Here is a 111,316-nt window from a genome sequence, read left to right as displayed (position 1 = left end):
GGTCAGGAAGCCGGCCTTCTTGAGGGCGCCGCGGTTGTTGTCCACGTCGGCCTCGTTCAGGGCACGGGCCACGCCGAGGCGCAGCGCGTAGGCCTGGCCGGACACGCCGCCGCCGGTGATGCGGGCGACGACGTCGTAACGGCCGTCCAGCTCCAGGAGCTTGAAGGGCTCGTTCACGGTCTGCTGGTGCACCTTGTTGGGGAAGTAGTTCTCCAGGGTGCGACCGTTGATCTTCCACTGCCCGGTGCCCGGGACGATGCGCACGCGGGCGATCGCCTCCTTGCGACGGCCGAGGCCGGCGCCGGGGACGGCCTCGCCGAAGCGGCCGGCCAGGGACTCGGAGGTGTAGCTCTCCTCGGAGGTGTACTCGCCCTCGACGACGGTCTCGTCGAAGTCGACCTCAAGGGTTTCGGTGGTCTCGGCCACGGTGTTCCTCAGCTCTTTTCAGTGATGGGGGGCTTGGTGGCCGGAATTACTGCGCGACCTGGGTGATCTCGAACGGCACCGGCTGCTGGGCAGCGTGCGGGTGCTGGTCGCCCGAGTAGACCTTCAGCTTCGAGAGCATCTGGCGGCCCAGGCTGTTCTTGGGGATCATGCCCTTGATGGCCTTCTCGACGGCCTTCTCCGGGTTGTTGGCCAGGAGGTCGTCGTAGCGGACCGAGCGGAGGCCGCCCGGGAAACCGCTGTGGCGGTACGCCAGCTTCTGGGTCTTCTTGTTACCCGACAGGTGCACCTTGTCCGCGTTGATGATGATGACGAAGTCACCGGTGTCAACGTGCGGCGCGTAGATCGCCTTGTGCTTGCCCCGGAGGAGGTTGGCGGCCTGGGAGGCCAGGCGGCCGAGCACGACGTCGGTCGCGTCGATGACGTGCCACTGACGCTGGACGTCGCCGGGCTTGGGGCTGTACGTACGCACGGTCGTAGCCTTCGCTTTTCAGTGAGTGAGTCCTGACAGGAGCACCTGGAGGAGGGATCAGCCTGGCCGCCTTGGACGCAATTCAAGGGGGAGCCGCTGGTCGTCGACCCGATGTCTCCGGCGTACCGACCTCTCACGTGAGATAGAGCGAGCCAATACGCACATCAAGCGCCCAGGTTACCGGGAGGCGAGGGGAGGGTCAAAATTCCTCAGCGATCCCGCTCGACCCGGGTCACGTCCCAGACCGGCTCGGCCGACTCGTAGACCCGCCCGTCGGCCCCGAACACCAGGAACCGGTCGAAGGTCTTCGCGAACCAGCGGTCGTGGGTGACGCACATCACCGTGCCGTCGAAGGCCTCCAGACCGGCCTGCAGCGCCTCGGCGCTCTCCAGGTCGAGGTTGTCGGTCGGCTCGTCGAGCAGCAGCGCGGTGACGCCGGACAGCTCCAGCTTGAGGATCATCAGCCGGGCCTGCTGGCCGCCGGAGAGCGACTCGAACTTCTGCTCCTCCTGCCGGTCCAGCTCGTAGCGGCGCAGCGCGCCCATCGCGGCGCCGCGGCTGAGCGCGTGCTCCTCCTCGACGATCGAGCGGACGGTGCGGCCGAGCAGCTCGGGGTGGGCGTGGGTCTGCCGGAAGTGGCCGGGCACCACGCGGGCGCCGAGCTTCCACGTGCCGGTGTGCGCGACCGTCCGGTCGCCGGAGAGCAGCCGCAGCAGGTGCGACTTGCCGGCGCCGTTGGCACCGAGCACACCGATCCGCTCGCCGTAGAAGACCTCCAGGTCGAAGGGCTGCATCAGGCCGGTGAGCTCCAGCCGCTCCATGGTGAAGGCGCGCACGCCGGTGCGCCCGCCCTTGAGCCGCATGGTGATGTTCTGCTCGCGCGGCGGCGCCTCCGGCGGGCCGGCGTCCTCGAACTTCTTGAGCCTGGTCTGCGCGGCCGCGTACCGGGAGGCCATCTCGTGGCTGACCGCGGCGGCCTGGCGCAGGGTGACCACCAGCTTCTTGAGCTTGGCGTGCTCCTCGTCCCAGCGGCGGCGCAGCTCCTCGAACCGCTCGAAGCGGGCCTTGCGGGCCTCGTGGAAGGTGTCGAAGCCGCCGCCGTGCACCCAGACGCTGGAGCCGGCCGCGCCGGACTCGACGCTGATGATCTTCTCGGCGGTGCGGGAGAGCAGCTCGCGGTCGTGCGAGATGAACAGCACCGTCTTCGAGGTGGCCTTGATGGCCTCCTCCAGCCACCGCTTGCCCGGGACGTCCAGGTAGTTGTCCGGCTCGTCGAGGAGCAGCACCTCCTCGGGGCCGCGCAGCAGCGCCTCCAGGACGAGCCGCTTCTGCTCGCCGCCGGAGAGCGTGTTCAGACCGCGCCACTGCGCCTTGTCGAAGGGCACGCCGAGGGCGGCCATGGTGCAGACGTCCCAGTCGGTCTCGTAGTCGTAGCCGCCGACGTCGGCCCAGTCGGAGAGCGCCTGGGCGTAGGCCATCTGGGTCTTCTCGTCGTCCTGGGCGATCATCGCCAGCTCGGCGGCGTCGACCGCGCGCGCCGCCGTGGCGATCCGCTCGGGAGCGACCGAGACCAGCAGGTCACGGACGGAGGCGTCGGCGGGCAGCGGACCGGGGCCGGACTGCTCGTCGCCGGGCCGGCGCTGCTCCTCGCGGCCGGTGGTGCCGACGAACTGGCGCATCACGCCGAGCCCGCCGCTGATCGTCACCGAGCCGCCGTGCGGCTGGAGGTCGCCCGCGATCATGCGCAGCAGCGTGGTCTTCCCGGCGCCGTTGGCCCCGACCAGCGCGACCGCCGCGCCCTCCCCCACCCGGAAGGAAGCATCGTCGAACAGCACCCGCCCGTCCGGCAGGTAGTACTCCAGGTGCGAAATCTCGACGTGTCCCATGGAGCCGATTGTCCCAAGGCGCCGCCCCGGACCAAAACCGATTAATCGCCGGCCGGCTCCAGGGCGCCGGCCGGCGCGGCGGCGCCCGGCAGGGTGCGCATCCGCCGGGCGGCCCGGCTGCGCTCGGCGAGCTGGTCGTCCGCCGGGTAGCCGACCTCCTCCAGGGTCAGCCCGTACGGCCGGATCACGTTGACGGCGGAGTTGCGCACGCCGCCGGCCAGCACCTCGCCGGGGAACTCCACCGGCCGGTGCCCGTCGCCGACCAGCAGCATCGCGCCGACCAGCGCCCGCACCATGTTGTGGCAGAAGGCGTCGGCCCGGACGGTGGCGACCGCGAGCGAGCCCTCCTGGGCGGCGTAGGCGTCCACCGGCACCCGGTCCCAGCGCAGCTCCAGCAGGGTGCGGATGGTGGTCGCGCCCTCGCGCTTCTTGCAGTACGCGGCGAAGTCGTGCTCGCCGAGCAGCAGCCGCGCGGCGGCGTTCATCCTCTCCAGGTCCAGCGGCCGGTCGTGCCAGAGCACGTGGCCGCGCAGCAGCGGGTCGACGCCGCCGGGGTGGTCGGCGACCCGGTAGGCGTACCGGCGCCAGACGGCCGAGAAGCGGGCGTCGAAGCCGGCCGGGGCCTCGGCCGCCCGGTAGATCCGGACGTCGCCGGGCAGCCGCCCGGCCAGCCGGCGGAGCAGCTTCTCGCCGTGCTGGGCCCACAGGGCGTCCGGCAGGTCGACGTGGGCGACCTGGCCGCGGGCGTGCACCCCCGCGTCGGTGCGCCCGGCCACGGTGAGCGGGAAGAGTTCGGAGCTGCGGGTGACGACCTGCAGGGCGGTCTCGATCTCCTCCTGGACCGTGCGGCGCCCGCCCTTCTGCCGGGCCCAGCCGGAGAACTCGGCGCCGTGGTAGGCGAGGTCGAGCCGGATCCGGACGTACCCGTCGGCCGGGCCGTCCTTGACCGGCGGCCGCTCGGCGCAATCGTTGACCACTGCTCTTCACTCCCTGGAGATGAGGAACGGGCCCGCTCCCCCACGGATGGGGAAGCGGGCCCGCGAACACCTACTGGTGTCAGGCCTGCTCGGCGGCCTCGGCCTCGTCGGCCTTGGTCTCGGTGGCCTCGGCCTTGGCGTCGGCCTCCTTGACGGCACGCTTGGTGGCGGCCTCGGCCTCGCCGACGGCGGTCTGCGCGACGGTCAGCGCCTCGACCAGCTCGATCACGGCCATCGGGGCGTTGTCGCCACGACGGGGACCGATCTTGGTGATGCGGGTGTAGCCACCCGGGCGGTTCTCGTAGCGCGGCGCGATCTCGGTGAAGAGGGTGTGCAGCACCGAGACGTCGGTGATGGTCTTGCGCACCAGGCGACGGTTGTGGATGTCGCCCTTCTTCGCCTTGGTGATCAGCTTCTCCGCCAGCGGGCGCAGGCGGCGGGCCTTGGCCTCGGTGGTGGTGATGCGGCCGTACTGGAACAGCTCACGGGCCAGACCGGCGAGCAGCAGGGGCTCGTGGTGCGGGCCGCCGCCGAGGCGGGCACCCTTGGTGGGACGCGGCATGGAATTACTCCTCGAATCTCCGACTGCGGCCGTACCAGGTACCGCAGCGGGCGTACGGGCACGGTGCCCGCACGGCTTTCACGACGACGGGGGCGGTTCCGGGGAACCGCCCCCGTGGTCAAGTCTCTCAGTACTGCTCGGTCTCCGCGTAACCCGCGTCGTCCAGGTCGTCGGCGCCGAAGGCGTCGGCGGCGGCGGTCGGGTCGAACCCGGGCGGGCTGTCCTTGAGGGCCAGGCCCATGCCGGCCAGCTTCGCCTTGACCTCGTCGATCGACTTCGCACCAAAGTTGCGGATGTCGAGCAGGTCGGCCTCGGAGCGGGCGACGAGCTCACCCACGGTGTGGATGCCCTCGCGCTTGAGGCAGTTGTAGGAGCGGACGGTGAGCTCCAGCTCCTCGATCGGCAGCGCCAGGTCGGCGGCCAGGGCGGCGTCCGTCGGGGACGGGCCCATGTCGATGCCCTCGGCGTCGATGTTCAGCTCGCGGGCGAGGCCGAACAGCTCCACCAGGGTCTTGCCGGCCGAGGCCATGGCGTCGCGCGGACGCATGGCGGGCTTGGTCTCGACGTCGACGATCAGCTTGTCGAAGTCGGTCCGCTGCTCGACACGGGTGGCCTCGACCTTGTAGGTGACCTTCAGCACGGGGCTGTAGATCGAGTCGACCGGGATGCGGCCGATCTCCTGGCCGGAGGCCTTGTTCTGGACGGCGGAGACGTAGCCGCGACCGCGCTCGACGGTCAGCTCCATCTCCAGCTTGCCCTTGCCGTTCAGGGTGGCGAGGACGAGCTCGGGGTTGTGCACCTCGACACCGGCCGGCGGCGCGATGTCGGCGGCGGTGACCACACCCGGGCCCTGCTTGCGCAGGTACATCACGACCGGCTCGTCGTGCTCCGAGGAGACGACCAGCTGCTTGATGTTGAGGATGAGGTCGGTGACGTCCTCCTTGACGCCCGGCACGGTGGTGAACTCGTGCAGGACGCCGTCGATGCGGATGCTGGTGACAGCGGCACCCGGGATCGACGACAGGAGCGTGCGGCGCAGGGAGTTGCCGAGGGTGTAGCCGAAGCCCGGCTCCAGCGGCTCGATCACGAACCGCGAGCGGAACTCGTCGACGACCTCTTCGGTCAGCGAGGGACGCTGAGCGATAAGCATGGGGAAGAATCCTCCGGTTGTCTTCGGCACCCACTATTTGATGCCGACAGGACCAAGCGTACGGGCTCCCGCGAGAAACGGGAGCCCGTACGAGGTGTGAAGCAAGACCCGCGTGCCCGAAGGCGCTGCGTCAGACGCGGCGGCGCTTCGGCGGACGGCAGCCGTTGTGCGGGGTGGGGGTGACGTCCTGGATCGAGCCGACCTCAAGGCCGGTGGCCTGGAGCGAACGGATCGCGGTCTCGCGGCCGGAGCCCGGACCCTTCACGAAGACGTCGACCTTGCGCATGCCGTGCTCCTGCGCGCGACGGGCAGCGGCCTCGGCGGCCATCTGCGCGGCGAACGGGGTGGACTTGCGCGAGCCCTTGAAGCCGACGTGGCCGGCGGAGGCCCAGGAGATCACGTTGCCCGACGGGTCGGTGATCGAAACGATGGTGTTGTTGAACGTGCTCTTGATGTGCGCGTGGCCGTGAGCGACGTTCTTCTTTTCCTTGCGGCGGATCTTCTTCGCGCCGGCAGCCTGACGACCCTTGGGGGGCATAAGTCTGTTCTCCTACTGAGGTGGTCGGTCCGCTGACCCGCGGGCCGGAGGGATGTCCGGTGACGGGACGGACTACTTCTTGCCCGGCTTCTTCTTGCCGGCGATCGCGCGACGCGGGCCCTTGCGGGTACGCGCGTTGGTGTGGGTGCGCTGACCGCGGACCGGCAGGCCGCGGCGGTGACGCAGACCCTCGTAGCAGCCGATCTCGACCTTGCGGCGGATGTCGGCGGCCACCTCGCGGCGGAGGTCACCCTCGACCGTGAAGTTGGCGTCGATGTACTGGCTCAGCTTGACCAGGTCTTCCTCGGCGATGTCGCGAACGCGGACATCCGGGTTGACGCCGGTCTCGGCGAGGGTCTGCTGGGCGCGGGTACGGCCGATGCCGTACACGTAGGTGAGGGCGATCTCGATCCGCTTCTCACGGGGGAGATCAACGCCGGCGAGGCGTGCCATTCAAGGCTCCTGTGGTTCTTCAGAGGTCTGGCGTGCCACCTACTCCGACACCTCACGGTGAGGGAGCCCCGGCCTCTGACCGGGGGCGGCAGTCCGTCCCTGGGACGGATCGGGTGGCCCGCTTATGACGTTTTCGCGTCGCGCGAAGTACTACGAGAAATGCTGGGGAGAGATCAGCCCTGGCGCTGCTTGTGGCGCAGGTTGTCGCAGATCACCATGACCCGGCCGTGACGGCGGATCACCTTGCACTTGTCGCAGATCTTCTTGACGCTCGGCTTGACCTTCATGGTTCAGGTTCTCCGGGTCTAGATCTGACGTTCTTACTTGTAGCGGTAGACGATCCGGCCGCGCGTGAGGTCGTAGGGGCTGAGCTCCACCACGACCCGGTCGTCCGGCAGGATGCGGATGTAGTGCATGCGCATCTTGCCACTGATGTGCGCGAGGACCTTGTGACCGTTCTGCAGCTCGACCTTGAACATCGCGTTCGGAAGAGACTCGATCACGGTGCCCTCGATCTCAATGGCGCCTTGCTTCTTAGCCATGAACTGCGAGATCCACCTTCCGGGACCGGCTACCGTATGCGGAACGCTCGTGCGAACCTGGGTCCACCCCGACCCCGGCAAGGGGGAAGAGGGCGTGCTGGAGCACGCTACGAGTGAGCCGACGGTCCATCCTACGCCAGGGCGCAGGATGGACCAAAACGGGGGTACCCGATCAGCGGGCGGCCGCCGGGGCGAGCGGCTCGACGTGGGCGGTGCAGGCCGAGCAGCGGCGGGCGGCCTCGGGGATCTCGGTCAGGCACTCGGGGCAGGGGCGCTTCGGGGTCTTCGGCTTCTTCGGCATGTAGCGGGCGGTGGCCTTGGTCACCGGCAGCACGACACAGAAGTAGAGCACGGCCGCGGTCATCAGGAACGCGATCAGCACGTTGAGGAACTGCCCGTACGGGAAGGTCACGCCGGCGATCGTCGCCTTGTAGGAGCCGAAGTCGCCCGCGGCGCCGACCACCACACCCACCAGCGGGGTGAGGAAGGCGGAGACGAAGCCGGTGACCACCGCGGTGAACGCGGCACCGATCACCACACCGACCGCCATGTCGACGACGTTGCCGCGCATCATGAAGTCGCGGAATCCCTTGAGCACTGCTCTCTCCTGCCGATCGAAGCCACTACCGGCGCATAAAAATAGGACAAAAGCCCTGGAAGTCCAAACCTCCAGGGCTCTGATCCCTTGTCAGCAACGGAAGTTGGCTGCTCCGGGGGGTTCCGCGGAACCTACGCCAGCGGGTCCGGCGCGGCCGTCACACCCAGCTTGGCCAGCATCTCCCGGCCGCCGTCGAAGGCGGTCAGCACGACCGGGCCCTGCTCGGTGACGGCCACCGAGTGCTCCCAGTGCGAGGCCCAGGTGCCGTCGTTGGTCACGACGGTCCAGTCGTCCTCCAGCACGGTGGTGTGCGGGGTGCCGAGCGAGACCATGGGCTCGATCGCCAGCACGGTGCCGGGGATCAGCTTCGGGCCCTTGCCGCGGCCGCGCTCGACGTAGTTCAGCACGTGCGGCTCCATGTGCATCGCGGTGCCGATGCCGTGGCCGCCGTAGCCCTCGGTGATGCCCCACTTGCCCTTGGGCGGCAGCGGCTGGCGGCGGATGAAGCCCTCGATCGCCTTGGAGACGTCGACCAGGCGGTTGCCCTTCTTCATCTGGGCGATGCCGGCCCACATCGAGCCCTCGGTGACCCGGCTCAGCATCTCCACCTCGGGGGCGACCTCGCCGACCGCGACGGTGATCGCCGCGTCGCCGTGCCAGCCGTCCAGGATCGCGCCGCAGTCGATCGAGATGAGGTCGCCCTCCTGCAGCACCCGCTCCCCGGGGATGCCGTGCACGACCTCGTTGTTCACCGAGGCGCAGATCACGCCCGGGAACCAGAGGCCGCCGTGGTGGGCCCGGAAGTTCGAGGTGGCGCCGTGGTCGGTGATGACCTTGTCGGCGATGTCGTTGAGCTCCTGGGTGGTGATTCCCGGGGCGACCGCCTCACGGCACGCCTTGAGCGCCTCGGCGACGACCAGCCCGGCCGCTCGCATCTTCGCGATCTGCTCGGGGGTCTTGATCTCCACCATCTGGTCACGCCTTCCTTGGGTTCCCGCCCGGTCCTTGCCGCGCGGCCGTGCACTCGTTCCACCGTACGACGCCGTACGGCCGCGCTGCCCTGGAGCGGGCAGCGCGGCCGTACGGCACCTCTGAAAAACTCAGCTGTCCCGCTTCAGCGCCTCGATCGCGCGCGCGGTGACCTCGTCGACCTTGCCGAGGGCCGGGATCGTGGCGATCAGGCCCTGCTGGCGGTAGTAGTCGATGATCGGCTCGGTCTCCGTGTGGTAGACCTCCAGCCGGGTCCGCACGGCTTCCTCGGTGTCGTCCGAGCGCTGGTACAGCTCACCGCCGCACTCGTCGCAGACGCCCTCGACCTGCGGCGCGTTGTAGTCCACGTGGAAGACGTGGCCGCCGTCGTTGCGGCACAGCCGGCGGCCGGCGATCCGGCGGACGACCTCGTCCTCGGGGACCTCCAGGTCGAGCACGCCGTCGAGCTTGATGCCCTGCTCGGCGAGGAACTCGTCCAGCGCCTTGGCCTGGCCCAGGTTGCGCGGGAAGCCGTCCAGCAGGAAGCCGTTGGCGGCGTCCTCCTGGAGCATGCGGTCCTTGGCCATGCCGATGGTGACCTCGTCGGGCACCAGGCGGCCCGCGTCCATGTAGCTCTTGGCCTCGACGCCCAGCGGGGTGCCCTGGCCGATGTTGGCGCGGAACAGGTCGCCGGTGGAGATGTGGGGGATGGACAGGGTCTTGGCGAGCAGGTGCGCCTGAGTACCCTTCCCGGCCCCGGGGGGTCCGACGAGGACGATACGCATCAGCGGAGGAACCCTTCGTAATTGCGCTGCTGGAGCTGGCTCTCGATCTGCTTCACAGTTTCGAGTCCGACGCCGACGACGATGAGGACGCTGGTGCCGCCGAACGGGAAGTTGGTCTGCTGTCCGAACGCGACGAGGGCGATCATCGGGATCAACGCGATCAGGCCCAGGTAGAGCGAACCCGGCCACGTGATGCGGGTGAGCACGTAGTTCAGGTACTCGGCCGTCGGACGGCCGGCCCGGATACCCGGGATGAACCCACCATACTTCTTCATGTTGTCGGCAACTTCTTCGGGGTTGAAGGAGATGGCGACGTAGAAGAAGGCGAAGAAGACGATCAGCAGGAAGTAGGTGGCCATGTAGATCGGGTGGTCACCGCGCACGAAGTGCTGGTTGATCCACACCGCCCAGCCGGCCTGGCTGTTGGTCAGCTGGACCACGAGGGCCGGGATGTACAGCAGCGACGAGGCGAAGATGACCGGGATGACACCGGCCTGGTTCACCTTGAGCGGGATGTAGGTCGAGGTGCCGCCGAAGGCCCGGCGGCCGATCATCCGCTTCGCGTACTGGACCGGGATCCGGCGCTGGGCCTGCTCGACGAAGATGACGAGCATCACAACGATGACGCCGATCGCGATGACCGAGAAGAACTCGACCCAGCCGCCGCCGATGGTGCCGGACTGCTTGATCGCCCACATCGAGGTGGGGAACTGGGCGGCGATCGAGGTGAAGATCAGCAGCGACATGCCGTTGCCGATGCCGCGGTCGGTGATCAGCTCACCGAGCCACATGATCACCGTGGTGCCGGCGGTCATGGTCAGGACCATGACGGCGATCCGGAACACGCCGGTGTCCGGCACGATCTGGTTGGCGTAGACGCAGCCCGAGAACAGGGCGCCGCTGGACGCGGTCGCCACGATGCCGGTGCCCTGGAGCACCGCCAGCGCGATCGTCAGGTACCGGGTGTACTGGGTGATCTTCGCCTGGCCGGACTGCCCCTCCTTCTTCAGCGCCTCCAGTCGCGGGATCACGACGGTGAGGAGCTGGAGGATGATGCTCGCCGTGATGTACGGCATGATGCCGAGGGCGAAGATCGTCAGCTGGAGCAGGGCTCCGCCGGAGAACAGGTTCACCAGCCCGAAGAGGCCGTTGTTCTTGGTCTCCTTGATGCAGGCGTGAACCGCCTCGAAGTCGACCCCTGGTACGGGAACGTGCGAGCCCAGCCGGAACAGCACCATGATGCCCAGCGTGAACAGCAGCTTCTTGCGCAGGTCGGGCGTCTGGAACGCCCGCGCGAACGCACTGAGCACGGTGCCTCCTGCGCCTCCCGCGCGTCGTCGGCGGGAGGGTCGGTCCTGAATGGGGAGTTTGCGGATCGGGCTCCGTTACAGACGGCACAGGCGAGCCTATGCGCAGCCTACAAGGGAACTCCACGGACTCTAACAGTGCACGGCCGCTCGAAAGAAGCGTGTACCGCCCCTCCCCCACTCACGGGGTACGGGATGCCCGGTTTTGCCACACAAAAGAACGAGGGCCCGGTCGCCGCCGTGCGGACGGCCGCCCGCCGGAGGGTCCGGAAAAAGGCGCGAGCCCCGCGCCTCCCGGAGCGGGAGACGCGGGGCTCGCGGAGTCAGCGGGCTCAGACGAGCTCGGTGACGGTACCGCCGGCGGCGGTGATCTTCTCGGCGGCCGAGCCGGAGACGGCGTCCACCGTCACCTGCAGGGCGACCGAGATCTCGCCGGTGCCGAGCACCTTGACGAGGGAGTTCTTGCGAACCGCGCCCTTGGCGACCAGGTCCTCGACCGTGACCTCGCCACCCTGCGGGTAGAGCTCGGCCAGCTTGTCGAGGTTGACGACCTGGAACGTGATCTTGAACGGGTTCTTGAAGCCCTTCAGCTTCGGCAGGCGCATGTGGAGCGGCATCTGGCCACCCTCGAAGCGCTGCGGAACCTGGTAGCGGGCCTTGGTGCCCTTGGTACCACGACCGGCGGTCTTGCCCTTGGAGCCCTCACCACGACCCACGCGGATCTTGTCGGTCTTGGCACCCGGGGCGGGACGCAGGTTGTGGATCTTGATCGGGTTGTCGCCCATGATCAGTCCACCTCCTCAACCGTCACCAGGTGACGGACCGTGTGGGCCATCCCGCGGATCTCGGGACGGTCCTCCTTCACCACGACGTCGTGCATCCGCTTGAGGCCAAGCGAGCGCAGGGTGTCACGGTGGTTCTGCTTGCTGCCGATGTACGACTTGGTCTGCGTGATCTTCAGGCGAGCCATCAGGCACTCACCCCGGCAGCAGCCCGAGCGCGGAGCAGACCGGCCGGAGCCACGTCCTCAAGCGGCAGACCGCGACGGGCGGCCACCTCCTCGGGGCGCTGGATCTGCTTGAGCGCGGCAACGGTGGCGTGCACGATGTTGATCGCGTTGTCCGAGCCGAGCGACTTCGACAGGATGTCGTGAACGCCGGCGCACTCCAGGACGGCGCGCACCGGGCCACCGGCGATAACACCGGTACCGGGGGCGGCCGGCTTCAGCAGCACGACGCCCGCGGCCTTCTCACCCTGGACGGGGTGAGCGATGGTGCCCTGGATACGGGGGACCTTGAAGAAGTTCTTCTTGGCCTCCTCAACGCCCTTGGCGATGGCGGCCGGAACCTCCTTCGCCTTCCCGTAACCGACACCCACGGTGCCCTCGCCATCGCCCACCACGACCAGCGCGGTGAAGCTGAAGCGACGACCACCCTTGACAACCTTGGCGACACGGTTGATCGCGACGACGCGCTCGACGTAAGCGGTCTTCTCGACGGCGGGGGCGTTGCCCCGGTCGTCGCGCTTACGGTCGCGCCGCTCGCCACCGGTGCCGCCGCCGGCGCCGCTACCGCGGCGCTGGGGTCCAGCCATTGGAATTACCTCTCTCGATTACGTCCGCCGACAGAGTCGACGAGCGGCTTAGAAGTCGAGCCCGGCCTCACGGGCCGCGTCCGCCAGGGCGGCGATGCGGCCGGCGTACCGGTTGCCCGCGCGGTCGAAGACGACCGACTCGATGCCGGCAGCCTTGGCGCGCTCGGCGACCAGGCTTCCGACCTTCTTGGCCAGCTCGGTCTTGTCGCCCTCGGCGCCCTTGATGGACACGTCGAGGGTGGACGCCGACGCCAGGGTGTGACCCTTGGCGTCGTCGATGACCTGGGCGACCATGTGGCGGTTCGAGCGCGTCACGACGAGACGCGGACGCACCTCGGTGCCGACGATGCGCTTGCGAACGCGGATCGCGCGGCGCTTGCGAGCGGCGCTCTTGTAGGCGTTGCCCTTGCCGATCTTGACAGAGACACTCATCGCTTACTTACCACTCTTTCCGACCTTGCGGCGGATGACCTCGCCCGCGTACTTGACACCCTTGGCCTTGTACGGGTCCGGCTTGCGCAGCTTGCGGATGTTCGCGGCGATCTCGCCGACCTTCTGCTTGTCGATGCCGTCCACGTGGAACTTGGTGGGCGACTCGACGACGAAGGAGATGCCCTCCGGCGCGGTGACCAGGATGGGGTGGCTGTAGCCGAGCGAGAACTCCATGTCGGAGCCCTTCGCCGCGACACGGTAACCAACACCGCTGATCTCCAGCGACTTGCGGTAGCCCGCGGTCACGCCGGTGATCATGTTCGCCACCAGCGTGCGGGTCAGGCCGTGCAGGGCCTTCGAGCGACGCTCGTCGTTCGGGCGGGTGACGACAACGGTGCCGTCCTCGCCCTTGCCGATCTCGATCGGCTCAGCGACGACGTGGGTGAGCGAGCCCTTCGGGCCCTTCACCGAGACCGCCTGGCCATCGATGGTGACGTCCACACCAGCGGGAACCTGGATGGGCAGCCGTCCAATGCGCGACATTGCTGTACCTCCCTTTCCCGAATTACCAGACGTAGGCGAGAACTTCTCCGCCTACGCCCTTCTTGGCGGCCTGCTTGTCGGTGAGGAGACCCGAGGACGTGGAGATGATCGCCACGCCCAGGCCGCCGAGCACCTTCGGCAGGTTGGTGGACTTTGCGTAAACGCGCAGACCCGGCTTGCTGATGCGCTTGATGCCGGCGATGGAGCGCTCACGGTTGGGGCCGAACTTGAGCTCGATGGTCAGCTTCTTGCCGACCTCGCCCTCAGCCGGCTCCTCAACCTTGTAGGAGGAGATGTAACCCTCCTGCTGCAGGATCTCGGCGACGTGCGCCTTGATCTTGCTGGCCGGCATCGCCACGGAGTCGTGGTACGCCGAGTTCGCGTTACGCAGACGCGTGAGCATGTCTGCGATGGGGTCGGTCATGGTCATGATGGCCTCAGGCCTCTCTCGCCGTGGTTTCTCCGCGCCAGGTCCCCCTGTCGCACTCCGGGGAGTCCGTCAGGGGCACAAGCGCAGGGGACCTGCGACGTAGTAAGACTGGGATGCGAGCCCTCCCTCGCGGGGAAGGGCCACGGCTGTCCATGGAGACGCCGTGACACGGGGCCCGACCCCACTACCTTACGGGATTCCGTACGGCAGCCCAAAAACGGGCGGTGTGGGATCGGGCACCTCTGTGTCGCTGGTGTGCCTAGGGCTGCTGGATTACCAGGAGCTCTTGGTCACGCCCGGCAGCTCGCCGCGGTGCGCCATCTCACGGAGGCAGACACGGCAGAGGCCGAACTTGCGGTACACCGAGTGCGGACGGCCGCAGCGCTGGCACCGGGTGTACGCCCGGACGCCGAACTTCGGCTTGCGCTCGGACTTCGCGATGAGGGACTTCTTCGCCATTGGCTCACGCCTCCTTGAACGGGAAGCCCAGAGCGCGCAGCAGCGCCCGGCCCTCGTCGTCGGTCTGAGCGGTGGTCACGACGGTGATGTCCATACCGCGCTGACGGTCGACCTTGTCCTGGTCGATCTCGTGGAACATAACCTGCTCGGTCAGACCGAAGGTGTAGTTGCCACGGCCGTCGAACTGCTTCGGGGAGAGGCCACGGAAGTCACGGATGCGCGGCAGGGCCAGCGACACCAGACGGTCCAGGAACTCCCACATGCGGTCACCACGGAGGGTGACGTGCGTGCCGATCGGCTGGCCCTCGCGCAGCTTGAACTGCGCGATGGACTTGCGAGCCTTGGTCACGGCCGGCTTCTGACCGGTGATCGCGGTCAGGTCGCGGATCGCGCCCTCGATCAGCTTGCTGTCACGGGCGGCCTCGCCGACACCCATGTTGACCACGACCTTGACCAGGCCGGGGATCAGCATGACGTTCTCGTACGAGAACTGCTCCTGCAGCTGGCCCTTGATCTCGGAGTTGTAACGCTCCTTGAGGCGGGGGGCCACCTTCTCAACAGTCGTCTCAGACATCAGATGTCCTCACCGGTCCGCTTGGCAACGCGGATCTTGTTGCCCTGGTCGTCGAAGCGGTAACCGACGCGGGTGACGACCTTCTTGCCGTCCTTCTCCACGACCAGCTGGACGTTGGAGACGTGCACCGGGGCCTCGACGGTCACGATGCCACCCTGGGTACCCGGACCGGGCTTGGTGTGCTTCTTGACCCGGTTGACACCCTCGACGAGGACCTTGTTCTCGGCCGGCAGGGCCTGGATGACCTTGCCCTGCTTGCCCTTGTCCTTGCCGGTGATGACCTGGACCAGGTCACCCTTCTTGATCTTCATGCTGTTCGCCATGGGTTAGAGCACCTCCGGCGCCAGCGAGATGATCTTCATGAACTTCTTGTCGCGCAGCTCGCGGCCCACCGGGCCGAAGATGCGGGTACCGCGGGGGTCGCCCTCGGTGTTCTTGAGGACGACGGCGGCGTTCTCGTCGAACCGGATGTAGGAACCGTCCGGACGACGGCGCTCCTTCACGGTGCGGACGACGACGGCCTTGACCACGTCACCCTTCTTCACCGAACCACCGGGGATCGCGTCCTTGACGGTCGCGACGATGACGTCCCCGATGCCGGCGTAGCGGCGACCGGAGCCACCGAGAACACGGATGCAAAGGATTTCCTTGGCACCAGTGTTGTCGGCAACACGCAGTCGCGACTCCTGCTGGATCACAACGTTCTCCTGATCGTCAACGAGAGACGACGGGCCGGCCGCTGCTCACACCGGCGCCCGCGCGGGGCCCGCTGCACATACGGCCGTACCTCATCGGCTTCGTTACTTGGCCTTCTCGAGGATCTCGACGACGCGCCAGCGCTTCGTCGCGGACAGCGGCCGGGTCTCCATGAGGAGGACACGGTCGCCGACACCGCACGCGTTCTGCTCGTCGTGCGCCTTCAGCTTGTTCGTACGGCGGATGACCTTGCCGTACAGAGCGTGCTTGACGCGGTCCTCGACGGCGACGACGACGGTCTTGTCCATCTTGTCGCTGACGACGAGACCCTCACGGGTCTTGCGGAAACCGCGCGTCTCGTTGGTGTTCTCAGTCATCAGGCGTTCTCCACCGTCTCGATGCCCAGCTCGCGCTCGCGCATCAGGGTGTAGATCCGCGCGATGTCCTTGCGGACGAGCTTGAGCCGTCCGTGGTTGTCGAGCTGCCCGGTCGCCGCCTGGAAGCGGAGGTTGAACAGCTCCTCCTTGGCCTCGCGCAGCTTGGCAACGAGCGCCTCGTTGTCCAGCTGGCGGAGGTCAGCAGCCTTGGTAGCGGCCGACATCAGCTCTCACCGTCCTCGCGCCGGACGATCCGGCACTTCATCGGCAGCTTGTGGGCGGCGCGGGTGAGCGCCTCACGAGCAACCTTCTCGTTCGGGTACGACAGCTCGAACATGACCCGACCCGGGTGCACGTTCGCGATCCACCACTCCGGCGAACCCTTACCGGAACCCATGCGGGTCTCGGCCGGCTTCTTGGTCAGCGGGCGGTCCGGGTAGATGTTGATCCAGACCTTGCCACCACGACGGATGTGACGGGTGATCGCGATACGAGCGGACTCGATCTGACGGTTCGTCACGTAGGCCGGGGTCACGGCCTGGATGCCGTACTGGCCGAACGCCAGCTCGGTGCCACCCTTGGAAGCGCCACCGCGCTTCGGGTGGTGCTGCTTGCGGTGCTTGACCCTACGGGGGATCAGCATTGGGGTCAGGCCTCCGTTCCGGTGTTCTCGGCAGCCGGAGCCTCAGCGGCGACCGGGGCCTGGGCCTCGGCAGCAGCGGGACGACGGCCGCGGCCACCGCGCTCGCCACCACGGCGCTCGCCACCGCGGGCGGGACGACCACCCTCGGGACGGGCCGGGCGGTTGCCCGAGCGGGCAGCGGCGTTCTCAGCGCGGACCTCGGCGATGTTCTTGACGTCGCCCTTGTAGATCCAGACCTTCACGCCGATGCGGCCGAAGGTGGTCTTGGCCTCGAAGAAGCCGTAGTCGACGTTCGCGCGCAGGGTGTGCAGCGGCACACGGCCCTCGCGGTAGAACTCCGAACGGCTCATCTCGGCGCCGCCGAGACGACCGGAGCACTGGACCTTGATGCCCTTGGCGCCGGACTTCATGGTGCCCTGCATCGACTTGCGCATGGCACGGCGGAAGGAGACGCGGGAGGACAGCTGCTCCGCGACGCCCTGAGCCACGAGCTGGGCGTCCAGCTCGGGGTTCTTGACCTCAAGGATGTTCAGCTGGACCTGCTTGCCGGTCAGCTTCTCCAGGTCGCCGCGGATGCGGTCGGCCTCGGTGCCGCGGCGGCCGATGACGATGCCGGGGCGAGCGGTGTGGATGTCGACGCGGACGCGGTCGCGGGTGCGCTCGATCTCGACCTTGGAGATGCCGGCGCGCTCCATGCCCTTCGTCATCATGCGACGAATGGCGACGTCTTCCTTGACGTAGTCCTTGTACAGCTTGTCGGCGTACCAGCGGGACTTGAAGTCCGTGCTGATGCCGAGGCGGAACCCGTGCGGGTTAACCTTCTGGCCCATTACCGGGTCCCTTCCTTGCTGCTGACGACCACGGTGATGTGGCTGGTCCGCTTGCGGATCCGGTAGGCACGGCCCTGGGCGCGCGGACGGAACCGCTTCAGGGTCGGGCCCTCGTCAACGTACGCCTCGGAGATGTAGAGGTCGTCCACGTTGGAGTGGTTGTAGTTGTGCGCGGCGTTGGCAATGGCGCTGTCGAGCACCTTGCCGACCGGCACGGTGGCGGCCTGCGGAGCGAAACGCAGGACCGCCTGGGCCTCCGTGGCCGGCAGGCCGCGGATGAGGTCCACCACGCGGCGGGCCTTCATGGGCGTCACGCGGATGTACCGCGCCTGAGCCCTGGCTTCCATGGTTGTCCCCTTAATGGAGTAAGTCATTGAGTCTTTTTGGCGCGCAAGCTCAGGCTTAGCGACGCTTCGACTTCCGGTCTTCCTTCACGTGACCACGGAAGGTGCGGGTCGGAGCGAACTCGCCGAGCTTGTGGCCGACCATCGACTCGGTGACGAACACCGGGACGTGCTTGCGGCCATCGTGAACCGCGATCGTGTGACCGAGCATGCTCGGGGAGATCACGGAACGACGGGACCAGGTCTTGATGACGTTCTGGGTACCCGCCTCGTTCTGAGCGTCCACCTTCTTGATGAGGTGGCCGTCGATGAAGGGGCCCTTCTTGAGACTGCGCGGCATCTGACCTGCTCCTAGCGCTTCTTGTTGGTCTTGCGGCGGCGCACGATGAGCTTGTCCGACGCCTTGTTCGGGCGACGGGTACGGCCCTCGGGCTTACCCCACGGCGAGACCGGGTGGCGACCACCGGAGGTCTTACCCTCACCACCACCGTGCGGGTGGTCGATCGGGTTCATGGCGACACCACGCACGGTCGGGCGGACGCCCTTCCAGCGCATGCGGCCGGCCTTGCCCCAGTTGATGTTCGACTGCTCGGCGTTGCCGACCTCGCCGACGGTCGCGCGGCAGCGCGCGTCCACCAGGCGGATCTCGCCCGAGGGCATGCGCAGGTGCGCCATCTTGCCCTCACGCGCCAGCAGCTGGATGCCGGAACCGGCCGAGCGGGCCAGCTTGGCACCGCCGCCGGGACGCAGCTCCACCGCGTGGATGGTGGTACCGACCGGGATGTTGCGCAGCGGCAGGTTGTTGCCCGGCTTGATGTCGGCGCCAGCGCCGTTCTCGATCCGGTCACCCTGCGCGATGCCGCGCGGCGCGATGATGTAGCGCTTCTCGCCGTCCGCGTAGTGCAGGAGCGCGATGCGCGCGGTGCGGTTCGGGTCGTACTCGATGTGCGCGACCTTGGCCGGCACGCCGTCCTTGTCGTGACGACGGAAGTCGATCACGCGGTAGGCGCGCTTGTGACCGCCACCCTGGTGGCGAGCGGTGACACGACCGGCGTTGTTACGGCCGCCCTTGCTGTGCAGGGGGCGAACCAGCGACTTCTCCGGCGTGGACCGCGTGATTTCGACGAAGTCGGCCACGCTGGAGCCACGACGGCCCGGCGTAGTCGGCTTGTACTTGCGGATACCCATTTTCGTCCTCGTCTTGATCGACGATCACGGCCTCCGTCAGGAGGTCGGACCACCGAAGATGTCGATGCGGTTGCCCTCGGCCAGCGTCACGATGGCGCGCTTGGTGTCCTTGCGCTTGCCGAAACCCGTCTTGGAGCGCTTGCGCTTGCCCTGACGGTTGATCGTGTTGACAGCCTCGACCTTGACCGAGAAGACCGCCTCGACGGCCTGCTTGATCTGGGTCTTGTTGGCGCCCGGCGACACGATGAACGTGTACTTGTTCTCGTCGAGAAGGCTGTAGCTCTTCTCGGAGATGACCGGCTTCACCAGGACGTCACGGGGGTCCGTGAACGTCTTGCTCGTAACGTCGCTCATCAGGCGGCGCTCCCTTCGAGCTCGCCCTCAGCGGCAACGGCCTTGGCGGACGCGGCCGGACCGGCCACGAAACGCTCGAAGGCGGCCTGGGTGAAGACCACATCGTCGGAGACGAGCACGTCGTAGGTGTTCAGCTGACCGGCGTCCAGGATGTGGACGTTCGGCAGGTTGCGAGCGGACTTCAGGCCCAGCTCGTCCGCACGCTCGACGACCAGGAGGACGTTCTTGCGCTCGGTGATCTTGCCGAACAGGCTCTTGGCGGCCTTGGTCGACGGCGCCTCGGTCGCGGTCACGCCGGTGACGACGTGGATGCGGTTGTGGCGGGCCCGGTCGGTGAGCGCACCGCGCAGGGCGGCGGCGATCATCTTCTTCGGGGTCCGCTGCGAGTAGTCGCGCGGCACGGGACCGTGCACGACGCCACCGCCGGCGAACTGCGGCGCACGGGTCGAGCCCTGACGGGCGCGGCCGGTGCCCTTCTGGCGGTACGGCTTCTTGCCGCCGCCACGGACCTCGCCGCGAGTCTTGGTCTTGTGGGTGCCCTGACGGGCCGCAGCGAGCTGCGCCACGACGACCTGGTGCATCAGCGGAACGCTGACCTTCGCGTCGAAGATCTCGGCCGGCAGCTCGATGCTGCCGGTCTTGTCGCCAGCCGGCGACAGGATGTCAATGGTGCTCATATCCTTCACAGCCCCTTCGCCGCGGTGCGGACGAGGACGAGGCCGCCGTTCGGGCCCGGGACGGCGCCCTTGATGAGCAGCAGACCCTTCTCCGCGTCGACCGCGTGCACGGTCAGGTTCTGGGTGGTCACACGCTCGTGGCCCATCCGACCCGCCATGCGCAGGCCCTTGAACACGCGGCCCGGGGTGGCGCAGCCACCGATGGAACCGGGCGAGCGGTGCTTGCGCTGGGTGCCGTGACCGGCGCCGAGGCCCTTGAAGTTGTGACGCTTCATGACACCGGCGAAGCCCTTGCCCTTGGAGGTGCCGGTCACGTCGACCTTGACACCCGCCTCGAACAGCTCGGCGGTGATCTCCTGGCCCAGGGTGTACTCGGAGGCGTCCGAGGTACGGATCTCGACCAGGTGGCGGCGCGGGGTGACACCGGCCTTGGCGAAGTGACCCGCGAGGGGCTTGTTCACCTTGCGGGGGTCGATCTCGCCGAAGCCGAGCTGGACGGCGCTGTAGCCGGCCGCGCTGTCGGCGGTGTGGACCTGGGTCACGACATTCGGCCCGGCCTTGACGACGGTCACCGGGACGACCCGGTTGTTCTCGTCCCAGACCTGGGTCATGCCGAGCTTCTCGCCCAGGATGCCCTTAATCTGCTTAGCCATCTTCGGTGCGCCTCTCAGAGCTTGATCTCGATGTCGACACCAGCCGGCAGGTCGAGACGCATCAGCGAGTCAACCGTCTTCGGCGTGGGGTCGAGGATGTCGATCAGACGCTTGTGAGTGCGCATCTCGAAGTGCTCGCGCGAGTCCTTGTACTTGTGCGGCGAGCGGATGACGCAGTACACGTTCTTCTCAGTGGGCAGCGGCACCGGGCCCGCGACCTGCGCACCAGTACGGATCACCGTCTCGACGATCTTCTTCGCCGAGGAGTCGATGACCTCGTGGTCGTAGGCCTTGAGCCGGATGCGGATCTTCTGTCCCGCCATGGCTACTTTGTAGTCCTTTGTCCTAATCACTGCACGACCCCCGCTCCGACCCCCGCGCTCGGGCGTGTCGCACTCGCGCTTGCAAAAAACCGGCGATGGACTCGTCGGTTTCGAACTTTCGGGGTGGGGGGAGCCGGGTCGAGGCCCCGCACACGCTTCCCGGAAGATTCCCGTACGTCCGCCCCGCAGCTGCCGTGGCGTAACACTCACGCTTGACGGCCATCACGGGAACGACGAGTACGTGGGACTCGCTTCCGGTCCTCCCGGCGGGAGGCGCGCAGCATCGGCAACTCAACCGAGCAACTTGGACATACTGCCACAGCCGGGAGCCGGAAAGCCAATCGGGGCCGGTGAGGCGTACCTCACCGGCCCCGACGGCACGGTCCTGCCGGGCCCCCGCGGACCCGCTACTTCTGCGGGCCGTTGTCCCAGGGCGCGCGGCGGCCGCAGACCTCCAGCCAGTCCTCGGTGGCGACGCCGGCGCACCAGACGAACTTCTTGTCGTCCTTGTCCGGCTCCCAGTCCTTGGTGATGATGCCCGCGCAGTCGGAGACCGGCGCGTACGTCGGGCAGCTGCCGTCGGCCTTCTTGATCGTGTGCGCCCGCCAGGCGTCCAGCCCCATCCGCCCGTACTTCTCGTGCTCGGGCATGTAGCGGTTGACCGACCAGGAGGCGCCCATGGTGCCGAACAGGGCGAGCGCGCAGACCAGGCCGGCGGCGAGCTGGCGCAGCGCCCGGCCCGACAGCACCGTGGTGCCGGCCGGTGCGTCGTCCTTGCGCAGCACCCGCTCCAGCCAGCCGCTGCCACGGTGGTAGGCGGCCATCAGCCCGAGCACGGCGAGGATCATCAGGCAGTACAGGATGATCCAGGTGGTCCGGGGGTACAGCGCGACCGTGCCGCTCTGCGCCATCTTCCCGGCGAAGGTGAACCGCATCAGCCAGGCCCCGGCCAGCACCGCGGCGGCCGTGCGCACCGCGAGGTTGCGCAGCCCCAGCCCGATGCCCAGGCCGACGCCGGCGAGCAGCAGCAGGGTGAAGCCGGTCTGGCCCGCGAGGTCCCCGGTGGCCGGGTACTCGTGGTAGGTGGTCGTGCCGACCCGGTCGGACAGCCAGCCCATCACGTAGGCCGGGTCCGTGTAGGTCATGATGTAGCCGTACCGGTCCGGGACGTCCGCGCCCACCTTGGCCAGCTGGTAGAGCAGCGGCGCGCCGACGATCCCGGCGCTCACCACGGTGGTGGCGAGCAGGCCGAGCCCGTTGCGGACCGCGGTGCGGCCCTGGCGCCAGGGGAAGACGAAGAGCGTCAGCACGGCGATGCCGGGGGCCGACCACAGGTACCAGCCGGAGTACCAGAGGAACAGCAGACCGAAGACGACGCCGAAGCCGGTCCCGCGCAGCAGGGCCGAGCGCAGCGGGAGCTCCCCGGCGCGGCGCAGCTCGCGCAGGACCGCGGTCAGCAGCGGCACCAGGATGATCATCACCACGTGGCTGTACGGGCGGATCGGGTCCAGGAAGACCACGGCGGCCGGGATCGCGATCAGCAGGGCCCAGAACGGGCGCAGCAGCAGCCGCCAGGCCAGGTAGCTCATCGGGCCGACCAGCGCGCTGAAGAAGATCTGCAGGTCGTGCAGGGCGAAGCCCTCGCTGCCGACGCCGTTGTAGCGGTACTTCGCCCAGAACGCGATCAGCGCCGGGAAGCCGGGCGGGTAGACGCCGGGCAGGCCCTTGTCGTCCAGGAACCCGGTGGCCATGTGGACCAGCACACTCGGGTCGCCCTCCTGTCCGCCGAGCGGCCACGGGGTCCCGTGCAGGGCCACCACGACACCGCCGGCCACCACGCCGGTGGACAGGCCGGCCAGCGCGGAGCAGACCAGCCGCTGGGTCAGCCGGTGCCGGCGCAGGGTGCCCCGGTAGGCGGTGAACAGCAGCGCGGCGAGCAGCGGCAGCCCGATGATCGTGACGTACTGCTGGATCTTGGCGAGGCCGCTGACCTGGCCGATCCGGTTCAGCGGATTGACGTCGATCCGGGTGCAGAGCAGCGTGAAGCCCAGCGCCGCGACGACGCCGACCACGACCTCCGCGGTGATCTGGGCCCAGCGGCGGGTCAGCAGTGCGGGCTTCTCCGCGGCCGGTGCCGCCGACGCCGCTGCGGCTCCGGCTTCGCGTGAGGGGCCCTTCTCGCGGACCACGTCCGGGGCCAGATCAGTCATCTCGGTCCACTTCCGTCAGGCGGCGCCGCCACGTCCGGGGGCGCCGGCCGCAGGTGCGTTCCACTGCGGCGTTCGGTTGGATCAGGCTACGGGGGTGTCGTGCCCCGGGGCGTTCGGGATTCTTCCACGCCGCACAACACCCGTGCCAACCGCAGATCCTCCGCCGGATCCTCACAGCGGGGGTGCCGTCGCTACCCGCACTTGCCTTCCGGGGCGAACTTCGGGCAGGTGCCGTCCGGCAGCGGGGTGGTGTGCGCGAACCACGCGAACGAGCCCCAGGAGCCCTGGTTGGCGGGCATGAAGCGGTCGATGGTGGAGGAACCGGCCATCGAGAAGAAGAACGCCAGGGCGCAGAGCACCGCTCCCCCGGTCCGCAGGGCCGGGGTCGCGACGGCGCGGCCGGAGGACTCCGCCGTCGCGGTCCGCTCGCCGGCGGCGAACCTGCGGCTGAGCAGGTAGCAGGCCATGCCGAAGAGCACGATGCCGCAGTACAGCAGCTCGGCCGAGGTGCGCGGGTAGAGCTGCACCAGCTGGTCGCGCTCCATGTGCGAGGCGAACCAGTAGCGCATCAGGAAGGCGCCGAGCATGCAGAAGGCGGCGACCTGGACCACCGGCAGGGCCGCGCCCAGCCAGAGCGCGGCGCCCACGCCGACGACCAGCAGCAGCACGAACACGCCGACACCGCCGAGCTCGCCGGGCAGCGGCCAGGCGCCGTTGGCGATCACGCCCGGCGAGTCGCCCTGCCACATCGCGAAGTACGCGGGGTCGACGTTGGTGTCGAAGTACATGTAGGTGTCGGGGGTGTCCGACCCGGCGAGCAGCCGCTGCAGGTAGAGGCCGGCCACCAGCAGGAAGACCACGGCGGTCGCGCCCAGCAGGGCGGCCGCCCGCAGGACGGCGTCCTTGCCCTGCCGCCAGACCTTGGCCAGGGTGACCACCATCACCGCCAGCATCCCGGGCGCCGACCAGACGAACCAGCCCGAGTACCAGAGGAAGAGGAGGGCCAGCGCGAGGCCGTAGGCGGCGCCGGTGAACAGCGCGGTCCGCACGCTCCTGCCGGTGGAGCGCAGCAGGCTGGTGGTGAACCGGGCCAGGACGGGGATGAGGACCAGCAGCACCACGTCGACGTACGGCTTGGCCGCGTGGACGATCGGGAAGACCGGCACCACGCCGATGGCCAGCGCCCACAGCGGCGGGAGCAGCAGTCGCCACGCCAGGTAGACGGCCGGGCCGGTCAGCGCGATCAGCACCAGGCCGAGCATCTTCAGGCCCAGCCCGGGCTGGCCGGGGTAGAGGAGGTCGGTCCAGCGGGCCAGCAGGTGCGGGAACAGCGGCGGGTAGACGCTGGAGATCGGACGGCCTTCGAGGATGTCGCCGGTCCACTGCTGGAGCTGCCCGGAGTCACCGCGCTTGGCGTTGAGCGGCCAGACCGTGCCGCGCAGGGCGACCGCCACGCCGCCGGCGTAGAGCCCGGTGGCGAGACCGGACAGCGAGGCCGCGGCGGTCCGCAGCGCGAGCGGGCGCGAGAACCAGCGGCTCGCCGCCCACCACAGCAGGGCGAGGACGACGAAGGCCAGGATGAACCGCAGCTGGAGCGCGGCGAGGCCGCTGACCTGGCCGACCCGCTGCATCGGGTTGACCTTGATGAACGTGCAGATCCAGGTGAACCCGAGGGCAACCAGGACTCCCGATGCTGCCTCGACGGCCCCGGGCGCGAGCCGTCCGAGCAGGGACGGCCGGGCATCGGCGGCATCCGAGGAAGGCCGCTGACGCGCGATTATTCGAGGCCCGGTGGCCGTCGCAGACATGTGTGCCGCTCTCCCGAACGATGAGGACCTAGAGCTGCGCGACGCGCTCGTCGGCGCCGACCTCGGGCTCGGTGAAACGGTCGGTGTTCACGCGCTGGCCGTCGTTCACCGCGACGGTGCGGGCCAGGTCGGTGAGCTTCTTCTCCAGCGAGCGGAAGCGCATGAAGGTGTTCAGGGTCATGAACGCCATCGCCACGACCAGCAGGTAGAGCACCAGGTCGGTGCCGCGGCCGACGCCGAGCTTGTTGGCGATCCAGGTCACGTCCTGCGGCCGCAGGACCGCGTAGACGTTGGCGACGACGAAGGCGAAGAACGCCATCCGCTTCCAGGCGCGGGTGTGGGCGGCGTCCCAGCGGCGGACGAAGGCGAGCACGAGCACACCCGTGCCGACCATGAGCAGCAACTGGATCCAGATGTACTTCACTTGCGGCCACGCTCCCTGAGCGAGATGTCGAAGAGGATGTTGACGCCGTTGATCAGCGACTGGCCCTTGGAACGGGAGTAGTCGGTGTACAGGATGTCCACCGGCACCTCCATGACCCGCAGGTCCGAGGCCGCCAGGAAGGCGACGATCTCGGAGGCGTGGGCCATGCCGTTCATGGTGATGCGGAGCTTGGTCGCGGCCTCGCGGTTGATGACACGGAGTCCGTTGTGGGAGTCCGTCAGGTTGAGCTTGCGCGCGGTGGGGCTGATCGTCGCGGCGGTCCGCAGGACCACCCGCTTGATCCACGGCACCTCGCCGGTCTGCTCGATGAAGCGGGAGCCGAGGACCACGTCGGCCTCGTCGGCCCGGAGCAGGGCGACCATCTTCTCGACGTCGTGCGTCTGGTGCTGGCCGTCGGCGTCGAAGGTGGCGAAGTACTTGGCGCCGGGCTGCTTGAGCGCGTAGCTGAGACCGGTCTGCAGTGCGGCGCCCTGGCCGAGGTTGACGGGGTGCTGGACCAGGTGCGCCCCGGTGGTCATGATGTGCTCGGACGAGTTGTCCGTGCTGCCGTCGTCGACCACGACGATGTTCGGGAAGGTCTTCCGGGCCCCCTCGATCACGTCGGCGATGACGGTTCCCTCGTTGTAGGCCGGGATGACCAGCCACACGTCGTCGTAGTCGGACATCATGACTCCATGCCGCGGCCGCCGGCCGCGAGTTTCAGGGTGCGAAGAAAGACGGGCTGCGGGCCTCGGCGACAGCGACGTGTCGTCATACCGAGTCCACGAGTGAGGGACGGGCGGACTCGGCGGAACCGGCCGGAGAAGTCGGCGGCTTCCGCAGGAAGGTCAGCCAGACCGCGGCGAACATGCATGCGACAGCGGCCAGCGAACCAACAGTGTAGGCGAGGCAGACCCGGGTCGCGATCGGGCCGGGTACCAGGGTGGTCACGATCAGCGCAACAACACCCAACGCCCAGCCGAGCAGTTGGAGACGGTGGCGGTGCAGCACCAGCAGCGCCTGACCGAGCACCATCGCGAGCATGTAGCAGAGCGTACCGGCCGACATCCAGAGGAAGTCGAGCGAGCCGAGCACGTCGTCGGCCTTGAAGAGCACCTGGATCAGCCACGGGCCGAGGACGGTGGCGGGGATGCCGCCGGCCACGCCGAGCACGGTGACGACCGCGCAGGTGCGGACCAGCAGCTTGGAGAACCCGGCCCGGTCACCGGCCGCCGCGGTGCTCGACAGGCCCGCGAGCAGCGAGGCCTGGAGCGAGCCGAAGACGAACAGCGGGACGCGGGCCAGCACCACGGCGTTCAGCAGGCCGGCCACCAGGGCGGCGTCGTCCGGGGCGAGCAGCTGGGTGGAGACGACCGCGGCGTTGACCACCACCTGCGAGAGCAGGGTGGAGGCGACCAGCGGCGCCAGGCCCGAGGTGAGGGACCCCCAGCCGACCGCCGGGCCGGACCGCACCCCGGCGAGCAGCGGGCGGGCCGTCGCCACCACGGCCACCAGCGGCGCGACGGTGAGGATCAGCGCGAACGCCAGCGGCGAGCGGACGCCGGCCACCGCGCAGCCGCCGGCCAGCGCGATCCGCAGCGCGCCGTCCACCGCCAGCTGGGCGCCGTACGCGCCGAACCGGTTGAGGCCGGCCAGCACGCCGCGGCTGACGTTGCTCGCGGCCATCGCCGCGAAGGCGATGCCCAGCGCCATCACCATGTCGGTGCGGCCGTCGAAGAAGGTGCGGGCCAGCGGCCGGACGGCGACCGCCATCCCGACCGCCATCACGGCCAGCATCCCGACGGTGATCAGCAGGATCCGGCGCACCACGGGCGCCGCGCCCTGGCCGCCGACCGCGCGGGCGGCGACGATCCGGGTCAGCTCCTGCTCGACCGGGAAGAAGAGCCCCAGGCCGACCGACATGAGGATCGTCCAGAGCAGCGAGACCGAGGCCATCTCCGGCTTGCCGAGGCTGTAGCCGGCCGCCATCAGGTGGACGTAGGAGGCGGCGCCGAGCAGCACCGTCCCCCCGATCACCAGCTGGGTGCCCGGGGGGAGAGCGCTGACGACCTTGGCCAGCGGGGAACGGCGCGCCGGCGCCGTGCTGCCCTCGTGGTTCACGATTGCTGCGCGGCCCTCACCTTGAGCGGCTCCCACCAGGCACGGTTCTCGCGGTACCAGGCGATGGTCGAGGCGAGGCCCTCCTCGAAGGTGACCTGCGGCTCGTAGCCGAGCTCCTCGCGGATCTTGGTGATGTCCAGCGAGTAGCGCAGGTCGTGGCCCTTGCGGTCCTCGACCCGGTCGACCATGTCCCAGCCCTGGCCGGCGGCCTCCAGCAGCAGGCCGGTGAGCTCCTTGTTGGTGAGCTCGACGCCGCCGCCGATGTTGTAGACCTGGCCGGCCCGGCCCTTGCGCAGCGCGAGGTCGATGCCGCGGCAGTGGTCCGAGACGTGCAGCCAGTCGCGGATGTTGCCGCCGTCGCCGTACAGCGGGACGCGCTTGCCGTCGATCAGGTTGGTGGTGAAGAGCGGGATGACCTTCTCGGGGAACTGGTACGGCCCGTAGTTGTTGGAGCAGCGGGTGACCACCACGTCCATGCCGTGGGTGCGGTGGTAGGCGAGGGCGAGGAGGTCCGAGCCGGCCTTCGACGAGGAGTACGGGGAGTTCGGCGCGAGCGGCCACTCCTCGGTCCAGGAGCCCTCGGTGATCGAGCCGTAGACCTCGTCGGTGGAGACGTGCACGAAACGGCCGACGCCGTGCTTGCGGGCGGCGTCCAGGAGCACCTGGGTGCCGACGACGTTGGTCATCACGAACGGGCCGGCGCCGGCGATGGAGCGGTCGACGTGCGACTCGGCGGCGAAGTGCACGACCGCGTCGTGGCCCGGCATGGCCTGGTCGACGGCGTCGATGTCGCAGATGTCGCCGCGGACGAAGGTGTAGCCCGGGTGGTCGGCGACCGGCGCGAGGTTCTCCTCGACGCCCGAGTAGGTCAGCTTGTCGAAGACGGTGACGCGGGCCGCGGGATCCGCCGACAGCAGCGCGCGGACGAACTGGGACCCGATGAATCCGGCGCCGCCGGTGACGAGGATACGCATAGTGCGGCTGAGTATAGTGCGCGCGCGGAGGCGCCCCGTCCCGGGTCCGCGGGGTGCTGCGTGGGCGTCCGAAGGCTGGTTGCCGCGGGGTCGGGCAGGCCACGTAAGGTGTGCGCCATGCGCGGCATTCTTCTTGCGGGCGGCACCGGTTCCCGCCTCTGGCCCCTCACGCGGGCAGTCTCGAAGCAACTCCTCCCGGTCTTCGACAAGCCGATGATCTACTACCCGCTCTCCACGCTGATCATGGCGGGGATCCGCGAGATCCTGATCATCACCACCCCGCAGGACCGCGAGCAGTTCGAGCGGCTGCTCGGCGACGGCTCGCAGCTCGGCCTGGAACTCCAGTACGCCGTCCAGGAGCGCCCGGAGGGCATCGCCCAGGCGTTCGTGCTGGGCGCGGACTTCATCGGCGACGAGCCGGTCGCGCTGATCCTCGGCGACAACATCTTCCACGGCAGCGGCCTCGGCACCCGGCTCGCCCAGCGCACCGACCCCAAGGGCGGCATGGTCTTCGCCTACCCGGTGGCCGACCCGACCGCCTACGGCGTGGTCGAGTTCGACGAGTCCGGCCAGGTCATCTCGATCGAGGAGAAGCCGGTCAGGCCGAAGTCCCGCTACGCGGTGCCCGGCCTCTACTTCTACGACAACCGCGTGGTGGAGATCGCCCGCACGATCACCCCGAGCGCCCGCGGCGAGCTGGAGATCACCGCCGTCAACGACGCCTACCTCCAGCGCGGCGAGCTCCAGGTCACCGTCCTGGACCGCGGCACCGCCTGGCTGGACACCGGCACGTTCGTCTCGATGGTCCAGGCCTCGGAGTTCGTCCGGGTCATCGAGGAGCGCCAGGGCTTCAAGATCGGCTGCGTCGAGGAGGCGGCCTGGCGGGCCGGCTTCCTGACCTCCGACCAGCTGCGCGAGCTGGCGCAGCCGCTGCTGAAGAGCGGTTACGGCCAGTACCTGCTGAACCTGCTGGACGAGGAGGACGCCCGATGAAGTTCCGCGAGCTGTCCATCGAGGGCGCCTGGGAGATCACCCCGCAGCAGCACGGGGACCCGCGCGGCCTGTTCATGGAGTGGTACCGCTTCGACAGGCTCTCCGAGGTGGTCGGCCACCCGCTGCGGATGGCCCAGGGCAACCTCTCGGTCTCCGCCAAGGACGTCGTGCGCGGCATCCACTTCGCCGACGTCGCGCCCGGCCAGGCCAAGTACGTGAGCTGCGTGCGCGGCGCCGTGCTCGACGTGATCGTCGACCTGCGGGTCGGCTCGCCGACCTTCGGCCGCTGGGAGTTCGTCCGCCTCGACGACGTGGACCGGCGCTCGGTCTACATCTCCGAGGGCCTGGGCCACGGCTTCTGCGCGCTGACCGACGACGCCACGCTGTCGTACGTCTGCTCCGAGACGTACAACCCGACCGGCGAGCACGCGGTGCACCCGCTGGACGCGGACCTGGGCATCGAGTGGCCGGCCGAGGTCCCGCAGCTGTCCGCCCGGGACGCCGCCGCCCCGACGCTGGCCGAGGCCATCGAGACCGGCCTGCTGCCGGACTACGAGGAGTGCCTTCGCTACCGGCGCTCGCTCAGCGGCCAGTAGCCTTCTCGCCGTCCCCTCCTACCCGGAAAACACCTGGTGCGCCGCTCATGACAACTCTTGACATCATGCTGCCCTACTACGGCAACGTCGCCCTCATGCAGGCGGCCGTCCGCAGCGTCCTGGCCCAGAGCGACCCGAACTGGCGGCTCACCGTGGTGGACGACGGCAAGGAGCCGGACGTCCCGGGCTGGTTCGCCGAGCTCGGCGACGAGCGGGTCTCGTACCAGCGCAACGAGCAGAACCTCGGCGTCACCGGCAACTACCGCAAGTGCCTCGGCCTGGTGCGCGAGCAGCACTTCGTCATGATGGGCACCGACGACATCATGCTGCCGAACTACGTGGAGACCGCCCGGGCCATCCTCAAGGACAACCCGGACATCGGCATGGTGCAGCCGGGCGTCCAGGTCATCGACGGCGACGGCACGCCCACCGAGGGGCTGGTGGACCAGGCGAAGAAGCGCATCTACGCGCCCAAGGTCCAGGGCCGCAAGCTGATGAGCGGGGAGGAGCTGGCCATCAGCCTGCTCCGCGGCAACTGGCTGTTCTTCCCCTCCATCTGCTGGCGCACCGAGGCCGTGAAGGCGGTCGGCTTCCGGGACAACCTGGAGGTCACCCAGGACCTGGCGCTGGTCATCGACCTGCTGCAGACCGGCGAGCAGATGATGATCACCGACAAGGTCACCTTCCAGTACCGCCGGCACGCCGTCAGCATCTCCTCCGCGCAGGCCTTCACCGGCGTCCGCTTCGAGGAGGCCAACCGCTTCTTCCGGGACGTCGCCGACCGCCTGGACGCGCACGGCTGGTCCCGGGCCGCCAAGGCCTCCCGGCTGCACCTGTCCTCCCGGATCCACGCGCTCACCATGGTCCCGGGCGCGGTCAAGAACCGGCACAGCGAGGGCACCAGGACCCTGCTGCGGCACGTCGCCGGCACCGACCGCTACTGAGCAACGCCCACCGCCCCACCCGTACCGACCCATCGGAGCCAGAGGCCATGGCCGCTAGCAGCTCAGCCCTCCCCCGGATCGCCGTCCTCGGCGGCACCGGCTTCATCGGGCGCACCATCCTCGCCACCCTGGCCGAGCGGGGCCACCACCTGCTCACCATCGCCCGCAAGGAGCCGGCCGACGCCCTGCCCGGCGGGTTCGCCCGGCTCGACCTGACCGTCGACCCGCCGGCCGAGCTGGCCGCCCTGCTCGCCGAGCACCGGATCGACGTGGTCGTCAACGCGGCCGGCGGCATGTGGGGCCTGACCGACGAGCAGATGGTGGGCGCCAACGTCGGCATGGTCACCCGGCTGCTGGAGGCGCTGCGCTCGATGCCCGCTCCCCCGCGCCTGGTCCACCTCGGCACGGTGCACGAGTACGGGCTCTGCCCGATCGGCGTCAGCCTCTCCGAGGACTCCGAGCCGAACCCGTCGATGGTCTACGGCAAGCTCAAGCTCCAGGCCACCGAGCTGATCGCGACCGCCGTGCGCGAGGAGGGCCTGGACGCGGTGGTGCTCCGGCTCGGCAACGTGGTCGGTGCCGGACAGCCCTCGCACAGCCTGCTCGGCGTGATGGCGGGCAAGCTGGCCGCGGCCCGGGCGGCCGGCACGACCGCCGAGCTGGCCCTGCAGCCGCTCACCGCCCAGCGGGACTTCGTCGACCTCCAGGACACCGTCGACGCGATCGTGGCCGCGGTCCCGTCCAACCCGAAGGCTCCGGCCGTCCTCAACGTCGGCCTGGGCCGGGCGAGTTCGGCCCGCGAGCTGGTGGAGCTGCTGATCGAGGTCAGCGGTGTGCCGACCGAGGTCACCGAGGTGCCGGCGCCGGAGGGCAGCGGCCCGGAGACCGAGTGGCAGCAGCTGGACGTCACCGCGATCGAGCGGGCCTTCGGCTGGGCCCCGCGCCGCAGCCTGCGCGAGGCCGTCCGCACCCTGTGGGAGCACGCGGCCAAGGACGGTTCGTCCCCGGACGCAGGCCGCTAACGATTCGCCCAGCACGGTGAAGGCTTCCGGCAAGCTCGATAGGATCCCCCGAGGGTCCGATCGGGCCCGTGCGCCGGAGGCTTTCTCCGCGTCTCCACTTCCGGAAAGCATGAACCGCTCTCATGTCTCCTAGGCTTTCTCTGCCTGGCCGTCGCGGGACCCTGGCCGAGCTGTACTCCTCCCGGGCCAACAGCTTCGGTGTGCTCCGGCTGCTGCTCGCCTCCGCCGTCGTCGTCTCCCACATGTACCCGATCGCCTGGGGGCGGCTCGACCCGCTGTGGCTCCGCAGCGGCCAGCAGACGGACATCGGCAAGATGTCGGTCATCGGCTTCTTCGTCCTGTCCGGCTTCATGATCAGCGGAAGTGGCGCCCGCAGCACCGTCGGCCGCTACGCCTGGCACCGCGCGCTGCGCATCCTGCCCGGCCTGTGGGGATCGCTGCTGGTCTCCGCGCTGGTGATCGTCCCGCTGCTGTACCACTGGCAGCACGGCACCTTCGACGGCTACTGGGACCACCCCCAGGGTCCGGTGAACTACCTCAAGGGCACCTGGAACACCGCCATGAGCACCGGCTGGGACATCTCCGGCGTGATGGCGGAGGGCCGGACCAAGGGCACCAACTTCGACCCCGGGGTGAACGGCGCGCTCTGGTCGCTGAAGTACGAGATCCTCTGCTACGTCCTGATCGGGCTGCTCGCGGCCGGCGGCGTGCTCCGCAAGGCCCGGCGGTTCATACCGCTGCTCGCCCTCGCGCTCGGCGGGCTCATCCTGCGCGACTGGGTGAACGCGCCCTCGCTGCGCGGGATCCCCGGCGACCAGCAGTCCTTCGTCATGGTGCCGTTCCTGGACGCCATGTCGGTCCACATGCTGATCCACCTGGTCTTCGTCTTCATGATCGGCGCGACCTTCCAGCTGTACCGCGACAAGCTGGTCATCCACGACGGCGTGGCGCTGATCTGCGCCGCCGTGCTCGGCCTCACCCTGTGGACCGGCGGCCTGTTCGTCTTCGGCTACCCCGCCTTCGCCTACCTGCTCCTCTGGCTGGCCATCCGGCTGCCCCGGCCGTTCCACAAGATCGGCCGCAAGCGCGACTACTCCTACGGCATCTACATCTACGGGTTCACCGTCGAGCAGGCGCTGGCGGTGCTCGGCTACGCCAAGCACGGCAAGCCGGTCTACCTGGCGCTGGCCATGGCGGGCACGGTCGTCCTGGCCGCGCTCTCCTGGCACCTGCTGGAGTCCCCGGTGATGAAGGCCAAGAACTGGACCCCGTGGCCGGTGCGCCGGCTCAAGGAGCGCGCGGCCGTCCGGGCCGCCCGGCGGGGCGAGCCCGTCGAACCCGGCGCCGCCGCCCAGCCGCAGTCGCCCGCCGAACCGGCCCCGCCGAAGGTCTCGGCCTGACCGGCCCGGCCGGCACCGGACGGTGCCGGCCGGACGTGGAAGTGCCTGGCCCGCCGCCCCTCACGGGGGACGGCGGGCCAGGCACTTCCGTCGTTCCGGGCGCCTCAGCGGTTCTTGAAGACCCAGACCTTCATCAGCAGGAAGCGCACCACCGTGGCGAGGCCGTTGGCGACGACCAGCCCGCCCACCTCGACCACCCGGGAGGCGTCCGGGACGGCCAGGTCGAGCAGCGCCAGGACGCCCGCGCTCAGCCCCAGGCCGATGAGGAAGGCCACCGCGCCCTGCAGCTGGTGCCGCAGCGCGCCCTCCGAGCCGGTGATGCCGAAGGTGAAGCGCCGGTTGGCGGCCGTGTTGGCCACCGCGCTGACCGCCAGCGCGATCAGATTCGCCACCTGCGGGTCGGTGAAGGCGCGGGCGGCGACGAAGAGCCCCAGGTAGAAGAGGGTGCTCAGGACACCGATCACCAGGAAGGACGGCAGCTGCCGCTTGACGGGCGGAGCCGTCTGCGGGGCCGCCCCAGGATCGTCCGTGGAAAGCATGCGGGTTACCCGTTCATCCGGTCAGGCCAGCTCGTACACGACGGTCCGGCCGTTGTCGTAGACCTTGCTGGTGAGAGTGCCGAGCTGCGGTGACTCGGCGCCTGCCTTGCGGTCGACCACCAGGTACCGCACCCGGTGCTCCCGGCGCAGGCCGTCGAGCAGCTCCGCGGTCGGCTGGTAGATCGCATTCTCGTTGCGCTGGAACAGCTCCTGGTCCCAGAACGGCCGCCCCGAGGCGACACCGCCACCGCTCTGCGCGATCATGCGCGGCGCGTAGGCCCATCCCTCGATGAGCACCGAACGCTCCGAGTACGCGCTGAGCCACTGGGAGCGGTAGTTGGTGCAGCGGTCGGTGGTGGTGTAGTTCTCCGGCTCCCAGCAGTGGCTGTTGGTCGCGATGACGTCCGCCGGGTCGCTGTGGGCGCGCACCCAGCGGGCCGCGTCGATCTGGCTCTGCGGCAGGATCCAGGTGCCGTCCCACACGTACTGCCGGGACTGCAGGAGGTCCAGTGCCGTCCCCGGGACGCCGACCGCCAGCGTCGCCGTGAGCAGGACGATCCCGCCCCGGCCGCGCAGCCGCGGCCAGATCCGGCCCGACCCCCACCACAGCAGGGCGCCGACCGCCGCCAGCCCCGCCAGGACGACCGTCCCGCCGAGCACCGGCAGCAGCGGGGCGTACGGCTGCCAGGCGTCGTAGGCACCGGCCGCCTTGGCCACCAGCTCGGCCCAGCCCCGGGTGTGGCGGTACATGCCCCAGGTGAGCCCGGCCACCAGGACGAGCACGCCGGCGGCCAGCAGGACCCTGGCCCGCACGGACAGCGCCGCCCGTTCCGCGGCCTCGCAGTAGCCCCAGGCGGCGAGCAGGGCGCCGAAGGGCGCCGAGGCGATGGTGAAGTAGCTGGAGTTGAAGCCGTTGACCACCAGGTAGGCGGCCGGTCCGGCCACGGCGCCGCCCAGCAGGAACCACTGCGCCGGCTCCAGGTTCAGCCGGCGGTGGCGGAACAGCGGGAGCACGCCGGCCAGCCGGACCTGATGGGTGATCACGAAGGCCGCCAGGGTGGCGATCACCACGGCCGCCTGCGCCGCGGTGCCGCGCATCTGCGGCGTGTTGGCCCAGTACTGCTGGACGTTGCCGAAGGCCACGACCTCCAGGCCGTAGCTCTCGAAGTCGAAGATGACGGCGGTGGCGAAGAGCTGGGCGCCGGCGATGACCGCGCCGAGCCCGACCACCGTCCAGGGGATCCGCCGGCCGGTGACCAGCATCACCAGTCCGGCCAGCGCGAGGCCGGCCAGGGTGACCGGCAGCGAACTGGCCTTGGCGGCGCTGGAGGCCAGCGCGAACCCCGCCACCAGGACGAAGGCTCCGCGCCCGAAGGCCGGCACCCGGCCTCCGTCCGCCGGCTCCTCCCCCGCGGCGTCCGGGCCGCCCTTGCGGCCGATCAGCGCACCGACCACACCGACCAGGGCCACCAGCAGCGGCTGGCTGTAGGTCAGGGACAGGCTCCCCCAGGACATCAGCCGGATCGGCGGGAAGCCGAAGGTCCAGGAGCTCACGTTGTTCGGGTAGGCCGCGGTGAACTCGCCCACCGCGAAGAACAGCAGCGCCGCCGCCGGGCCGGCCCAGGCCTTGCCGCTGAGGCGCTGCGCCACCACCGCGATGATCAGCACGGTCAGCGCGCTGAGCGCCGGGACCATCAGCCGCATCGCCACCACCGGCAGGTCGATGTGGCCGACGAGGTCGGTCATCGCCATGTGCGCGAAGGTGAACCAGTGGTAGTGCAGCGGCTCGCCCGCCGCCTGCGGGAAGGTCGGCGGCATGTCGTGCGTCGCGCTGCCGGCGAGCGAGAGCATGTACGGCAGATCGCCGAAGATCCTCGTCGAGTCGTCCGTCGGCAGCACGGGGAAACGGGCCAGGTTGGCCTCGTAGTAGTAGACGACGGTCAGCGCGACCGTGCCCGCCAGGGCCCAGGAGCGTCCGGCCGAGAAGGGCCGGTAGCCCCGCGGCCGCCAGTGCCGCCGCAGCCCGGGCACCAGCGCGAACGGGAGCACCACCGCCAGCGGCCAGAACGTCGCCACCGACTGGAGGCCCAGGCCGACCAGCACGGCCCAGGCCGCCAGCTCCAGCACGAGGCCGGTGACGGCGCCGAACGCGAGGTCCTCCAGCAGCGTGTAGGGGCGGCGGCGCAGGCTGCGGAAGACCAGGGTGCCCGGCAGCAGCACGCCCCAGAGCACGTAGAAGGTGTACCGGGCGATGTCGTTCACCGACGTGTCGGCGGCGAGCAGGGCCGCCACCAGCACGAGGTAGGCCGCGGCGGCGGGGAGGAACCGCACCGCGGTCCGGCCGTAGGCGGCCGGCGCCGGGCCGTCGGTCGGCCCGCCCGGTCGGCGGGCGGACCGGGAGGCGGCCACGGTCGTGTCGGTGCTGTCCAAGGTTCTCGTCTCTCTGCCGGCCCGACCAGCGGTGCCTGGGCTTGTGCGCTAGCGGGCCGACGCGGACGGCTCGGGCCGGCCCCGGACGGCGTCCGCGGCCGAGTCGTACCCCACGAAGTAGGCCGGGCGGGCCTGCGCGGCGGAGTAGATCCGGCCGACGTACTCGCCCAGCAGACCGATGCAGACGAGCTGGACGGCGCCGAGGAACAGCATGCCGACGAAGAGGGAGGACCAGCCGGGCACGGTCTCGCCCAGCGCGTACTCGACCGCGGTGTAGACGCCCAGCACGAAGCAGAGCACCAGGCTCACCAGGCCCAGCCAGGTGGCGAGCCGCAGCGGCGCCGCCGAGAAGTTGGTGATGCTGTCGATGGCCAGCCGGAGCATCTTGGAGAGCGGGTAGTGCGTCGAGCCGGCGACCCGCTCCTCCCGCACGTAGACGACCTCGCCGCTGGGGAAGCCCAGCCACGGCACCAGCAGCCGGTAGACCGGCTGGTGCTCGGGCATCGCCTTGAGCGCGTCGACGGCGGCCCGGCTCAGCAGGCGGAAGTCCCCGGCCTGGTTGGGCATCTTCTTGCCGACCAGGCGGCGCATGAGCCAGTAGTACGCCCCGGCCGTGCGGCGCTTGAAGACGGTGTCGGTGCCGCGGTCGCCGCGCACGCCGTAGACGATGTCGAGGCCCTGCTCCTGGGCGAGCTGGAGCATCTCCGGGATCTTCTCCGGCGGGTCCTGAAGGTCGGCGTCGATGGAGACGACGTAGTCCCCGAAGGCGCGGTGGATGCCGGCGGTCAGCGCCGCCTGGTGCCCGGAGTTGCGCGCGAACCGCACGATCCGGAACTCCGGCCAGTCCTGGTGGACCTTCTGCATGATCGCCGGGGTGGCGTCGGTGCTGCCGTCGTCGATCCCGACGACCTCGTAGTCGATCCCCAGCCGGTCCAGGATCGGCCGCAGACGCTGAACGGTCAGGGGCAGCGCTTCCTGCTCGTTGTAGATCGGCATGACGACCGACAGCAACGGTGCCGGGGTCCCGGCCGCCACGAGGTCGTGCCCTGCTGCGTTGAACATCGTTTCTCGCCTGTCCCCATGTTTCCAAGAACGATACGGCGGCACGGACCGACCGGGATGCCCCCACCAGCCGGACACCCTTCACCCACCGTGTCCGAAGTACCCGCGGACAGCAATGGGGGGAGCCCCAATGAGCGGCCAGAATAGCAGGCAGGCATGAAGCCGCTCCCCATGGCCGGAGGGTCACCGGCGCGTTCGTCACGCCGACACGCCGAAGGGCCCCACACACCTCGGGAAAGGTGTGCGGGGCCCTTCGGCTCGCCTGATCGGACAGGCAGGTCAGAAGGTCAATTACTTGACGATCTTGGTGACCTGGCCGGCGCCGACGGTGCGGCCACCCTCACGGATGGCGAACTTCAGGCCCTCCTCCATGGCGACCGGCTGGATCAGCGCGACCGTCATGGCGGTGTTGTCGCCCGGCATGACCATCTCGGTGCCCTCGGGGAGGGTCACGACGCCGGTCACGTCCGTGGTACGGAAGTAGAACTGCGGGCGGTAGTTGTTGAAGAACGGGGTGTGGCGGCCACCCTCGTCCTTCGACAGGATGTAGGCCTGGGCCTCGAAGTCGGTGTGCGGCGTGACCGAACCCGGCTTGATGATGACCTGGCCGCGCTCGACGTCCTCGCGCTTGATGCCACGGAGCAGCAGACCGACGTTCTCACCGGCCTGGCCCTCGTCGAGCAGCTTGCGGAACATCTCGATGCCGGTGACCGTGGTGGTGGTCTTCTCGGTCTTGATGCCGATGATGTCGACGGTCTCGTTGACCTTGAGGATGCCGCGCTCGATACGACCGGTGACGACGGTGCCACGACCGGTGATCGTGAAGACGTCCTCGATCGGCATCAGGAACGGCTGGTCCACGGCGCGGGCCGGGGTCGGGATGTTCTCGTCGACCGCGTGCATCAGGCCGAGGAGCTTCTCGCCCCACTCCTTGTCGCCCTCCAGCGCCTTCAGCGCGGAGACGCGGACGACCGGCAGGTCGTCGCCCGGGAACTCGTACTCGGAGAGCAGCTCGCGGACCTCAAGCTCGACGAGCTCCAGGATCTCCTCGTCGTCCACCATGTCGGCCTTGTTCAGGGCGACGACGATGTAGGGGACGCCGACCTGGCGGGCCAGGAGGACGTGCTCCTTGGTCTGCGGCATCGGGCCGTCGGTGGCGGCGACCACCAGGATGGCGCCGTCCATCTGGGCGGCACCGGTGATCATGTTCTTGATGTAGTCCGCGTGACCCGGGCAGTCGACGTGGGCGTAGTGGCGCGCCTCGGTCTGGTACTCGACGTGCGCGATGGAGATGGTGATACCGCGCTGCCGCTCCTCCGGCGCCTTGTCGATCTGGTCGAACGGCGTGAAGGGGTTGATCTCCGGGTACGCGTCGTGCAGCACCTTGGTGATGGCCGCGGTCAGCGTGGTCTTACCGTGGTCGATGTGACCGATGGTGCCGATGTTGACGTGGGGCTTCGTCCGCTCGAACTTCGCCTTCGCCACTGAGTCCTCCTGAGGACAGTTCCTGTACGCCGTGCTGACGCCAGTTGGTCTTTGATCGGTTTTGGTGCGGGTTGTCCGGAGGACACCCCGTGCCGTCCCGCTGGTGGGGGGGCCGGAGGCCCCGGGAGGATCCGGCCGGATCCTCCCGGGTTGCCTCCTAATAGCCTAAGGCTTCGTTATCGTCCCGAATGTCGGGACGTCACTCGCCCTTGGCCTTGGCGATGATGTCGTCCGCCACGTTCTTCGGAACCTCGGCGTACGAGTCGAACTGCATCGAGTAGCTCGCGCGACCGGAGGTCTTGCTGCGCAGGTCACCGACGTAGCCGAACATCTCGGAGAGGGGCACCAGCGCCGTGACGACGCGGGCACCGTGACGCTCGTCCATGGACCGGATCTGGCCACGGCGAGAGTTGATGTCGCCGATCACGTCGCCCATGTAGTCCTCGGGCGTGGTGACCTCGACGGCCATCATCGGCTCCAGGAGGACCGGCTTGGCCTTCTTGGCGCCTTCCTTGAAGGCCATCGAACCGGCGATCTTGAACGCGAGCTCGGAGGAGTCGACGTCGTGCGCGGCACCGTCGAGCAGCTTCACGCGGACACCCTGCAGCGGGTAGCCGGCGAGGATGCCGAACTCCATGGCCTCCTGGCAGCCGGCGTCGACCGACGGGATGTACTCGCGCGGAACGCGGCCACCGGTGACCAGGTTGACGAACTCGTAGCCCTCGGCCTGCTCAAGCGGCTCGATCGCGATCTGCACCTTGGCGAACTGACCGGAACCACCGGTCTGCTTCTTGTGGGTGTAGTCGATGCGCTCGACCGCCTGGCGGATGGTCTCGCGGTACGCGACCTGCGGCTTGCCGACGTTGGCCTCGACCTTGAACTCACGGCGCATGCGGTCGACCAGCACCTCAAGGTGCAGCTCGCCCATGCCCGCGATGATGGTCTGGCCGGTCTCCTCGTCCGTGTTGACCTGGAAGGACGGGTCCTCCTCGGCGAGACGCTGGATGGCGACACCCAGCTTCTCCTGGTCACCCTTGGACTTGGGCTCGATCGCGACGCGGATGACCGGGGCCGGGAAGTCCATGGACTCCAGGATGACCGGGTTCTTCTCGTCGGACAGCGTCTCACCGGTGGTGGTCTGCTTCAGGCCCATGACGGCGATGATGTCGCCGGCGCCCACCGAGTCGATCTCCTCACGCTTGTTCGCGTGCATGCGGTAGATCTTGCCGATGCGCTCCTTCTTGCCCTTGACGGCGTTCAGCACCGAGGTGCCGGACTCCAGGCGGCCCGAGTAGACCCGGACGAAGGTGAGCTTGCCGAGGTGCGGGTCCGACATGATCTTGAACGCGAGCGCGGCGAGCGGCTCGTCGTCCGAGGCCTTGCGGGAGATCTTGACGGTGTCGTCGCCCGGCTTGGTGCCCTCGATGGACTCGATGTCCAGCGGGGACGGCAGGTACTTGACGACGGCGTCGAGCAGGGGCTGAACGCCCTTGTTCTTGAACGCGGTGCCGCAGAAGATCGGGGTGAAGTCCGAGTTCAGCGTGCCCTTGCGGATCGCCGTCTGCAGCAGCTCGACCGGGATGTCCTCGCCCTCCAGGGCGAGCTCCATGATCTCGTCGCTGACGTTCGACACGGTGTCGATCAGCGCCTCGCGGTACTCGTCCGCCTGCTCCTGCAGCTCGGCCGGGATGTCGACGATGTCGTACATCTCGCCCTTGGCGGCCTCGGCCGACCAGACCAGCGCCTTCATGCGGACCAGGTCGACAACGCCCTGGAAGTCCGACTCGGCACCGATCGGCAGCTGCATGACCAGCGGGGTCGCGCCGAGGCGGTCCACGATGGTCTGGACGCAGAAGAAGAAGTTGGCGCCCGTGCGGTCCAGCTTGTTGATGAAGCAGATGCGCGGGACGCCGTAGCGGTCAGCCTGCCGCCACACGGTCTCGGACTGGGGCTCGACACCGGCGACACCGTCGAACACCGTCACGGCACCGTCGAGGACGCGCAGCGAACGCTCCACCTCGACGGTGAAGTCGACGTGACCCGGGGTGTCGATGATGTTGATGGTGTGGTCGGCATCGTCGACGGTCCAGTGACAGGTCGTCGCGGCCGACGTGATCGTGATGCCGCGCTCCTGCTCCTGCTCCATCCAGTCCATGGTGGCAGCGCCATCGTGGACCTCACCGATCTTGTACGACACGCCGGTGTAGAACAGGATCCGCTCGGTGGTGGTGGTCTTGCCCGCGTCGATGTGCGCCATGATCCCGATGTTGCGGACCCTGGCGAGGTCAAGGGAGGTTGCAGCCATGGTGGCTCGTTCTCTCTCTGTCTAGTGACGGGGTACGGACTACCAGCGGTAGTGCGCGAAGGCCTTGTTGGACTCGGCCATCTTGTGGGTGTCCTCGCGACGCTTCACGGAAGCGCCCAGGCCGTTGCTGGCGTCGAGGATCTCGTTCATCAGGCGCTCGGTCATGGTCTTCTCACGACGGGCGCGCGAGTAACCGACCATCCAGCGCAGCGCCAGGGTGCTGGCGCGGCCCGGACGGACCTCGACCGGAACCTGGTAGGTCGCGCCACCGACACGGCGGGACTTGACCTCAAGGGCCGGCTTGACGTTCTCCAGCGCGCGCTTCAGCGTGACGACCGGGTCCGAGCCGGTCTTCTCGCGGACGCCCTCAAGGGCGCCGTAGACGATCCGCTCGGCGGTGGAGCGCTTGCCGTGCAGCAGGATCTTGTTGACCAGCTGGGTGACGACCGGGGAGCCGTAGACCGGGTCGATGATGACCGGGCGCTTCGGGGCGGGGCCCTTACGAGGCATTCTTACTTCTCCTTCTTGGCGCCGTAGCGGCTGCGGGCCTGCTTGCGGTTCTTGACACCCTGGGTGTCGAGCGAACCGCGGATGATCTTGTAGCGGACACCAGGAAGGTCCTTCACACGACCACCGCGAACCAGCACGATGGAGTGCTCCTGCAGGTTGTGGCCCTCGCCCGGGATGTAAGCGGTGACCTCGATCCCGCTGGTGAGGCGCACACGGGCGACCTTGCGGAGAGCCGAGTTCGGCTTCTTCGGGGTGGTCGTGTACACACGCGTGCAGACCCCACGGCGCTGCGGGGAGCCCTTCAGCGCGGGAGTCTTGTTCTTCTCGACCTTGTCCTGCCGGCCCTTTCGGACCAGCTGCTGGATCGTAGGCACCGTTTCTCCGTTTTCTGTGTGCCAAGGCTTGGTGGAACTAACCTGCGGTGATTCCCTCGCACACGGCCCCGTGGTCGACCCACGCGGTCGGGTGTGTTGGGTTTTTTCCGGCACGGAATCCCGTGGGCTGATGTACAGCGACGGCGCTCTACGCGCGGCGCGCTGGGAGGCGCTCCGGCTCGGCGCGGCGACCGGTGTGCATGCACGCACAAGGACCCGGGGACACCCCAGGCACAAGGTCAGAGCGTACCTAGCGCATCGGGCGCGGTCAAAACAAATGCAACGCCGCAGGTGACAGCCATCGGCCGGGTGTCGCCCGGGTGTCCCGCGCGCGGCCGCCCGGTGTCAGGTCGTCCTCCTGCCGCTCTACCACACCCGGGAGGCCGCCGCCACCGCAACGGGCCGCCGGCGGCGCGCCGGGAATCAGCCGAACAGGAGCACCGCGGTCATGATCAGCAGCCAGAAGCCGATCGACAGCCAGCCGAAGACGATGCCGGTGACGGCCATGCCGTCACCGTCCTCGTTGCGCTCCTCCGCCTGCCGGCGCCCGACGTGGCCGGTGATCACCGCCGGCACCCCCAGCAGGCCGACGGTCGGCACGCAGAGCAGGCCCAGCACCAGCGAGGTCGCCGCGACGGCGTTGGTCCGGCGCGGCGGCGGCGGAGCCAGGAAGGTCGGCGGCACCGGCACGGCGACCGGACCGGCCATCGACGGCGCCACCATCTGCGGGGCCACCATCGGCCCGGCCGGCAGGTCGGCGACCAGGCGGGCCAGCTGGCCGTAGGTCTGCGCGTTGCTCGCCGCCTCGAACCGCTCGCCGTACTCGGTGGCGCTCAGCCGGCCCTCGGCGAACGCGGCCTTCAGCACGTCCACCGTCCGCTCGCGGTCCGTGGTCGCCGCGCGCATCGCCGACTGCGGCATCGCGGCATGGTGCGCCGCGTGGTGCGCCGCGGGCGGCATCCCCGGGACGGGCGGCACGGACGCGGGCGGCTTCGCCGTCCCGTAGCCCTGCTCACCCCACGGCTGAACGGCCATCCGCCACCTCCCGGTACCCCCGCGCGACCACGGTCCCACCCCGCCCACTCGACTCTCATAGTGCAGGACGAACGGGCGTCCTGAGTAGTTGCCGGATCCGCGGACCAGTCGCCCTCGTACGGGAAATCCGGCCGCGGTCCGGCCTCCGCCGGGCCCCGCCGGCCGCCCCGCTCACCCGTTTGGCGCAGACACACCCGGGGCATCGCCACAGGAGACAGGCCCGGCCGGACGGTGGCAGGCTGTCGTCGGGGCCCGTGTCGATCATGGAACCTGCACCGCCCCGACCGGTACGACCACCAGTGGAAAGAGCCGCCATGCAGGCGTCAGCGCCGCCGCCGTCCCCCGTTCCCGCCGCCCCCGCGCCCTCGGCCGTGTCCATCCAGGGCCTGTGGAAGCACTTCGGCACCCAGGCCGCCGTCGCCGGGCTCAGCCTGGAACTTCCGGCCGGCGCGTTCATCGGACTGGTCGGCCCCAACGGCGCCGGCAAGACCACCACCCTGTCGATGGTCACCGGACTGCTCCGGCCCGACCAGGGCACCGTGCTCATCCACGGCGCCGACGTCTGGGCCGACCCGGTCGCCGCCAAGGCCCGGATCGGCATCCTCCCCGAGGGCCTGCGCATGTTCGAGCGGCTCAGCGGCCGCGAACTGCTCCAGTACAACGGCCGGCTGCGCGGCCTGCCCGGCGCCGAGGTCGACCGCCGGGCCGAGGAGCTGCTCGCCGTCCTGGACCTCGCCGGCCACGCCGACAAGCTGGTCGCCGACTACTCCACCGGCATGCGCAAGAAGATCGGCCTCGCCGCCGCACTGCTGCACAACCCGGACGTGCTGTTCCTCGACGAGCCCTTCGAGGGCGTCGACCCGGTCTCCGCCCAGACCATCCGCGGCGTGCTCAAGCGCTACGCGGCGGCCGGCTCCACCGTCGTCTTCTCCAGCCACGTCATGGAGCTGGTCGAGCAGCTCTGCGACTGGGTCGCCGTCGTCAGCACCGGCCGGGTCGTCGCCCAGGGCCCGCTGGACACCGTCCGCGGCGGGCGCAGCCTGCACGAGGCGTTCCTGGAGCTGATCGGCGTCCGGGAGGACGACGGCCAGGCGCTCGGCTGGCTCGGCGGGGGCGACCGGTGAGCACCCGCACCGCGCCCGCGCACCCCGGACTCCCGGACGGCCCTCCCGACGGCCGGACGGTGGTCCGCACCCTCGTCTCCCTCAAACTCCGGCTGCTGCGCAACGGCCTGCGCCGCAGCCGCGGCCGCGCCGTCCTCTACGCGCTCGGCACCGTCCTCGGCCTGCTGTTCGCCGGCGGGATCGCGCTCGCCCTGGCCATGCTGGAGCACGCCGTCGACTCCGGCTCCGCCGGTGACGCGGGCGTCGTCCTCACCGGCGCGCTCACCGTCGGCTGGGCCGCGATACCGCTCTTCCTCTTCTCCAGCGACGAGAGCGCCGACCCGACCCGGCTCACCATGCTGCCGCTGCGGCCCGGACCTCTGCTGCGCGGCTCCGTGCTCGCCGCCCTGCTCGGACCCGGGCCGCTGGTCAGCCTGGTCCTGCTCACCGGCGCCGCGCTGTCCGGCGCCGGCGGCGCCTCGGCGGCGGCCGGGGTGATCGGGGTGGCCGGGGTGCCGCTCGCCGTGCTGACCGTCGTCGTGCTCTCCCGCTCCGTCGCCGCCGGCAACGCCCGGCTGCTCTCCAGCCGGCGCGGCAAGGACTTCGCGATCTTCGGCGGCCTGCTCTTCGCCCTGCTGGTGCAGATCGCCAACGTCGGCTCGCAGAGCGTCTTCGGCAAGCCCGGCACCGACGGCCTCGACCTCGAACCGCTCGCGCCGATCGCCTCCGTGCTGCGCTGGATCCCGCCGGTCTCCGCCGTCGACGCCGTCCGCACCGCCGGGGAGGGCCGGTACCCGCTCGCGCTGCTCCAGCTCGCCGCGACCGGCGCGCTGCTCGTCCTGCTGCTGCGCTGGTGGCGGGGCAGCCTGCAGCAGCTGATGGTGACCGCCGACGCCTCCACGGTGGAGGTGGTGCGCGGCGTCCAGGAGCCGGGACGCGGCTGGCGCTTCCTGCCGGACGGCCGGGCCGGCGCCGTGATGCAGCGTCATCTGCGGTACGCCTGGCGCGAGCCGCGGGCCAAGGCCGCCGTCTTCACCAGCATCGGCATGACGCTGGTGATCTGCGTGCTGTCGATCGTCCAGGGCTGGTCCACGGTCTACCTGGTGGCGATGACCGGGATGTTCCTCGGCCTGCAGATGCTCAACCTGTTCGGCATGGACGGCTCCGCGTTCTGGATGGTCGCCGCCACCCTGCTCACCCCGGCCGACGCCCGCGACGAACTGCGCGGCCGCGCGTTCGCCCTGCTCTCCTACGCCGTCCCGGTCACCCTGGTGCTCGCCGTCGTCCTCGCCGCCGCCTCCGGCGACTGGTCCGGCCTGCCCGCCGCCGTCGGCCTCGCCTTCGCCCTGCTCGGCAGCGGCATCGCCATCGGCGCCGTGCTCAGTGTGCTCGCGCCGTACACGATGCCCGCCGACAACAACCCGATGCGCAACGCCGCCCCCGGCCAGGGCGGCCTGGTGATGCTCAACAGCTTCGGCTCGATGTTCGGCAGCGTCGTCGTCGCCTCCCCCGCCATCGGCTACCTCGCCTGGGCGCTCGCCGCCGACGCCCCCACCTGGCCCCTCCTCCTCGCCGGCCCCCTCTACGGCGCCGTCATCGCCACCCTGGGCCTGCGCCTGGCCGCGGGCCGGTTGCTGGAGCGGCTCCCGGAGATCCTCGCCAAGGCCGTCGAACGCTGACCCGGTGGGGGGCGGGAGTGGGAAGTCGGCCCCGTCGGCTTCCCACTCCGCATCGGACGCTCCCAGGAGGCATTCCGGCCGCCCGCGCCGTTGGGCAGCCGCAGCCGGCAGCAGTGACGAGGGCGGAGCGGAGCCGGAGCCCGGCACCGAACCGGGCAACCAGGGCCGGTCCGGCATCATGGGTGGGAGGCATGGGACCCGGAGGTAGGCGGCGTGGGTAGGCGGAAGCAGGGTGGCGGCGGCAGCGGTGAGGACGCCGGGGCGCTGCTGGAGTCGGCGGTGCGGTCGGCGGTGACGGCTCCGGAGGAGGAGCTGGACCTCTCGCTGGACACCGGAGCCTCGTCGCTCGCGGCCTCCGCGGGGCGGTGGCCGGCGGTGAGCCGGGCGGTGCTGGCGTACGCGGACACGGCGGTCGGCCGGTGCTGGTCGGCCGGGTGGCGGCCGGCGGACCTGGTGCGGGTGGTGCGCCGCGACCTGAAGCCCGTGCACCTGGCGCTCGCCGTGGACCTGATCGCCGCCGAGGCCCGCCGCTACCCCGCCGCCGCCACCGACCGCCGCTGGCAGGAGCAGCTGCGCGAGCTTGAGGCCGAGGTCTGGTGGACGTCCGACGAGGCGTACCTCCCCGCGTTCGCCCACCGCCACCGCCTGGACCGCTTCGCCCTCGCCACCGCCCTGCTGGAGCTGCTGCGCAGCTGGGGCCGGCTGCCCCCGATCGCCCCCGTGGGCCCCGCCCCGGGCGGGACGCCGCACCGGGAGCCCGGCCCGCGCCGCCCGGTGACCGGCGAGCCCCGGATGCTCCCGCGGATCCGCGCCCTGCTGGCGAAGGCGGAGTCCACCGACTTCCCCGAGGAGGCCGAGGCGCTGACCGCCAAGGCCCAGCAGCTGATGGCCCAGCACAGCATCGACGAGGCCCTGCTCGCCGTCGACGGCGCCGACCCGCATGCACCGGGCGCGCTGCGGATCGGCGTGGACAACCCGTACGAGGGCCCGAAGACGATGCTGCTGGACGCGGTCGCGGCCGCCAACCGCTGCCGCGTGGTGTGGGCGAAGGAGTTCGGCTTCTGCACCGTGATCGGCTTCGATGCGGACCTGGACGGCGTCGAGCTGCTCTACACCTCGCTGCTGGTGCAGGCGACGCACGCGATGCAGCAGGCCGGCGCCCGCCAGCACCTGGACGGCGCCTCCCGCACCAAGGCGTTCCGGCAGTCCTTCCTGGTGGCGTACGCCGCGCGGATCCGCGAGCGGCTCGCCGAGGCGACCGAGCGGACGACCAGCGACGCCGCGGCCGGCCGGCACCTGCGCGAGGACGGCACCGCGGAGCAGCTGGTCCCGGACGCCCGGCTGCTGCCGGCCCTGAAGGCGCGCACCGAGGCGGTGGACCAGGAGGTGGACCGGTTGTTCCCCAAGCTGGTGTCGCAGCGCGTGCGGGTGAGCGACGGCGAGGGCTGGGCGGCGGGCCGCGCGGCGGCGGACCGGGCGTCCCTGCGCGGAGGCTCCGGCGCGATCGACCGCTGAGATCCGGGCGCCGGGATCCGGGGTTCCGCCCCGGCCGCCTGGTAGAACAGGTCGCGGGGGCGGGGACTACCGAGGGGCGGGCGAGCAGTGACGAGTACGGGGACGGGTTACCGGGACCGGGTGCGCGGGGCGCTGCTCGGCGGGGCGATCGGCGACGCGCTGGGCTGGCCGGTGGAGTTCCTGCAGCTGGAGCAGATCCGCGAGCGCTTCGGCCCGGACGGCGTGACCGGCCTGCCGGGCGGCGGTCTGGTCGCCGAGGTGACCGACGACACCCAGATGACCCTGTTCACCGCCGAGGGCCTGATCCGGGGCTTCGTCCGCGGCTGGTCGGGCGGTGGCGGTTCGGTGCCGGAGGCGGTGCACGGCGCCTACCGGCGGTGGCTGCTCACCCAGCAGCAGGGCGCGCCGGACCGTGAGCCGCTGCCCCGTCCGTACGACGGCTGGCTGCTGCGCGAGCCGTTCCTGTACGCGCAACGGGCGCCGGGCAACGCGTGCCTGACCGGGGTGCAGTACCACCCGGTGTTCGAGCCGCCGGTGGCGCTGGGGCAGCCGGGGCCGATCAACGCGCACTCCAAGGGCTGCGGCACGGTGATGCGCTCGGCGCCGTTCGGGCTGGGCCGGCTGGGGGTGGAGCAGTCGTTCGGGCTGGCCGCGCAGTGCGCGCAGCTGACCCACGGGCATCCGACCGGCTATCTGGCGGCAGGCGCGTTCGCGGCGCTGGTGGAGCGGCTGGCGGCCGGGACGGAGCCGTGGGCGGCGGTCGGCGAGACGGTGGAGCAGACCCGGGAGTGGCCGGCGTCGAAGGAGACGGTGCAGGCGCTGGCCCGGGCGGTGCGGGTGGCCCAGGAGTCCGAGCCGTCGGCGGAGGCGGTGGAGCGGGTGGGGCTGGGCTGGATCGCCGAGGAGTGCCTGGCGATCGCGGTGTACTGCCTGCTCGCGGCGGCCGGCGGGCCGGAGCCGTCCCGTTCGGCGCTGCTGCTGTCGGTGAACCACTCCGGGGACAGCGACTCGACGGGCGCGGTGTGCGGCAACCTGGTCGGCGCGGCGTACGGCGCGAGCGCGCTGCCGGCCGCCTGGGCGGAGGCGGTGGAGGGCCGGGAGGCGCTGCTGCGGACGGCGGACGACCTGCTGGTGCTGTTCGGCAGCCGCGAGCCGGGCCACCCGGCGCTCGGGGACCGCTACCCAGCCGGGTGACGGCTCCGCTACGTCGCCGCCGGGTCGGTGACCTGGCCGAGGAAGAGCGGCCGCCCGGTGGCGGTGTCCCGCACCAGGAAGAGGAACGGCCGGTCGATGTGCAGCTCGACGGGGCCGGCCGGCGCCGGCGCGGCCATCACCCCCGCCCCGGCGCCGCTGCCGGCCGCCGCGACCGTGCCCTGCTCGTCGACCTGGACGGCGGCCTTCTGCACCACCGTCCCGATGGCGAGACCCCCCTCGGCGCCGGGCCCGGGGATCCCGGAGAGGTCGGCCCCCGGGCCGAAGGCGGCCTGCACGCCGAGGCCCCGCAGGGCGGGGGTGAGCTCGTTCGCCGTGTCGAAGCGGAACTTCGGCAGGGTGAGGTCGACGGCCCGCGGGGCGAGCGCGCCGAGGATCCGGTCCAGCTCCGGCTGGTCCAGGCCCTTGCGGAAGGCCTCGAAGCCGCCCTGGGCGGGCACCACCAGGTCCATCGCCAGCGTGCCGCCCGCGTACGGGAGTTCGACGGCCTGCCAGGGCTCGCCGAGGATGCCGCCGGAGCCGTCGGCGTAGCGCAGGGTGCCGGTCCTGGCCATGGTCGGGACGGCGGCCTCGGTGCCGTCGAGGCGGTGGAACGGCCGGGCGCTGGTCATCCCGGCCTTGAACGGCTCGGCCCAGTCGGCCTTGAGGTAGAGCGCGTCGGTGAGCGCCAGCCGGGTGTCCGGGTTGAGCCGGCCCTCGCCGAAGAGGTCCTTGATCCGGCCCTCGGTGGCCTTCTCGACGGTGCCGTTGACGGCCTTGCGGGCGCCCTCCGGGTCCTTGCGGAAGTCGGCGGTGTGCACGCCGGTGTCGAAGGCGGCGGCCAGCACGCCGAGGTAGTGCGGGTCGATCGGGTAGTCGCGCTGGGCCCAGAGCTCGTCGGACTGCCGCAGCACGGGCCCGCCCTCGGCGGTGGCCGTCGCGGGGCGGTTCAGGGCGCCGGTGGCGAGCGCGTACTGCTCGGGGGGCAGTTCGGTGTGCAGCGCCGCGGCGAGTTCTGCGGCGGTGGTGCCCCGGGCGCCGGGCAGCACCATGGCGAGGACGGTGGCCAGGCCGGACGGCGAGAGCACCAGGTTGCCGCCGCCCGCGGCGGGGTCGGCGGCGAGGGCGCGCAGCAGGTCGAGGCCGAACGCGCCGGTGGCCGTGGCGGTGGCGGCGCGTTGGGCCGGGTCGGCGGGCGGCAGCGTCACCGGCTCGGCCCGGACCACGGCCGTGCTGCCGCCGGAGGAGCCGCAGGCGGTGAGCAGGGCCGCGCAGCAGAGCAGGAGCACCGCCGGTCGGCGGGTGCGGACGGACGTCGCGGACATGGCCGGCTCGCCTCTCGGGTCGCGGTGCGGGCCGGTGCCCGCGCCTGGGTGCCGGTTGGACGCGGCGGGTCCGGGACCGGTTCCCCGGGCCGCCGGCCCGTTGTGCCATGATCGTTCGCCGTGCGGCCGCGAAGGGGCCGGACCGACGATCGGGGGGATCGATGAGCAGGCTCGCCTGCCCGCAGTGCAGTGCGATCGACCAGGTGCGCAGCGTGCCGAGCGTCTTCGAGTCGCAGACCAGCACCTACACGGGGCGCAGCACCGGCCACTCCTCCGGGGTGGCCTACGCGAGCGGGGTCGGGATCGTCCCGACGTTCGGCAGCACCACGACCTTCGTCTCCGGCTCCTCCAGCAGTCTGCTGGCCGACCAGCTGGCCCCGCCGCCCGCGCCCCGGCTCGCCGCGCCCCGCAACGGCTGCGCGATCACCGCGATGTTCGGGCTGGCCGTCGGCGCCCTCTTCCTGGCGACGATCGTCTCGATCTCCACCAGCGGCCAGGAGAACAGCGGCCGCGACGCGCTGATCCTGCTGGCCGTGCTGGCGACCCCGTTCCTGCTGACGGCGGTGGGGCTGCTGATCGGGCGCGCCCGCTTCCGCCGCCGGGCCCGGCGGGAGTTCGAGGCGTACGCGGCGGTGCACCCGTCGCTGGTCAGCGCCTGGCAGTCGAGCTACCTCTGCCAGCGCTGCCACGTGGCGTTCCTGCCGGCCGGCGCGCTGGGGCTGGACCTCGGCAGCACCGCCGTGGTGCCGGTCCCCCGCTTCCCGGACCTGGTCGCCTTCGTCGCCGGACGCCTGCGCGGCGCCTAGGCCCTCTCTTTCGGATCACGTCGGACGAGCGGGCGTCGTTGATGGGCCCCTCCTGCCCGTGGGCGGGCAAGGAGGGAGCGTGCATCGGCGGTGCGGAGGAGGGAGTCCATGCGGTGGGGGCACCTCCCGGCCGGAGGCTGGGGGCCATCGGCGACCGACGACAAGCCGGCGAGGTGCGTGCTCCGGCGGCGACCGCCTGGCGTGATCCGAAAGAGAGGGCCTAAGCGCACCCGGTGCCCCGGCAGGGCCCCCGTCGCCCTGCCGCCCGCGGCTGTTCCCCCCTCGCCTGTTCCCCCTCGTCCGTCACACCTCGACCAGCAGGTCCTTCAGCCCGCGGATCACGTAGCCCGGCTGCCACTCGGGCTCGCGGACCAGCCGCAGGCCCGGGGCGCGCCGCAGCAGGGTGCCGTAGGACTCCGTGAGCTCCAGTCGGGCGAGCGGGGCGCCGAGACAGAAGTGGATTCCGGCGCCGAAGGTGATGTGCGGGTTGTCGGTGCGGCCGAGGTCGAGGCGGTCGGGGTCGGCGAAGCGCCCGGGGTCGCGGTTGGCGGAGCCGAAGAGCAGGGCGACCTCGGAGCCGCGCGGGACGGTGACGCCACCGACCTCGATGTCCTCCAGCACCCAGCGCTCGAACATCTGCAGCGGGGTGTCCCAGCGCATCAGCTCCTCGACGGCGGTGGGCAGCAGCGCGTCGGTGCCGGCGCGCAGCCGGGCCAGTTCCCCGGGGTTGCGGAAGAGCGCCCACCAGCCGTTGCCGGTGGTGTTGACGGTCGCCTCGTGGCCGGCGTTGAGCAGCAGCACGCAGGTGGAGATCATCTCCTGCTCGCTGAGTGCGTCCGAGCCCTCCTGGGCCTGGATGAGCGCGCTGATCAGGTCCTCGCCGGGGGCGGCCCGGCGCTCGCGGATGAGCGCGCGCAGGTAGTCGGAGAACTCGGTGCTCGCGGTGACGGCCCGGCGGGCGGCGTCCTCGGTCGGGTTGAGCTCGTACATCCCGGTGATGTCGCGGGACCACGGGCGCAGCAGGTGCCGGTCGGCCTCCGGGACGCCGAGCATCTCGGCGATCACCGCGACCGGCAGCGGCTCGGCGACGGCGGCGATGAGGTCGCCGCCGCCGTCCGCGAGCAGCCCGTCGACGAGTTCCCCGGCGAGCCGGCGGACGGTGGGGCGCAGGCCCTCGACCATGCGCGGGGTGAAGGCCTTGGAGACCAGGCGGCGGATCCGGGTGTGGTCCGGGGCCTCCAGGTCGAGCAGGCCGTTGTCGTTGAGGGTGTGGAACGGCTCGTGCGCCGGGTCGGGCTCGGGGCGGCCGAACTCCTGGTGGCTGAACCGGTGGGTGTAGGTGCGGCCGAGCCTGCGGTCCCGGAGCAGCGCGCTGACGTCCTCGAAGCGCGAGACCAGCCACTGGTCGGTGGGTTCGAAGTACGTCACGGGGGCCTGCTCGCGCAGGGTGGCGTACGCGTCGTAGGGGTGGGCCACGAACGCCGCCGACCAGGGGTCGAACTTCGCCGTCGTCGTCATCGGTCGATCACTCCAGGCCATGAGGGGGAAGCCGGAAGGATCATCGTACGCATGCGCTCCGTCCGGTCCCCGTCCCGATCGGCCGGCCCCGTCGGCCGGCCCTGTCAGTCCCCCCGTCAGCCGGGGCGCTTCAGCCGGATGCTGCCCCGGGCCGGTCCCCGGCCGTCGAACAGCCGCTCGTCCTCCGGCCGGGGCGGGCGCGGCGGCGCGGGGACGCCCGGCACGAGCGGGATGCTGCCTCGGCCGCCGAGCGCCAGCAGCCAGGCGGTCAGGTCCGGCCGGCTCCCGTACGGCCCGTCGGCCTGCTCCCAGACCCGCCGGACCATCGCCAGCTGCCGGTCCGTCAGCAGCCCCGGCAGCGGCTCCAGCGTCGCGCCCGGCGCCACGTACGGGTCCTGCGCCAGGATCCGGCCGATCAGCAACGCGGCCTTGTAGCGGTCGCTGTCCACCGAGGCGGTGCTGCCGTGCGGGGACCGCGGGTCCGCCCAGTTGGGCGTGTCCGCCTGCTCCAGCACCGGGGCGGCGCCGACCCGGCGGATGCCGTCGCAGTCCAGCAGGTGCACCGCCGGCTCGGGCCGCACCGTCCAGAGCACATTGGCGTGCGAGAGGTCCCCGATCACCAGGCCCCAGCGGTGCAGCCGGTCGATCAGGCCCACCAGCTCCAGCAGCAGCGCCGTCCGCTGCTCCGCGTCCGGGCGGACGATGCCCTGGGTGGCGGACTTCTCCGGGTAGAGCAGGTACTGCGCCTCGGTGAGCTTGCGGGTGCCGGCCGCCGTCTGCCAGGTCATCGCCGGCGGGGCCTCCCGCATCAGGAAGCCCACGCAGCGCGGGCCGTCCGTCACCCGGCAGAGCGGCCAGGCCGCCTGGGCGTCCAGCCGCTCCCGGTCGGCCTGCGGCAGCCCGAGCCGCAGGCCGACCAGTGCGGCCAGCGCCCCGCCGTTGACCCGCCCGGCCTCCAGGTAGCGCTTGAACAGCAGGCCGGGGTAGCCGACGAGGCGCTGCACCCGGCCCTGGCCGCCCCGGCCGGCCTCGTCGCCGAGGGGCAGCAGCGCCAGGTCCGCGTCCCCGCCGGCGGCCAGCGCGGTGGCGATGTCCGACACGGTCACGGGGCGGCCTCCCAGAGGCAGACGACCGAGCGGTCGTCGTCGTAGCTGCGCACCCGGACCTGGGTCTGCCAGAGGAACTCCGCGAGCCCGGGCACCTCGCTGCCCCAGCGCTCGCCGAGCCAGCCCTGCAGCTCGGGCTCCTTGAGCAGCGGGAGCGCGAGCCCGTCGGTGCAGAGCACCAGCAGGTCGCCGGGGCGGGTGTCGGTGATCAGCCGGGCCCGGGCGTGCTCGTACGCCTCGGGGAGGCAGTCGGTCCTGGTGCTGATCAGTGCACCGCCCTCGGCGGCCTCGGCCGCTTCGAGGTTCTGCCAGCCGCCCCCGCGCAGGCGCAGCAGCCCGCCGTCGCCGACCGAGACGAAGCCCCGGAACGGGACGGCCGGGTCGGCCGGCACCAGCAGGGCCCGCAGGGTCGTGGAGTAGGACTTCGGCGGGCGGCCCTCCTTGCGGGCCTCCTCGGCGAGCTGGTCGGCGGCCTCCGCGATGAGCCGGCTGGTCAGGCTGGCGAAGTCGAGCTCGGCGCCGGAGCGCAGGAAGGCCAGCAGGGTCTCGGCCTTCTGTGCGACCTGCCGGGTCAGCATCCGCAGGATCCCGTGCGAGCCGTGGTGGGAGTGCGACTGGGAGCCGACGCCGTCGGCCACCGCGACCAGCAGCAGCTCGCCGGTCCGCACGACCAGGACGGCGTCCTGGCGGCACTCGGCCGCGTAGCGGTGCCCGTCGCCGCGCACGGAGGCGGCGCGGACGGTGACCGGGCCGAACCGTCCGCCGTCCACCACGGTGTCGGGCAGCAGGGCGCCGAACAGGTCGCCGCCCGGGACGGCGGGGATGTCGGTCGGCTCGGCGGGGTAGGCGGGGGCCTTGCGGCCGATGTGGTCCAGCGGGCCGGGCTCCCGGAACGAGGCCGGCCGGACGACGCCCCCGGGGGCGGTCCCGGCAGGGAGGGGGCCGGCAGGCGCGTCCGCGGCGGTGACGGCCCCGGTGCCGGGCACGACGACGGCCGGGCCGTCGGCACCCCGCGGCTCGCGGACCGCCGACGGCCCCGGGCCGATCGGGCGCGGCAGGAACCCCTCCGGCACCACCGGCCCGGAGACCACCGGCCGCGATGCCTCCGCCGGGGCGTCGGCCCGGGCCGGGGCCGGGGCCACCGGCTCCGGGCCCCAGCCGTGCTCGTACACGGAGGCCGCGAGATCGATCGGGTCCTCCTTGCGGCTCGGCGCGTGCTCCGGTCCGGGCTCCTGGGCGCGGCCGGGCGGCAGCTGGTCGTCGTACGCGTTGTCGTACGCGTTCATCCGGCGGCCCGGCCTCAGAGCTTGTCGAGCGAGACGGAGGTGAAGCCGGGCACCTGGTCGTCGACCTGGAGGCTCATGCCCTGGCCGGCCTCGGTCGCCCCGCTCACCGAGCGGACGATCGAGCGGGTCAGGCTGGCCGCGAACTCCCGCAGCGCGACGGCCGGGTTCGCCGTCCCCTCGTCCTGCATGAACGCCTTGAAGGTGGCGACCCGCGCGATCACGCTCCGGTCGGCCTGGCCGATGCCGAAGGCGATGATGTGCGGCCGGAAGGCGGCGGCCAGCAGGTCCTGGTAGGGCTGGTCCCAGTCGGAGTCGGTCGGCACGCCGTCGGAGAGGAAGAAGACCACCGGGCGGTAGACGTCGTGGCCGTCCGCCTTGAGCGCCTGCACGTCCCGCTCGATCGCCTGGCGCAGCAGGGTGAAGGCGTTGCCGAAGGAGGTCAGGCCGGAGGCCTCCAGGGCGGGCAGCTCCTCCAGGTCGCTCAGGTCGACCAGCGGCTGGAGCTCGTGGGCGTCGGTGGAGAAGCCGATCAGCCCGAAGCGGGTCTTGTCGGCGATGGTCGGGTTGGTGCTGATCTCCTGGTGGAGGTCGAACAGGGCCTTGTTGAGGGTGTCGATGTCGGCGCTCATCGACCCCGATTCGTCGCACACGGCGTAGAACGGGAGGATCTGCACTGCTCTTCTCCTTCGGTTGGCAGGGCGTCCGGCGGTCAGCCGGTGTAGAAGTAGATCTCCAGCGAGGCGTGCCGGGGGTTGTCCGCGAGCGAGATGAAGTCCCGGGTGGTGGTGCCCCGGAACATCTCCGGACGGGCCTGCGCGAGCAGGCCGTTGACGGTGTGGGCGTAGGCCTGGCCGAGGCCCGGGTCGCGGTTGCTGCCGAAGGTGAGGACGACGGCGGCCTGCCGGCCCGCGTACCGCTCGGTGGCCGCGCGGATCTGGGCGGTCAGCCCGTCCGCGTCCGAGGACTCCCCGGAGACGTCGACGGTGACCGGGTCGTGCTCGACGCCGCGCGGCCCGGCCGGGGTCGGCGTGGCGGTGGGCGTGGCACCGGTGGTGGCGCTGGGCTCCGCGGTGGCGGTGGGCGTGGCGACGGCCCGCCGGGCGGCGACCGGGTCGCCCTGGTCACCCATCGCGACCAGGGCGAGCACGAGCAGCATGTCGGCGAACAGCCAGCCGGCCAGGTGCACGCCCCGGGCCCGCGGCCGCCGCGCCGTCCGGAACCGGCCCCTCATCGGCCCGGCTCCTGCCCCTGTCCCGGTACCGGCACCTCGTCGAGTTCCAGCAGCGTCAGGTCGCCGTCCTCGACGGCCGCACCGGAGCCGGCCGTACCGGAGCCGGCCGCGCCGCTGCCCCGGGAGCGGGCGGCGCCCGCGTCCGGGCCGGGGCCGGACGCCGTCTTCACCATGACGATGCCCGCCGCGTCGCGGTGTCCGCCCGGCGCGGACGCCGCCAGCCGCTCCGCCGTCGCGGTGGCCGCCGAGGCCGCCGCCGCGACCCGGTCGGCCAGGACCGCGACCTCCCGGGCCAGCCCGTCCAGCCGTTCCAGCACCTGCCCGTTGACGTCGGCCACCGTCTCCGCGCCGGTGGTGAACCCGCGCTGGGCGACCGCGAGGTCGCGCACCGCCTCCTCCACCCGCTCCCCCGCCCCGGCGAGTTCGGTGCCCACCCGGTCGGTGGCCAGCCGGACCAGCTCGGCCGCGTCGAGGGCCTGCTTCCCCCCGCGGTGGACGAGGCTGTCGGTGGCCGCCGCGCCGTCCCGGACCGTCTCGGCGAGCCGCTCGCCGCTGTCCCGCACCGCGAGACCGACCCCGTCGACGGCCTTGCCGACCCCGTCGACCGCCTTCTCCACGCCGTCGACGGCCCGGCGCAGCGGGTCGACCGCCTCGCCGGCCTCGGTGAGCCGCCGCTCGGCCCCGGCGACCGCGCGCTCGACGGCCAGCGCCGCCTCGCTCAGCTCCCGCTGGGTGTCGGCGGCCTGCCGGCCGAGCCGCTCCAGGGTCTCGGCGGCGCCGGTCAGTTCGGCGGTGAACCGCTGCGGGGTGGCCCGGCGGCGCTCGTTCAGCACCAGCTGTGCGCGGGTGAGCACCGGTGCCAGCTCCGCCAGCAGGTCCTCCGCCTCGGCCTCGGCCGCCGCTTCCCGGCGGCCGGTGCCGGCCCGGCGCACGCCGTGCGCGACGGACAGCACCAGCAGCAACGCGATGAACAGGGTCGCGGACAGGGCGACGTCGCCGAAGGTGGCCCAGCCCGAGAGCCGGCCCTCGAAGCCGGTCTGCCAGAGCTGGAGGAACGGCCGGGCGGCCTGCCCGGCGTCCGCGCCGATCAGCGCCCGGTAGGCGCTGGTGGCCTGCATCAGCCCGGCCCAGGTGACCAGCAGCGGGACGAACACCAGGGCGCCCAGGGCGACTTCGGCCCAGGCCCAGAACCTCGGCTCGGCGCCCGGCCGCACCGCGGCCCGTACGCTCTCCGGCCGGACGAAGCTGTGCACCAGGTCGAGCTCGGCCCACCGGTCGAGGTCACCGGCGCCGGAGAGCGCCAACCCCAGCTCCCTGAGCTCCTCCTGACGGCCCGCCAGACCCGGCCGGTCCGCCAGCGCCCGCAGCTCGCCCCCGATCGCGTGGCGGTCCAGCAGTCGGCCTGAGGTCATGAGGGGCTCCTTCGTACGCGCCGCCGCGGAGCAGGGGACACCCGTGGCCGGTGCGGCGCGCAGGCGCGCCCGCCCGCGCGGCCTCCCCCGGTGGCCGGAACCCGGCCACGCCGCTCCGCGCGGCAGCGTAGCGCAGAACCGGCCACCGGGAGCGGCCGGTTCGGAACGTCGTCACCCGGTCGTCACCGAATCCTCCGCCCCGGGACACCCCGGGGACGGCGGTCAGACGTACCGGGCGACCAGCCGCTTGACCAGCGCGGGCAGCGCGGTGGAGATCGGCTCCCGGACGACCTCCTGCGCCGCCTCGTCGAACGGCGTCGGCTCGCCGTTCACGATGATCAGCCGGGAGCCGGTCTTCACCGCGTTGTACGGCAGCGCGGCGACCGGGAAGACCTGCAGACTGGTGCCGACCGCGATGAACAGCTCGCAGGCCCGGCTGATCGCGTCCGCCTGCTGCAGCACCTCCGGGTCCAGCTGCTCGCCGAACATCACGGTGCGCGGCCGCAGGATCCCGCCGCAGTCCCGGCACGGCGGATCCGCCTCGCCCGCCGCCACCCGCTCCAGCGCCTCCGCCATCGGGCCCGTCGCCCGGCACGCCATGCACTGCACCTCACGCGCGGTGCCGTGGAGTTCGAGCACCTTGCGGGGCGTCTGCCCGGCCCGCTGGTGCAACCCGTCGACGTTCTGGGTCAGGATCCGCACCGGCAGCCCGGAACGTTCCAGCCCGACCAGCGCCCGGTGCCCGGCGTTCGGCTCGGCGGCGAGCGCCCCCGTCCCGGCGCGCATCCGCCAGGCCTGCCGGCGGACCTCCGGGTCGTCCAGGTACGGGCCGATGGTGACCAGCCGCTGCGCGTCCGGATCGCGCTGCCAGAGCCCGTTCGGGCCGCGGTAGTCGGGAATGCCCGAGTCGGTGGAGATCCCTGCGCCGGTGAGGACCGCGATCAGCGGCCGCTTCGCGTTCATGCCCGGACGGTACGGCGCTCCCCCGCCCACCCGCCACCGATAAACCGGCCCCCCGCCCGCTGGAGCCCGGACAACGCCGAAGGGCCCGGAGGCTTGAAGCCTCCGGGCCCTTCGATGCAGTAGCGGGGACAGGATTTGAACCTGCGACCTCTGGGTTATGAGCCCAGCGAGCTACCGAGCTGCTCCACCCCGCGTCGGTGAACACGACCTTACGCGACTTCGGCCCAGAACCCTAATCCGTTCCCTCCGCCCCCGCGCCGCCCACGGCGGCCGGCGTCCGCCACCCCCCGGACCCGGTCGGCCGACCGGGGTCAATTCCCCCGTTCACCGGCGGACCGGCGGACCGGCGAGTAGGTTGTTTGCCCGCGCTCAACCTGCCAAGGCGATCACTGCGGGGGCTGAATCAACATGGTCAACACGCCTTCCAGCGTGACCGGTCGGCCGTACGGCACACCCGAGCCCGCCACCGACCCCGGCCTGGACGACCGCGTCCCCTTCCTGGCCCGGCTGGACCACCCCGACCGGACCGCGCTGCTCGCCCTCGGCCGCCGGCTCCACTACCCCGTGCGGTCCACCGTGCTGCGCGAGGGAGAGCCCTCCGACCACGTCCTGCTCGTCCTGCACGGCTGGCTGAAGGTGACGGCGGCCGCGGAGAACGGCTACGAGGCGTTGCTCGCACTGCGCGGCCCCGGCGACATCATCGGCGAGTCCGCCGCCCTCAGCGGGCGGCCCCGGGCGGCGACCGTCACCGCCCTGGAACGGGTGGAGGCCGCCGTCGTCGACCGGGCCACCTTCACCTCCTACCTGCAGCGCGCCCCGCTGGTGTCCATGCAGCTCCTGGCACTCTCCACCGACCGGCTGCGCGCGGCCGACCACCACCGGCTGAAGTTCGCCGCGCTCAGCGTGAGCGAGCGGCTGTGCGACCTCCTCCTGCAACTGGCCCGCACCCACGGACGGCGCACCGAGGAGGGCATCGTCATCTCCGTCCCGCTCAGCCAGCAGGAGCTGGCGGGCTCGGTCGGCGCGTCCCGGGAGGCGGTCGCCCGGCTGCTCAAGTCGCTCCGGGAGCGCGGCATCGTCCTCACCAGCCGGCGCTCGCTGGTCATCGCGCGCCCCGATCTGCTCCGGCGCCCCGGCCGGCTCTCCTGACCGGCCCCATCGCGACCCGGCGCCGTTCTGTGCACACCGTCACAGAGCGAGTGGGTCATCGGTGATCACACCCCTCGGTCCTGGTCCGGCACGCTGACGCCTGACCACGAGCCGAGAGGTGACCATGACCGAGCCGGTGAACCACACCATCCTGCTGCTGGACATCGAGAAGTTCGGTACCAGGGACGACGTCGAGCAGGCCTTCATGCGCCGCATGCTCTACTCCGTCCTGCACCAGACGCTCCGCAGCGCGGGCGTCGAACCCACCGAACAGCGGCTGGAGGACCGGGGCGACGCGGTGATGGCCCTGATCACCCCCGTCGTCCCCAAGGCCAGGCTGCTGCATGCGCTGATCGCCGAGACGCCCTCGCTCCTGCACGCCAACAACCGCCTCGCGGCCGCCAGCGCACAGGTGCGGCTGCGGATGGTCCTGGCGTCCGGCGAAGTGGCGGTGCAGGAACTCGGCGGTGCCCTCGGCGGAGCGGTCGGCTGGGACCTCAACCAGGCGTTCCGGCTGCTCGACTCGGACGCCCTGCGGGCCGCCCTGGCCCACCGGGACGGACCCTGCGTCCTGGCCGTGTCCGACGCGGTCCACCAGGGGATCGTCCGGCACGGCCACCTCGGCCTGCCGAGGGAGGCCTTCCACCCCGTCACCGTCGCGGGCAAGGAGGGTGAGTTCACGGCCTGGCTGCACGGAACACCGGCCCCCGCCGCCACCCGGGCCGCCCCGGCCGGGATCCCGCCGGCCGGCGGCCCCGCCGGCCGGCCCCCGGCCGAGGACCTCGGCCGCGCACCCGCCGCCTTCCACTTCCTCGGCGGCTCCCCCACCTTCGGCGGCAGCCTGATCGCCGGCGACCAGCACATCGTCTCCGGCGGCCGGGTGGACGGCGACATCAACACCGGCAACACCCTCGGCGGCGGCCGATGACCACCACCGCGCCCGAACCCGGCTCCCCGCAGCAGCCCGCCGCCCAGCAGTCCGCCCCCGAGCAGAAGCCCCACGAGCCCGAGGAGGAGACGGCCGAACCCCAGGAGGCACCGCCCGAACAACCGCAGAGCGCCTGGGAGGCGGCCCGGGAACTGCTCGAACACGTACCGGAGACCTTCGCCAGCCAGGGCTACTTCTTCGCCGGCGGAAGCCCCCGGTTCGGCGGCGACCTGGTCGGCGGGGACCAGCACACCGTCTCGGGCGGCCAGGTGCACGGCGACGTCGTCACCGGCCACAAGACGACGATCTACCAGATCGACTACGGCATCGGCTCCGCCTTCGGCACCCCGCTGCACAGCTCGGGCGAGATTCCCGACGCCGAACTGGCCGCCCTGTCCGAGGTCTTCCAGGACGGACCGGTCTTCGACCGCGCCCTCGAACTGCTCCGCGAGCAGCGGGTCATCATCCTCTCCGGCCGGGCCGACAGCGGCCGCCGCTCGGCCGGCCTGATGCTGCTGCACCGGCTGGGCGCCCGCCGGATCCGCAATCTCGACCCCGACGTCTCGCCCACCGCGCTGCTCACCGGCGTGGAACAGGCCGACGGCTACCTGCTCGCCGACTACACGACCTCCCGCGCCCGACCGCTGCGGCGGCCCGACCTGGACCGGCTGCGCGAGACCCTCAGCCGGCAGGGCGGCCACCTGGTCATCACCGCCGCCCGCTCCGGCGGCTTCCGCGACCTGCCCACCGTCGACTGGCAGCCCCCCGGTCCCCGGGCGGTGCTCACCGCCCACCTCCGCCGGATCCTCGCCGACCGGCCGGCCACCCGGATCGAGGACCTGCTCGCCCTGGCGCCGGTCGAGGAGTTCCTCGCCAAGGCCCGTCCGGTCCGCGAACTCGCCGAGTTCGCCGTCCCGCTCGCGCAATGCTCGCCGGGGAAGGCCGAACAGCCCGCCCTCACCGCCTTCGGCCGGGGCGTCGTCCAGGAACAGGTCGGCCGCTGGTTCGGCGACCCGGAGCTCCCGCTCCGGGAGAAGGCCTTCCTGCTCTCCCTCGCCGTCTTCGACCACGCCCCCTACGCGCTCACCGCCGAGCTCGCGGACCAGCTCTTCCGCCGGCTGGAGGCGATCGCCGCCCCCGGGCGGAAGGAGGGCATCCCCCCGTTCGGCAACTCGATCGAGGACCGGCTGACGCTCGCCCGCGCCGAGCTGACCGAGGAGAGCGAGCAGACCCCGTGGGGCCCGGTGCCGCAGCGCATGGCGTCCTTCGCCGACCCCCGCACCCCGCACACCCTGCTGCGCGACACCTGGACCAGCCACCCCTCCGCCCGGCCGGCGATCATCGCCTGGCTCAACGCCCTGGCCACCGACTCCCGCGCCCTGGTGCGCACCCGGGTCGCCGCCACCGCGGCCCTGCTCGCCTCCGTCGACCTCTCCTCGACCATGAGCCGGCTGCTCGGCCCGTGGTCCGAGTCGAAGGACTTCCGGCTCTGCCTCCAGGCGGCCAACAGCCTCGTCCTCGCCTACTACGCCGGAACCGCGGCCGTCCCCCGCATCCTGCGCGAGTGGGCCGACGACGACAACGCCCGCCGCCGCTGGAGCGCCATCCGCGGCTACGGCCTGCTCGGCCCGCTGCTGCCGGGCCAGGCCATGGACGCCATCGCGGTGGCCGCCGACCGGCTCACCCCGGAGGAGCTCGACGACCTCGCCGAGGAGTTCCGGCCCGGTGAGCCGGCCGGATCCCAGGAGCCGCACCCGGACGGCTACCAGGCCCGCGGCCTGGTCGAGGCCGCCGAACTCCTGCTGCTCTCCGCGGAGGGCGCGCAGGTCCTGGCCACGCTGGTCCGCTGGCTCTCCGGCCCGCCCCAGCTCCGCCGCCTCGCCCTGGCCACCTTCCTGACCGCCGCCCGGCGGACCGAGGACACCGCGGCCGCCACCGACCGGCCGCTGCTGCTCGGCTGGTACGCCGAGAGCCCCCGCCCGGGCCCGGGGGACGTCGTCGCGGTCACCGTCCTGGCCGCCCCCGAGGACCCGCCGGCCGTCCGGGCCCTGCTGGTCACCCTGTGGCGCACCGCACTGGCCGACCGGTCCTACGGTGCCGCCGCCCTGGACGTGCTGCGCGGCTGGCTGCTCGGTGGCGTCGACCAGCCGGCCACCGAGGCCGAACTCGCCGATCTGCTCGCCGAACTCACCGTCACCGAACGGGAACGGCAGCGGTTGCACCACTTGCTGCGCACCATCCGCGACGGCGGGACGCTGACCGACACGCGCCCCGCCGCGCGGGCCGAGCCCGGCAGCGCCGTCGACCGCCTGCTGCTCAAGCTCGGCCCGCACTGACGTCCCCCGGCCCACCGATCCAGGAGCATCCGCAGATGCCGGAATCACCTCGTCCCGATCCCCGCGCCGGCCACGGCGCCTCACTGACCGATCCCGTCCTGACCGTCCGGCCGCTCGGCCGCTCGACCGGTCTGGTCCGCAAGCCGACGGTCCGCGCCGACAGCGCGCTGGTCCTCGCCTCCGCCTCCGGAGAGCACCAGGTCTTCCTCCCGCCGCAGCGACCGGGCATGACCCACCTGATCGGCCGCGGCCACCAGTCCGCGTACGAGGTGGACCTCGGACTCCACCACCTGCGGATCGACGAGCGGCTGCCCGGCCAGGACGACGTCGGGGCCTTCGAGGCCTCGGTCGCGGTCGAGTGGCGCGTCGTGGCCGCCGACCTCGTGGTGGCCGGCCGGATCCGCGACGTCCCCGCCCTGATCGTGCCCCGCATCCGGCAGCGGATGCGGGCCGTCACCCGCGCGCTGCCCACCGACCAGAGCGCCGAGGCCGAGCGGGCCGTCCAGCAGGCGCTGGACGAGCCGCCCATCGCCGCTGCCGAGGGGCTGCAGGTCAGCTGCTCCGTGCAGCTCGGACTCGACCAGGCGGGGCGCACCCAGAAGGAGCTGCTGCGCAGCTACCACTTCGAGCGGCAGGCCCATCCGTTCGCGCTCCGGCAGGTCCAGGAGGCGAACGAGGTCCTCGCGGCGAAGGCGAAGTTCTACCAGTACCACCTGGAGCAGGGCGGGGTCACCGCCTGGGCCCTCCAGCTCGCCGCCCACCCGGACGACCTTCCGCGCGCGCTCGACTACCTGCGCGGGGAGCAGCAGGAGCTGGTCCAGAACCAGATCCGGCTGGTCGAACGACTGCTCGACCAGAGCGTCCTGGAGCAGTTCCAGCTGGAGGACTCCTCCCGGGCGGCGCTGGAGGCGATCACCACCATCCTGCGCCGCGACCTCGGTACGGCCGGCCGGCCGGAACTCGGCGCCGGGCCGACCCCGCCCACCTCGCCCTGACCCCGGGAGCCCACCGTGCCCGTTCCTCCCGTTCCGGCGCCGGCCCCCGGCCCGGCACTGCTCGCCGAACTGCGCACCGAGATAGCCCGCGCCGACAGCAAGGCCGCCGTCCTGGTCGCCGCGGTCGGTGTCATCGGCGGGGTCCTCGGCGGCCTGATCACCGGCGGCTCCGCACCCCAGCAGTTCTCCGGCGCCGCCCGCGCCCTGCTGGCGGTCGGCGCCCTCGGCATCGCCGTCTCACTGCTCTCGCTGCTGTTCGCCGTGCTGCCCCGCTACCAGCGCAGCCTGTGGCGGCCGGGCCTCCCGCTCGGCTACTTCGCCGACATCCGCCGGGCGGCCGAGCAGGGGCTGCTCGCCGACGCCCTGGCCGACACCGAGGAGCTCGCCGACGAGGCCGTCCGCACCGCGCTGGCGGAGAACAGCCGGATCGCCGTGCGGAAACACTCCTGGATCAGGGTCGGCATCCTCGCCTTCGGCCTCGGCCTGTTCCCCCTGGTCACCGCCCTGCTCCTGGGCTGACCGCGCTCCGCTCCCCGTCCGACACCGCCGCGGTGGTGTCCCGTCCCGAGGACCGCACATGACCGAGCCGACCTACCCCGACGCAGCCCCTCCGCCGTACCCCGCCCCGCCCCCGTACCCGGGCGCTCCCCGGTACCCGGCCGCACCGCCGTACCCGAACGCCCCCCGCCCGGGCGCACCGCCGTACCCGGCGAGCCCGCCGCCGGCCCACGGGATCCCCGCCCAGTACCCCGCACCGCCGGGGCCGACGGCCCCGCAGTACGTCCCGCCACCGCCACCCGCGCCCGGGACCGACCCCGCCACCGACATCGACCCGCACACCGGCCGGATCCACCTCGCCCGGCGCCAACGCGGCGCGGACGCCACCACGATCGGCCAGCTCCTCCTCCAGCTCCCGCACCTCCTGTGCAGCCTCCTGGTGCTGGGCGTGTTCTGGCTGTTCCTGCCGCCGACGGCCGGCCTGCTGCTCGTCCTGCTCTGGCTCGCCTCCGGAGCGCTGGTCTTCCACCGCCCCACCGAGCACCTGCTCGCCCGCTACTTCTTCCGGCTGCGGACCCCCCTGCGCTCCGAGCTCGACCGGCTGGAGCCGGTCTGGCACCAGGTGACCGCCAAGGCGGGGGTGGACGCCCGGGCGTACGACCTGTGGATCGAGGAGAACCGGAGCATCAACGCCGCCGCGGCGGCGGGCCACATCGTCGCGATCACCCGCTACACCCTGGAGACCCTGCCGCCCGCCCAGCTGGCCGGCGTGCTGGCGCACGAACTCGGCCATCACCGCGGCGGTCACGCCTGGGCGACCCTCCTCGGCTACTGGTACTCCCTGCCCGCACGGATCGGCTGGGTGGTGTTCCGCGTCGTGACGGCAGCCGTGATCCGTGCCGCCGCGGCCTTCTCGGTGCTCGGCGGCCTGGCGGTGGCGCTCGCCGCGGGGGCCCTGCTGCTGGCCGTCGTCATCGCCTTCCCGCCCCTGCTCGCCGTGCTCGTCACGCCCTACCTGACCGCCGCCGTGGGCCGGCGGGCGGAGCTGCGGGCCGATCTCCTGGCCGCCGAACTCGGCTTCGCCGAGGCGATGATCGAGGTCTTCCACGGGTTCATGAAGGCCGAGGAGGAGGAGTCCGCCCGCGCGGAACGCAAGGCCGGCGGCAGGCCCGTCCACCGCCGCCTCGGCGAGCGGCTGCTCTCCACCCACCCCGACATCCACACCCGGATCCGCCGGATGGAGGACTGGCGCGACGCGGCCGCGCGCACCGGCCGCTAGCGGGCCCGGGAACGCCGCAGGGCGGCCACCCCGGGTGGGGTGGCCGCCCTGCGGACGGGGACCTTCGGACTCAGCCGGTGTACGGGCCGTAGTCGTAGTCGTCCAGCGGGACCGCCTGGCCGGAGCCGGCGCCGAAGGGCGACAGGTCGTAGTCGTCGTAGCCGACGGCCGAGTACATGGCGGCCTTGGCCTCCTCGGTCGGCTCGACCCGGATGTTGCGGTAGCGGGGCAGGCCCGTACCGGCCGGGATGAGCTTACCGAGGATGACGTTCTCCTTGAGGCCCAGCAGCGGGTCCGACTTGGCGTGGATCGCCGCGTCGGTGAGCACCCGGGTCGTCTCCTGGAAGGAGGCGGCCGACAGCCAGGACTCGGTGGCCAGCGAGGCCTTGGTGATACCCATCAGCTGCGGACGGCCGGAGGCGGGGTGACCGCCCTCGGAGACCACGCGACGGTTCTCCTGCTCGAAGCGGCCGCGCTCGACGAGCTCGCCCGGGAGCAGCTCGGCGTCGCCCGACTCGATGATCGTCACGCGGCGGAGCATCTGCCGGATGATGATCTCGATGTGCTTGTCGTGGATCGACACGCCCTGCGAGTTGTAGACCTTCTGGACCTCGGCGACCAGGTGGACCTGGACGGCACGCTGGCCCATGATGCGCAGGACGTCGTGCGGGTTGGTGGCACCCATGGTCAGCTTCTGGCCGACCTCGACCGCCTCGCCCTCGCTCACCAGGAGCTTGACACGCTTGGAGACCGGGTAGGCGATCTCGTCGGTGCCGTCGTCCGGGGTGACGACGATCTTGCGGGTCTTCTCGGTGTCCTCGATGCGGACCCGGCCCTGGGCCTCCGAGATCGGGGCCACACCCTTGGGGGTACGGGCCTCGAAGAGCTCGACGACACGCGGCAGACCCTGGGTGATGTCGTCACCGGCCACACCACCGGTGTGGAAGGTACGCATGGTCAGCTGGGTACCGGGCTCACCGATGGACTGGGCGGCGATGATGCCGACCGCCTCACCGATGTCGACCAGCTTGCCGGTGGCCAGCGAGCGCCCGTAGCACATGGCGCAGGTGCCGACGGCCGACTCACAGGTCAGGATCGAGCGGGTCTTGACCTCGGCGATGCCGTGGCGGATCAGCTCGTCGATCAGCACGTCACCGAGGTCGGTGTTGGCGGTGGCCAGCAGCTTGCCGTCGACGGTGATGTCCTCGGCGAGCATGCGGGCGTAGACGCTGGTCTCGACGTCGTCGGCCTTGCGCAGCACGCCGTCGGCGCCCACGGAGCCGATCGCCAGCTTCAGGCCGCGCTCGGTGCCGCAGTCCTCCTCGCGGATGATGACGTCCTGGGAGACGTCGACCAGACGACGGGTGAGGTAGCCGGAGTCGGCGGTACGCAGCGCGGTGTCCGCGAGACCCTTACGGGCACCGTGGGTGGAGATGAAGTACTCCAGCACGGAGAGACCCTCACGGAACGACGCCTTGATGGGTCGCGGGATGGTCTCGTTCTTCGCGTTGGACACCAGACCACGCATACCGGCGATCTGGCGCATCTGCATCATGTTTCCACGCGCGCCCGAGTCGACCATCATGAAGATCGGGTTGGTCTTCGGGAAGTTCGCGGCCATGGCGTCCGCGACCTCGTTGGTCGCCTGGGTCCAGATGCCGACGAGCTCCTGCTTGCGCTCGTCGTTGGTGATCAGACCGCGCTCGTACTGCTTCTGGACCTTCTCCGCCTTCGCCTCGAAGCCCTCCAGGATCTGGGGCTTGCTCGGCGGGACGATGACGTCCGAGATCGAGACGGTGACACCCGAACGGGTCGACCAGTGGAAGCCGGCCGCCTTCAGGTTGTCCAGGGTCGCCGCGACGGTGACCTTGGGGTAGCGCTCGGCCAGGTCGTTGACGATCGCGGAGAGCTGCTTCTTGCCCACCTCGTAGTCGACGAACGGGTAGTCCTCGGGCAGCAGCTCGTTGAAGAGCGCGCGGCCCAGGGTGGTCTTCAGGCGGAAGGACTCGCCCTCGAACCAGGACGACTGGCCCTCCTCGTCCACCGGCGGGGTCCAGCCGCGCGGCGGGACGGTGCCGATGGGCAGCCGCAGCTCGATCGGGGCCTGGACGTCCAGCTCGCGGGCGTCGAAGGCCATGATCGCCTCGGCGGTCGACGAGAAGGTGCGGCCGGCGCCCTTCACGTTGTCGCGGTCCGAGGTCAGGAAGAACAGACCGAGCACCATGTCCTGGGTCGGCATGGTGACGGGACGACCGTCGGCCGGCTTCAGGATGTTGTTCGAGGACAGCATCAGGATGCGGGCCTCGGCCTGCGCCTCCGCGGAGAGCGGCAGGTGGACGGCCATCTGGTCACCGTCGAAGTCCGCGTTGAACGCGGTGCAGACGAGCGGGTGGATCTGGATGGCCTTGCCCTCGACCAGCTGCGGCTCGAAGGCCTGGATGCCGAGGCGGTGCAGGGTGGGCGCACGGTTCAGCAGGACCGGGTGCTCGGCGATGACCTCTTCGAGGACGTCCCACACGACCGGGCGGGCGCGCTCGACCATGCGCTTGGCCGACTTGATGTTCTGCGCGTGGTTCAGGTCGACCAGGCGCTTCATCACGAACGGCTTGAAGAGCTCCAGCGCCATGGCCTTGGGCAGACCGCACTGGTGCAGCTTGAGCTGCGGGCCGACGACGATGACCGAACGGGCCGAGTAGTCGACGCGCTTGCCGAGCAGGTTCTGGCGGAAACGACCCTGCTTGCCCTTCAGCATGTCGCTGAGGGACTTCAGCGGGCGGTTGCCCGGACCGGTGACCGGACGGCCGCGGCGGCCGTTGTCGAACAGCGCGTCGACGGCCTCCTGGAGCATGCGCTTCTCGTTGTTCACGATGATCTCGGGCGCGCCGAGGTCGAGAAGCCGCTTCAGGCGGTTGTTGCGGTTGATGACACGGCGGTACAGGTCGTTCAGGTCGGAGGTCGCGAAGCGGCCACCGTCCAGCTGCACCATCGGACGCAGGTCCGGCGGGATGACCGGGACGCAGTCCAGCACCATGCCGTTGGGCTTGTTGGTGGTCTGCAGGAACGCCGAGACGACCTTGAGGCGCTTCAGCGCACGGGTCTTCTTCTGGCCCTTGCCGGTGCGGATGATCTCGCGCAGGCGCTCGGACTCCTCCGCCAGGTCGAAGGTCTCCAGGCGGTCCTTGAGGGCCGCCGCGCCCATCGAGCCGGAGAAGTAGGTGCCGAAGCGGTCGCGCAGCTCGCGGTAGAGCAGCTCGTCGCCCTCAAGGTCCTGGACCTTGAGGTTCTTGAAGCGGGCCCACACCTCGTCGAGGCGGTCGAGCTCGCGCTGCGCACGGTCGCGCAGCTGCTTCATCTCGCGCTCGGCGCCCTCGCGCACCTTGCGGCGCACGTCGGCCTTGGCGCCCTCGGCCTCCAGCTCGGCGAGGTCGGTCTCGGCCTTCTTGGCGCGGGCCTCCAGGTCGGAGTCGCGGCGGTTCTCGATCTGCTGGCGCTCGACCGAGACGTGCGCCTCCAGGGACGGCAGGTCGCGCTGGCGGCGCTCGTCGTCGACCCAGGTGATCATGTAGGCGGCGAAGTAGATGACCTTTTCGAGGTCCTTCGGCGCCAGGTCCAGCAGGTAGCCGAGGCGGGACGGCACACCCTTGAAGTACCAGATGTGGGTGACCGGGGCGGCCAGCTCGATGTGGCCCATCCGCTCGCGGCGCACCTTGGCGCGGGTCACCTCGACGCCGCAGCGCTCGCAGATGATGCCCTTGAAGCGGACGCGCTTGTACTTACCGCAGTAGCACTCCCAGTCCCGGGTGGGGCCGAAGATCTTCTCGCAGAAGAGTCCGTCCTTTTCGGGCTTCAGGGTGCGGTAGTTGATGGTCTCCGGCTTCTTGACCTCGCCGTGGGACCACTGGCGGATGTCGTCGGCGGTGGCCAGGCCGATGCGGAGCTCGTCGAAGAAGTTGACGTCAAGCACTGGTCGTCAAGCCCTCTTTCGTAAGTCGAGAGTCGTTCGTGTGGTCTGAGGGGGGCCTGGGGGCGGGCCGGCTGCTCAGCGGGCAGCCGGCCCCACCTCCGTCAGACCTCTTCGACGCTGCTCGGCTCGCGCCGGGACAGGTCGATGCCGAGCTCCTCGGCGGCGCGGAAGACGTCCTCGTCGGAGTCCCGCATCTCGATGGACTGGCCGTCCGAGGACAGCACCTCCACGTTGAGGCAGAGCGACTGCATTTCCTTGATGAGCACCTTGAAGGACTCGGGAATGCCGGGCTCGGGGATGTTCTCGCCCTTGACGATCGCCTCGTAGACCTTCACGCGGCCGAGAACGTCGTCGGACTTGATGGTGAGCAGCTCCTGCAGCGCGTACGCGGCGCCGTATGCCTCAAGGGCCCACACCTCCATCTCACCGAAGCGCTGACCACCGAACTGCGCCTTACCACCGAGCGGCTGCTGGGTGATCATCGAGTACGGGCCGGTCGAGCGGGCGTGCAGCTTGTCGTCGACCAGGTGGTGCAGCTTGAGGATGTACATGTAGCCGACCGAGATCGGCATCGGGAACGGCTCGCCGGAGCGGCCGTCGAACAGCCGGGCCTTGCCGGTGGAGTTCACCAGGCGCTCGCCGTCACGGGTGAGCGTGGTGTGGTCGAGCAGGCCGGTGATCTCGTCCTCGCGGGCGCCGTCGAAGACCGGGGTGGCGAGGTTGGTGCCGCCCTGGACGCTGTCGGCGCCGATCGCCTGCAGGCGCTTGGCCCACTCGTCGGCGAGGCCGGAGACGTCCCAGCCCTGCTTGGCGAGCCACCCGAGGTGGATCTCCAGGACCTGTCCCGGGTTCATTCGGGACGGGACGCCCAGCGGGTTGAGGATGATGTCGACCGGGGTGCCGTCCTCCAGGAACGGCATGTCCTCGACCGGCAGGATCTTGGAGATGACGCCCTTGTTGCCGTGGCGGCCGGCGAGCTTGTCACCGTTGGTGATCTTGCGCTTCTGGGCCACGTAGACGCGGACCAGCTGGTTCACGCCGGGGGGCAGCTCGTCGCCCTCCTCGCGGTCGAAGACGCGCACGCCGATGACCTTGCCGGACTCACCGTGCGGGACCTTCAGCGAGGTGTCGCGGACCTCACGGGCCTTCTCGCCGAAGATCGCGCGGAGCAGGCGCTCCTCCGGGGTCAGCTCGGTCTCGCCCTTCGGGGTGACCTTGCCGACCAGGATGTCGCCGGTGACGACGTCGGCGCCGATGCGGATGATGCCGCGCTCGTCGAGGTCGGCGAGGACCTCCTCGGAGACGTTCGGGATGTCCCGGGTGATCTCCTCGGGGCCGAGCTTGGTGTCACGGGCGTCGACCTCGTGCTCCTCGATGTGGATCGAGGAGAGGACGTCGTCCTGCACGAGGCGCTGCGACAGGATGATCGCGTCCTCGTAGTTGTGACCCTCCCACGACATGAACGCCACGAGCAGGTTCTTGCCGAGGGCCATCTCGCCCTCGTCGGTGCACGGGCCGTCGGCCAGCACCTGGTTGACCTCGACCCGGGCGCCCTCGTCCACGAGCACCTTCTGGTTGAAGGCGGTGCCCTGGTTGGAGCGGGTGAACTTGGCGGCGCGGTACGTGGTGTACGTGCCGTCGTCGTTGGCCACGGTGACGTAGTCGGCCGAGACCTCCTGGACGACACCCGCCTTCTCGGCGGTGATGACGTCGGCGGCGTCGACGGCGCAGCGGTACTCCATGCCGGTGCCGACCAGCGGGGCCTCGCTCTTCAGCAGCGGCACCGCCTGGCGCATCATGTTCGAGCCCATGAGCGCGCGGTTGGCGTCGTCGTGCTCCAGGAACGGGATCATGGCGGTCGCGACCGACACCATCTGGCGCGGCGAGACGTCCATGTAGTCGATCTCGGTGCCCGGGATGTAGTCGATCTCGCCACCACGGCGGCGGACCAGGACGCGGGGCTCGGCGAAGTGCAGGTCCGCGGTCAGCGGGGCGTTCGCCTGGGCGATGACGTAGCGGTCCTCCTCGTCGGCGGTCAGGTAGTCGACCTGCTCGGTGACCACGCCGTCGACGACCTTGCGGTACGGGGTCTCGATGAAGCCGAACGCGTTGACCCGGCCGTACGAGGCCAGCGAGCCGATCAGACCGATGTTCGGGCCTTCGGGGGTCTCGATCGGACACATGCGGCCGTAGTGCGAGGGGTGCACGTCACGGACCTCGAAGCCGGCGCGCTCACGGGAGAGACCGCCGGGGCCGAGGGCGGACAGACGGCGCTTGTGGGTCAGGCCCGACAGCGGGTTCGTCTGGTCCATGAACTGGGACAGCTGGCTGGTGCCGAAGAACTCCTTGATGGAGGCGACGACCGGCCGGATGTTGATCAGGGTCTGCGGCGTGATCGCCTCGACGTCCTGGGTGGTCATGCGCTCGCGCACGACGCGCTCCATACGGGCGAGACCCGTACGGACCTGGTTCTGGATGAGCTCGCCCACGTTGCGCAGGCGGCGGTTGCCGAAGTGGTCGATGTCGTCGACCTCGACCACGATGTCGCGGCCGGTCTCGTCACGCCAGTCGACCTCGCCGGCGTGCAGCTTGACCAGGTACTTGATCGCGTTGATGATGTCGGGCTCGGTGAGCACACCGGAGTCCAGCGACTCGGCGTTGCCGAGCTTGCGGTTCACCTTGTAGCGGCCGACCTTGGCGAGGTCGTAGCGCTTCGGGTTGAAGTACAGGTTCTCCAGCAGCGTCTGCGCGGCCTCGCGCGTCGGCGGCTCGCCCGGACGCAGCTTGCGGTAGATGTCCAGCAGCGCGTCGTCCTGGCCCTGGGTGTGGTCCTTCTCCAGGGTGGCGCGCATCGACTCGTACTCGCCGAACTCTTCGAGAATCATCTCGTTGGTCCAGCCGAGGGCCTTGAGCAGCACGGTGACCGACTGCTTGCGCTTGCGGTCGATGCGCACGCCGACCATGTCGCGCTTGTCGATCTCCATCTCCAGCCAGGCACCCCGCGAGGGGATGACCTTGCAGGAGTAGATCTCCTTGTCGGAGACCTTGTCCAGGGTGGAGTCGAAGTACACGCCCGGGGAGCGGACGAGCTGCGACACGACGACACGCTCGGTGCCGTTGATCACGAACGTGCCCTTGTGGGTCATGAGCGGGAAGTCGCCCATGAAGACCGTCTGAGACTTGATCTCACCGGTCTCGTTGTTGGTGAACTCGGCCGTGACGAAGAGCGGGGCGGCGAACGTGAAGTCGCGGTCCTTGCACTCGTCAATGGAGTTCTTCGGCGGCTCGAAACGGTGGTCGCGGAAGGTCAGCGACATCGACCCACTGAAGTCCTCGATCGGCGAGATCTCCTCGAAGATCTCCTCCAGACCGGACTTGGTGGGGACGTCCAGACCGTTCTCCAGCGCCTCCTCGACCCGGGTCTTCCAGGCCGCGTTGCCGAGCAGCCAGTCAAAGCTCTCGGTCTGCAGGGCCAGGAGGTTCGGGACCTCAAGGGGCTCCTTGATCTTCGCGAAGGAGACGCGGAGCGGGGCGGTGGATGCGGCGGAATTGTTCGAGGCGTTGCGCGGCGCGGCCAAGAGGGGGGTCCTTCCGAGGGCTCGGAGCTCACTACGCGCGTACCAGCCGGGCCTTCACGGGCTTGGTCCCGCCTCCCTCGCCACTGGCCTCTGCCGGAATCGAAATCCCAGGTCAGAGCCGCTTTGCGGAGGTGGTGCCAGACCCCTTCGGGGCAACGCAAACTCCGGGCGACGAGTCACGGAGCAGCTAACAGGCAGCGCAAAGGGACAGTGTAGCCAAAGGCGACACTGCTGTCCAGCTCTGATTCGGAGACCGAATCGGAGACTCCTCCCGGTAGCCGTCGGGCGCGGGCGCCCGCCGGGTACTGCACCGGCCCGGACTCGCCGGGCCCACGACTCACGTGGAGTCACTTCCCTCCGGAGCCGCCGGTTATGCATCCGGCGGCGGACCAACCGGGCCGACTCGCGCCTTGAGAATCGCGCGCCCTGCCGGGTTCGTCAAGGGCCCGCCTCCGGCGCGGGCCTCGACCCGTTCATCGCGCCGGACCGCCCCGGCGTTACAGAAGCCGTGGTGGGAGCCACACCCGATGACAGCGATCACCATACCCGCCCGCACCGACAGTGCCGAGTGAGCGTTCGGCCACACCGGTGTGTCCACGCACGGGGCGCCCGCCGGGGCCGGGTACGCAAAAGGCCGGGCCGACCACCACAGGGGTGATCGGCCCGGCCCGGGCCCCCTCACAGGGGGCTCAGAAGTGCCTCCCGGCCACTAGGGCCGGGGGAAAGTCACTTGACGGTGACCTTGGCGCCGGCGCCCTCAAGGGCGGCCTTGGCCTTCTCGGCAACGTCCTTGGCGACCTTCTCCAGGACCTTGGCACCAGCGGTGTCAACGAGGTCCTTGGCCTCCTTCAGGCCGAGGGAGGTCAGGGTGCGCACCTCCTTGATGACCTGGATCTTCTTGTCGCCGGCCGACTCGAGGATGACGTCGAACTCGTCCTGCTCCTCGGCAGCGGCCTCGGCGCCACCGGCACCGCCGGCAACGACGACGGCGGCGGCCGGGGCGGCGGCGGTGACGTCGAACTTCTCCTCGAAGGCCTTCACGAACGCGGCCAGCTCGATGAGGGTGAGCTCCTCGAACTGCGCGAGCAGCTCGTCCTGGGACAGCTTCGCCATGATTGGCGTCCTTCCACTAAATCGGCAGGTGGTGCCGGATGTACGGATTGGCGGGCGTACGGGCCCGCAGCGAGGCAGGGCCTCGGCCGATCACTCGGCCGCGGTCTCCTCGGCGGCGGGAGCCGGCGTACCGGCACCGCCCTGCTCGACCTTCTCCCGAAGCGCCTCGACCGTGCGGACGAGCTTCGAGGGCAGGGCCTGGAAGAGCGCGGCAGTCTGGGACTGCTTGGCCTTCAGGGCACCGGCCAGCTTGGCGAGCAGCACCTCGCGGGACTCAAGGTCCGCGAGCTTCTTGATCTCGTCGGCGGACAGCGCCTTGCCGTCAAGGACACCGCCCTTGATGACGAGAGCGGGGTTCTCCTTGGCGAAGTCACGCAGAGCCTTCGCCGACTCCACCGGGTCACCGGTGACGAAGGCGACAGCCGTCGGACCGGCGAACAGGTCGTCGAGCTCCGTGATCCCGACCTCATTGGCCGCGATCTTGGTCAGCGTGTTCTTCACCACGGCGTACTGGGCGTTGTCACCCAGCGAGCGACGCAGGGTCTTGACCTGCTTCACCGTCAGACCGCGGTACTCGGTCAGCACGGCCGCGTTCGAGCCACGGAAAAGCTCCGTGATCTCGGCGACAGCAGCAGCCTTGTCGGGCCTAGCCATAGGCTTACGCCTCCTTCCGTGATGTCGAAGTCAGGCCGACCGCGAGAGTCGACCATTCGCGCCTCGGACCACCGGACGGAGGAAGGCCCCTGCGGAAAAGCAGATGAGCCCCGGTGCGCAGGCGCACGGGGCTCGGTGTGAACTCGACGGATCCACGTGCGGGGCACGCGACCCGGAGGTCAAAGCTCCAAACAGTCCTGCGCGGGCTGCCTGCGCGTGAAGCGCAGATCCTTCGGTCGCGCACTCCCCAGGGGGCGCACGGCGACAACCAGCGGTCTTTGGCTTCGGCAACAGTAACCGGACGCCGCCGTCCGGGGCAAATCGCCCCTCGGACGGCCTCACGGACGCCCTCCGCGGACGCGCCCCCGCGGCCCGGTGCCGGCGGCCGGTGCTCAGCGGGCCAGCGGGGAGACGCTGCGGGTGCCGGTGTCCACGGTGTCCGCCTCCGCCGGGGCCTGCGCCGAGAGCGGGCCGCCGGGCTCGGTGTAGAGCACCGAGTCGTCCAGCCGGCCGGCGTCCCCCGTCCCGGTCCGGTCCATCCGGACCAGCTGGTCCTTGTCGTTCAGCCAGAGGTCCAGGGTGAGCGAGGCCGAGCCGCCGGGTGCCAGCGCGGTCCGCAGTCCCTCCCGGCGGGCCGGGCCGAGCTGGGTCTGCGCCGCCGCGTAGCGGGCCGCGTCGGTGGCCACCCGGTAGTGCTCGACCGCCGAGTCCTCCAGCTTCTCCTCGCCGACGTACTGGACGGTGATCCCGTCGGCGGTCGCGGCGGCCAGCGCCACCACCGGATTGAGCAGGTCGATCAGCCCCGCGTACGGGATCTCCCGGTGGCCGTCCGGGCCCTGCGGCCCGGCGAACCGCTCCCAGTGCCTGCCGCCCAGCCGGGCCGCGGTGGCCGCGTCGCCGCCCTCGTAGGCCACGGTGTCCACCACGATCAGCTGCTCGGCGGCGGCCGGGGTGGAACGTTTGACCTGGAGCGCGGTCTTCGGCTGCCAGAACAACGGCCCGGAGCCGGCGTCCGCCCCCAGCCGGTAGCTCACCTTGGCGCGGCGGGCGGTCTGCATGGCGAGCTGGGCGGAGAGCAGCACCCCGTGCGGGGAGCGGTCGGTCGGCTTGGCCGGCCAGGTCGGCGAGGCGCTGCCGGGCGTCGGCGTCGGGGAGCCGGGCGCGCTCGTCGAGGAGGACGGCTCCGGGCCGCCGGCCGAGCTGCACCCGCCCGCCAGCACCGCGACGGCGACCACCGCCGCCAGCCGCTGCCGCACCGCCATCCACGCCTCCCCGAAGAACTGCCACTGATCCGGCCGGACGCCCGCGCGAGCCGCGGCGTCCGCTCCTGCCCACCTTGCCACCCGGCCTGCTCCCGCCCGGCGGCACCCCCCGCCACTCGGGCGCACCGCCGCCCCCTACGGCGTGCGGCCGGCGGAGGCGACGGCCGAGGGGACGGCGGACGGCTCGACGGGGAGGGGTTCGGCGGGGAGGGGTTCGGCCGCGGGCTCGGCGCCCTCGGCGATGTCCGTGGTGGTCACCACCGCGCCGGCGGTACCCCGGACGGTGGAGCGCACCCGCAGCAGCCGGTCCCCGGGCGCCACCCAGAACTCGTAGTCGAGCGTCTCCACCCCGTTGCGCTCGTAGTAGCCCAGCACCTCGGTCAGCCGCGCCGGGCTCAGCCCCTCGTCGGCGCCGAAGTAGTCCGCCACCGGCGCGGTGCCCCGGTAGCGCGCGACCGTCCCGCCGTTCAGCTCCTCGCCGCCGAGCGGGGTGAGCCGGCCGGCCAGCGCCATCGTGTGCGCGGGCCCGCCCGGGTTGGACAGCAGGCCGGTGATCCAGCCGCCGGCCCAGCCGGCCGCCCCGGCCGCCGCCGGGTCCAGCGACTCCGCCCCGGACCGGTCCGCCGTCCTGGGCGCCGCCCCCGGGTAGCCGAGCTCCAGCGCGCCGTCCTGGCCGTGCAGCCGCCCGGTGCCCCGCTCGTCGGTGACGGTCAGCTCGGCCGAGTCGCTGGCGCCCCAGGAGAGCGTCCCGTCGGCGCTGCGCCGCCCGGCCGGGCCCTCCCGGACCACCGTGACCCGGGCCCCGCCCGCGTCGTCCAGCCGCTGGGAGGCGGACAGCAGCACCTGCCGGGGCGGGCGCACGGTGGGCCGGTCGCTGACCGGGGTGCGGTCGCCGGACACGGCGAGCACACTGCACGCGGTCAGGCCGGCGGCGAGCAGCAGCAGGGCCGCTCCCTTGGCGGCGGGGCGGACGGCGGGCACGGCACTCTCCGGCGGTTCGGACGGCGGCGGCCCCTGGACGGGAGCACGCGGGCGGACCGGGCGAGCGTACGACGGACCGGGCGGCCGTTCGCCCCGCCGGGGGTATCGATCGGGAAACGACGGCGGGCCCGCACCCCCGGTGAAGGGGGTACGGGCCCGCCGTGCGGACGACGACTGCGATCAGACCGCGGCCGGGTCCTCCTCGACGAGGAGGTTGCGGGTGCGGTTCGGGTCCACCTGGATGCCGGGGCCCATGGTGGTCGAGAACGCGGTCTTCTTGATGTAGCGGCCCTTGGCGGCGGACGGCTTGGCGCGGAGCACCTCGTCCAGCGCGGCGGCGTAGTTCTCGACCAGCTGCTCGTCGGTGAAGGAGGCCTTACCGATGATGAAGTGGAGGTTCGAGTGCTTGTCGACGCGGAACTCGATCTTGCCGCCCTTGATGTCGTTGACAGCCTTGGCGACATCGGGGGTGACGGTGCCGGTCTTCGGGTTCGGCATCAGGCCACGGGGACCGAGCACGCGGCCGAGGCGGCCGACCTTGCCCATGAGGTCCGGGGTGGCGACGACGGCGTCGAAGTCCAGCTTGCCCTTGGCGACCTCGTCGATGAGCTCGTCGGCACCGACGATGTCGGCACCCGCAGCACGCGCGGCCTCGGCACGCTCGCCGGTCGCGAAGACCAGGACCCGAGCGGTCTTACCGGTGCCGTGCGGGAGGATCACGGTGCTGCGGACCATCTGGTCGGCCTTGCGCGGGTCGACACCCAGACGCATGGCGACCTCGACGGTGCCGTCGAACTTGGTGGTGCTGGTCGCCTTGGCGAGGCGGACGGCCTCAAGCGGGGCGTAGAGGCGCTCGCGGTCGACCTGTGCGTCCGCGGCCTTCAGAGCCTTGCTGCGCTTCACTGCTGCTCCTGAATGGTGATGGGAGTTGTGGTAATCACGGGCCAGCGCAGGCCCTACCACAGGGGACGAGAAGGGGTGATCAGCCCTCGACGGTGATGCCCATCGACCGGGCGGTGCCGGCGATGATCTTCTCCGCGGCATCCAGGTCGTTGGCGTTCAGGTCGGGCATCTTGGTGGTGGCGATCTCGCGGACCTGGGCGCTGGTGAGCTTCGCGACCTTGGTCTTGTGCGGCTCGCTGGAGCCCTTCTCGATGCCGGCGGCCTTCAGGATGAGGCGCGCGGCCGGCGGCGTCTTCGTGATGAAGGTGAAGGAACGGTCCTCGTAGACCGTGATCTCCACCGGCACGATCATGCCGCGCTGCGACTCGGTCGCGGCGTTGTAGGCCTTGCAGAACTCCATGATGTTGACGCCGTGCTGACCCAGCGCGGGGCCGACCGGCGGGGCCGGGTTGGCCGCACCGGCGTTGATCTGGAGCTTGATGAGCCCCGTGACCTTCTTCTTCTTGGGAGGCATGTCTCTCCGGGTCCTTCCGAGAGGTGATTGCTGGTGTGCGCCGAACCGGGGCGACACCCGGTCGCCAGCACACACATCGGACCAGGCTAACGCCTCGGCGTCGCTGGACCAAAACGGATTCGGGGCGGGGCCCGTGGCCCCGCCCCGAATCCGACGACGGTACGACTAGTTCTTCTGGATCTGGTCGAAGGAGAGCTCGACCGGGGTCTCCCGGCCGAAGATCTCGACCAGGCCCTTGACCTTCTTCGAGTCGGGGTTGATCTCGTTGATGGTCGCCTGCAGGGTCGCGAACGGGCCGTCGGTGACGGTGACCGAGTCGCCGACCTCGAAGTCGAGCACCTGGACCTCGACCGGGCGGACCGGGGAGGCCTTGCCGGCCTCCTTCGCGGCCTGGCGCTCCACGTCGGGGGCGAGCATCTTGACGACCTCGTCCAGGGTCAGCGGGTACGGGTCGTAGGCGTTGCCGACGAAGCCGGTGACACCGGGGGTGTTGCGCACGACGCCCCAGGACTCGGGGGTGAGGTCCATGCGCACCAGGACGTAGCCGGGGAGCTTGTTCTGGCGGATGGTCTTGCGGTCGCCGTTCTTGATCTGGACGACCTCCTCCTGCGGCACCTCGGCCTGGAAGATGTACTCCTCGACGTTGAGGGAGACGGCGCGCTGCTCCAGGTTCTGCTTCACCCGGTTCTCGTAGCCGGCGTAGGTGTGGATCACGTACCACTCGCCCGGCATGAACCGCAGGTCCTCGCGGAACTTGGCGACCGGGTCGACCTCCTCGGCCTCCTCGGCCTCCTCGGCGGCGGCCTCCTCGGCGACGGCCTCGGCCGGCTCCCCGGTCTCGTCCTCGTCGGACTCCACGTGCAGCGCGGCCTCCTCGGCCGACTCCCCGGCCTCGGCCTCGTCGGCCGCCTCGGCCTCGTCCTCGTCGGCGTCGACGGCGTCCACGATCTGCTGCTCGTCGGTCTCGACGTCGTCAGCCAGCTCGGCCGCGTCCTCGGCGGCGACATCCGCCTCGCGGACGGTCTCGTCGGCGTCGTACAGGGGGGACTCAGACACGGTGGCTGCTTCTTTCCTGGAGATGGTGAAGGTGGCGCGCTCCGCGACGGACCGGCGACGCTCCGCTCACGCGGTCGCCGGATGTTCGCCTCGGAGACTTCAACAGTACCGAGTCAACGGTAGCGGCCTCGTCCCGCCGACGCAGACAGCTCGACCCGGGCCGAGGAACGGCCCGGGTCGGGGAAGCTGTTTCGAAGGTGAACGGCTGCGTCAGCCGAAGATCCAGAGGGCTGCCTTGGAGAAGCCGTAGTCGAGACCGGACACGAAGGCCATCACGATCACGACGAACACGACCACCACGGTGGTGTAGCTCACCAGCTGGTTGCGGGTCGGCCAGACGACCTTGCGCAGTTCCGCGATGATCTGCCGGTAGAACAGGGCGAGGCGGGCGAACGCGCCCTTCTTGGCCCGCTTGCCGGACTTCTTGTCGCCAGAGCGCTTGCGACGCGACTCGCCCTCCGCGGGCGTGGTCTCGGCAGCGCCGTCGGTCCCCTCGGGGTTGCCGCTCTCAGGCGTTGCGGTGGAGCCCGTGGTCTCCGTCACTCGTCCTCACCTGAATCCGGGTCCTGCCGAGCGTCGACTGCGTACCCCGAAAAGGGCACGAGCGGCCGGCTAACGGTGCTGATCGGCGCCCTCTCCGCATCAAGCCCGCTCGCTCTGTGGAGCGAACGGGCTGGATACGGATCAAGCAGCAGGGCAAGAGGGACTTGAACCCCCAACCGCCGGTTTTGGAGACCGGTGCTCTACCAATTGAGCTATTGCCCTACGGAACCTCGCGGCCCCAGTAGCGACCACCAACCTACCGCATCTTCCGTCGATCTCCGTACGGATTCCGTACGGCGGCGGAGGCTCCGGTTCGTTCGGTGGCCGTCGAGCAGTGAGTGTACGTGGTCGGAGGGCGTTTGGTCGAACCTCTTCTTCATCCGGTCGTGGCCCGGGCCGCGCCGGGCCGCCATGTGGACGGCCCCGTACATATGGTGAAACCGCCATGCCCGGCCGGTGTGCGGTCTGCGACCATGCAGGCATGAGCGCTTCCACCCCGCAGCCCGACAGTTCCGTCCGCCCCGCCGACCGCCGCGTCTCGGCCCGGATCGGCGCGATCGCCGAGTCCGCCACCCTCGCCGTGGACGCCAAGGCCAAGGCCCTCAAGGCGGCCGGCCGTCCGGTCATCGGCTTCGGCGCCGGCGAGCCGGACTTCCCCACCCCGGACTACATCGTCGAGGCGGCCGTCGACGCCTGCCGCGACCCGAAGAACCACCGCTACACCCCGGCCGGCGGCCTGCCGGAGCTGAAGGAGGCGATCGCGGCCAAGACGCTGCGCGACTCCGGCTACGCGGTGGACGCCTCCCAGGTCCTGGTGACCAACGGCGGCAAGCAGGCGATCTACGAGGCGTTCGCGGCGATCCTCGACCCGGGCGACGAGGTCATCGTCCCGGCGCCGTACTGGACCACCTACCCGGAGTCGATCCAGCTGGCCGGCGGTGTGCCGGTGGAGGTCGTGACCGACGAGACCACCGGGTACAAGGTCTCGGTCGAGCAGCTGGAGGCCGCCCGCACCGAGAACACCAAGGTGGTCCTCTTCGTCTCGCCGTCCAACCCGACCGGCGCGGTCTACACCCGCGCCGAGGCCGAGGCGATCGGCCGCTGGGCGCTGGAGCACGGCCTGTGGGTGCTCACCGACGAGATCTACGAGCACCTGGTCTACGGCGACGCGGAGTTCACCTCGCTGCCGGCCCTGCTGCCCGAGCTGGCCGACAAGACCGTCGTGGTCAACGGCGTCGCCAAGACCTACGCGATGACCGGCTGGCGGGTGGGCTGGGTGATCGGCCCCAAGGACGTGATCAAGGCCGCGACCAATCTGCAGTCGCACGCCACCTCCAACGTCTCCAACGTCGCCCAGCGCGCCGCCCTGGCCGCCGTCTCCGGCGACCTCTCCGCCGTCCACGAGATGCGCACCGCCTTCGACCGGCGCCGCCGCACCATCGTGAAGATGCTCAACGAGATCGACGGCGTGGTCTGCCCCGAGCCCGAGGGCGCGTTCTACGTCTACCCGTCCGTCAAGGCCCTGCTCGGCAAGGAGATCCGCGGCAAGCGCCCGCAGACCTCCGCCGAGCTGGCCTCGCTGATCCTGGACGAGGCCGAGGTCGCGGTCGTCCCCGGCGAGGCCTTCGGCACCCCCGGCTACCTGCGGCTCTCCTACGCGCTGGGCGACGCCGACCTCGCCGAGGGCGTCGGCCGCATCCAGAAGCTGCTGGCCGAGGCCCGCGACTGAGGCGGTCAATCCCCGATTGACCGGGCCGCCCTCCTTCCACCCCTTCGGGGGACGGGAGGAGGGCGGTTCCCGTAGCACCCCCCGATACGGCAGGATTCGTGAATGGAACGCCTGCTGAACCCGCGAGACGTCAGGGACCTCCCGAAGGCCCACCTGCACCTGCACTTCACCGGCTCGATGCGCCCGGCCACCCTGCTCGAACTGGCCGACAAGCACGGGGTCCGGCTGCCGGAGGCGCTCAGCTCCGGCGAGCCGCCCCGACTGCGGGCCACCGACGAACGCGGCTGGTTCCGCTTCCAGCGCCTCTACGACACCGCGCGCTCCTGCCTGCGCGACGAGGGCGACATCCGCCGGCTGGTCCGCGAGACCGCCGAGGACGAGCGGCGCGACGGTTCCCGCTGGCTGGAGATCCAGGTCGACCCGACCTCCTACGCGCCCCGGCTGGGCGGCCTGATCCCCGCCCTGGAGCTGATCCTGGACGCGGTCGACGACGCCGCCGCGGCCACCGGGGTCGGCATCCGGGTCCTGGTGGCCGCCAACCGGATGAAGTCCCCGATGGACGCCCGGACGCTGGCCCGGCTCGCCGTCCGGTACGCCGACCGGGGCGTGGTCGGCTTCGGCCTCTCCAACGACGAGCGGCGCGGCCTGGCCCGCGACTTCGACCGGGCCTTCGACATCGCCCGCAAGGGCGGGCTGCTGGCCGCCCCGCACGGCGGCGAGCTGGCCGGCCCGGAGTCCGTCCGGGACTGCCTGGACGACCTCGGCGCCGGCCGGATCGGCCACGGCGTGCGGGCGGCCGAGGACGAGCGGCTGATGCAGCGGCTGGCCGACCGTCAGATCACCTGCGAGGTCTGCCCGTCCTCCAACGTCTCGCTCGGCGTCTACGAGCGCCCCGAGCAGGTCCCGCTGCGACGGCTGTTCGACGCCGGGGTGCCGCTCGCGCTCGGCGCCGACGACCCGCTGCTGTTCGGCACCCGGCTCGCCGCCCAGTACGACCTGGCCCGCGACGCGCTGGGCTTCTCCGACCAGGAACTGGCCGAGCTGGCCCGCCAGTCGGTGCGCGGCTCCTGCGCGCCCGAGAGCGTGCGCAAGGAGCTGCTCGCCGACATCGACGCCTGGCTGACCGCCTGAGCCGCCGGCCGGGAGGGCCTACAGGCGGACGCCCACCATCACCGGCTCGTTGACCAGCTCCACCCCGAAGGCCGCCCGCACGCCGTCCCGGATCTCCCGGGCCAGCGCGAGGAGGTCCTCGGTGGTGGCGGCGCCCCGGTTGGTGAGCGCCAGGGTGTGCTTCGTGGAGAGGGTCGCCGGGCCGCTGCCGTAGCCCTTGCCGAACCCGGCCTTGTCGATCAGCCAGGCCGCCGAGGTCTTGGTGCACCCGTCCGGCGCCGGGTAGGCGGGGGCGGTCAGCTCGCGGCCGGCGGTCACCGCCAGGAAGGCGGCGTACTGCTCGGCGCTCAGCACCGGGTTGGTGAAGAAGGAGCCGGCCGACCAGGTGTCGTGGTCCGCGGCGTCCAGCACCATGCCCTTGCCGGCCCGCAGGCCGAGCACCGCGTCGTGCGCCTCGCGCAGGCCGACCCGCTCGTCCTGGGCCACCCCGAAGTGCTTGGCGACCTCGGCGTAGCGGACCGGGGTGGAACGCCCGGCGGCGTCCTCCAGCGCGAAGCGGACCCGCAGCACCACGTAGCGGTCCGGCTCCGCCTTGAAGCGGCTGTGCCGGTAGGAGAAGGCGCAGGCCTCGTTGCCGAGGGTGACGGTCCTGCCGGAGCGGCGGTCGTAGGCGACCACCTCGGTGACCGTCTGGGCGACCTCCTGGCCGTACGCGCCGACGTTCTGCACCGGGGTGGCGCCGGCCGAGCCGGGGATGCCGGCCAGGAACTCGATGCCGGCCAGGCCGGCGTCGACGGTGCGGGCCACCGCGTCGGCCCACACCTCGCCCGCCGCCAGCTCCAGCGCGGTGCCGTCCAGGACGAAGCCGGTGGTGGCGATCCGCAGCACGGTGCCGGGGAAGCCGGCGTCGCCGATCACCAGGTTGGAGCCGCCGCCGATCACCAGCAGCGGCTCCCCCGCCGCGTCCGCTGCGCGGACGGCGGCGATCACCTCGTCGTCGGTGTGCGCGGTCACCAGGCGGCGGGCCGGGCCGCCGAGCCGCAGGGTGGTCAGCGGGGCGAGGGGGGCGTCGAATTCTTCCAGCACGCCCCCAGCGTACGGGGCCGTGTGCGCGGCCCCGCCCGGCCGGGGCGCGGCGTCAGGCCAGCCGGACGACCGCCCGGGACATGCCGAGCACCTTCTGGCCCGCGTAGGTCGCGACCAGGTCGACCTGGACCCGGTGGTCGTCGAGCAGCTTGGCCACCTTGCCGGTGACCTCGATCACCGAGCCGACGCCGTCGTTGGGCACCGGCACCGGACGGGTGAACCGGACGCCGTACTCGACCACCGAGGCCGGGTCGCCGACCCAGTCGGTCACCACCCGGACCGCTTCGGCCATGGTGAACATGCCGTGCGCGATGACGTCGGGCAGACCGACCTCCAGGGCGAACTTCTCGTTCCAGTGGATCGGGTTGAAGTCGCCGGAGGCCCCCGCGTACTGCACCAGGGTGGCGCGGGTCACCGGGAAGGACTGCGCCGGCAGCTCGGTGCCGGCCTCCACCTCGTCGTAACGGACCGTCATCGGGCTCACTCCCCCGTCTTCTCGTCGGCGGCCCGGGCCACCAGGGTCATGACGGACGTCACCACGTGCTCGCCGGACTCGTCCGCGATCTCGCCGCGCACGGTGAGCACGTCGTTGCCGGCCAGCGACTTGATGTTGTCCACGGTGACGGTGACGGTCAGCCGGTCACCGGCCCGCACCGGGCGGGTGTAGACGAACTTCTGGTCGCCGTGCACCACCCGGCTGTAGTCGAGGCCGAGCTCCGGGTCCTGGACGACCTGGGCGGAGGCCCGCATGCTGAGCACGATCGGGAAGGTCGGCGGGGCGATCACGTCCGGGTGGCCGAACGCCTTGGCCGCCTCGGGGTCGGTGTACGCGGGGTTGGCGTCACCCACGGCGACGGCGAACTCGCGGATCTTCTCGCGGCCGACCTCGTACGGTTCGGTGGGCGGATACGTCCGCCCGATGAAGGAGGGGTCGAGTGCCATCGGCGGAGCTCCTCGGAAACGCGGTGGACAAACGAAAGAACTCCGGGCCGCAACCCAGTGAGGGATGCGGCCCGGAGTCGTAGACCTGATGTCACACAGGCCCGGCGCCCTGCGACAGGGTCAGCGGGTCTCGCGGTGCGCGGTGTGCGAGTTGCAGCGGGGGCAGTGCTTCTTCATCTCAAGACGGTCCGGGTCGTTACGCCGGTTCTTCTTGGTGATGTAGTTCCGCTCCTTGCACTCCACGCAGGCCAGCGTGATCTTCGGGCGGACGTCGGTGGCAGCCACGGGAGTGCCTTCCTTGGACAATGAATGAGAACACAGACAAGAGTAGCCGACCGGGAGTGCGATCTCCCGACCGACTACGCGGGGTAGCGGTGACCGGACTTGAACCGGTGACACAGCGATTATGAGCCGCTTGCTCTACCAACTGAGCTACACCGCCACAGTGATCCGGAACACGGCCGAAGCCGGATCCTTCTCACCAGAGCCCCCATGCGGAATCGAACCGCAGACCTTCTCCTTACCATGGAGACGCTCTACCGACTGAGCTATAGGGGCGAACGAGGAAGAGATTACACGTTCCGCGCCCAGAGGTGAAATCCGTATCCGGCGGGGAACTCCGCAGGTCCGCGGCACGCACGGCCGGTCGATCGAAGGCAGGGCGTTCGACCGGCCCCCGCGGCCGCGGCCCGATCCGATACGACTATTGCCCGCCTCCCGGCACCCCGGGGCCTCCCCCCGTAGGCTCGGCGCTCATTGACGCCAGCAGGAGCCGGACGCGAGAAGGAGCCGGGCGATGGACAGCGCAGCCGCCGACGGACCGCAGCCCGGATCCGGCCCGGCCGCCAACCCGCTCGGGCACGGACCCGTCCTGCTGCTCACCGGGGCCAGGCTGGCGGACGGCCGGGTGGTGGACGTACGGATCAGCGGCGACCGGATCCAGGCCGTCGGCACCGCCGGCGGGCTCGGCCCGCTGCCCGCCCTGCCCGGCGCGCCCACCGTCACCACCGGGGCCCGGATCGACCTGCGCGGCTACCTGCTGCTGCCGGCGCCGGCCGAGGCCCACGCGCACTACGACGTCGCCTTCTCCGCCGCGCTGCCCGCGCCGCCCCCGGAGACGTCCACCGACCTCACCCGGCGGGTCACCGAGGCCGCGCTGACCTCGCTCGGCTACGGCGCGACCGCCCAGCGCACCCACGTCCGGATCGGCGACGTGCACGGGCTGCGCCGGCTGGAGGCGGTGCTCACCGCCCAGCAGGCGCTGCGCGGCCTCGCCGAACTGCAGGCGGTGGCGATGCCCCGGCTGCTCACCGGCCGGGCCGGGGCGGACGGCCGGGCCCAGCTGCGGGAGGCGCTCAAGCTCGGCGCCACCGCGGCCGGCGGCTGCCCCGAACTGGACCCGGACCCGGCGGGCTTCGTCCAGCTGCTGCTGGAGGCCGCCCGTGAGGCGGACTGCCCGGTGGACCTGCACACCACCGCCGCCGACCCGGGCCGGCTGGCCCGGCTGGCCGGCGCGCTCGCGCCGCTGCGGCCCCGGGTGGTGCTCGGGCCCTGCGGCTCGCTCGCGCCGGGCGCCTCGACGGTGCTGGCCAACGCCGGGGTCCGGGTGGTCTGCCTGCCGCAGAACGGCGGCTGCGCGGGGCTGGAGGGGCTGGGGCCCGGCCCGTCCCCCGCGCCGCGGGCGGCCCTGCTGCGCGAGCTGGTGAAGGCCCGGGTACCGCTGGTGGCCGGCAGCGGATCGCTGCGGGACGGCGCCAACCCGGTCGGACGGGCCGATCCGCTGGAGGCCGCGTACCTGCTGGCGGCGGGCGGCGTGCTGGACGTGGAGGGCGCGTACGACGCGGTGTCCAACCAGGCGCGGCTGGCGCTCGGGCTGCCGCCGGTGCGGGTGGACGCCGGTTTCCCGGCCGAGCTGCTGGCGGTGCGCGGGGACAGCCTGGCCGGGGCGCTGGCGGGCGGGCACAGCCGGCTCGTGGTGCACAGCGGACGGGTGGTCAGCCGGACCAGCGCGGTGCGCGAGTTCGCCGACACGGTGGCCCTGGCGCTCCCCCGGCAGTCGGACGGCACGGACGGGCGCGGGCCGGACGAGTGATCGGGGCGCGCGGCATCGGCGCCGCGCGCCCCTCCCCCACCCCCGGCCGCCGCAGCGGCGGAGCGGCGGAGCGGCGCCCCGGCATCCCCCACATGGAGCGGGACGCCGCTCCCTCACCGCTGACGCTACGCCCGCGAACGGACGGTCCCGGCGGCCCTTGACGGCCCGTTGACGCCGGGACGGCCGCTCCTGACGGCCCCTTGACGCCCGGGACCCTCAGGGCTCGTAGCGGTAGCCGATCCCCGGCTCGGTGATCAGATGGCGCGGCCGGGCCGGATCGCGTTCCAGCTTGCGGCGCAGTCCGGCCAGGTAGACCCGCAGGTAGTTGCCGCGCCGCTCCTGGGCCGGCCCCCAGACCTCGCGCAGGATCTGCCGCCCGGGCACCAGCCGCCCCGGGTTGGCCAGCAGCAGGGCGAGGATCCGCCACTCGGTCGGGGTGAGCCGCACCGGCCCGCCGGGACCGGTCACGGTGGTGGCGGCGAGGTCCACCGTGTGGTCGCCGATCACCGGCACGGGCGCCGCCGCGGCGGCGAACGGCGGGCGGCGCAGCACGGCCCGCAGCCGGGCCAGCAGTTCCTCCATCAGGAAGGGTTTGGTGAGGTAGTCGTCGGCCCCCGCGTCCAGCGCGTCGACCTTGTCGGCGGCGCCGGAGCGGCCGGACAGCACGATGATCGGCACCGCGCTGCGGCGGCGCAGGCCGCGCAGGACCTCCATGCCGTCCAGGTCGGGCAGGCCGAGGTCGAGCAGGACGGCGTCGGGGCTGCTGCGCGCGGCGCGGTCCAGCGCCTCGCCGCCGGTGGCGGCGGTGCGCACGGCGTACTGCCGGGCGCCCAGGTTGATCCGCAGGGTGCGCAGCAGCGCGGGCTCGTCGTCGACGACCAGGATCTCGCTCATGCGGGGGCCTCCCCCTCGGACAGCGGTTGCGCGGCGGGCAGGGTGAGCAGCATGGTGGTGCCGCCGCCGGGGGTGTCCTCGACCTCCAGGCTGCCGCCCATCGCCTCGGCCAGGCCGCGGGAGAGGGCGAGGCCGAGGCCGACGCCCTGGGTGTTGTCGGTGTCGCCGAGGCGCTGGAACGGCAGGAAGACCCGGTCGCGGTCCTCGGGGGCGATGCCGGGGCCGCGGTCGATCACCCGCAGTTCGACCCGCTGGGCGTGGTGGCTGGCGGCGACCAGCACGGGCGCGCCGGGGGCGTTGTGCCGCAGCGCGTTGGTGATCACATTGGCGAGCACCCGCTCCAGCAGCGGCGGGTCGGCGAGGACGGGCGGCGCGCTGTCCAGGTCGAGCGGCTGGACGGGGGCGTACGGGTCGGCGAGCGAGTCGAGGGCGCGCGGCAGGATCTCGTCGAGGTGGGTCTCGGCGAGGTGGAGGGTGAGGGCGCCGGCCTGGAGGCGGCTCATGTCGAGCAGGTTGTCCACCAGCCGGGTGAGTCGGACGAGCGACTCGTCGGCGGTGGCGAGCAGTTCGGCGCGGTCCTCGGGCGAGAACTCGACGTCGGGGCTGCGCAGCGAGCCGACCGAGGCGAGGGCGGCGGCGAGCGGGGTGCGCAGGTCGTGGCTGACGGCGGCGAGCAGGGCGGTGCGCATCCGGTCGGCGGCCTTGATCGGTTCGACCTCGGCGGCGACCACGGCGAGCCGGTCGCGTTCCAGGGCGGCGGCGACGTGCGCGGCGAAGGCGGTGAGGACGCGCTGGTCGGCGGCGGGCAGCCGGCGGCCGGTCAGGACGAGGACGGCGTCGGCGCCGACCGGGACCTCGGTGGTGGCCACGGCCTGCCCGGGTCCGGTCCGCCGGCCGTCCTCGTCCCCCTCGCCGTCGGGGGTGGCGCCGTCGGGGGTGGCGCCGTCGGGGGTGGCGCAGGAGGCCAGCACCTCTCCGCCGGAGCGCTCCAGCAGGGCGACGGTCCGCATGCCGAAGGCGGTGCGGGACTTCTCCAGCAGGGCGGGCAGCGCGTCGGCGCCGCGCAGCACGCTGCCGGCCAGGGTGGAGAGGGTCTCGGCCTCGGCGGTGGCCCGGGCGGCCCGGGCGGTGAGCCGGGCGGCGTGGTCGACCACGGTGGAGACGGTCAGCGCGACGGCGGCGAAGACCACCAGGGCGATGATGTTGTTGGTCTCGCCGATGGTGAAGTCGTGGACGGGCGGGATGAAGAAGTAGTTGAGCAGCACCGAGGCGACCAGCGAGGCCACCAGCGCGGAGGTGGCGCCGCCGAGCAGGGCCACCGCCACCACGCCGAGCTGGAAGATCAGCGCGTCGGTGGTGAGGTTGACGGTCCCGTGGGACTGCGAGAGCAGCGCGGTCAGCAGCCAGGGCACCACCAGGCCGGCGAGGAAGCCGGCGACGGTCCGCCGCCGGGAGTGGCGGCGGCCGAGGGCGGGCAGCCGGCCGCGGCCGGTGAACGCGTGGGTGACCATGTGGACGTCGATGTCCTCGGAGGCGTCCACGGTGGTCTCGCCGATGCCCGGGCCGGTGAGGAAGCGGGCGGTGCGCCCGCGCCGGCTGGTGCCGAGGACGAGCTGGGTGGCGTCGTGGGCGCGGGCGAAGGCGAGCAGCGCGGTGGGGATGTCGTCGCCGACGACCACGTGGTAGCTGCCGCCGAGGGACTCCACCAGCTGCCGCTGCTGGGCGAGCGCGCCGGAGGAGGCTCCGGCCAGGCCGTCGCTGCGGGTGACGTGGACGGCGAGCAGGTCGCCGCCCGCGGTGCGGTCCGAGATGCGGGCGGCGCGGCGGATCAGCGTTTCGCCCTCGGGGCCGCCGGTGAGGGCGACCACGATCCGCTCGCGGGTCTCCCAGACCCGGTCGATGTCGTGGCTGGCCCGGTAGTCGCGCAGGCCCTCGTCGACCCGCCCGGCCACCCAGAGCAGGGCGAGTTCGCGCAGGGCGGCGAGGTTGCCGACCCGGAAGTAGTGGGAGAGCGCGGCGTCCACCTTCTCCGCCCGGTAGACGTTGCCGTGGGCCATCCGGCGGCGCAGCGCCTGGGGGGCCATGTCGACGAGTTCGATCTGGTCGGCCCGGCGGACCACCTCGTCCGGGACGGTCTCGCGCTGCGGGATCCCGGTGATCTTGCGGACCACGTCGTTCAGGGATTCCAGGTGCTGGACGTTGACGGTGGTGATGACGTCGATCCCGGCGTCCAGCAGTTCCTCGACGTCCTGCCAGCGCTTGGCGTGGCGTCCGCCGGGGATGTTGGTGTGGGCGAGTTCGTCGACCAGGACGACGGCGGGCCGGCGGGCCAGCACGGCGTCGAGGTCCATCTCCTCGAAGTCGGTGTCCCGGTAGGAGCGGTGGGCGCGCGGCAGGACCTCCAGGCCGTCGAGCATGGCCTCGGTGTGCCGGCGGCCGTGGCACTCGATCCAGCCGACGACGAGGTCCGCGCCGCGGTCCCGTCTGCGCCGGGCCTCGTCCAGCATCCGGTAGGTCTTGCCGACACCGGGGGCGGAGCCGAGGTACACCCGCAGCCGGCCGCGTCGGTGGCCGGTGCCGGGGGTGAGGTCGCGGGCCATGGGCGCTGCTCTTCCGTTCTGCGTCGGGAGGGGGACACGGACGGCGGGCCGGTCCGGGCACGGGGCGCTCGCCCCGGTCCGGACCGGCCCGTCTCAGGTGCTCGGCCGAGCTGGTGTCACTTCCGCTCCGCCAGTGCCTTGTTGAGCAGGAGGACGTTGACGCCCGGCTGGCCGAGGAAGCCCAGGGCGCGGCCGTCGGTGTACTTCCCGACCAGCTCGCGGACGGTGTCCACCGGCAGGTCGCGGGCCTTGGCGACCCGCTCGGCCTGCTGCTCGGCGTAGGCGGTGGAGATGTGCGGGTCGAGGCCGGAGCCGGAGGCGGTGAGGGCGTCGGCCGGGACGCTCGCCGGGTCGACGCCGTCGAACGCGGCGACGGCCTGGCGGCGTTCCTCGACGGTCGTGGTGAGGTCCTCGCTGGCGGGGCCCAGGTTGGAGGCGCCGGAGGCCGTCGGGTCGTAGGCGCCGGGCCGCGGCTGGAACCACTTCGGGTCCGGCCGGGGGGCCTCGTCCGGGTCGTCCGGGTTCTGCTTGGGCAGGTTGAAGGTCTGGCCCAGCAGGCTGGAGCCGGCCTCCTTGCCGTCGACCTTCACGATCGAGCCGTTGGCCTTGTCGGCGAAGGCCAGTTGGGAGATGCCGGTGACCAGCAGCGGGTAGGCGATGCCGAGGAGCACCGTCAGGACCAGCAGGGCGCGCAGCGCGGTGAGGCAGGTGCGCACGGCGGTGGGCAGGGGCTTGGACATGGAACGCTCTCCTCTCGTGCTAGTTGAGGCCGGGGATGAACTGGACGACCAGGTCGATGAGTTTGATGCCGGCGAACGGGACGACGAGGCCGCCGAAGCCGTAGAGGCCGATGTTGCGGCGCAGCAGGGAGCCGGCGTCGGAGGGGCGGTAGCGCACGCCGCGCAGGGCCAGCGGGATGAGGCCGACGATGACCAGCGCGTTGAAGACGATCGCCGAGGTGATCGCGGACTGCGGGCTGTGCAGGTGCATGATGTTGAGCTTGTCCAGGCCCGGGTACACGGCGGCGAACATCGCCGGGATGATCGCGAAGTACTTCGCGACGTCGTTGGCGATGGAGAAGGTGGTCAGCGCGCCGCGGGTGATGAGGAGCTGCTTGCCGATCTCGACGATCTCGATCAGCTTGGTGGGGTTGGAGTCCAGGTCGACCATGTTGCCGGCCTCCTTGGCCGCCATGGTGCCGGTGTTCATCGCGACCCCGACGTCGGCCTGGGCGAGGGCGGGGGCGTCGTTGGTGCCGTCGCCCGTCATCGCGACCAGCTTGCCGCCGGCCTGCTCCTTCTTGATCAGGGCCATCTTGTCCTCGGGGGTGGCCTCGGCGAGGAAGTCGTCGACGCCGGCCTCCTCCGCGATCGCCCGGGCGGTCAGCGGGTTGTCACCGGTGATCATGACGGTCCTGATGCCCATCCGGCGCAGCTCGTCGAACCGCTCCCGCATGCCCTCCTTGACCACGTCCTTGAGGTGGATGACGCCCAGCACCCGGGCGGGCGCGTCACCGTTCCTGACCGCGACGACCAGCGGGGTGCCGCCGGCCGCGGAGATGCCGTCGACCAGGGCGGAGACCTCCTCGGTGACGGTGCCGCCGTTGCCCTCGACCCAGGCGGAGACGGCCGCGGCCGCGCCCTTGCGGACCTGCTGGAGCCCTTCCGGCTCGTCGAGGTCCACCCCGGACATCCGGGTCTGCGCCGTGAACGGCACCCAGGTGGCGTGGGCCAGCTCGCCCTGGGCGCGGGCCCGCAGGCCGTAGGCCGTCTTGGCGAGGACCACGATCGAGCGGCCCTCCGGCGTCTCGTCCGCGAGGGAGGAGAGCTGGGCGGCGTCGGCGAGTTCCTCGGTGCGCACGCCCCGGGCCGGCCGGAACTCGGCGGCCTGGCGGTTGCCGAGGGTGATGGTGCCGGTCTTGTCGAGCAGCAGGGTGGTGACGTCGCCGGCGGCCTCGACGGCGCGGCCGGACATCGCCAGCACGTTGCGCTGGACCAGCCGGTCCATGCCGGCGATGCCGATCGCCGAGAGCAGCGCGCCGATCGTGGTCGGGATCAGCGCCACGATCAGCGCGACCAGCACGATCATCGACTGCGGGGCGCCCGCGTAGCCCGCCATCGGCTGCAGGGTGACGACCGCGACCAGGAAGACGATGGTCAGCGAGGCCAGCAGGATGTTGAGCGCGATCTCGTTGGGCGTCTTCTGCCGGGCGGCGCCCTCGACGAGCGCGATCATCCGGTCGATGAAGGTCTTGCCGGGCTCGGAGGAGATCTTCACCACGATCCGGTCGGACAGCACCTTGGTGCCTCCGGTGACCGCCGAGCGGTCGCCGCCCGACTCGCGGATCACCGGCGCGGACTCGCCGGTGATCGCCGACTCGTCGACCGAGGCCACGCCCTCGACGACGTCGCCGTCACCGGGGATGGTCTGGCCGGCCTCGACCACCACGTGGTCGCCCAGCCGCAGCGCGGTGCCGGGCACCTCCTCCTCGGCCTGCGAGGCCGGCCAGTCGGTGAGGCGGCGCGCCGTGGTGTCGCTCTTGGTGCGCCGCAGGGTGTCGGCCTGCGCCTTGCCGCGGCCCTCCGCGACGGCCTCGGCCAGGTTGGCGAAGACCGTGGTCAGCCAGAGCCACACCGTGATCGCCCAGGCGAACACGCTCGGGTCGGCCACCGCCGCGACGGTGGTGACGACGGAGCCGACCTCGACCACGAACATCACCGGGTTCTTGACCATCACCCGGGGGTCAAGCTTCTTCACCGCGTCCGGCAGGGAGGCCAGGAGCAGCTTCGGGTCCAGCAGGCCACCGGCCGCGCGGTGCGGCGCCCCGGCGGACGCCGGCTCCGGCTGCGGGGCCGGCGCACCGGCCCGCTCGGACTCTTCGGTCAGGGTGGACGACATCAGGAGAGACCTTCCGCGATCGGCCCGAGGGCCAGGGCCGGGAAGTAGGTGAGGCCGACGACGATCAGGACGACGCCCGACAGCAGGCCCACGAACAGCGGCTTGTGGGTGGGCAGGGTGCCCGGGGTGGCGGGGACCGGCTGCTGCTGGGCGAGCGCGCCGGCCAGGGCGAGGACGAAGACCATCGGCACGAAGCGGCCGAACACCATGGCCAGGCCGATCGCGGTGTCGTACCAGTCGGTGTTGACGGTGATGCCGCCGAACGCCGAGCCGTTGTTGTTGGCGCCCGAGGTGAACGCGTACAGCACCTCGGAGAAGCCGTGCGCACCGGTGTTGAGCATCCCGGCCCGCTCGCCCGGCAGGGCCATCGCCACACCCGTGCCGACCAGCACGATCGTCGGCGTGGTCAGGATGTAGAGGGAGGCGAACTTCATCTCCCGGCCGCCGAGCTTCTTGCCCAGGTACTCCGGGGTGCGTCCGACCATCAGACCGGCCACGAAGACCGCGACGACGGCCAGCACCAGCATCCCGTACAGGCCCGAGCCCACCCCGCCGGGCGCGATCTCGCCCAGCATCATGTTGAACATCGTCAGCCCGCCGCCGAACGGCGTGTACGAGTCGTGGAAGGAGTTCACCGCTCCGGTCGACGTCAGCGTCGTCGACGCCGCGAACAGCGAGCTGGCCGCGATGCCGAACCGCTGCTCCTTGCCCTCCAGCGCGCCGCCGGCCGCCTGCAGGGCGCTGCCCGCGTGCTGCGACTCGGCGAGGGTGATCAGCGCCGTCGAGGCGATCCAGAACAGCGCCATCACGGAGACGATCGCGTAGCCCTGCCGGTGGTCTCCGGCCATCCGGCCGAAGGCGCGCGGCAACGCGAACGGGATCAGCAGGATCAGGAAGACCTCGACCAGGTTGGAGAAGCCGCTCGGGTTCTCGAACGGGTGCGCCGAGTTGGCGTTGTAGAAGCCGCCGCCGTTGGTGCCCAGCAGCTTGATGACCTCCTGGGAGGCCACCGGCCCGCCGGGGACCGCCTGCGGGTCGCCCGCCAGCGTGGCCACCTCGTGGAAGCCGTGGAAGTTCTGCACCACGCCGCTCGCCACCAGGACCAGGGCGAAGACGACCGCGACCGGCAGCAGCAGCCGCACGCTGATCCGGGTGAGGTCCACCCAGAAGTTGCCGACCCGGTCGGTGCGGTTGCGCGTGAAGCCGCGGATCAGGGTCGCCACGACGGCGATGCCGACGGCGGCGGAGACGAAGTTCTGCACCGCGAGGCCGGCCATCTGGGCCAGGTGTCCCATCGCGGCCTCGCCGCTGTAGGACTGCCAGTTGGTGTTGGCGACGAAGGAGATCGCGGTGTTCCAGGCCTGGTGGCCCTCCATCTGCGGCACGCCGAGGTTCAGCGGCAGCCACTGCTGGAGGCGGATCAGGCCGTAGAGGAAGAGGACGGAGACCGCCGAGAAGGCCAGCACCGAGCGCAGGTAGACCGGCCAGCGCTGGTCGGCGTCGGCGTCCACGCCGATCACCCGGTAGAGCGCCTTCTCGGCTCTGAGGTGCCGGGAGGTGGTGAGGATGCGGGCGATGTAGTCGCCCAGGGGGCGGTAGCACAGGGCCAGGGCGCCCACCAGGGCGAGGACCTGCAGCCAGCCCGCGAGAGTCGAGCCCATGTCAGAACTTCTCCGGGTGGATCAGCGCGAGGACGAGATAGCCGACGAGGGCGACGGCCACGATGAGACCTGCGATGTTCTCCGCACTCACAGCTTCTCCACCCCCCGCGCGATCAGGGCGATGACGCCGAACACGGCGAGCGTGACGGCGACGTAGATGAGATCGGACATGGCTCCACCACGGTGGCTCGGAGGTGGCCGCGCCGCCCGCGACGGGGCGGGGGTGCGGCGCCGGCGGCGGGCCGGCAAGGCCAGCCAACCTCCCTCACGGAGCGTCAAGGGCTCCCTTGACGCCCTCCATACGGCGTCCGTTCGATTGTTGACGGGCTCCATACGGGGCGTTGTCCGGGCCGTGACCGGGCGCGCGGAGGCCCGGTCGGCGGGTGCGCGGAGGCCCCGGGGCGCGGGCGCGGCGACGCCCGGTCGGCGGGTGCGCCGAGGCCCCGGCGGCGGGTGCCGTCCGGGGCCTCGTTGCGGTGCGCGGATGCGCTACGCGCGCTCGGGGGCCTTGGCCCTCGTCTGCTCCGACCGGGCCGAGGGCTCGCCGCGCCGGACCGCGCCGGGGGCGCGCCGCGAGGGCCGGTTCGCCCGGCCCGCGGAGGTCAGCTGCCACGGCACGCTGATCACCATCACCCCCGCCGTGAACAGCAGCCGGCTCTTCAGCCAGAGCGCCGACTGGTTGTGCAGCAGGTGCTCCCACCAGTGGCCGACCACGTACTCGGGGATGAACACCGCCACCGCGTCCCGCGGGCTGGTCCGCCGCCGGTCCCGGACGTACTGCACCACCGGCTTGGTGATCTCCCGGTACGGCGAGTCCAGCACCTTCAGCGGCACCTGGACGTCCAGCTCCCGCCACCGGCGCTCCAGCTCCCCGGTGGCGTCCGGCTCCACCGCGACGGTGAGCGCCTCCAGCGAGTCCGGCGCGAACGCCTGCGCGTAGCCGAGCGCCCGCAGGGTCGGCTTGTGCACCTGGGAGACCAGCACGATGCCGTGCACCTTCGACGGCCGCACCGCCTCGGCCCGCACGTCGTCCACCGCCAGTTCCTCGGCGACGCCGTCGTAGTGCCGGCGGATGCCGCGCATCATCAGCCAGAGCACCACCGCCGCGACCACGGCCAGCCAGGCGCCCTGGGTGAACTTGGTCAGCAGCACGATCACCAGCACCAGCGCCGTGGTGACGGCGCCGAAGGAGTTGATCGCCCGGGAGCGGAGGGCCGCGCCGCGCACCGCCGGGTCGGTCTCGGTGGCCAGGGCCCGGTTCCAGTGCCGCACCATGCCGATCTGCGACAGCGTGAAGGAGGTGAAGACGCCGAGGATGTAGAGGTGGATCAGGCTGGTGACGTCCGCGTCGTACAGCCAGAGCAGCCCGCCGGCCACCACCGCGAGCGCGATGATGCCGTTGGAGAAGGCCAGCCGGTCGCCGCGGGTGTGCATCTGCCGGGGCAGGTAGCGGTGCTCGGCCAGGATCGAGGCGAGCAGCGGGAAGCCGTTGAACGCCGTGTTGGCGGCCAGGATCAGCACCAGCGCGGTGACCGTCTGGACGGCGTAGAACAGGACGCTGTGGTCACCGCCGAAGATCGCCGCCGCCAGCTGGGCGATCACGGTCTGCTGCGGCGCGTTCGCGCAGTTCCCGGGGAAGCCGCTGAGGTGGCAGGTGTCGTCGGCGATGTGGACGTCGGCGATCAGCGCCAGGGAGGTGATGCCGACGAACATGACCACGGCCGTGGTGCCCATCACGGCCATGGTGGCGGCGGCGTTGCGCGACTTCGGCGCCCGGAAGGCCGGTACGCCGTTGGAGATCGCCTCCACCCCGGTCAGCGCCGTGCAGCCGGAGGCGAACGCCCGCAGCCCCAGCATCAGCAGCCCCAGCCCGGCCAGGGTGTCCTTGCCGTCCTCCGGCACGATCCCGTACGCGGCGCTGGAGGCCACCGGCGCGTCGCCGAACGCCACCCGGACCAGGCCGGTGACCACCATCAGCAGCATGGCGCCGATGAACAGGTAGGTCGGCGCGGCGAAGGCCTTGCCGGACTCGCGGACGCCGCGCAGGTTCATCGCCATCAGCAGCAGCACGAAGCCGAGCGCGAGCTCCACCCGGTGGTCCGCCAGCGAGGGCAGCGCCGAGATGATGTTGTCCACCCCGGAGGCCACCGAGACGGCGACCGTCATCACGTAGTCGACCAGCAGCGAGGCGGCCACCACCAGGCCCGAGTTGGCGCCCAGGTTGCGGGAGACCACCTCGTAGGAACCGCCGCCGCTCGGGTAGGCGTGCACGACCTGGCGGTAGGACATCACCACGACCGCCATCAGCGCGACCACGCCGGCCGCGACCCACGGGGTGAGGTAGAGGAAGGCGGTGCCGCCGACGGTGAGCACCAGCAGGATCTCCTGGGTCGCGTAGGCGACCGAGGAGAGCGGGTCGGAGGCGAAGATCGGCAGGGCCAGGCGCTTGGGGAGCAGGGTCTCGCCGAGCTCCTCGCTGCGCATGGCCCTGCCGATCACGAGGCGCTTGAGCGCCTGGGGCACGTTGAACACATCGGCGAGCGTAAGCGTGTGCGACGGGCGCGCAATGGGACGTTCCGGCGTGCTCATGACGTTCGCATTGACGGACGGGCGGGATGTTTCCGCTGGTCGGAGCGGCTACGCGCGAGGCTTTGCGGGTGGGGCCGGGGCGTTTCGAGGGCGTCAAGGGGGCCGTTAAGACATCGTCAAGATATGGCGGTCGGGCCATTTACATGGGGCATATCGTGGCAATTCCACCAGGGGGGGCGACGGCCGGGCCGCTCGTGTCCGCCGTCAGGTCCGCCGTCGCGTCCGCCGTCAGGTCCGCCGTGACGCCCGTCGTCATCCCTGCTGTCACGTCCGCCGTCGTCCCAGCCGTCGCCTCCGCCGTCACATCCGCATCCGGAGCCGGCAGACCACCGCGTCGGTGTGCCGGCGCAGCGCCCGGTCGATAACGGCGCCGCGGCGGTTCTGCAGGGCGCGCTGCCAGGGGCGGACCGGCTCGACCTCGGGGATGAGGACGGTGAGGCGGTCGTAGGCGTGCTCGGCGGCGAGGCCGTTGACGAAGGCGGCGATCGGCGGGCCGAGCCGGCGGTGGGCGTCCGGGATCTCGACCAGCGGCACGCCGGGCCGCCACAGCTCCCAGTCCCGGCGCAGCGCCTCGGCCTCGGCCGGCTCGTGGACGACGGTGACCGCCATGACCTCGTCGCCGAGGGAGAGGGCGGCGGAGAGGCCGTCGCGGGTGAGGCGGGTGATGGCGGTGACCGGGACGACGACCAGGCTGCGCTGCGGGGTGAGCGGTCCGGGGACACGGCCCAGTCCGAGGCGCTCGCCGATCCGGGCGTAGCCACGGTGCACCGCCTCGAACAGCAGGACCAGCAGCGGCAGCGCCAGGCAGATGCCCCAGGCGCCCTCGGTGAACCTGGTGCCGGTGACGACGAGCGCGGCGGTGCCGGTGAGCAGCGCGCCGAACCCGTTCAGCGCCGCCCGCCACCGCCAGCCGGCCGGCTTCCCGGCGCACCAGTGGCGGACCATGCCGACCTGGCAGATCGTGAAGCCGACGAACACGCCGATCGCGAAGAGCGGGACCAGGCTGTTGACGTCGCCGCCGGAGCCGACCAGCAGGAGGGCGGAGACGGCGGCCAGGAAGAGCACGCCGTGCCGGTGCACCTGACGGTCGGCGCGCAGGGCGAAGACGTGCGGGAGGTGGTGGTCGCGGGCCAGCAGGTGGAGCAGGACCGGCAGACCGCCGAAAGAGGTGTTGGCGGCCAGGCCCAGCAGGACCACGGTGGCGAACTGCACCACGTAGAAGCCGGCGCCGTGGCCGAGCGAGGCGTCGGCCAGCTGGGCGAGCACGGTGACGCCCTCGACCGGCTGGAGGTGGAAGCGGCCGATCAGCACCGCCAGTCCGATCAGCATCACGCCGAGCAGCGCGCCGAGCGCGACCTCGGTGTGCTGCGCCCGCTTCACGCCCGGCGCGCGGAAGGACGGGACGGCGTTCGCCACCGCCTCCACACCGGTCAGTGCGGAGCAGCCGGCCGCGAAGGCCTTGAGCAGCAGCAACGCGCCGACGGTGGTCGCGTTGTCGGCCAGGGCGGACGCGTGCCCGTCGGCGGCCGCCGTGCTCACCGGCGCGTCCCGGAACAGTCCCACCACGACGATCGTCAGGACCGCCAGCACGAAGACGGCGGTCGGCGCCAAGAACCAGCGGGCCGACTCGGCGATCCCGCGCAGGTTCACCGCCGTCACCAGCGCCAGCACGCCCAGGCAGAGCCAGACCCGGTGGCCGTACAGGCCCGGCACCGCGGAGGTGAGGGCCGCCACGCCGGCCGTCACCGACACCGCCACGTTCAGCACGTAGTCCACCACCAGCGAGGCCGCGGCGGTCAGCGCCGTCCGCCGCCCCAGGTGCGCCACGGCCACCGCGTAGGCGCCACCGCCGTCCGGGAAGGCCGCGATCACCTGGCGGTAGGAGGCCACCAGCACCGCCAGCAGCACCGCGATCGCCGCCGTGACCGGCAGGGTGAACCCGAGGCCGTACGCCCCCGCCGCGGCGAGCACCAGCACCACGGACTCCGGCCCGTACGCCACCGAGGCCATCGCGTCCAGCGACAGCGCCGCCAGGCCGCCCAGCGCGGTCAGCCGATGCCGGTCCGCGGCGCCGGCGGCGGTATCCGGGGGCTCGGTGGTGGCGGCGAGGGTGCTGGACATCGGACGGAACCTCCGCAGTCGATCGGTCACCCCGATCCTGCGGGCGCCGGCCGGCTCCACCTCACGGCCGCTACGCGTTCCTGACGCGCCGTCGCCCGCTCTTGACGGGCCCTTGACGGCGACTGGGCGGGGTGGGCGGACCGCTGTCCCGGCGGGCGCCGGTTGGGAAGACGATCAGCTCTTACGGAGGACTCCCGGCGCGCTCACGCACGGCCGGGACTGCTCGGCGGTGAAGCTGAACGGTCCGGCCCCACCCTGCCCCACCACTGTGCTGCCTGAGTCAGGCAATTGCAAGTCATTCGCAATAACCCACCCCTCCCCTGCCACTACTCTCCGCACATGTCCCGGCACTCTCCGCCCTCTCCGGCGCCCCCGACCCCGCTGCTCCTCATCGACCTGGACCACACCCTCGTCGAACGCGACGGCGGCGCCGACGCCTGGGCCCCGGCCTTCTGCGCCGCCCACGGCCTGCCCGCCGAGGCCGCCCCCACCGTCTTCGGCCTCTTCCTCACCGACCGCTCCCCCGCCGGCTTCACCCGGATCGCCGCCCACTACGGCCTCCCCCGCTCCGGCACCGCCCTCTGGGAGGAGCACGTCGCCCACGAGGCCGCCCGCACCCACCTGCTCCCCGGCGTCCCCGAGGCCCTCGCCGCCCTCCGCGCGGCCGGCTGGCCCATCGCCGTCGTCACCAACGGCTGCACCGACATCCAACGCGCCAAACTCGCCCGCACCGGCCTGCTCCCCGCCGTCGACGCCGTCTGCGTCTCCGAGGAGGCCGGCGCCCGCAAGCCCTCCCCCGCGATCTTCCACCTCGCCGCCACCCGCCTCGGCCGCACCCTCACCCCCGCCGACTGGATGGTCGGCAACAACCCCGCCACCGACCTCCGCGGCGCCCACGCCACCGGCCTCCGCTCCATCTGGATCACCCCCTCCCCACCCCCGCCCCTCCCCCCGTCCCTCCCCACCCCCACCCGCACCGCCCCCGACACCCCCACCGCCGCCGCCCTCCTCCTCGCCCTCCCCCACTGACCCCGGAAACGACAAAAGACCCCCGATCCACGTCTCCGTGAACCGGGGGCCTTCCATCTATCCTGTGGCTGGTGCAGGGTTCGAACCTGCGTAGCTTGCGCGACAGATTTACAGTCTGCTCCCTTTGGCCGCTCGGGCAACCAGCCAGGATGTTCGCCTCCCGGGGGCTTGCCCCGTTCGACTGGGTAAACCTTACCCGATGCCGGGGGGTGGTCCGCCACCCGGTTCCGTGGGGCGCGATCGGCGGGTGTGGCGCGACTGTCCTGGGCGGCGGCGGGGGCGGGCTGGATAGGCTGGGGCGGCGGGCGTCCGGTGGGGCGGCCGTGCCAGTGCAGCCAGAGCATCAAGGAGACCAACACCCATGGCCGACTCCAGTTTCGACATCGTCTCGAAGGTCGAGTGGCAGGAGGTCGACAACGCGATCAACCAGACCTCCCGCGAGATCGCCACCCGCTTCGACTTCAAGAACGTCGGCGCCGAGATCAAGCGCTCCGGCGAGACGATCGAGATGAAGGCCAACGGCGAGGAGCGCGTCAAGGCCATCCTGGACGTGCTGCAGAGCAAGTTCATCAAGCGCAACCTGTCGCTGAAGGCGCTGGACGCCAAGGACCCGCAGCTGTCCGGCAAGGAGTACAAGATCTTCGCGGACGTGAAGGAGGGCATCTCCCAGGACGATGCCAAGAAGATCGCGAAGATCATCCGCGACGAGGGCCCCAAGGGCGTGAAGGCCCAGGTCCAGGGCGACGAGCTGCGGGTGAGCTCGAAGAGCCGTGACGACCTGCAAGCCGTCCAGGCGCTGCTCAAGGGCAAGGACCTGGACTTCGCGATCCAGTTCGTGAACTACCGCTGAGCCGGTCGGCGGCCCCGGCCGGGAGCTCCGGAGAGGGCTCCCGACCGGGGCCGCCGTCGTTTCCGGGGCCGTGGTCGTCCCGGGGGGCGTCAGGGGGAGGCGGCCCAGGCGGCGGTGGTGCGGTGGGCGGCGAGGCCGGCGGCGTCGAACTCGTCGCGGTCGGTGGTGCCGGCCGGGACGCGGACGCCGAGGCGGCACAGCACGCGGGAGATCGGGCTGCCCTCGGGCGGGAAGACTTCCAGCTCGCCGCTGACGAGGGGGCCGAGGTCGAGCCGGCCGTCGGCCCAGAGGGCGGCGCGCTGGATGCCGGTGCCGCCGAAGTACTCGGCCTCCACGCAGGCGATCGGGCCGGCCTTGGACCAGGCGGCGAGCCGGCGCTCCAGGCCGTCGGAGAACCAGTCGAAGCCGGCGGCGCCCGGGGAGGCCGGCTCCTCGTCGCCGAACCGGAGGGCCGTCAGGAACCCGGAGGTGGCCGGGATCAGTGCGAGGCCCTGGGCGAGCGGTCGCGGGCGGGCCGCCGAAACCTCGGCGGCCGCCACCGCGACCAGCTCCGCCGGGCCGATCAGCGCCTGAAGTTCGTATGACATTCAGTCATCGTGAACCATGACACCGACAGTGCGCCCGGCGTTTACGATTCCGTGCCCGGTCGGGTATCAGTCCGAGAGTCGCCCGCCCGCCCGGGGCGGACGCCGTACAGCAGCGTGAACAGGGTCGCCTCCACCGCGTCCTCGGCGTCGCTCTCGCCCTCGGCGCGCAGCTCGTCGAGGATCTCGTCGAGACGGCCGCGGAGCCGGAGCATCCGGTCGGGCGTGAGCCGGAACGTGAAGTGCGAGAACATGCCGGGCAGACCGGGGGCCGAGGCATCCCGCGAGGTGGTGAAGTCGACGCGGTCGGCCGTCGCGCGGGCGCGGAACTCGCCGCGGACGCGGTCCATCGCGGCGAGGATGGCCCCGTAGGCGTCGAGCCGGGTCGGTGAGCCGGGCGAGAAGATCTCGGGCGCCAGCCGCAGCGAGTCCTGGGCCGGGGCGTAGCGGCTCTCGACGATGCCGGAGACCAGCCGGGTGCCGGCGACGCGGACCAGTCCGGCCTTCTCCAGTTGCTTGATGTGGCGGTAGAGCTTGGTCTGCGGCTCGTCGAGCGCGGCCGCGATCTCCTTGGCGGTGAGCGGCCCGGAAGCGAGGGCGTCCATCAGGACGTCGAGGATCGCCAGGCGGAGCGGGTCGGCGAGGGCCTTCAGGGTGGCGGCGTCCTCGACCCGGCGCTCCTTGAGGGCGGCGGGGGCAGCGGAGGCAGTGGGGGCAGCGGGGGCGGGCGCGCCGGGCCCCGGGACGGCGAGCTGCTCGTCGGGGTTCTCGGCACTCTCGGCATTCTCGACCACGGCCCCACCCTCGCAGACGGCCGCCGACCCGGGCAATCGAGCGTTCACCCTTGCGCGATCGCTCACCTCTGCGTCACCATTCACGCATTCGTGAACGGTGACGCCACTGTGAGCGTCGAGAAGGGGAGGCGGCCGATGAGTACGGGGACCGCGACCACGACCGGCCCGCTGCAGGCGGCCGGGCCCGTCCCGCTGCGGCGCAACTGGCGCTTCCAGGCCCTCTGGGCCGGCCAGGCCGGCGCCACCCTCGGCCTGCAGATCGCCGACACCGCCTACCCACTGCTGCTGCTCGCGCTCACCGGCTCCTCCACGCTCGCCGGGGCGTTCGGGGCCCTGCAGATCAGCGCCTCCCTGCTGTTCGGCCTCCACGGCGGCGCGGTCGCCGACCGCTGCGACCGCCGCCTGCTGCTGATCGCCGGCGACGGCGTCCGGCTGCTCGCCTGCGCCAGCGTCCCCGCCGCCATGGCGCTGGACCGGCTGACCCTCGCGCACACCCTGCTGGTGGCCGTGGTGATCGGGGCGACCATCGCCTACACCGGCCCGGTCCGGCTGATCGCGGTGCGCTCGGTGGTGCCGCCGGAGCAGCTGCGCCAGGCGCTGGCGCAGGACGAGGCCCGGATGAGCGGGGCGGGCCTGATCGGGCCGCCGCTGGCGGGCGCGCTGTTCGGGCTCGGCCGGGCGGCGCCGTTCGTCGGCACCGCGGTCGCCTCGCTGCTCGCGCTCACCGCCGCGCTGGTGGTGCGGTTCCCGGGCCGGCCGGAGTCCGGCGCGGGCAGGGCCGGCACCGCGGACGGCGGCGCGCTGGCCGGCTACCGCTACCTGGCCGGCAACGCCCTGCTGCGCCCGGTCCTCGCCGTCGTCCTGCTGATCAACGTCGCGGGAGCCGCGATGCTGCTGCCGGTGATGGTGATCCTGCGCGGCCAGGGCACGTCCAGCACCGGCATCGGCCTGGCCCTGGCCGGCGAGGCCGTGGGGGCGCTGGCCGGCGCGCTGCTGGTGAGCCGGCTGCACCGGACGGCCGGGCCCGGGGTGCTGCTGCTCGCGGTGTCCTGGCTGACCGTCCCGGTGCTGCTGGCGCCGCTGCTGCCCGGCGGACCGGTCACCGTCTTCGCGGCGCTGTTCGCGGTGGGCCTCGGGATCCCGACGCTGCGGGTGATGATCGACCTGCTGGTGTTCAGCCGCGTCCCGGACGCGCTGCGCGGGCGGGTGATCTCCGCGACGCTGACGATGTTCACGGTCGGGATGCCCGCCGGGACGGTCGGCAGCGGGCTGCTGCTCGACCACCTCTCCCCCGCGGCGGCGCTCGGCACGGTGGCCGCGCTGCTCGCGACGGGGCTGGTCCCGGCGACGGCCGGCCGGACGCTGCGCCGCTCCGGCTGGCCCGGGCGGACCCCGGCGCGCACTCCGTCCCCCTGACGCCCGCTCACCGCCCGCTGCGTCAATCGCCCGCTCACGTCCGTCACCCGTCCACCGCCCCCTCACCCGTCCACCGCCCGCTCACCCGTGCGGGTGCACGCCGCATGCGCCTCCCTCGCCAACCGGGTGAACTGACCGGGTACGGCCCGGCGTCGGCGGGGCCACCCCAGGAGGACGCATGAGTTCGATGGACATACCGTCGTCCGGCCAGGGCGGTCCTGGCGGAGGCCAGGGCGGCGGAGGCCGGGAGTCCGCCACCCGGGAGCGCACCGGCTCGGCGGCCACCACCCTGGCGAACGCACCCCGGATGTCCTGGCTGACGCTCGCCTTCATGACCACCGCCTCGGTGGCCAGCCTGCGCTCCGCCCCGACCATGGCGGTCTACGGCCTCGCCTGCGTCTTCCTCTACCTCCTGCCGGCCGTGGTCTTCCTGCTGCCGACCGCGCTGGTCTCCGCCGAGCTGGCGTCCGGCTGGGAGGGCGGCGTCTACCGCTGGGTGTCGGAGGGCCTGTCGAAGCCGCTGGGCTTCCTGGCCGTCTGGTGCCAGTTCGCGATGACGATCTTCTACTACCCGTCCCTGCTGGCGTACGTGGCGTCCACCATCGCCTACGTGGTCGACCCCTCCCTGGCGAGCAACGGCCCGTACACCGCGCTCGTGATCATGGTGCTCTACTGGACCGGCGTCTGGGTCTCCGCCCGGGGCACCCAGGCGGTGGCCGGCCTCTCCTCGATGGGCCTGGTCATCGGCACGCTGGTCCCCGGCACGCTGCTCGTCGTGCTCGGCTTCGTCTTCCTCGGCCAGGGCAACGGCTCCGCCGCCCCGATGGACGCCGCGCACCTGTTCCCGGAGTGGACCGGCCTGGCCAGCCTGGTGCTGATCGTCAACAACTTCCTCAGCTACTCCGGCATGGAGATGAACGCGGTGCACGTCTCCTCGCTGCGCAACCCGGCCCGGGAGTTCCCGCGGGCGATGTTCACCGCCTCCGGGCTGGTGCTGGCGATCTTCATCCTGCCCGCGCTGGCGATCAGCTGGGTGGTGCCGTCCAGCCAGCTGAGCCTGACGGCCGGCGTGATGCAGGCCTTCGACGCCTTCTTCCAGTACTTCCACATCGGCTGGCTGACCCCGGTGATCGCGGTGGCGCTGGTCGCCGCCTCGCTCGGCGGCATGCTCACCTGGCTCGCCGGGCCGTCCAAGGGCCTGTTGATGATCTCCCGCCAGGAGGGCTACCTCCCGCCGTTCCTGCAGCGGCTCAACCGGGCGGGCGTCCAGCAGAACCTGCTGGTCACCCAGGGCGTGGTCACCACGGTCATCGCCCTCGCGTACGCCCTGATCCCGAACGTCTCCAGCGCCTACTGGATCTTCTCGGTGATCACCACGCAGGTGTACCTGATCGTCTACCTGCTGATGTTCGCCGCCGCGATCCGGCTGCGCCGTCTCCAGCCGGACCACCCGCGCGGCTACCGGGCACCGGCGCTGGTGCCGATCGCGGTCACCGGCCTGGTGGCCTCGGCGGCGGCGATGGCGATCGGGTTCGTGCCCTCCTCGCAGTTCGGCAGCGGCTCGGTCTGGTCGTACGTGGCGATCGTCGGCGGCGGTCTGCTGGTGCTGGGCCTGGTGATCCCCGCGCTGTTCCTGCGGCTGCGCAAGCCGGGCTGGCGCTCGCCCCGGGCCCGGGCCGAGGCGGAGGCGATCGAGGCCGCCGAGCTCCGCCGCGCGACCGGCCCCGGCCCGGACGGACCGGGGCCCCGGGGACCGACGCACGAGGGACCGGAGCACGGCGGCCCGACGCACGGCGGCCCGGGTGCGGGCGGCCCGACGCACGGGGGTGCGGCATGACCCGCAGCCTGATGGCCTCCCGGCATCGCTGGATCTACCTCGGCGCGATCGTCCTGCTGGTCGCCATGCTGGTGACCGGCCTGCTCACCTACAGCCAGCTGCACGAGACCAACGAGGCCAACCGCAAGGCCCAGCAGCTGTCCGAGGCACTGGCCGCCGCCGGCTACCCGGTGCCGTCGCAGGACCAGATCGTGCACACCCTGGGCGAGGACGGCGGCGCCGTCTGCGACGACCCGGCCGGCGCGCTCCAGCAGGCGCAGTGGAAGTACGGCATGTCCACCGGCGCGGCCGGCCCCGGCCAGCGTCCGGTGCTCTCCGACCGCGAGGTGGTCCTGGCGGAGACGATCGTGCTCTCGGTGTACTGCCCGGACAAGCTCGCCGCCATCAAGGACAAGATCGACGACCTCAAGCTGGAGGACACCGTCCGCAACTGACGACCCGTCCACCGCCCCCAGAGGAGCCGTCACCATGACCGACGAACTCGCCCGCCGGATCGCCGCCCTGATGCCGCGCGCCCGGGCCGACCTGGCCGAGCTGGTCGCCATCCCCTCCGTCGCCGACCCGCGCCAGTACCCGCCGGAGAAGTGCCGCCAGGCCGCCGAGTGGGTCGCCGCCGCCTTCGCCGACGCCGGACTGCGCGACGTCCACCTGGAGGAGACCCCGGACGGCAGCCACGCCGTGGTCGGCCACCGCCCGCCCCCGCCCGGCGCGCCGACCGTCCTGCTCTACGCCCACTACGACGTCCAGCCCCCGCTCGACGACACCGCCTGGACCTCCCCGCCGTTCGAGCTCACCGAGCGCGCCGGCCGCTGGTACGGGCGCGGCGCCGCCGACTGCAAGGGCAACATCGTCATGCACCTCACCGCGCTGCGGGCGCTCGGCGACGAGCTGCCGGTCGGCCTCAAACTGGTCGTCGAGGGCTCCGAGGAGCAGGGCACCGGCGGACTGGAGGCCTACGTCCCGCCGCACGCCGGGGAACTGCACGCCGACGCGCTGCTGATCTGCGACACCGGCAACGCGGCGATCGGCCTGCCCACCGCCACCACCTCGCTGCGCGGCGTCACCACGGTGGTGGTCACCGTCTCCGCGCTCGCGGGCGACATGCACTCCGGCATGTTCGGCGGCCCCGCCCCGGACGCGCTGGCCGCGCTGATCCGCGTCCTGGACTCACTGCGCGACCCCGACGGCGGCACCCGGATCGAGGGCCTGGACAACGACGGCACCTGGAGCGGCGTCGGCTACGACGAACAGCAGTTCCGCGCCGACGCGGGCGTGCTGGACGGCGTCCGGCTGACCGGCTCCGGCACCGTCGCCGACCGGCTCTGGGCCCGGCCCGCCGTCACCGTGCTCGGCATCGACTGCCCGCCGGTGGTCGGCTCCGCCGCCGCGGTCCCGGCCACCGCCCGGGCCCGGATCAGTCTGCGCGTCCCGCCCGGCACCGACGCCCGCGCCGCCCAGGCCGCGCTCACCGCCCACCTGGAGGCCGCCGCGCCGTGGGGGGTGCACATCGCGGTGACCCCCGAGAGCGTCGGCTCGCCGTTCCGCGCCGCCACCGGCGGGCCCGCCTACGCGGCGCTCGACAAGGCCGTGCAGGAGGTCTACGGCCGCCCGCTGTCCTTCCTCGGCCAGGGCGGCTCGATCCCGCTCTGCACCGTGTTCGCCACCACCTTCCCGGCGGCGGAGATCATCCTGATGGGCGTCGAGGAGCCGCGCTGCCTGATCCACGCGCCCAACGAGAGCGTCGACCCCGGCGAGATCGAGCACATGGCCCACGTCGAGGCGCTGTTCCTCCGGCACTACGCCGACTCCCGCCGTCCGTGATGAAGTTGACGCACGCACAGCCTCCAGCCGCGCCGAGCTCCCCCACCAGGAGACCCGCATGCCCCGAGCATTCACCACCGAGGACTACCGCGCCCGCCTGGAGCGGGCCACCGCCGCCGCGGCCGGCGCCGGGCTGTCCGGCCTGGTCGTCGCCCCCGGCCCCGACCTCGTGTACCTGACCGGCTACCAGCCGACCGCGATCACCGAACGGCTCACCGCGCTCGTCCTCACCGCCGGCCGCGAGCCCGCGCTGATCGTCCCCACCCTGGAGCGCCCCGACGCCGAGAAGGCGGCCGGCGCCCCCGCCGTCCGCCTGGTCGACTGGACCGACGGCCAGGACCCGTACGCCGCCGCCGTCCCGCTGATCGACCGGGCCGGCCGCTACGGGATCTCCGACAACGCCTGGGCGATGCACCTGCTCGGCCTCCAGGCCGCCCTGCCGGCCACCGGCTGGACCTCGCTCACCGAGACCCTGCCGATGCTGCGCGCGGTCAAGGACGCGGACGAGCTGGAGCGCCTCGCCGCGGCCGGCGGGGCCGCCGACGCCGCCTACCGCGGCATCCTGGAGGTCACCTTCGCCGGCCGCCGGGAGACCGACGTCGCCGCCGACCTCGCCGCCCTGCTCATCAAGTACGGGCACAGCCAGGTCGACTTCACCGTGGTCGGCTCCGGCCCCAACGGCGCCAACCCGCACCACGAGGCCGGCGACCGGGTGATCGAGCCCGGCGACACCGTCGTGCTGGACTTCGGCGGCCTCAAGGACGGCTACGGCTCCGACACCACCCGCACCGTGCACGTCGGCGCCGACGTCCCCGACGAGGTGCGCCGGGTCCACGAGGTCGTCCGGCAGGCGCAGCAGACCGCGTTCGAGGCCGTCCGGCCCGGGATCGGCTGCCAGGAGATCGACCGGATCGCCCGCCGGGTCATCACCGAGGCCGGGTACGGCGAGTACTTCATCCACCGCACCGGCCACGGCATCGGCATCACCACGCACGAGCCGCCGTACCTGGTCGAGGGCGAGGAGCGGCCGCTGGTGCCGGGGATGTGCTTCTCGATCGAGCCGGGCGTCTACCTGCCGGGCCGGTTCGGGGTGCGCATCGAGGACATCGTGACCGTCACCGAGCAGGGCGGGCGGCGGTTCAACAACACCCCGCACGAGCTGGGCATCGTGTCCTGAACCACCCCGGGCCGTGTCCCGGATCACCGCCGGGCGGTGTCCCGGATCACCCGGCCACCGCGTCCGCTGCGCCGCCCGGGGCAATTCTGAGCCCTTCCTGAGCGGACCGCCGTTCGCACCGAGAGTTCTCCAAGAATGCCTTGCTAGCTTCGACCGGCATGACCAGAATGCTCCGCCCGGCGCCGCCCGCCCCTTCCGAGAGCGCCGGGCGGCTGCGTCCGGCGACCGGCTCCCGGACCGGCACGCGCTCCCGCGCCCTGGCCCGGCTCCGGCTGCTGGCGTGGCCGCTCTACCTCACCGCCCTGCTGTGGTACCTGGGCACGTACGGCCTGCCGTACACCAATGACCTGGTCTTCCTCTGGCTGATGGGCGCCCTGGTGGCCGCCGGTGTGCACAGCGGGCACGGCGCGCGCGGCTTCCTGCTGGTGCTGCGCGACTGGGTGCCGGTGATGGCCGTCGTCTGGACGTACTCGCTGCTGCGCGGCTACGGCGCGCACACTCCCTGGGGCCCGTACCTGTGGCCCCAGCAGCGCGCCGACGAGGTCATCGGCTTCGGCGAGACGCTGACCGTCCGGCTGCAGCACGGGCTCTACACGCCCGGCTCGCCGCAGTGGTGGGACTACGCGGCGGTCACCGTCTACATGTCGCACTTCTTCGCGGTCTTCGTGATCCTCGCGGTGCTGTGGCGCCGGCGCCACGACCGGTTCCGGCACCTGCTCACCTGCTACCTGGTGCTGACCTTCGCCGGCTTCGCCACGTACATCCTCTACCCGGCGGTGCCGCCGTGGCTCTCCTCCCAGGAGGGCCACCTGCCGGAGCTGACCCGGGTGGTCTCGGACGTGCTCACCGAGAGCGGGCTGCCGCGGGCCGCGTCGGTGTTCGAGAACGGCAGCCAGTTCGCCAACGACGTCGCCGCGATGCCCTCGCTGCACTCGGCGTACCCGGCGATGCTGCTGTTCTTCTTCTGGCCGACGGCCGCGCGGTGGCTGCGGGTGCTGCTGGCCGCCTACCCGCTCGCGATGACCTTCGCCCTGGTGTACGGGGCGGAGCACTACCTGGTGGACGTCTTCGTCGGCTGGGCGTACGCGGCCGCGGCGGTGTACGGCGTGCGGTGGCTGCGCGGGCGGCGGCGGGCCAGGTCGCTGGCGGCGAGCCGGACGGCCGTGGCGCGGGTGGAGCCGGTGGAGCCGGTGGAGCCGGTGGAGCCGGTGGAGCCGGGGGCGGGCGTGGCAGCCGGGGTGACCGGCGGCACACTGGAGCGGTGACCGAGAAGCCGACCACGGCCCCCAGGCCGACCGCCGAGCAACTGCTCGCCGCCCGCGACAGGACGATCGAGGACGTCACCGCACCCGGTCTGCGCGTGCTGTTCTGCGGGATCAACCCCGGGCTCTGGTCCGGGGCCACCGGCCACCACTTCGCCCGCCCCGGCAACCGGTTCTGGCCCGCCCTGCACCGCTCCGGCTTCACGCCCCGCCAGTTCCGGCCGGACGAGCAGCGGCAGCTGCTCGACCTCGGCCTCGGCATCACCAACGTCGCCCCGCGCACCACCGCCAAGGCCGACGAGCTGACCGCCGACGAGCTGCGGGCGGGCGGCGCCGCGCTCACCGAACGGGTGCTGCGGCTGCGCCCCCGGGTCCTGGCGGTGCTCGGCATCGGCGCCTATCGCACCGCCTTCGGCCTGCGGACGGCGTCGACCGGACGGCAGGAGCGGACCATCGGGGACACCGAGGTCTGGGTGCTGCCCAACCCCAGCGGCCTCAACGCCCACTACACCCTGGACGCGCTGGCGGCGGAGTTCGCCAGACTCCGCGAGGCCGTGTCCCAGGACCGGGCGCCGGGCAGACCGCGTCCCAGGACCGGGCGCCGTGGAGGGCGCGTTTCGGGACCGGGCGCCGTGGAGGGCGCGTCCTAGGACCGCAGGAACTCCAGCACCGCCAGCACCCGGCGGTGCGTCTCCCCCGCCGGGGGCAGGTCGAGCTTCATCAGGATGTTGCCGATGTGCTTGCCCACGGCCGCCTCGGACACCACCAGCTCCCGGCAGATCGCCGCGTTCGACCGCCCCTCGGCCATCAGCGCCAGCACCTCGCGCTCACGCGGGGTCAGCCGCTCCAGCGGGTCCCGGCGGCGGCGCAGCAGCTGGCGGACCACCTCCGGGTCGACCACCGTC

110 protein-coding genes and 5 tRNA genes (2 of these 115 cut by a window edge) are annotated in these 111,316 nt (G+C 71.7%); 28 read left to right on the top strand and 87 right to left on the bottom strand.

Annotated features, from left to right (window positions below; all coding sequences use genetic code 11):
• The 41 genes from rpsI to rfbB form a co-directional block, all read right to left on the bottom strand.
• Nucleotides 1-426, bottom strand: the 5' portion of a protein-coding gene (rpsI, locus tag ACF1AK_RS15745) for a 30S ribosomal protein S9 (RefSeq protein WP_030300426.1). Its footprint begins 78 nt before the window's first position; only the first 426 of its 504 coding nucleotides appear in the window; the start codon lies at nucleotides 424-426; its stop codon lies off the left edge, out of view.
• A gap of 46 nt (nucleotides 427-472) precedes the next feature.
• Nucleotides 473-916 (bottom strand): 50S ribosomal protein L13, encoded by a 444-nt coding sequence (gene rplM, locus ACF1AK_RS15740; RefSeq protein ID WP_030055846.1) that lies wholly within the window; start codon nucleotides 914-916, stop codon nucleotides 473-475.
• A gap of 209 nt (nucleotides 917-1,125) precedes the next feature.
• Nucleotides 1,126-2,802, bottom strand: a complete 1,677-nt coding sequence (locus tag ACF1AK_RS15735; RefSeq protein ID WP_391499319.1) for an ABC-F family ATP-binding cassette domain-containing protein — start codon at nucleotides 2,800-2,802, stop codon at nucleotides 1,126-1,128.
• Between the two features lie 41 nt (nucleotides 2,803-2,843).
• Nucleotides 2,844-3,779, bottom strand: a complete 936-nt coding sequence (gene truA, locus ACF1AK_RS15730; protein WP_391499318.1) for a tRNA pseudouridine(38-40) synthase TruA — start codon at nucleotides 3,777-3,779, stop codon at nucleotides 2,844-2,846.
• Nucleotides 3,780-3,858: 79 nt separating this feature from the next.
• Nucleotides 3,859-4,341, bottom strand: a complete 483-nt coding sequence (rplQ, locus tag ACF1AK_RS15725; protein ID WP_387671551.1) for a 50S ribosomal protein L17 — start codon at nucleotides 4,339-4,341, stop codon at nucleotides 3,859-3,861.
• Between the two features lie 127 nt (nucleotides 4,342-4,468).
• Nucleotides 4,469-5,491 carry a DNA-directed RNA polymerase subunit alpha gene (locus ACF1AK_RS15720; RefSeq protein ID WP_030055844.1) on the bottom strand — a complete coding sequence of 341 codons (1,023 nt, stop codon included), beginning with the start codon at nucleotides 5,489-5,491 and terminating at the stop codon, nucleotides 4,469-4,471.
• A 130-nt stretch (nucleotides 5,492-5,621) separates the two neighbouring features.
• Nucleotides 5,622-6,029, bottom strand: coding sequence for a 30S ribosomal protein S11 (gene rpsK / locus ACF1AK_RS15715; RefSeq protein WP_014136257.1), 408 nt, complete (start codon nucleotides 6,027-6,029; stop codon nucleotides 5,622-5,624).
• A 72-nt stretch (nucleotides 6,030-6,101) separates the two neighbouring features.
• On the bottom strand, nucleotides 6,102-6,482 hold the full coding sequence (gene rpsM / locus ACF1AK_RS15710; protein WP_344338008.1) for a 30S ribosomal protein S13: 381 nt from the start codon (nucleotides 6,480-6,482) through the stop codon (nucleotides 6,102-6,104).
• Between the two features lie 173 nt (nucleotides 6,483-6,655).
• A complete protein-coding gene (rpmJ, locus tag ACF1AK_RS15705) occupies nucleotides 6,656-6,769 on the bottom strand; it encodes a 50S ribosomal protein L36 (protein ID WP_003956441.1) in 114 nt (37 codons plus the stop codon).
• 33 nt (nucleotides 6,770-6,802) lie between these two features.
• The gene (infA, locus tag ACF1AK_RS15700; RefSeq protein WP_003956442.1) at nucleotides 6,803-7,024 is read right to left on the bottom strand and encodes a translation initiation factor IF-1; all 222 of its coding nucleotides are present in this window, start codon (nucleotides 7,022-7,024) and stop codon (nucleotides 6,803-6,805) included.
• 172 nt (nucleotides 7,025-7,196) lie between these two features.
• On the bottom strand, nucleotides 7,197-7,622 hold the full coding sequence (gene mscL, locus ACF1AK_RS15695) for a large conductance mechanosensitive channel protein MscL (protein ID WP_391499317.1): 426 nt from the start codon (nucleotides 7,620-7,622) through the stop codon (nucleotides 7,197-7,199).
• Nucleotides 7,623-7,753: 131 nt separating this feature from the next.
• Nucleotides 7,754-8,593, bottom strand: a complete 840-nt coding sequence (gene map / locus ACF1AK_RS15690) for a type I methionyl aminopeptidase (RefSeq protein ID WP_380292249.1) — start codon at nucleotides 8,591-8,593, stop codon at nucleotides 7,754-7,756.
• Between the two features lie 129 nt (nucleotides 8,594-8,722).
• Nucleotides 8,723-9,376: an adenylate kinase gene (locus tag ACF1AK_RS15685; protein WP_391499316.1), complete on the bottom strand. Its 654-nt coding sequence runs from the start codon at nucleotides 9,374-9,376 to the stop codon at nucleotides 8,723-8,725.
• On the bottom strand, nucleotides 9,376-10,686 hold the full coding sequence (gene secY, locus ACF1AK_RS15680; RefSeq protein WP_391499315.1) for a preprotein translocase subunit SecY: 1,311 nt from the start codon (nucleotides 10,684-10,686) through the stop codon (nucleotides 9,376-9,378). Before secY ends, ACF1AK_RS15685 begins: the two co-directional genes overlap by 1 nt.
• 329 nt (nucleotides 10,687-11,015) lie before the next feature.
• Nucleotides 11,016-11,468 carry a 50S ribosomal protein L15 gene (rplO, locus tag ACF1AK_RS15675; RefSeq protein ID WP_255752515.1) on the bottom strand — a complete coding sequence of 151 codons (453 nt, stop codon included), beginning with the start codon at nucleotides 11,466-11,468 and terminating at the stop codon, nucleotides 11,016-11,018.
• Nucleotides 11,469-11,470: 2 nt separating this feature from the next.
• A complete protein-coding gene (gene rpmD / locus ACF1AK_RS15670; protein WP_030055835.1) occupies nucleotides 11,471-11,653 on the bottom strand; it encodes a 50S ribosomal protein L30 in 183 nt (60 codons plus the stop codon).
• The gene (rpsE, locus tag ACF1AK_RS15665) at nucleotides 11,653-12,276 is read right to left on the bottom strand and encodes a 30S ribosomal protein S5 (protein ID WP_350542294.1); all 624 of its coding nucleotides are present in this window, start codon (nucleotides 12,274-12,276) and stop codon (nucleotides 11,653-11,655) included. The genes rpmD and rpsE overlap by 1 nt, the downstream gene beginning before the upstream one ends.
• Nucleotides 12,277-12,324: 48 nt before the next feature.
• Nucleotides 12,325-12,708, bottom strand: coding sequence for a 50S ribosomal protein L18 (gene rplR / locus ACF1AK_RS15660; RefSeq protein ID WP_350542295.1), 384 nt, complete (start codon nucleotides 12,706-12,708; stop codon nucleotides 12,325-12,327).
• Nucleotides 12,709-12,711: 3 nt separating this feature from the next.
• Nucleotides 12,712-13,251, bottom strand: a complete 540-nt coding sequence (gene rplF, locus ACF1AK_RS15655) for a 50S ribosomal protein L6 (RefSeq protein ID WP_350542296.1) — start codon at nucleotides 13,249-13,251, stop codon at nucleotides 12,712-12,714.
• A gap of 22 nt (nucleotides 13,252-13,273) precedes the next feature.
• Nucleotides 13,274-13,681, bottom strand: coding sequence for a 30S ribosomal protein S8 (rpsH, locus tag ACF1AK_RS15650; RefSeq protein WP_238862988.1), 408 nt, complete (start codon nucleotides 13,679-13,681; stop codon nucleotides 13,274-13,276).
• 273 nt (nucleotides 13,682-13,954) lie between these two features.
• A complete protein-coding gene (locus tag ACF1AK_RS15645; protein ID WP_030055830.1) occupies nucleotides 13,955-14,140 on the bottom strand; it encodes a type Z 30S ribosomal protein S14 in 186 nt (61 codons plus the stop codon).
• 4 nt (nucleotides 14,141-14,144) lie between these two features.
• Nucleotides 14,145-14,714, bottom strand: a complete 570-nt coding sequence (gene rplE, locus ACF1AK_RS15640; RefSeq protein WP_030280779.1) for a 50S ribosomal protein L5 — start codon at nucleotides 14,712-14,714, stop codon at nucleotides 14,145-14,147.
• Complete coding sequence (rplX, locus tag ACF1AK_RS15635; protein WP_270151185.1) at nucleotides 14,714-15,025, bottom strand: 50S ribosomal protein L24; 312 nt, start codon at nucleotides 15,023-15,025, stop codon at nucleotides 14,714-14,716. The genes rplE and rplX overlap by 1 nt, the downstream gene beginning before the upstream one ends.
• A 15-nt stretch (nucleotides 15,026-15,040) precedes the next feature.
• Nucleotides 15,041-15,412 carry a 50S ribosomal protein L14 gene (gene rplN, locus ACF1AK_RS15630; RefSeq protein WP_196949334.1) on the bottom strand — a complete coding sequence of 124 codons (372 nt, stop codon included), beginning with the start codon at nucleotides 15,410-15,412 and terminating at the stop codon, nucleotides 15,041-15,043.
• A gap of 102 nt (nucleotides 15,413-15,514) precedes the next feature.
• On the bottom strand, nucleotides 15,515-15,787 hold the full coding sequence (gene rpsQ / locus ACF1AK_RS15625) for a 30S ribosomal protein S17 (protein WP_014136278.1): 273 nt from the start codon (nucleotides 15,785-15,787) through the stop codon (nucleotides 15,515-15,517).
• A complete protein-coding gene (gene rpmC, locus ACF1AK_RS15620; protein ID WP_209414070.1) occupies nucleotides 15,787-16,011 on the bottom strand; it encodes a 50S ribosomal protein L29 in 225 nt (74 codons plus the stop codon). Before rpmC ends, rpsQ begins: the two co-directional genes overlap by 1 nt.
• On the bottom strand, nucleotides 16,011-16,430 hold the full coding sequence (rplP, locus tag ACF1AK_RS15615; RefSeq protein ID WP_391499314.1) for a 50S ribosomal protein L16: 420 nt from the start codon (nucleotides 16,428-16,430) through the stop codon (nucleotides 16,011-16,013). Before rplP ends, rpmC begins: the two co-directional genes overlap by 1 nt.
• 5 nt (nucleotides 16,431-16,435) lie before the next feature.
• The gene (gene rpsC / locus ACF1AK_RS15610) at nucleotides 16,436-17,260 is read right to left on the bottom strand and encodes a 30S ribosomal protein S3 (protein WP_030232473.1); all 825 of its coding nucleotides are present in this window, start codon (nucleotides 17,258-17,260) and stop codon (nucleotides 16,436-16,438) included.
• Nucleotides 17,260-17,607 (bottom strand): 50S ribosomal protein L22, encoded by a 348-nt coding sequence (rplV, locus tag ACF1AK_RS15605; protein ID WP_095874452.1) that lies wholly within the window; start codon nucleotides 17,605-17,607, stop codon nucleotides 17,260-17,262. The genes rpsC and rplV overlap by 1 nt, the downstream gene beginning before the upstream one ends.
• 55 nt (nucleotides 17,608-17,662) lie before the next feature.
• A complete protein-coding gene (gene rpsS, locus ACF1AK_RS15600; RefSeq protein WP_030280772.1) occupies nucleotides 17,663-17,944 on the bottom strand; it encodes a 30S ribosomal protein S19 in 282 nt (93 codons plus the stop codon).
• An 11-nt stretch (nucleotides 17,945-17,955) separates the two neighbouring features.
• Complete coding sequence (gene rplB, locus ACF1AK_RS15595) at nucleotides 17,956-18,792, bottom strand: 50S ribosomal protein L2 (protein ID WP_030232466.1); 837 nt, start codon at nucleotides 18,790-18,792, stop codon at nucleotides 17,956-17,958.
• Nucleotides 18,793-18,828: 36 nt separating this feature from the next.
• Complete coding sequence (gene rplW / locus ACF1AK_RS15590; RefSeq protein ID WP_030300381.1) at nucleotides 18,829-19,146, bottom strand: 50S ribosomal protein L23; 318 nt, start codon at nucleotides 19,144-19,146, stop codon at nucleotides 18,829-18,831.
• A complete protein-coding gene (gene rplD, locus ACF1AK_RS15585; RefSeq protein ID WP_207810336.1) occupies nucleotides 19,146-19,823 on the bottom strand; it encodes a 50S ribosomal protein L4 in 678 nt (225 codons plus the stop codon). Before rplD ends, rplW begins: the two co-directional genes overlap by 1 nt.
• Nucleotides 19,824-19,828: 5 nt before the next feature.
• Nucleotides 19,829-20,476 (bottom strand): 50S ribosomal protein L3, encoded by a 648-nt coding sequence (gene rplC, locus ACF1AK_RS15580; RefSeq protein ID WP_030280762.1) that lies wholly within the window; start codon nucleotides 20,474-20,476, stop codon nucleotides 19,829-19,831.
• Between the two features lie 14 nt (nucleotides 20,477-20,490).
• Nucleotides 20,491-20,799: a 30S ribosomal protein S10 gene (gene rpsJ / locus ACF1AK_RS15575; protein ID WP_012785157.1), complete on the bottom strand. Its 309-nt coding sequence runs from the start codon at nucleotides 20,797-20,799 to the stop codon at nucleotides 20,491-20,493.
• Nucleotides 20,800-21,206: 407 nt separating this feature from the next.
• Nucleotides 21,207-23,009 (bottom strand): hypothetical protein, encoded by a 1,803-nt coding sequence (locus tag ACF1AK_RS15570; RefSeq protein ID WP_391499313.1) that lies wholly within the window; start codon nucleotides 23,007-23,009, stop codon nucleotides 21,207-21,209.
• Nucleotides 23,010-23,200: 191 nt separating this feature from the next.
• Nucleotides 23,201-24,817 (bottom strand): hypothetical protein, encoded by a 1,617-nt coding sequence (locus ACF1AK_RS15565; protein WP_391499312.1) that lies wholly within the window; start codon nucleotides 24,815-24,817, stop codon nucleotides 23,201-23,203.
• Between the two features lie 28 nt (nucleotides 24,818-24,845).
• Nucleotides 24,846-25,241: a DUF2304 domain-containing protein gene (locus ACF1AK_RS15560; RefSeq protein WP_391499311.1), complete on the bottom strand. Its 396-nt coding sequence runs from the start codon at nucleotides 25,239-25,241 to the stop codon at nucleotides 24,846-24,848.
• Nucleotides 25,238-25,927 carry a glycosyltransferase family 2 protein gene (locus tag ACF1AK_RS15555; RefSeq protein WP_380292233.1) on the bottom strand — a complete coding sequence of 230 codons (690 nt, stop codon included), beginning with the start codon at nucleotides 25,925-25,927 and terminating at the stop codon, nucleotides 25,238-25,240. The genes ACF1AK_RS15560 and ACF1AK_RS15555 overlap by 4 nt, the downstream gene beginning before the upstream one ends.
• Nucleotides 25,928-26,012: 85 nt before the next feature.
• Nucleotides 26,013-27,362 (bottom strand): lipopolysaccharide biosynthesis protein, encoded by a 1,350-nt coding sequence (locus ACF1AK_RS15550; protein ID WP_391499310.1) that lies wholly within the window; start codon nucleotides 27,360-27,362, stop codon nucleotides 26,013-26,015.
• Nucleotides 27,359-28,336, bottom strand: coding sequence for a dTDP-glucose 4,6-dehydratase (gene rfbB / locus ACF1AK_RS15545; protein WP_391499309.1), 978 nt, complete (start codon nucleotides 28,334-28,336; stop codon nucleotides 27,359-27,361). Before rfbB ends, ACF1AK_RS15550 begins: the two co-directional genes overlap by 4 nt.
• A 117-nt stretch (nucleotides 28,337-28,453) precedes the next feature.
• Here rfbB and rfbA point away from each other — a divergent pair, with 117 nt between their 5' ends.
• The 5 genes from rfbA to ACF1AK_RS15520 all read left to right on the top strand — a co-directional run bounded on the left by rfbA (nucleotide 28,454) and on the right by ACF1AK_RS15520 (nucleotide 33,291).
• The gene (gene rfbA, locus ACF1AK_RS15540; protein WP_391499308.1) at nucleotides 28,454-29,329 is read left to right on the top strand and encodes a glucose-1-phosphate thymidylyltransferase RfbA; all 876 of its coding nucleotides are present in this window, start codon (nucleotides 28,454-28,456) and stop codon (nucleotides 29,327-29,329) included.
• On the top strand, nucleotides 29,326-29,925 hold the full coding sequence (locus ACF1AK_RS15535) for a dTDP-4-dehydrorhamnose 3,5-epimerase family protein (RefSeq protein ID WP_380755227.1): 600 nt from the start codon (nucleotides 29,326-29,328) through the stop codon (nucleotides 29,923-29,925). Before rfbA ends, ACF1AK_RS15535 begins: the two co-directional genes overlap by 4 nt.
• A gap of 47 nt (nucleotides 29,926-29,972) precedes the next feature.
• Nucleotides 29,973-30,869, top strand: a complete 897-nt coding sequence (locus ACF1AK_RS15530) for a glycosyltransferase family 2 protein (RefSeq protein WP_391499307.1) — start codon at nucleotides 29,973-29,975, stop codon at nucleotides 30,867-30,869.
• A 47-nt stretch (nucleotides 30,870-30,916) separates the two neighbouring features.
• A complete protein-coding gene (locus tag ACF1AK_RS15525) occupies nucleotides 30,917-31,891 on the top strand; it encodes an NAD-dependent epimerase/dehydratase family protein (protein ID WP_391499306.1) in 975 nt (324 codons plus the stop codon).
• A gap of 122 nt (nucleotides 31,892-32,013) precedes the next feature.
• The gene (locus tag ACF1AK_RS15520) at nucleotides 32,014-33,291 is read left to right on the top strand and encodes an acyltransferase family protein (protein WP_391499305.1); all 1,278 of its coding nucleotides are present in this window, start codon (nucleotides 32,014-32,016) and stop codon (nucleotides 33,289-33,291) included.
• Between the two features lie 104 nt (nucleotides 33,292-33,395).
• Here the strand turns inward: ACF1AK_RS15520 and ACF1AK_RS15515 are convergent, their stop codons facing one another.
• From ACF1AK_RS15515 to ACF1AK_RS15480, 8 genes are all read right to left on the bottom strand, one after another.
• On the bottom strand, nucleotides 33,396-33,830 hold the full coding sequence (locus ACF1AK_RS15515) for a GtrA family protein (protein ID WP_391499304.1): 435 nt from the start codon (nucleotides 33,828-33,830) through the stop codon (nucleotides 33,396-33,398).
• A gap of 21 nt (nucleotides 33,831-33,851) precedes the next feature.
• Entirely contained in the window at nucleotides 33,852-36,260 is a 2,409-nt protein-coding gene (locus ACF1AK_RS15510; protein ID WP_391499303.1) for a hypothetical protein, read from the bottom strand.
• Nucleotides 36,261-36,308: 48 nt separating this feature from the next.
• Nucleotides 36,309-37,322: a glycosyltransferase gene (locus tag ACF1AK_RS15505; RefSeq protein WP_391499302.1), complete on the bottom strand. Its 1,014-nt coding sequence runs from the start codon at nucleotides 37,320-37,322 to the stop codon at nucleotides 36,309-36,311.
• A 291-nt stretch (nucleotides 37,323-37,613) separates the two neighbouring features.
• Entirely contained in the window at nucleotides 37,614-38,807 is a 1,194-nt protein-coding gene (tuf, locus tag ACF1AK_RS15500) for an elongation factor Tu (protein ID WP_030280743.1), read from the bottom strand.
• 199 nt (nucleotides 38,808-39,006) lie between these two features.
• Nucleotides 39,007-41,112 (bottom strand): elongation factor G, encoded by a 2,106-nt coding sequence (fusA, locus tag ACF1AK_RS15495; RefSeq protein WP_391499301.1) that lies wholly within the window; start codon nucleotides 41,110-41,112, stop codon nucleotides 39,007-39,009.
• A gap of 39 nt (nucleotides 41,113-41,151) precedes the next feature.
• Nucleotides 41,152-41,622, bottom strand: a complete 471-nt coding sequence (rpsG, locus tag ACF1AK_RS15490) for a 30S ribosomal protein S7 (protein ID WP_030055803.1) — start codon at nucleotides 41,620-41,622, stop codon at nucleotides 41,152-41,154.
• Between the two features lie 2 nt (nucleotides 41,623-41,624).
• Complete coding sequence (gene rpsL / locus ACF1AK_RS15485) at nucleotides 41,625-41,996, bottom strand: 30S ribosomal protein S12 (RefSeq protein WP_014144289.1); 372 nt, start codon at nucleotides 41,994-41,996, stop codon at nucleotides 41,625-41,627.
• A 423-nt stretch (nucleotides 41,997-42,419) separates the two neighbouring features.
• Complete coding sequence (locus ACF1AK_RS15480) at nucleotides 42,420-43,031, bottom strand: DUF1707 and DUF4190 domain-containing protein (protein ID WP_391499300.1); 612 nt, start codon at nucleotides 43,029-43,031, stop codon at nucleotides 42,420-42,422.
• A gap of 314 nt (nucleotides 43,032-43,345) precedes the next feature.
• On the opposite strand from ACF1AK_RS15480, the gene ACF1AK_RS15475 reads away from it, so the two are divergent.
• From ACF1AK_RS15475 to ACF1AK_RS15460, 4 genes are all read left to right on the top strand, one after another.
• Nucleotides 43,346-44,155 (top strand): ABC transporter ATP-binding protein, encoded by an 810-nt coding sequence (locus ACF1AK_RS15475; protein WP_391499299.1) that lies wholly within the window; start codon nucleotides 43,346-43,348, stop codon nucleotides 44,153-44,155.
• The gene (locus ACF1AK_RS15470) at nucleotides 44,152-45,813 is read left to right on the top strand and encodes a transporter (protein ID WP_391499298.1); all 1,662 of its coding nucleotides are present in this window, start codon (nucleotides 44,152-44,154) and stop codon (nucleotides 45,811-45,813) included. Before ACF1AK_RS15475 ends, ACF1AK_RS15470 begins: the two co-directional genes overlap by 4 nt.
• Before the next feature lie 213 nt (nucleotides 45,814-46,026).
• A complete protein-coding gene (locus ACF1AK_RS15465) occupies nucleotides 46,027-47,328 on the top strand; it encodes a DUF2786 domain-containing protein (RefSeq protein WP_391499297.1) in 1,302 nt (433 codons plus the stop codon).
• Nucleotides 47,329-47,415: 87 nt separating this feature from the next.
• On the top strand, nucleotides 47,416-48,522 hold the full coding sequence (locus tag ACF1AK_RS15460) for an ADP-ribosylglycohydrolase family protein (protein WP_391499296.1): 1,107 nt from the start codon (nucleotides 47,416-47,418) through the stop codon (nucleotides 48,520-48,522).
• A gap of 8 nt (nucleotides 48,523-48,530) precedes the next feature.
• Here the strand turns inward: ACF1AK_RS15460 and ACF1AK_RS15455 are convergent, their stop codons facing one another.
• Nucleotides 48,531-49,844 carry a serpin family protein gene (locus ACF1AK_RS15455; protein WP_391499295.1) on the bottom strand — a complete coding sequence of 438 codons (1,314 nt, stop codon included), beginning with the start codon at nucleotides 49,842-49,844 and terminating at the stop codon, nucleotides 48,531-48,533.
• A 161-nt stretch (nucleotides 49,845-50,005) separates the two neighbouring features.
• Here ACF1AK_RS15455 and ACF1AK_RS15450 point away from each other — a divergent pair, with 161 nt between their 5' ends.
• The gene (locus tag ACF1AK_RS15450) at nucleotides 50,006-50,650 is read left to right on the top strand and encodes a hypothetical protein (RefSeq protein ID WP_391499294.1); all 645 of its coding nucleotides are present in this window, start codon (nucleotides 50,006-50,008) and stop codon (nucleotides 50,648-50,650) included.
• 303 nt (nucleotides 50,651-50,953) lie between these two features.
• On the opposite strand, the gene ACF1AK_RS15445 is transcribed toward ACF1AK_RS15450, so the two are convergent.
• The 8 genes from ACF1AK_RS15445 to ACF1AK_RS15410 all read right to left on the bottom strand — a co-directional run bounded on the left by ACF1AK_RS15445 (nucleotide 50,954) and on the right by ACF1AK_RS15410 (nucleotide 58,360).
• On the bottom strand, nucleotides 50,954-52,168 hold the full coding sequence (locus ACF1AK_RS15445) for a cytochrome P450 (RefSeq protein ID WP_391499293.1): 1,215 nt from the start codon (nucleotides 52,166-52,168) through the stop codon (nucleotides 50,954-50,956).
• 116 nt (nucleotides 52,169-52,284) lie between these two features.
• Nucleotides 52,285-53,274 (bottom strand): hypothetical protein, encoded by a 990-nt coding sequence (locus ACF1AK_RS15440; protein WP_391499292.1) that lies wholly within the window; start codon nucleotides 53,272-53,274, stop codon nucleotides 52,285-52,287.
• Nucleotides 53,271-54,560, bottom strand: a complete 1,290-nt coding sequence (locus tag ACF1AK_RS15435) for a protein phosphatase 2C domain-containing protein (RefSeq protein WP_391499291.1) — start codon at nucleotides 54,558-54,560, stop codon at nucleotides 53,271-53,273. The genes ACF1AK_RS15440 and ACF1AK_RS15435 overlap by 4 nt, the downstream gene beginning before the upstream one ends.
• A 14-nt stretch (nucleotides 54,561-54,574) precedes the next feature.
• Nucleotides 54,575-55,234 carry a VWA domain-containing protein gene (locus ACF1AK_RS15430; RefSeq protein ID WP_380289428.1) on the bottom strand — a complete coding sequence of 220 codons (660 nt, stop codon included), beginning with the start codon at nucleotides 55,232-55,234 and terminating at the stop codon, nucleotides 54,575-54,577.
• Between the two features lie 35 nt (nucleotides 55,235-55,269).
• Entirely contained in the window at nucleotides 55,270-55,791 is a 522-nt protein-coding gene (locus ACF1AK_RS15425) for a hypothetical protein (protein ID WP_391499290.1), read from the bottom strand.
• Nucleotides 55,788-57,203, bottom strand: coding sequence for a methyl-accepting chemotaxis protein (locus ACF1AK_RS15420; protein WP_391499289.1), 1,416 nt, complete (start codon nucleotides 57,201-57,203; stop codon nucleotides 55,788-55,790). The genes ACF1AK_RS15425 and ACF1AK_RS15420 overlap by 4 nt, the downstream gene beginning before the upstream one ends.
• A 222-nt stretch (nucleotides 57,204-57,425) precedes the next feature.
• Nucleotides 57,426-58,166, bottom strand: coding sequence for an NAD-dependent deacetylase (locus ACF1AK_RS15415; RefSeq protein WP_391499288.1), 741 nt, complete (start codon nucleotides 58,164-58,166; stop codon nucleotides 57,426-57,428).
• Nucleotides 58,167-58,286: 120 nt separating this feature from the next.
• A tRNA-Met gene (locus ACF1AK_RS15410) sits at nucleotides 58,287-58,360 on the bottom strand.
• A gap of 214 nt (nucleotides 58,361-58,574) precedes the next feature.
• Between ACF1AK_RS15410 and ACF1AK_RS15405 the strand changes: the two genes are divergently transcribed.
• The 6 genes from ACF1AK_RS15405 to ACF1AK_RS15380 all read left to right on the top strand — a co-directional run bounded on the left by ACF1AK_RS15405 (nucleotide 58,575) and on the right by ACF1AK_RS15380 (nucleotide 65,351).
• Nucleotides 58,575-59,315 (top strand): Crp/Fnr family transcriptional regulator, encoded by a 741-nt coding sequence (locus ACF1AK_RS15405; RefSeq protein ID WP_391499287.1) that lies wholly within the window; start codon nucleotides 58,575-58,577, stop codon nucleotides 59,313-59,315.
• A 124-nt stretch (nucleotides 59,316-59,439) separates the two neighbouring features.
• Nucleotides 59,440-60,243 (top strand): hypothetical protein, encoded by an 804-nt coding sequence (locus tag ACF1AK_RS15400; RefSeq protein ID WP_391499286.1) that lies wholly within the window; start codon nucleotides 59,440-59,442, stop codon nucleotides 60,241-60,243.
• Nucleotides 60,240-62,579 (top strand): hypothetical protein, encoded by a 2,340-nt coding sequence (locus ACF1AK_RS15395; RefSeq protein WP_391499285.1) that lies wholly within the window; start codon nucleotides 60,240-60,242, stop codon nucleotides 62,577-62,579. The genes ACF1AK_RS15400 and ACF1AK_RS15395 overlap by 4 nt, the downstream gene beginning before the upstream one ends.
• Before the next feature lie 35 nt (nucleotides 62,580-62,614).
• Nucleotides 62,615-63,574, top strand: coding sequence for a hypothetical protein (locus ACF1AK_RS15390; RefSeq protein WP_391499284.1), 960 nt, complete (start codon nucleotides 62,615-62,617; stop codon nucleotides 63,572-63,574).
• Between the two features lie 15 nt (nucleotides 63,575-63,589).
• Nucleotides 63,590-64,093, top strand: a complete 504-nt coding sequence (locus tag ACF1AK_RS15385; protein ID WP_391499283.1) for a Pycsar system effector family protein — start codon at nucleotides 63,590-63,592, stop codon at nucleotides 64,091-64,093.
• A gap of 58 nt (nucleotides 64,094-64,151) precedes the next feature.
• Nucleotides 64,152-65,351, top strand: a complete 1,200-nt coding sequence (locus ACF1AK_RS15380; RefSeq protein ID WP_391499282.1) for a M48 family metalloprotease — start codon at nucleotides 64,152-64,154, stop codon at nucleotides 65,349-65,351.
• 70 nt (nucleotides 65,352-65,421) lie between these two features.
• On the opposite strand, the gene ACF1AK_RS15375 is transcribed toward ACF1AK_RS15380, so the two are convergent.
• The 11 genes from ACF1AK_RS15375 to ACF1AK_RS15325 all read right to left on the bottom strand — a co-directional run bounded on the left by ACF1AK_RS15375 (nucleotide 65,422) and on the right by ACF1AK_RS15325 (nucleotide 80,141).
• Complete coding sequence (locus tag ACF1AK_RS15375; RefSeq protein ID WP_391499281.1) at nucleotides 65,422-69,315, bottom strand: DNA-directed RNA polymerase subunit beta'; 3,894 nt, start codon at nucleotides 69,313-69,315, stop codon at nucleotides 65,422-65,424.
• A 101-nt stretch (nucleotides 69,316-69,416) separates the two neighbouring features.
• A complete protein-coding gene (gene rpoB / locus ACF1AK_RS15370) occupies nucleotides 69,417-72,893 on the bottom strand; it encodes a DNA-directed RNA polymerase subunit beta (RefSeq protein WP_391499280.1) in 3,477 nt (1,158 codons plus the stop codon).
• A 726-nt stretch (nucleotides 72,894-73,619) separates the two neighbouring features.
• Nucleotides 73,620-74,006, bottom strand: a complete 387-nt coding sequence (rplL, locus tag ACF1AK_RS15365) for a 50S ribosomal protein L7/L12 (RefSeq protein ID WP_380289416.1) — start codon at nucleotides 74,004-74,006, stop codon at nucleotides 73,620-73,622.
• Between the two features lie 90 nt (nucleotides 74,007-74,096).
• Nucleotides 74,097-74,660, bottom strand: a complete 564-nt coding sequence (gene rplJ / locus ACF1AK_RS15360; protein WP_391499279.1) for a 50S ribosomal protein L10 — start codon at nucleotides 74,658-74,660, stop codon at nucleotides 74,097-74,099.
• Nucleotides 74,661-75,052: 392 nt separating this feature from the next.
• Nucleotides 75,053-75,922, bottom strand: coding sequence for a hypothetical protein (locus ACF1AK_RS15355; RefSeq protein WP_391499278.1), 870 nt, complete (start codon nucleotides 75,920-75,922; stop codon nucleotides 75,053-75,055).
• 135 nt (nucleotides 75,923-76,057) lie between these two features.
• On the bottom strand, nucleotides 76,058-76,903 hold the full coding sequence (locus ACF1AK_RS15350) for a hypothetical protein (RefSeq protein WP_391499277.1): 846 nt from the start codon (nucleotides 76,901-76,903) through the stop codon (nucleotides 76,058-76,060).
• Between the two features lie 180 nt (nucleotides 76,904-77,083).
• Nucleotides 77,084-77,806, bottom strand: coding sequence for a 50S ribosomal protein L1 (gene rplA / locus ACF1AK_RS15345; RefSeq protein WP_207809814.1), 723 nt, complete (start codon nucleotides 77,804-77,806; stop codon nucleotides 77,084-77,086).
• Nucleotides 77,807-77,885: 79 nt separating this feature from the next.
• On the bottom strand, nucleotides 77,886-78,320 hold the full coding sequence (rplK, locus tag ACF1AK_RS15340) for a 50S ribosomal protein L11 (protein WP_224278191.1): 435 nt from the start codon (nucleotides 78,318-78,320) through the stop codon (nucleotides 77,886-77,888).
• A 165-nt stretch (nucleotides 78,321-78,485) separates the two neighbouring features.
• Nucleotides 78,486-79,376, bottom strand: a complete 891-nt coding sequence (gene nusG, locus ACF1AK_RS15335; protein ID WP_391499276.1) for a transcription termination/antitermination protein NusG — start codon at nucleotides 79,374-79,376, stop codon at nucleotides 78,486-78,488.
• Nucleotides 79,377-79,586: 210 nt separating this feature from the next.
• Entirely contained in the window at nucleotides 79,587-79,919 is a 333-nt protein-coding gene (gene secE / locus ACF1AK_RS15330) for a preprotein translocase subunit SecE (protein WP_380289407.1), read from the bottom strand.
• Nucleotides 79,920-80,068: 149 nt separating this feature from the next.
• Nucleotides 80,069-80,141: transfer RNA gene (locus ACF1AK_RS15325), tRNA-Trp, on the bottom strand.
• A gap of 259 nt (nucleotides 80,142-80,400) precedes the next feature.
• Here ACF1AK_RS15325 and ACF1AK_RS15320 point away from each other — a divergent pair.
• Together ACF1AK_RS15320 and ACF1AK_RS15315 are read left to right on the top strand one after the other, a co-directional pair.
• Nucleotides 80,401-81,648, top strand: a complete 1,248-nt coding sequence (locus ACF1AK_RS15320) for a pyridoxal phosphate-dependent aminotransferase (protein WP_391499275.1) — start codon at nucleotides 80,401-80,403, stop codon at nucleotides 81,646-81,648.
• Nucleotides 81,649-81,750: 102 nt separating this feature from the next.
• On the top strand, nucleotides 81,751-82,779 hold the full coding sequence (locus tag ACF1AK_RS15315; RefSeq protein WP_391499274.1) for an adenosine deaminase: 1,029 nt from the start codon (nucleotides 81,751-81,753) through the stop codon (nucleotides 82,777-82,779).
• A gap of 18 nt (nucleotides 82,780-82,797) precedes the next feature.
• On the opposite strand, the gene ACF1AK_RS15310 is transcribed toward ACF1AK_RS15315, so the two are convergent.
• The 6 genes from ACF1AK_RS15310 to ACF1AK_RS15285 form a co-directional block, all read right to left on the bottom strand.
• Nucleotides 82,798-83,844 carry a UDP-N-acetylmuramate dehydrogenase gene (locus ACF1AK_RS15310; RefSeq protein WP_391499273.1) on the bottom strand — a complete coding sequence of 349 codons (1,047 nt, stop codon included), beginning with the start codon at nucleotides 83,842-83,844 and terminating at the stop codon, nucleotides 82,798-82,800.
• Between the two features lie 52 nt (nucleotides 83,845-83,896).
• Nucleotides 83,897-84,319 (bottom strand): MaoC family dehydratase, encoded by a 423-nt coding sequence (locus tag ACF1AK_RS15305; RefSeq protein ID WP_391499272.1) that lies wholly within the window; start codon nucleotides 84,317-84,319, stop codon nucleotides 83,897-83,899.
• A gap of 5 nt (nucleotides 84,320-84,324) precedes the next feature.
• Nucleotides 84,325-84,786 (bottom strand): MaoC family dehydratase N-terminal domain-containing protein, encoded by a 462-nt coding sequence (locus tag ACF1AK_RS15300; RefSeq protein ID WP_391499271.1) that lies wholly within the window; start codon nucleotides 84,784-84,786, stop codon nucleotides 84,325-84,327.
• Nucleotides 84,787-84,906: 120 nt separating this feature from the next.
• Nucleotides 84,907-85,071, bottom strand: a complete 165-nt coding sequence (rpmG, locus tag ACF1AK_RS15295) for a 50S ribosomal protein L33 (RefSeq protein ID WP_006604855.1) — start codon at nucleotides 85,069-85,071, stop codon at nucleotides 84,907-84,909.
• A gap of 84 nt (nucleotides 85,072-85,155) precedes the next feature.
• A tRNA-Met gene (locus tag ACF1AK_RS15290) sits at nucleotides 85,156-85,228 on the bottom strand.
• Nucleotides 85,229-85,271: 43 nt separating this feature from the next.
• A tRNA-Thr gene (locus ACF1AK_RS15285) sits at nucleotides 85,272-85,344 on the bottom strand.
• 238 nt (nucleotides 85,345-85,582) lie between these two features.
• Here ACF1AK_RS15285 and ACF1AK_RS15280 point away from each other — a divergent pair.
• On the top strand, nucleotides 85,583-86,878 hold the full coding sequence (locus ACF1AK_RS15280; RefSeq protein ID WP_391499270.1) for a hydrolase: 1,296 nt from the start codon (nucleotides 85,583-85,585) through the stop codon (nucleotides 86,876-86,878).
• Nucleotides 86,879-87,094: 216 nt separating this feature from the next.
• Here the strand turns inward: ACF1AK_RS15280 and ACF1AK_RS15275 are convergent, their stop codons facing one another.
• The 8 genes from ACF1AK_RS15275 to ACF1AK_RS15240 all read right to left on the bottom strand — a co-directional run bounded on the left by ACF1AK_RS15275 (nucleotide 87,095) and on the right by ACF1AK_RS15240 (nucleotide 99,641).
• The gene (locus tag ACF1AK_RS15275) at nucleotides 87,095-87,772 is read right to left on the bottom strand and encodes a response regulator (RefSeq protein ID WP_391499269.1); all 678 of its coding nucleotides are present in this window, start codon (nucleotides 87,770-87,772) and stop codon (nucleotides 87,095-87,097) included.
• Complete coding sequence (locus tag ACF1AK_RS15270) at nucleotides 87,769-90,372, bottom strand: ATP-binding protein (protein ID WP_391499268.1); 2,604 nt, start codon at nucleotides 90,370-90,372, stop codon at nucleotides 87,769-87,771. Before ACF1AK_RS15270 ends, ACF1AK_RS15275 begins: the two co-directional genes overlap by 4 nt.
• A gap of 116 nt (nucleotides 90,373-90,488) precedes the next feature.
• Nucleotides 90,489-91,112: a potassium-transporting ATPase subunit KdpC gene (gene kdpC, locus ACF1AK_RS15265; RefSeq protein WP_391499267.1), complete on the bottom strand. Its 624-nt coding sequence runs from the start codon at nucleotides 91,110-91,112 to the stop codon at nucleotides 90,489-90,491.
• A gap of 19 nt (nucleotides 91,113-91,131) precedes the next feature.
• On the bottom strand, nucleotides 91,132-93,270 hold the full coding sequence (kdpB, locus tag ACF1AK_RS15260; protein ID WP_391499266.1) for a potassium-transporting ATPase subunit KdpB: 2,139 nt from the start codon (nucleotides 93,268-93,270) through the stop codon (nucleotides 91,132-91,134).
• Nucleotides 93,270-94,931: a potassium-transporting ATPase subunit KdpA gene (kdpA, locus tag ACF1AK_RS15255; protein ID WP_391499265.1), complete on the bottom strand. Its 1,662-nt coding sequence runs from the start codon at nucleotides 94,929-94,931 to the stop codon at nucleotides 93,270-93,272. The genes kdpB and kdpA overlap by 1 nt, the downstream gene beginning before the upstream one ends.
• 1 nt (nucleotide 94,932) lies before the next feature.
• A complete protein-coding gene (kdpF, locus tag ACF1AK_RS15250) occupies nucleotides 94,933-95,022 on the bottom strand; it encodes a K(+)-transporting ATPase subunit F (RefSeq protein WP_380249463.1) in 90 nt (29 codons plus the stop codon).
• A 398-nt stretch (nucleotides 95,023-95,420) separates the two neighbouring features.
• A complete protein-coding gene (locus tag ACF1AK_RS15245; protein WP_391499460.1) occupies nucleotides 95,421-97,415 on the bottom strand; it encodes an APC family permease in 1,995 nt (664 codons plus the stop codon).
• Nucleotides 97,416-97,820: 405 nt separating this feature from the next.
• Nucleotides 97,821-99,641 carry an APC family permease gene (locus tag ACF1AK_RS15240; RefSeq protein WP_391499264.1) on the bottom strand — a complete coding sequence of 607 codons (1,821 nt, stop codon included), beginning with the start codon at nucleotides 99,639-99,641 and terminating at the stop codon, nucleotides 97,821-97,823.
• A 339-nt stretch (nucleotides 99,642-99,980) separates the two neighbouring features.
• On the opposite strand from ACF1AK_RS15240, the gene ACF1AK_RS15235 reads away from it, so the two are divergent.
• Nucleotides 99,981-100,670, top strand: a complete 690-nt coding sequence (locus ACF1AK_RS15235; protein ID WP_391499263.1) for an HAD family hydrolase — start codon at nucleotides 99,981-99,983, stop codon at nucleotides 100,668-100,670.
• A gap of 65 nt (nucleotides 100,671-100,735) precedes the next feature.
• Here ACF1AK_RS15235 and ACF1AK_RS15230 read toward each other — a convergent pair.
• Nucleotides 100,736-100,816 (bottom strand) — tRNA-Tyr (locus ACF1AK_RS15230).
• Nucleotides 100,817-101,031: 215 nt separating this feature from the next.
• On the opposite strand from ACF1AK_RS15230, the gene ACF1AK_RS15225 reads away from it, so the two are divergent.
• Entirely contained in the window at nucleotides 101,032-101,520 is a 489-nt protein-coding gene (locus ACF1AK_RS15225; RefSeq protein ID WP_391499262.1) for a YajQ family cyclic di-GMP-binding protein, read from the top strand.
• 89 nt (nucleotides 101,521-101,609) lie between these two features.
• On the opposite strand, the gene ACF1AK_RS15220 is transcribed toward ACF1AK_RS15225, so the two are convergent.
• Nucleotides 101,610-102,107, bottom strand: a complete 498-nt coding sequence (locus ACF1AK_RS15220) for a hypothetical protein (RefSeq protein WP_391499261.1) — start codon at nucleotides 102,105-102,107, stop codon at nucleotides 101,610-101,612.
• Between the two features lie 41 nt (nucleotides 102,108-102,148).
• Nucleotides 102,149-102,898, bottom strand: coding sequence for an ArsR/SmtB family transcription factor (locus ACF1AK_RS15215; protein ID WP_391499260.1), 750 nt, complete (start codon nucleotides 102,896-102,898; stop codon nucleotides 102,149-102,151).
• 135 nt (nucleotides 102,899-103,033) lie between these two features.
• On the opposite strand from ACF1AK_RS15215, the gene ACF1AK_RS15210 reads away from it, so the two are divergent.
• The 7 genes from ACF1AK_RS15210 (at nucleotide 103,034) to mug (ending at nucleotide 111,061) form a co-directional block, all read left to right on the top strand.
• Complete coding sequence (locus ACF1AK_RS15210; RefSeq protein WP_391499259.1) at nucleotides 103,034-104,314, top strand: MFS transporter; 1,281 nt, start codon at nucleotides 103,034-103,036, stop codon at nucleotides 104,312-104,314.
• 178 nt (nucleotides 104,315-104,492) lie between these two features.
• A complete protein-coding gene (locus ACF1AK_RS15205) occupies nucleotides 104,493-106,151 on the top strand; it encodes an APC family permease (RefSeq protein WP_391499258.1) in 1,659 nt (552 codons plus the stop codon).
• Complete coding sequence (locus ACF1AK_RS15200; protein ID WP_391499257.1) at nucleotides 106,148-106,585, top strand: hypothetical protein; 438 nt, start codon at nucleotides 106,148-106,150, stop codon at nucleotides 106,583-106,585. Before ACF1AK_RS15205 ends, ACF1AK_RS15200 begins: the two co-directional genes overlap by 4 nt.
• A 34-nt stretch (nucleotides 106,586-106,619) precedes the next feature.
• On the top strand, nucleotides 106,620-107,972 hold the full coding sequence (locus tag ACF1AK_RS15195) for a dipeptidase (RefSeq protein WP_391499256.1): 1,353 nt from the start codon (nucleotides 106,620-106,622) through the stop codon (nucleotides 107,970-107,972).
• 58 nt (nucleotides 107,973-108,030) lie between these two features.
• A complete protein-coding gene (locus ACF1AK_RS15190) occupies nucleotides 108,031-109,149 on the top strand; it encodes an aminopeptidase P family protein (RefSeq protein ID WP_391499255.1) in 1,119 nt (372 codons plus the stop codon).
• A gap of 158 nt (nucleotides 109,150-109,307) precedes the next feature.
• A complete protein-coding gene (locus tag ACF1AK_RS15185; protein ID WP_391499254.1) occupies nucleotides 109,308-110,414 on the top strand; it encodes a phosphatase PAP2 family protein in 1,107 nt (368 codons plus the stop codon).
• On the top strand, nucleotides 110,411-111,061 hold the full coding sequence (mug, locus tag ACF1AK_RS15180; protein ID WP_391499253.1) for a G/U mismatch-specific DNA glycosylase: 651 nt from the start codon (nucleotides 110,411-110,413) through the stop codon (nucleotides 111,059-111,061). Before ACF1AK_RS15185 ends, mug begins: the two co-directional genes overlap by 4 nt.
• Here mug and ACF1AK_RS15175 read toward each other — a convergent pair.
• Nucleotides 111,058-111,316, bottom strand: partial view of a response regulator gene (locus ACF1AK_RS15175; RefSeq protein ID WP_391499252.1) — the final stretch only. It continues 389 nt past the right edge of the window; only the last 259 of its 648 coding nucleotides appear in the window; its start codon lies beyond the right edge, outside the window — the gene reads right to left on this strand; it ends in the stop codon at nucleotides 111,058-111,060. The genes mug and ACF1AK_RS15175 overlap by 4 nt on opposite strands.

It is taken from the genome of Kitasatospora sp. NPDC015120 (assembly GCF_043080305.1).
Taxonomy (GTDB): Bacteria; Actinomycetota; Actinomycetes; order Streptomycetales; family Streptomycetaceae; genus Kitasatospora.
Note: the sequence above shows the minus strand (reverse complement) of the source record. Positions and strands in the feature narration are given on the sequence as shown.

Coding starts and splice junctions, on each gene's coding strand:
- ACF1AK_RS15735 (WP_391499319.1), bottom strand. CDS start 2,802: ATGGGACACGTCGAGATTTCGCACCTGGAGTACTACCTGCCGGACGGG.
- rplQ (WP_387671551.1), bottom strand. CDS start 4,341: ATGCCGCGTCCCACCAAGGGTGCCCGCCTCGGCGGCGGCCCGCACCAC.
- ACF1AK_RS15720 (WP_030055844.1), bottom strand. CDS start 5,491: ATGCTTATCGCTCAGCGTCCCTCGCTGACCGAAGAGGTCGTCGACGAG.
- rpsK (WP_014136257.1), bottom strand. CDS start 6,029: ATGCCCCCCAAGGGTCGTCAGGCTGCCGGCGCGAAGAAGATCCGCCGC.
- rpsM (WP_344338008.1), bottom strand. CDS start 6,482: ATGGCACGCCTCGCCGGCGTTGATCTCCCCCGTGAGAAGCGGATCGAG.
- rpmJ (WP_003956441.1), bottom strand. CDS start 6,769: ATGAAGGTCAAGCCGAGCGTCAAGAAGATCTGCGACAAGTGCAAGGTG.
- infA (WP_003956442.1), bottom strand. CDS start 7,024: ATGGCTAAGAAGCAAGGCGCCATTGAGATCGAGGGCACCGTGATCGAG.
- map (WP_380292249.1), bottom strand. CDS start 8,593: ATGGTGGAGATCAAGACCCCCGAGCAGATCGCGAAGATGCGAGCGGCC.
- ACF1AK_RS15685 (WP_391499316.1), bottom strand. CDS start 9,376: ATGCGTATCGTCCTCGTCGGACCCCCCGGGGCCGGGAAGGGTACTCAG.
- rplO (WP_255752515.1), bottom strand. CDS start 11,468: ATGGGCGACAACCCGATCAAGATCCACAACCTGCGTCCCGCCCCGGGT.
- rpmD (WP_030055835.1), bottom strand. CDS start 11,653: ATGGCTCGCCTGAAGATCACGCAGACCAAGTCGTACATCGGCAGCAAG.
- rpsE (WP_350542294.1), bottom strand. CDS start 12,276: ATGGCTGGACCCCAGCGCCGCGGTAGCGGCGCCGGCGGCGGCACCGGT.
- rplR (WP_350542295.1), bottom strand. CDS start 12,708: ATGAGTGTCTCTGTCAAGATCGGCAAGGGCAACGCCTACAAGAGCGCC.
- rplF (WP_350542296.1), bottom strand. CDS start 13,251: ATGTCGCGCATTGGACGGCTGCCCATCCAGGTTCCCGCTGGTGTGGAC.
- rpsH (WP_238862988.1), bottom strand. CDS start 13,681: ATGACCATGACCGACCCCATCGCAGACATGCTCACGCGTCTGCGTAAC.
- ACF1AK_RS15645 (WP_030055830.1), bottom strand. CDS start 14,140: ATGGCGAAGAAGTCCCTCATCGCGAAGTCCGAGCGCAAGCCGAAGTTC.
- rplE (WP_030280779.1), bottom strand. CDS start 14,714: ATGTCTGAGACGACTGTTGAGAAGGTGGCCCCCCGCCTCAAGGAGCGT.
- rplX (WP_270151185.1), bottom strand. CDS start 15,025: ATGAAGATCAAGAAGGGTGACCTGGTCCAGGTCATCACCGGCAAGGAC.
- rpsQ (WP_014136278.1), bottom strand. CDS start 15,787: ATGACTGAGAACACCAACGAGACGCGCGGTTTCCGCAAGACCCGTGAG.
- rpmC (WP_209414070.1), bottom strand. CDS start 16,011: ATGTCGGCCGCTACCAAGGCTGCTGACCTCCGCCAGCTGGACAACGAG.
- rplP (WP_391499314.1), bottom strand. CDS start 16,430: ATGCTGATCCCCCGTAGGGTCAAGCACCGCAAGCAGCACCACCCGAAG.
- rpsC (WP_030232473.1), bottom strand. CDS start 17,260: ATGGGCCAGAAGGTTAACCCGCACGGGTTCCGCCTCGGCATCAGCACG.
- rplV (WP_095874452.1), bottom strand. CDS start 17,607: ATGGAAGCCAGGGCTCAGGCGCGGTACATCCGCGTGACGCCCATGAAG.
- rpsS (WP_030280772.1), bottom strand. CDS start 17,944: ATGCCGCGCAGTCTCAAGAAGGGCCCCTTCATCGACGGCCACCTCATC.
- rplB (WP_030232466.1), bottom strand. CDS start 18,792: ATGGGTATCCGCAAGTACAAGCCGACTACGCCGGGCCGTCGTGGCTCC.
- rplW (WP_030300381.1), bottom strand. CDS start 19,146: ATGAGCGACGTTACGAGCAAGACGTTCACGGACCCCCGTGACGTCCTG.
- rplD (WP_207810336.1), bottom strand. CDS start 19,823: ATGAGCACCATTGACATCCTGTCGCCGGCTGGCGACAAGACCGGCAGC.
- rplC (WP_030280762.1), bottom strand. CDS start 20,476: ATGGCTAAGCAGATTAAGGGCATCCTGGGCGAGAAGCTCGGCATGACC.
- rpsJ (WP_012785157.1), bottom strand. CDS start 20,799: ATGGCGGGACAGAAGATCCGCATCCGGCTCAAGGCCTACGACCACGAG.
- ACF1AK_RS15570 (WP_391499313.1), bottom strand. CDS start 23,009: ATGACTGATCTGGCCCCGGACGTGGTCCGCGAGAAGGGCCCCTCACGC.
- ACF1AK_RS15565 (WP_391499312.1), bottom strand. CDS start 24,817: ATGTCTGCGACGGCCACCGGGCCTCGAATAATCGCGCGTCAGCGGCCT.
- ACF1AK_RS15555 (WP_380292233.1), bottom strand. CDS start 25,927: ATGTCCGACTACGACGACGTGTGGCTGGTCATCCCGGCCTACAACGAG.
- rfbB (WP_391499309.1), bottom strand. CDS start 28,336: ATGCGTATCCTCGTCACCGGCGGCGCCGGATTCATCGGGTCCCAGTTC.
- rfbA (WP_391499308.1), top strand. CDS start 28,454: ATGCGCGGCATTCTTCTTGCGGGCGGCACCGGTTCCCGCCTCTGGCCC.
- ACF1AK_RS15535 (WP_380755227.1), top strand. CDS start 29,326: ATGAAGTTCCGCGAGCTGTCCATCGAGGGCGCCTGGGAGATCACCCCG.
- ACF1AK_RS15530 (WP_391499307.1), top strand. CDS start 29,973: ATGACAACTCTTGACATCATGCTGCCCTACTACGGCAACGTCGCCCTC.
- ACF1AK_RS15525 (WP_391499306.1), top strand. CDS start 30,917: ATGGCCGCTAGCAGCTCAGCCCTCCCCCGGATCGCCGTCCTCGGCGGC.
- ACF1AK_RS15520 (WP_391499305.1), top strand. CDS start 32,014: ATGTCTCCTAGGCTTTCTCTGCCTGGCCGTCGCGGGACCCTGGCCGAG.
- ACF1AK_RS15515 (WP_391499304.1), bottom strand. CDS start 33,830: ATGCTTTCCACGGACGATCCTGGGGCGGCCCCGCAGACGGCTCCGCCC.
- ACF1AK_RS15505 (WP_391499302.1), bottom strand. CDS start 37,322: ATGTTCAACGCAGCAGGGCACGACCTCGTGGCGGCCGGGACCCCGGCA.
- fusA (WP_391499301.1), bottom strand. CDS start 41,112: ATGGCTGCAACCTCCCTTGACCTCGCCAGGGTCCGCAACATCGGGATC.
- rpsG (WP_030055803.1), bottom strand. CDS start 41,622: ATGCCTCGTAAGGGCCCCGCCCCGAAGCGCCCGGTCATCATCGACCCG.
- ACF1AK_RS15480 (WP_391499300.1), bottom strand. CDS start 43,031: ATGGCCGTTCAGCCGTGGGGTGAGCAGGGCTACGGGACGGCGAAGCCG.
- ACF1AK_RS15475 (WP_391499299.1), top strand. CDS start 43,346: ATGCAGGCGTCAGCGCCGCCGCCGTCCCCCGTTCCCGCCGCCCCCGCG.
- ACF1AK_RS15455 (WP_391499295.1), bottom strand. CDS start 49,844: ATGTCCGCGACGTCCGTCCGCACCCGCCGACCGGCGGTGCTCCTGCTC.
- ACF1AK_RS15450 (WP_391499294.1), top strand. CDS start 50,006: ATGAGCAGGCTCGCCTGCCCGCAGTGCAGTGCGATCGACCAGGTGCGC.
- ACF1AK_RS15445 (WP_391499293.1), bottom strand. CDS start 52,168: ATGACGACGACGGCGAAGTTCGACCCCTGGTCGGCGGCGTTCGTGGCC.
- ACF1AK_RS15435 (WP_391499291.1), bottom strand. CDS start 54,560: ATGAACGCGTACGACAACGCGTACGACGACCAGCTGCCGCCCGGCCGC.
- ACF1AK_RS15425 (WP_391499290.1), bottom strand. CDS start 55,791: ATGAGGGGCCGGTTCCGGACGGCGCGGCGGCCGCGGGCCCGGGGCGTG.
- ACF1AK_RS15420 (WP_391499289.1), bottom strand. CDS start 57,203: ATGACCTCAGGCCGACTGCTGGACCGCCACGCGATCGGGGGCGAGCTG.
- ACF1AK_RS15415 (WP_391499288.1), bottom strand. CDS start 58,166: ATGAACGCGAAGCGGCCGCTGATCGCGGTCCTCACCGGCGCAGGGATC.
- ACF1AK_RS15405 (WP_391499287.1), top strand. CDS start 58,575: ATGGTCAACACGCCTTCCAGCGTGACCGGTCGGCCGTACGGCACACCC.
- ACF1AK_RS15400 (WP_391499286.1), top strand. CDS start 59,440: ATGACCGAGCCGGTGAACCACACCATCCTGCTGCTGGACATCGAGAAG.
- ACF1AK_RS15395 (WP_391499285.1), top strand. CDS start 60,240: ATGACCACCACCGCGCCCGAACCCGGCTCCCCGCAGCAGCCCGCCGCC.
- ACF1AK_RS15390 (WP_391499284.1), top strand. CDS start 62,615: ATGCCGGAATCACCTCGTCCCGATCCCCGCGCCGGCCACGGCGCCTCA.
- ACF1AK_RS15380 (WP_391499282.1), top strand. CDS start 64,152: ATGACCGAGCCGACCTACCCCGACGCAGCCCCTCCGCCGTACCCCGCC.
- rplL (WP_380289416.1), bottom strand. CDS start 74,006: ATGGCGAAGCTGTCCCAGGACGAGCTGCTCGCGCAGTTCGAGGAGCTC.
- rplJ (WP_391499279.1), bottom strand. CDS start 74,660: ATGGCTAGGCCCGACAAGGCTGCTGCTGTCGCCGAGATCACGGAGCTT.
- ACF1AK_RS15355 (WP_391499278.1), bottom strand. CDS start 75,922: ATGGCGGTGCGGCAGCGGCTGGCGGCGGTGGTCGCCGTCGCGGTGCTG.
- rplK (WP_224278191.1), bottom strand. CDS start 78,320: ATGCCTCCCAAGAAGAAGAAGGTCACGGGGCTCATCAAGCTCCAGATC.
- ACF1AK_RS15320 (WP_391499275.1), top strand. CDS start 80,401: ATGAGCGCTTCCACCCCGCAGCCCGACAGTTCCGTCCGCCCCGCCGAC.
- ACF1AK_RS15315 (WP_391499274.1), top strand. CDS start 81,751: ATGGAACGCCTGCTGAACCCGCGAGACGTCAGGGACCTCCCGAAGGCC.
- ACF1AK_RS15305 (WP_391499272.1), bottom strand. CDS start 84,319: ATGACGGTCCGTTACGACGAGGTGGAGGCCGGCACCGAGCTGCCGGCG.
- ACF1AK_RS15300 (WP_391499271.1), bottom strand. CDS start 84,786: ATGGCACTCGACCCCTCCTTCATCGGGCGGACGTATCCGCCCACCGAA.
- ACF1AK_RS15280 (WP_391499270.1), top strand. CDS start 85,583: ATGGACAGCGCAGCCGCCGACGGACCGCAGCCCGGATCCGGCCCGGCC.
- ACF1AK_RS15275 (WP_391499269.1), bottom strand. CDS start 87,772: ATGAGCGAGATCCTGGTCGTCGACGACGAGCCCGCGCTGCTGCGCACC.
- ACF1AK_RS15270 (WP_391499268.1), bottom strand. CDS start 90,372: ATGGCCCGCGACCTCACCCCCGGCACCGGCCACCGACGCGGCCGGCTG.
- kdpC (WP_391499267.1), bottom strand. CDS start 91,112: ATGTCCAAGCCCCTGCCCACCGCCGTGCGCACCTGCCTCACCGCGCTG.
- kdpB (WP_391499266.1), bottom strand. CDS start 93,270: ATGTCGTCCACCCTGACCGAAGAGTCCGAGCGGGCCGGTGCGCCGGCC.
- kdpA (WP_391499265.1), bottom strand. CDS start 94,931: ATGGGCTCGACTCTCGCGGGCTGGCTGCAGGTCCTCGCCCTGGTGGGC.
- ACF1AK_RS15245 (WP_391499460.1), bottom strand. CDS start 97,415: ATGCGCAGCGAGGAGCTCGGCGAGACCCTGCTCCCCAAGCGCCTGGCC.
- ACF1AK_RS15240 (WP_391499264.1), bottom strand. CDS start 99,641: ATGTCCAGCACCCTCGCCGCCACCACCGAGCCCCCGGATACCGCCGCC.
- ACF1AK_RS15235 (WP_391499263.1), top strand. CDS start 99,981: ATGTCCCGGCACTCTCCGCCCTCTCCGGCGCCCCCGACCCCGCTGCTC.
- ACF1AK_RS15225 (WP_391499262.1), top strand. CDS start 101,032: ATGGCCGACTCCAGTTTCGACATCGTCTCGAAGGTCGAGTGGCAGGAG.
- ACF1AK_RS15220 (WP_391499261.1), bottom strand. CDS start 102,107: ATGTCATACGAACTTCAGGCGCTGATCGGCCCGGCGGAGCTGGTCGCG.
- ACF1AK_RS15210 (WP_391499259.1), top strand. CDS start 103,034: ATGAGTACGGGGACCGCGACCACGACCGGCCCGCTGCAGGCGGCCGGG.
- ACF1AK_RS15205 (WP_391499258.1), top strand. CDS start 104,493: ATGAGTTCGATGGACATACCGTCGTCCGGCCAGGGCGGTCCTGGCGGA.
- ACF1AK_RS15200 (WP_391499257.1), top strand. CDS start 106,148: ATGACCCGCAGCCTGATGGCCTCCCGGCATCGCTGGATCTACCTCGGC.
- ACF1AK_RS15195 (WP_391499256.1), top strand. CDS start 106,620: ATGACCGACGAACTCGCCCGCCGGATCGCCGCCCTGATGCCGCGCGCC.
- ACF1AK_RS15190 (WP_391499255.1), top strand. CDS start 108,031: ATGCCCCGAGCATTCACCACCGAGGACTACCGCGCCCGCCTGGAGCGG.
- ACF1AK_RS15185 (WP_391499254.1), top strand. CDS start 109,308: ATGACCAGAATGCTCCGCCCGGCGCCGCCCGCCCCTTCCGAGAGCGCC.